We start from the raw sequence: 113,130 nt of genomic DNA, 5'->3' as shown, positions 1-113,130 counted from the left end.
TATCTGCCTGCAAGCCGGCGCCACCACTTGGGTCGTGGCCGGAGAGACAGAGGACAACGGGGCGAGAGCTGTAGATATTCATGGTGCGCGAGCTTACCACCAAACATCTTTTTTCGGGTGCTGCCCAATGAGTCATAACGCGGCCCGAGCCGAACGCAGGCTTCGCCAGCTGCTACAGGGAATAGGGCGTTGTCACAAACTGACCGGCGTAACAGCTCTAGCTCAATGCGTGGAGCTAGAACGCCCGTTCTAGAGCCTTTGTAGGAAAAATTTCAATAGTGTTCAATGGCCATCAACGGCTATGCTAGAGTGGATCCAAACCAATAACAGGTAATACCGGTTTTACGTCTACTCAAAAGGAATGAGGGGCTTCCTGAGATAACCGGACAGGCCACGCTGGGGCTTAAATGCGCTATTTGCTGATGTTGCTGTTGTGCTTGCCCCTCATGGCGAGTGCAGTCGAATTCGACGAATTCACTCAAAGCCTTCCCCTGGGCCGAACCTTGCAAGTGTTCGAAGACGCGGGCGGACAGGCGACCATCGCCGATGTCCGTGTACAAGTCGCGGCCGGAAACTTCAAGCCCCACGACAAAGCCACCCTCAACGCCGGTTACTCGCGTTCAGTGTTCTGGCTGAAAATCGACCTGCATTACCGCCCGAACAACCCCGCGGTGCAACGCACCTGGTTGCTGGAACTGGCCTATCCGCCCCTCGATCACATTGATCTCTATTTGCCCGATGCGGCCGGTGGCTATCAACTGGCACGTCAGACCGGCGATGCCTTGCCGTTCGACAGTCGCGAAATCCGCCAAAACAACTATTTGTTCGATCTGAACTTCACCCCTGATCAAGCGCAAACCCTATACCTGCGCCTGCAAAGTGAAGGGTCGATCCAGGCGCCGGTCACCCTATGGTCGAGCACTGCCTACCTGGAAGAGCAACCGTTCCGACTGTATGTGCTGGGGCTGATTTACGGCGTTTTGCTTGGAATGCTGGTGTACAACCTGTTCATCTATCTCAGCGTGCGCGATACCAGCTACCTCTATTACATCTTCTATATCGCCTCGTTCGGCTTGTATCAGTTGTCAGTGAACGGCGCGGCCGTGGAGTATTTCTGGCCGAACAGTCCCTGGTGGGCCAACGCCGCGACGCCGTTTTTCATCGGTTGCTCAGGCCTGTTCGGCAGCCAGTTCGCGCGCAGCTTCTTGCAGACGGCGACCCACAGTCGTTGGCTCGACCGCTTGCTGCTGGCGTTGATTGTGTTTAGCGCGGTGGTGGTCGGGTTGTCGTTGATGACCAGTTACGCCCTGGCCCTGCGCCTGGCGACGGCGCTGGCACTGACCTTCACCGTGGTGATTTTTGCCGCAGGGATTTTCGCCTGGCTACGTGGCCTGCGAGTGGCGCGTTATTTCATCATTGCCTGGTCGGCGTTTTTACTCGGCGGCATCGTCAACACCCTGATGGTGCTGGGTTACCTGCCAAACGTGTTCCTGACCATGTATTCCAGCCAGATTGGCTCGGCGATAGAGGTGGCACTGCTGTCCCTGGCGTTGGCCGATCGCATCAACGCCATGCGCGAGCATCAGGCGCAGACCCTGTTCGATGCCGGTCAAACGCTTGAAGTGCTGAACCAGCAACTGGCTCACAGTAACAAGCTCAAGGACGAATTCCTCGCCACCCTGACCCACGAACTGCGCACGCCCATGAACGGTGTGATCGGCTCGCTGGAGCTGATGCAGACCGTCGAGATGGACCCGGAGCTGGAGCAATATCAGCAAACGGCCGCTGGTTCCGCGCGAGACATGATGCGCATGGTCAACGGCATCCTCACCCTGACCGAGTTGCAGGCCGGCAAACTCAAGACCTATCCGGCCGTTTTCAGTTTGCGCGGCGTGGTCGAGGCCTTGCGCCTGCAGTTCGAGGGCAACGCGTTGAGCAAGTCGCTGGACTTCAAAGTCGAGGTCACGCCGGGGCTGCGGGATCGCTTGCACGGAGACAGCGCCAAGTTGGCGCAATGCCTGGAATGCCTGCTGGATAACGCGATCAAGTTCACTAGGATTGGCGGACTGGCGCTGCGGGTGACGGGTAACCCCGTGGCGCCCGACCGACTGGCCCTGTCCTTTGCGGTGATCGACACCGGCATCGGCTTCACCGATCTGGGGGAGGCGACCCTGTATCAGCGGTTCTTCCAGCTTGATGGCTCGATGACCCGTGAATACGGCGGTCTGGGCGTTGGCCTGGCGATCTGTCGGCAACTGGTCGAACTGCTCGGTGGAAAACTGACCCACCGCTCCGAGCCTGGTCGTGGCAGCCGCTTCCAGCTCGACGTCGAGTTCGAACTGCCCGTGGTGGAGCGGCCGTCAGTGCCCTTGATGACCCGGGAATTTCCTCGCCTGCGGCTGCCTCAGGACTGCACCGTCCTGCTGGTCGATGACAACAGCATCAATCAGTTGGTGATGCGCGGTATGTTGCTCAAGCTTGGGTTCCGGGTGCGCACCGTCGACAACGGGGCTGCCGCGCTCGATCACTTGCAGCGCGAAACCTTCGATGCGGTATTGCTCGATTGCCAGCTTCCATCTCTGGGTGGCGCGTCCCTCTGTTGCCAGATCCGTGCGTTGCCGGGCTGCACCGAACTGCCGGTATTCGTGATTGCCTTGAGCGTTGATCGGGAACGCTGCCCAACCGGTGCATTGATCGATTACCTGAACAAACCGGTGAAATTCGAGGACCTGCAGGCAGCGCTCTATCGCCGGGTGTTGTGTCCAAAGCAAGGCGAAAGCGCCGACAGTTAGGCAGATATGACACTTTTTTCGGCTGGGGTGCGGTGCTTAACTGAAGTCCCTTGGCTGACCAAAGGAGCCCCGTCATGAACCTGCATCAGTTCGCCGAAACCCACGAAGTCACCAACCAGCCACCGTCGCTGGACGGCGCCAACCTGTATCGCATCGACCTGCCGTTGCAGGAGTGGTCGCGGCGTTTCGGAGCCGGGTGGGCCGAGTCGCGGATCGACGCTTACGGCGCACTGGCCGGCGGGACGCTGATGGAAGCGGGGTTCCTGGCCAATCAGAACAAGCCGGTTTTTAGCAGTCATGACCGTTATGGCCATCGCATCGACCTGGTGGAATTTCACCCGGCCTATCACGAACTGATGCGCACGGCGATCGAGCACGGTTTGACGTCGTTGCCCTGGGCGCATCCGCAGTCCGGCGCCCACGTCGCCCGCGCCGCCATGACCTACCTGCACAGCCAGGCCGAAGCCGGTAGTGGTTGCCCGCTGACCATGACCTTCGCCAGCGTCCCGGCGATGCGCCTGCAAGCGGATCTGGCAGAGCAATGGCTGCCGAAAATCCTCTCTACCGAATACGACCCGCGCAACGTCGGCATGGCCCACAAGGCCGGGGTCACCATCGGCATGGCCATGACCGAGAAACAGGGCGGCACCGACGTGCGGGCCAACACCACCAAGGCTTTTCCGGTCGGCGCCAGTGGTCCCGGCCAAGCGTATGAACTGGTGGGCCACAAGTGGTTCTGTTCGGCACCGATGTGCGATGCCTTCCTGACCCTGGCCCAGACTGACAAGGGTTTGACCTGTTTCCTGCTGCCGCGCCATCGCCCGGACGACACGCGCAATCAGTTCTACATACAGCGCCTGAAGAACAAACTCGGCAATTGCTCCAACGCTTCCAGCGAAGTGGAGTTCCGTGGTGCGCTGGCGTGGATGGTCGGCGAGGAGGGGCGCGGCGTTCCGACCATCATCGAAATGGTCGCCATGACCCGCTTCGATTGCATGGTCGGTTCCAGTTCGCTGATGCGCCAGGCCCTGACCCAGGCTAGCCACCACTGCGCTCACCGCAGCGTCGGCGGCAAATTGCTCAGCGAGCAACCCTTGATGCAGAACGTACTGGCCGACCTGGCCCTGGAAAGCGAAGCCGCCCTGGCCTTGAGCCTGCGCATGGGCCAGGCGCTGGATCATCTGGATGACGAGCATGAAGCCAAATTCGCTCGGCTGGTCACAGCGGTGGGCAAGTACTGGATCTGCAAACGCGCGCCCGGGATGATCAACGAGGCTGCCGAATGCATGGGCGGCGCTGGTTATGTCGAAGACAGCATCCTGCCGCGGTTGTACCGTGAGGCACCGGTCAATTCGACGTGGGAAGGTTCCGGCAACGTGCAATGCCTTGATGTGTTGCGAGCGTTGTCGAAGGAGCCGGGTGTGCTAGACGTACTGTTCAGCGAATTGGGCGATGGTCATGGCGACAAACGCCTGGCCGCACACATCAGCCAATTGAAGGCGGCCTTCAAGGACACCAGCGACATTCAATACCGGGCCCGTCAGCTCACCGAAGACATTGCCTTGGGCCTTCAGGCCAAGCTGTTGCTGGAGGCCGGCAACTGCGCCGTCAGTGATGCCTTCATCGCCAGCCGCCTCGGTTCGGCCGGTCGGGTGTATGGCGCGTTGCCACGTGGGCTGGATGTGGAAGCGATTGTCGCCCGGTCGACCCCACAGGGCTTCTGATCGCGCTGACTTGCAGGCAAGATGAAGGCCTGCAAGTCAGAACACAGGATGCTGATCGTGACCGAAGCTTTTATTGTCGTTCAAACCGCCGAGCAAGCCGTGGACCGGCTTGCGCTCTTGCACAATCGTGCAACCACCGCGCTGAACCAGGCGCTCAAGCGTTACCTCAAGGATCGTGTCGAGCCGGACGCCGAACAGCGTGCGATGTTTCGTTATCCCGAGCTGCGTCTGACCTACCTTTGCCAGGGCGAAGTCCCACAGACCACGCGCGCCTATGCCAAGGTTCAATTGCCGGGGACCTACAGCGTCACCGTCACCCATCCAGCGGCGTTCCGTAAGTACCTGCTGGAACAGCTGGTGCCGTTGATGCACGACTTCACCGTGACGGTGGAAGTCGGTATCAGCCAGCAAAACATTCCTTATCCGTACGTGGTTGAGCAGGGCGATGAACTGGCCGGCTCCGGCGTCACCGCAGCGACGCTGGCGCGGGTGTTCCCGAGTACCGACCTGTCGGCCGCGACCGATGGCATCGCCGACGGTTTGTACGATTGGGAAAACACCGACCCGCTGCCGTTGGCCTTGTTCGACGCCGCCCGGGTGGATTTCTCCCTGCGCCGTCTGGTGCATTACACCGGCAGCGACTGGCGTCATGTGCAGCCATGGATTCTGCTGACCAACTATCACCGTTATGTCGACCAGTTCATCGTCCATGGCCTGGAACAGTTGCGCAGCGATCCGCGTTTCGTGCGCATGGTCTTGCCGGGCAATGTGATCATCGAAAAGAGCATGGACCACGGCGAAGCCTCGGCGATTGCCGCCGGTGTGGTTTGGCACCGCTATCAGATGCCGGCCTATCACCTGATCGCCACCGACGGCCATGGCGTGACCCTGGTCAACATCGGCGTCGGCCCGTCCAACGCCAAGAACATCACTGACCACCTAGCGGTGCTGCGTCCGCATTGCTGGCTGATGATCGGCCACTGTGGCGGTTTGCGTCAGTCGCAGACGATTGGCGATTACGTGCTGGCGCATGCTTACATGCGCCGCGACGGGATTCTCGATCGGGTCGTGCCGCCGAATATTCCGATTCCGGCCCTGGCCGAAGTGCAAATGGCGTTGCAGCAAGCGGCGGCCAACATTACCGGTGAGAAGGGCGACGAGCTGAAAAAACGTCTGCGCACCGGCACCGTACTGACCTACGACGACCGTAACTGGGAATTGCGCTGGGCTCAGGAGCGTCCGCTGATCAACCTGTCTCGCGCCGTGGCGGTGGACATGGAAAGCGGCACTATCGCGGCGCAAGGTTATCGCTTGCGGGTTCCGTACGGCACGTTGCTCTGTGTTTCGGACAAACCGTTGCACAGCGAAATCAAGCTGCCAGGTTCGGCCAACGCCTTCTATGAGCGTGCGGTCAGCCAGCACTTGAAGATCGGTATCGAGGCGGTGGATCTGTTGCGTACTGAACTCAACTCGCTGCACTCGCGCAAACTGCGCAGCTTCGACGAGCCGCCGTTCCGCTGATTGTTCTCATGGTCATTTTGCGGTCAGGGCACTAGCATTAGCAGCCCTGACCGTTAGATGTTCCTTTTCCCATGTCCCGTCCTCAACGTCCCGTTTCCCGCCGCCCTGGCGTGAAACCTGTGCCATCGTCCTCAGCCCCGCGCCGTGTTGCCAAAGCGCCGCCGGCCGAGCCGAAGCTGATTCTGTTCAACAAACCGTTCGATGTGCTGACGCAATTCAGCGACGGCGAAGGGCGGGCGACGCTCAAGGATTTCATCGAGATTCCCGGGATTTACCCGGCAGGACGACTGGACCGCGACAGTGAAGGTTTGCTGCTGCTGACCAATGATGGCCAGCTTCAGGCGCGGATCGCCGACCCGAAACACAAACTGGCGAAGACCTATTGGGTGCAGGTGGAAGGCGAGCCGAGTGCCGAGCAATTGCAGCGTTTGCGCGATGGCGTCGAGCTGAATGACGGTATGACCTTGCCAGCCGAGGCGCGACAGTTGGAAGAGCCCGAGCTGTGGCCACGCAATCCGCCGGTGCGGTTTCGCAAAAGCGTGCCGACCAGCTGGCTGGAGCTGGTGATTCGCGAAGGTCGTAACCGTCAGGTGCGGCGCATGACCGCAGCGGTCGGCTTGCCGACGTTGCGTCTGGTGCGGGTCAGAATTGGCGACTGGACCATAGAAGGACTTGATCAGGGCCAGTGGAAGGAAGTGCCGGCACGTTTATAACGAGCCGGATTCGATCAGGCCGATCACCACGCTTTTGATCACGAACGCGGCGACGCCCAGGCCGAGTACGGAAAACAGAATGAACGAGCCAAAGCGCCCGGCCTTGGACTTCTTCGCCAGGTCCCAAACGATGAAACCCATGAAAATGATCAGAATGCTGACCAGTCCGGTCATCATCCACTCTTCGAATACTGCAGGATCCATCGAACATCTCCAGCGCGGGCGGGGCTAAAAGGCGCTGGAGTATACGACATGGGGAATTGGCGGGGCATTGACCTGCGGCACCATGCCGCAGTCATTCGTCGTCTGTGTCGGCCCCATCGGCGGGCGTTCCGACGATGACGTCCTCAGCCACGCAGATGAGTCAGCGGCAACTCGGTACTGTTGAGCACCTGATTAAGCACAAAACTCGACCGCACACTCGTCACCCCTTCAATCCGAGTGAGGTGTCCCAGCAGCAATTTTTGATAATGGTCCATGTCCGGCACGACGACCTTGAGCTGATAGTCGGCATCCATCCCGGTCACCAAACTGCACTCCAGCACCTGCGGCAACGTACGAATCGCCGCTTCGAAGTTCTCGAACCGCTCCGGTGTATGGCGGTCCATGCCGATCAACACGTAAGCCGTAAGGCTCAGGCCGAGCATCTTGCGGTCCAGCAGGGCCACCTGACGGGAGATGTAACCGTCGTCTTCCAGCTGCTTGACCCGTCGTGAGCATGGCGATGGGGACAGGCCGATGCGTTCGGCCAGTTCCTGATTGGAGATGCGCGCGTCGCGCTGCAATTCCGCCAAAATGCTCAGGTCGTATCGGTCGAGTTTGCTCATCAATCAGGCCTTTGTCATAACTATTGCGGTGGATTATCTATCCAGGGTTAAAAATTGCGCAAGTGATGTTTATTTGAGCAATCTTCGCAATCCTCTGCCGGCGCCGCGAGCCTATTCTTATCACCAGAATCACTGCTCGGACAAACAGTCCAGTGCGGCTCGCCCAATCAGGCCAGCTGCGGTCGCCACCCCCACCGGGGATGAGCCGGCCCCCGAGCTACACACTGTCCAGAAGACGGCGTGAGGTGAGCCGACGTCATAAGCGTCGAGCACGGACGAAGTTCTCTAAAGGGAGGCCGACGGGTCTCCCTTTTCTTTTGCCCGGAATTTGACGACGGCGCTCAATAAATAGGTTACGCGACTGATAACCTGTTGCAGAACCGGCCGGTGCTTTCCCAGTCTTACGTACAGGCCCTAACCCGCAGTGAGGAAAAGCATGAAGTCGCGCATCTGGCGTTTGGCCGGTGTTGGTTTGCTGTGTGTAAGTGTCACTGCGCAATCGCTGGCCGATGAGCCGCAAAACCGTGGCCCTGATAGCGGGCAACGCGGCTCGGATGGCCATCAGGGAAACAATCAGGGCCAAGACGGCAGTAACCAGCCCCGGCCGCAGCACGATTACAACAATCCGGTTCGACCACCTCCACCACCGCCGCAGCTACCGGCCAACGACCTGCCGATTCAGGGCCGGCCCGACACCGTGCGCCAGACCCAGCAGCCGCAGCGTGGTTACTACCAGGACGTGCCGCGGCGCTACGATAACAGCCAGCACTGGCAGAACAACGGTCCGCGTCCCGATGACCATCGCTGGGCCGGTCGCCCGGATGGGCATGGCAATGGCTGGGGACCTGGCCCGCAGTACCGTCCCGGTCATGTGATCGACCGCTTCCCGGACCGTGATTACCGAGTGCCGTATCGCGGTCAGGATTACTTCTACTCCGGCGGCTACTGGTATCGCCCGCTCGGCCCGCGTTATGTTGTGGTGCAGCCGCCACGCGGGATTCGCGTCAGCTACTTGCCTGATTACGCGCGTGAAGTGTGGATCGGCGGTGCGCTGCTGTTCCTGGCGGCCGGCTCTTATTACGCCTATCAGGAAAGCACTCAGGATTACGTCGTGGTCGAGCCGCCCGTACAACCGCAGCCGCAACCGGTCAGCAATGGTTATGACGTGGTGGCGTATCCGGCCAACGGTCAGTCGCCAGAGCAGGTCAACCAGGACGGTTACGAGTGCTATCAATACGCGGTGCAGCAGAGTGGCTTCGATCCGCGAACGGCCACCTACCAGCCAGCCCCGTCGGTGGTGCAAGCCTACCGTCAGGCCCAGGGCAACTGCCTGAGCAGTCGCGGCTATCAGGTTTCTTTCTGAGTCCTGCCAGCCAGTACCACTTCCTGCGGGTCGGCGTGCACCAGTACTTCGGCTCGCGGGTAGGCGGCATGAATGGCATCGGCGGCTTGGTCGCTGATGCCGTGAGCGACTGACAGGGTCAAATCCCCCGGCAATTCCAGGTGCAACTGCACGAACCACTGGTTGCCGGAAACCCGCGTACGCAGGTCGTGCGCCCCCAATACTCCCGGTACGCTGCAGGCCAGTTCGAGCATGTGCTGGCTGACGTCCGACGGCAGTTCCTCATCCATCAGCACGGTAAAACTTTCGCGGCCGATCTGAATCGCGCTCCAGAGAATGTAGACGGCGATCGCCAATCCAAACCAAGGGTCGACCTGATGCCAGCCAAACCCGGCCAGCACCAGCGCCACCAGAATGCTGCCGTTGAGCAACATGTCCGAGCGGTAATGCAGAGAGTCGGCGCGCACCGCATTGGAGCCGGTTGCCTTGACGACCCGATGTTGCAACATCAGCAGGGCCAGCGTCAGCACCAGGGAAAACACGATCACACCGATACTGATCCATGGCGCCCCCACCGGTTCCGGGTGTTTCAGTCGATCGATCGCCTGCAAGGCAATCAGCACCGCACTGCCACCAATGAACAACGCCTGAGCCATGCCCGCCAGCGACTCGGCCTTGCCGTGCCCGTACCGATGATCATCGTCGGCCGGGCGCAAGGCGTAATGCACCGCGAGCAGGTTGAGCAGCGACGTGACGCCGTCGAGGGCTGAGTCGGTCAGCCCGGCGAGCATGCTCACCGAACCGCTCAACCACCAGGCGATGGCTTTGGCGACGATCAGCGTACACGCCACCGCCACCGAGGCACGGGTCGCCAGCCGCAGCAGACGGGCATGTTCGGAGCTGGAGATCATAGGTGCTGTCGTTCCTTCTTATGCACGGGTTACGCGGCAGGTTGCAGGCCGAACATGGCCAGTTGCTGGGCGCTGCCCTTGTGCTGGATCAGACGCGGGTCATCCAGCGGGAAGCTGCGGCCCAGTTCGGTTTCGAGAATAGTCTGCAGCTTGTGGTTATCGACCTTGCCGTCGGCGCCGATGGCTTCCTTGAGTTTTTCCGGGGCCACCTGTGCGGTCTCGCCGGGCGCGTAGTAAATCGCGCCAGTGGCGAAGTCCACGGCAAACGCGATCAGGCCGGGAATGATGTAGAACAGCAGGCCCACGGCATCGAGCGCGGCGATGGCCGGGTCGATCTTGCCGTCGATCTGACCGCGACGGTCAGGGTAGAAAATCGATCCGCAAGCGGTCACCTGGGTCAGCAACGTCGCGACCAATACACCGCCAATCAAGCGAAAGGGAACACGCATATGAAATCTCCTGGGTAATTTCAAAACGAAAGGACGCCTGTATGAATTAGGACCGTCATTAACGCCGAGCAGTTCGCCGTTATACTCGCCGCTCTGTTTTGGAGCCAGCATGATTTCTTTGCCGATTGATGAAGTTTTACCCGCCCTGCGTGAAGCCTTGGCTACACGCCACGAAGCCGTGCTCGAAGCACCGCCCGGTGCCGGTAAAACCACCCGCGTGCCGCTGGCCTTGCTCAACGAGCCCTGGTTGGCCGGGCAGACCCTTCTCATGCTCGAACCGCGCCGCTTGGCCGCTCGGGCAGCAGCGGAACGTCTGGCCAGTGAGCTGGGCGAGAAGGTCGGCGAAACCGTCGGCTATCGCATTCGTCTCGACAGCAAAGTAGGCCCCAAAACCCGTATCGAAGTGGTCACCGAAGGGATTCTGACCCGACGCTTGCAGGACGACCCGGCGCTCGAAGGCGTGGGTTTGCTGATCTTCGACGAATTCCACGAGCGCAGTCTCGATGCCGATCTGGCGCTGGCCTTGAGCCTGAATGGCCGCGAGCTGTTTCGTGACGATCAACCGCTGAAAATCCTGCTGATGTCGGCCACGCTGGAAGGCGAACGCCTGGCCGGGTTGCTCGATGACGCGCCGATCCTGCGCAGCGAAGGCCGCATGTACCCGGTGGCGATGCGCTGGGGCCGACCGTTTCAACCGGGTGAATTCATCGAGCCGCGTCTGGTGCAGACCATTCTCGAAGCCTTGAATGATGAAACCGGCAGCGTGCTGGTGTTCCTGCCGGGGCAAGCGGAAATCCGTCGGGTGCATCAGCAACTCGCCGATGCACTGGGCGATAGCACACAGGTTTTGCTCTGCCCGTTGCACGGTGAACTGGACCTCGCCGCCCAACGCGCCGCAATCGATCCGGCCCCCGCCGGCAAACGCAAAGTGGTGCTGGCGACCAACATCGCCGAGACCAGCCTGACCATCGACGGCGTGCGCGTGGTGATCGATGCCGGGTTGGCGCGAGTGCCGCGTTTCGATCCGGGCAGTGGCATGGCCCGCCTCGATACTCAGCGTATTTCCAAAGCCAGCGCGACTCAGCGCGCCGGCCGGGCAGGGCGGTTGGAACCGGGCGTGTGTTATCGCTTGTGGTCGCAAGATCAGCATGAACAACTGGCGGCCTACGCCAGCGCGGAAATTCTCTCGGCGGATCTTGCCGGATTAGCGTTGCAGCTTGGTCGCTGGGGCGTGACACCGGAGCAATTGGTGTGGCTCGACGTACCGCCCGCGGCCGCTTATGCACAGGCTCAGGACTTGCTTGATCGCCTGGGCGCATTGGACGGCGAAGCGCTGACCCGACACGGTCAGGCGATGGCCGAACTGCCGGCCCATCCGCGCATCGCACATTTGCTGTTGCGCGGTCAGGCGCTCGGTTTGGCCGACATGGCCTGCGATGTCGCGGCCTTGCTCGGCGAGCGAGATATTTTGCGCGGTGCCGGGGCTGATTTGCACAGTCGGTTGGTGCTGTTGTCCGGCGAAGAACGTGCTGCTCGCGGCGCTCAGGGTGGCGTGCAACGTGCTCGGCAACTGGCGCGGCAGTATCGCGGTTATCTGCGGAACAAGGCGTCGGAACCGGTCAGCGATCCGGATCATCCGCGCTGGCTCGGCGCGCTGTTGGCGTTGGCCTATCCCGACCGCGTTGCCCAACAGCGACGGGCCGGTGGCGCGGAGTATCGCCTGGCTAACGGTCGCGCAGCGCTGTTCGCCGAAGCCGACAGTTTGATGAAGCAACCGTGGCTGGTGATCGCCGATCTCGGCAGTCGTCAGGGCCAGCGTGAAGAGCGCATTTATCTGGCGGCGGATTTCGATCCGGCGCTGTTCGATTCAGTGCTGGCCGAACAGGTGCGCTGCGTCGATCAACTGGATTGGGACGAGCGCGAAGGCGTGTTGCGCGCCGAGCGGCAGCGCAAGGTTGGCGAATTGATCCTCAGCCGCGAGCCGTTGACCGGACTCGATGAGACCGCCCGCAGTCAGGCGTTGGTGAATCTGGTGCGGCGCAAAGGTCTGGAGCTGTTGCCGTGGACTCCGGAGCTGCGTCAGTGGCAGGCGCGGGTTGCGTTGTTGCGGCAGCTGGATCTCGGCAGTAAGGAGCAGAGCGAATGGCCAGATGTCAGCGACGCTGCTTTGCTCAAAAGCCTCGAACATTGGCTGATGCCGTATCTGGGCAAAGTCTCGCGCCTTAGTCACTTCGCCAATCTGGACCTGTCGAGCATCGTCCATAACCTGTTGCCGTGGCCGCTGCCGCAACGGCTCGATGAGCTGGCGCCGCATCATTTGAGCGTGCCGTCGGGATCATCGATTCGTCTGGACTACAGCGAGCAGCCGCCGATTCTGGCGGTGCGGTTGCAGGAGTTGTTCGGTCTGGCGGAAACCCCGCGGATTGCCGGTGGCCGGCAGGTGGTCAAACTGCATTTGCTGTCCCCGGCGCGACGGCCAGTGCAGGTGACCCAGGACCTGGCGAACTTCTGGCGCAGCACGTATGCCGAGGTGAAGAAAGATTTGAAGGGGCGGTATCCGAAGCACTACTGGCCGGATGATCCGCTGGTGGCCGAGGCGACCGCTCGAATCAAACCTCGTAAAAGCTGAAGATGTTCAAGAGGCGGCCTTCGCGGTCAACTGCTCCCGACAATAATCGGCAAACAACTGCGCCGGTTTGGTCAGTTGTCCGCGCTTGAGCCACGCCGCCACCAGTCCTGATCCGGTGACGTCTTCGACGATGTCCACGCACACCACTTTCTGGCCGTCATAGGTGCACTCCGAATGCGGCCGGGTGACGAGGATCGAGAAGCCGAACCCTTGCCCGACCATGCCCCGGACCATCTCGATCGACGGTGAGCTGAAGGCAATGTTCGGCGTCAGTCCCAACTCCTCGAACAGGCTGACGAAGTAGGTCCGGCTCGGTTGCACGTCCAGCAAAATCATCGGCTCCAGGCACAGATCACGCAGCGACACTTGCTTGAGTTGGGCAAAGCGATGATCCGCCGGCAGCAACGCATAAGGCCGTTGCGCCGGCATCAGTGGTTCGGTCTGGATGGTGGCGTCGAGGTCGTGTTCATACAGGATCGCCAGGTCGAAGGTGCCCGAGGTCAGGCCTTGCACCAGCTCTTGCTGTTCGCCGTCGCGGATGCGGATTTTCACCCCCGGATACAGCGCCGAGAACCCGGCAATCAACTGCGGCAGGTACAGCGGCGCGACCGTTTCGAAGCAACCGATATCGATTTGCCCGGCCACCACATCGTTGTCGGCGAGGGCGTTCTGTTCGAACTCCTTGGCCATGCGCAGCAGTTCCTGGGCCTTGCGGTAGAAGCGTGCGCCGCTGGGGGTCAAGGACACGCCCTGGGCGTGATGACGGATCAGCAGTTGCACGCCGAAGCTGTCTTCCAGGCCTTTGATCGCCGTGGAGATCGCCGGCTGGGCGATGTACAGCTTGCGCGAGGCCTCGGCGACGCTGCCGCATTCGACGGTGGTGATGAAGTACTTCAATTGACGCAGGTTGTAGGCAGCCACGGCAAACCTCGGGGTGGACGATTTCGACATCCAGGCAATTTTCGCGCCGACTGCATCCGTTCTGACGACGGGGTTGTTATGCCTGAACGATAACCACATACCGCGCCACCGGGGAGATCGGCTGCCCAGTTTTTTCATGGTCTGCGAAGACATTTTTACTATTTTTCCTGGACACAGGCCTGGGCCACCATCCAATTCACAAGAAAAGCCCATGGAGCATCTGAACGTGTTCGAGCTTACAGACTGGCAAAACAAAGCCGCTGCGCTGCAGTTTCCCGATCAAGCCGTGATCGGCGGTAAACCCCGTGCGGCGCAGTCCGGGCAGACCTTCGCCGCGATCAACCCCGCCACCGGCCAGTGCCTGGCCAACGTGGCCGCGTGCGGCGATGAAGACGTGGACGCCGCGGTGCGCAATGCGCGGCAAGTGTTCGAGGCCGGAACCTGGTCGGCGCGTTCGCCGAGTGAGCGCAAGCACGTGCTGTTGCGCCTGGCCGATCTGATCATGACCCATCGCGAAGAACTGGCGCTGCTCGACTCGTTGAACATGGGCAAACCGGTGATGGACGCCTACAACATCGACGTACCGGGCGCCGCCGGGGTGTTTCGCTGGTACGCCGAAAGCCTCGACAAACTCTACGACCAGATCGCCCCCAGCGCGCAGAACGTACTGGCGACCATCACCCGCGAAGCGCTGGGCGTGGTCGCTGCGGTGGTGCCATGGAATTTCCCGCTGGACATGGCCGCGTGGAAACTCGCACCCGCGTTGGCGGCGGGTAATTCGGTGATCCTCAAACCCGCCGAGCAGTCACCGTTTTCCGCCCTGCGTCTGGCCGAACTGGCGCTGGAAGCCGGCCTGCCAGCAGGGGTGCTGAACGTGTTGCCGGGGCTCGGCGAGCAGACCGGCAAAGCCCTCGGTCTGCACCCGGATGTCGATTGCCTGGTGTTCACCGGCTCCACCGAAGTCGGCAAATACTTCATGCAGTACTCGGCGCAATCGAACCTGAAACAGGTGTGGCTGGAGTGCGGTGGCAAGAGCGCCAATCTGGTGTTCGCCGATTGTCAGGATCTGGATCTGGCGGCGCAGAAAGCCGCGTTCGGGATCTTCTTCAATCAGGGTGAAGTGTGCTCGGCCAACTCGCGGTTGCTTCTGGAGCGTTCGATCCACGACGAGTTCGTCGAGCGCCTCAAGGCGCAGGCCGAATGCTGGCAACCGGGTGATCCGCTGGACCCGTCGAGCCGCGCCGGGGCGATTGTCGACAGCCGCCAGACCTCACGCATCATGAAGTTCATCCAGCAGGCCGAGCGCCAAGGTGCGACGAAACTGTGTGGCGGTCGACAGTCGATTTTCAACGGTTCCGACAACTTCATTCAGCCGACGATTTTCACCGGCGTTAGCCCGGACATGCCGCTGTTTCGCGATGAAGTGTTCGGCCCGGTGTTGGCGGTCACGGCGTTCGATGATGAGGCCCACGCCTTGCAATTGGCCAACGACAGCGTCTACGGTTTGGCCGCGTCGCTGTGGACCGACGACCTCAACCGCGCCCACCGTGTGGCGCGGCAATTGCGAGCCGGCACGGTGTCGGTCAACAGTGTCGACGCGCTCGACGTGACCGTGCCTTTCGGCGGCGGCAAGCAATCCGGTTTCGGCCGCGACCTGTCGCTGCACTCATTCGATAAATACACCCAGTTGAAGACCACCTGGTTTCAGCTGCGCTCATAACAGCCGCTAATAACAAAACGGAGAACTGGCGATGACCACACCACGTGAAACCCGCGACTACCAGGCCGCCGACGCTGCGCACCACATCCACGCATTCGTCGATCAAAAAGCGCTCAACGATGAAGGACCACGGGTGATGGTCCGTGGCGAGCGCCTGCACCTGTGGGACAACGATGGTCGGCGTTACCTCGACGGCATGTCCGGGCTGTGGTGCACCAACCTCGGTTACGGGCGCAAGGACCTGGCTGCCGCCGCGTCCCGGCAACTGGAGCAGTTGCCGTACTACAACATGTTTTTCCACACCACCCACCCGCAGGTGATCGAGCTCTCGGAGCTGCTGTTCAGCCTGTTACCGGGGCACTACAGCCACGCGATCTACACCAACTCCGGCTCCGAGGCCAACGAGGTGCTGATCCGCACCGTGCGTCGTTACTGGACGATCCTCGGCAAGCCCGAGAAGAAAGTCATGATCGGTCGCTGGAACGGTTACCACGGCTCGACCCTGGCGGCGACGGCGCTCGGTGGCATGAAATTCATGCACGAAATGGGCGGTATGATTCCCGACATCGAACACATCGATGAGCCGTACTTTTTCGCCCACGAGGGCAACCTGACCCCGGCAGAATTTGGCCTGCGGGCGGCGCAGCAGCTGGAAGCGAAAATTCTCGAACTGGGCGCGGACAAGGTCGCCGGGTTTATCGCCGAACCGTTCCAGGGTGCGGGCGGGATGATCTTTCCGCCAGAAAGTTACTGGCCGGAAATTCAGCGGATTTGCCGCAAGTACGACGTGCTGTTGTGCGCCGACGAAGTGATCGGCGGATTCGGTCGCACCGGTGAATGGTTCGCCCATGAGCACTTCGGTTTCGAGCCGGACACGTTGTCGATCGCCAAGGGTTTGACTTCGGGTTACATCCCCATGGGCGGATTGATTCTGTCCAAGAAAATGGCTCAGGTATTGGTGGAGCAGGGCGGGGTGTTTGCCCACGGCTTGACCTACTCCGGGCACCCGGTGGCGGCGGCGGTGGCCATCGCCAACCTCACGGCATTGCGCGATGAAGGGGTGGTGACGCGAGTCAAGGATGACATCGGGCCGTACCTGCAACAGTGCTTGCGCGAGGTGTTCGGCAAGCACCCGTTGGTGGGCGATATTCAGGGTGTCGGCATGGTGGCGGCGCTGCAATTGGCCGAGGATAAAACCAGTCGCAAGCGCTTTGCCAATGAGAACGACATTGCCTGGCGTTGCCGCACGATTGGCTTTGAAGAGGGAGTGATTATTCGTTCGACGCTGGGGCGGATGATCATGGCGCCGGCGTTGATTGCCAGTCGTGAAGAGGTTGATGAACTGGTCGGCAAAACCTTGAAAGCGGTTGATCGTACGGCGCAGGAGTACGGCCGGCTCTGACATTGCCGGAAGGCCCTTCGGACCTTATCGTCGGAACGCCGCCCGGAGCAGGCTCGCTCCCACATTGGATTTGTGATCGACACAGATCCCCTGTGGGAGCGAGCCTGCTCGCGATTGCTATGGCACATCCAACACACCTCTCCCGGCTTTTGCACCCACCTTGGGCATCCCCGCCCACAGCGCCCTTTCGCAGTGCACGCTACCCAGTTTTTTCATCGCTCGCCTCGACATATTTCCTAATTTTCCTAATCCCGGCCTTGGTCCAACATCGACCTCGCCAGTCAGCCAAACGCTGCTCGCCGAAAGGTCCACCAGAGACCTCAGGTGTCAGCACTTCTCCAAGGCCGCTGGCCGTACTGCCCATGACAAAACTAAATCAACAGCTTTGGGAGTGCTCCATGATCAAGTCCTTGCTTACTCGCTTCGCACATCCACTGGCGGTCACCGCCATTGCCGCGACGGTCGCCACCAGCGCTCAGGCCGGCACCCTCTCTATCGGCCACACCACGTGGGTCGGTTACGGCACGCTCTACCTGGCTCGGGACCTGGGCTACTTCAAGGAAAACGGTTTGACCGTCGAATTGCCCGTCGTCGAAGAGGCGTCGATGTACATGGCCGCGCAAGCCTCGGGCGAGTTGTCGGGCTCGGCGTCGACCATCGACGAGGTGCTCAAGTACCGTCCGCAATTCTGCTTCAAGGCTGTAGCCGCACTGGATGACAGCCATGGTGGCGACGGTGTTTTGGTCGGCAAGGACGTCAAGAGTCTGCAAGAGCTGAAGGGCAAAGCCGTGGCGGTGAACGAAGGTTCGACTTCGCAGTTCTGGCTGTCGTACTTGCTGAAAAAACACGGCATGAAAATGAGCGACATCACCGTGCAGAACATGACTGCCGACGACGCCGCCACCGCGTTCATCGCCGGTCGCGTGCCTGCCGCCGTGACGTGGGAACCGCACCTGTCGATGGTTCGCAGCAAGCAACAAGGCAAGGTGCTGATCGACAGCAGTAGTACGCCGGGAGTGATTGTCGACGTGGTCGCGCTCAACTGCACGGTCATCGAGAAACAGCCGGAAGACGTCAAGGCGTTGGTGGCCGGTCTGTATAAGGCGGTCCAGTACACCAAGGACCATCCGCAAGAAGCCTACAAAATCATGGCCAAAGGCGTCGGCGGTTACCTCGCCGATCCGAAGGAGCTGGCCGCTGCCGCGCAGGGCGTGCGCTTCTACGATCAGGCCATGAGTGAAAAACTCCTCGGCTCGCCGGGCAAACCGGGTGACAGCGAACGGCTGATCAAACTGGCCAACGAGACCGCCAGTGAATTGCAGGGCAAACCCTACAACGTCAGTAATGACGACCTGATCGATAACCGCTTCGTCAGCCCGCTCTAGGAGGTTTGCATGTTCAAGCGCAATTCATGGCTGAGCCGCTGCATCACGCCCAAGACCGGCCTGCCGGTTTCAGTGATCTGGAGCGCGAGCGGTCTGGCCTGGGTGTTGTTGGTCGGCCTGTGGGCCGGGTTGTCTTATGGCGGCGTGGTGCCGGGCATGTTCTTGCCGACACCGGGCGCGGTGGTCGAGGCCGCCGTGCGCCTGAGCCGCGACGGCACGCTCGGCCTGCATGTATGGGCCAGCCTCGAAGTGGTAATGGTCGGCTTCATCGTGTCGTCGCTGGTGGCCGTGCCGCTGGGGTTGCTGATGGGCAGCTTTCGCATCGTCCAGGCGTTCCTTGAGCCGATGGTGAATTTCATCCGTTACCTGCCGGTAACTTCGTTCGTGCCGCTGTTCATTCTGTGGATCGGCATCGGTCTGGAGCAGCGGGTTTCGGTGATCATCTTCGGCGTGTTTTTCCAGCAACTGGTGATGATCGCGGACGTGTCCAAAGGCATCTCCAAGGACCTGATCAACGCCTCTTACACGCTGGGTTCGAACCGCCGCGATGCGGTACTGCATGTGATCGCCCCGGCGTCGTTGCCGGGTGTGCTCGACACCTTGCGCGTGACCATGGGCTGGGCCTGGACTTACCTGGTGGTCGCCGAGCTGGTCGCGGCCTCCAGCGGTCTGGGTTACTTGAGCCTCAAAGCCATGCGCGGCTTTCAGGTGGATGTGATTTTCCTGGCAATCGCGATCATCGGCCTGCTGGGCCTGGTCACCGATCAACTGTTCCGTTTTCTCCGTCTGAGGATCGCCGCATGGGCTCAGTAAGCGCCGTCAACCCTCGTTTCGTCACGCCACAAGCCTCGCCGGTACACGCCGCGCCACGGCTGCAAGTGGACAAGGTCAGCCTTCGCTATCAAAAGCCCGACGGTGGCGTGTTCACCGCGCTGGATCAGGTGTCGTTTGAAGTGCCGGATCAGCAATTCGCCGTACTCGTGGGGCCTTCGGGCTGTGGCAAATCGAGTCTGCTGTACCTCACCGCCGGATTGAATGAGCCCACGGAAGGCGAGATCTACGTCGGTGGCCAGCAAGTTCAAGGGCCGGGTGCGGATCGCGGCATGGTGTTCCAGAGCTACACGCTGTTCCCGTGGCTGACGGTGCGGCAGAACGTCGAGTTCGGCCTCAAGCGTCGCGGTATGGCAGCCGCCAAGCGCAAGGAGATCGTCGATTACTACGTCAATGAAGTCGGCCTGACCGGGTTTTCCGACAACTACGCCAAGCAGCTGTCCGGCGGCATGATGCAGCGCGTCGCCATTGCTCGGGCGCTGGCCAACGATCCGCAAATCCTGCTGATGGACGAGCCCTTCGGTGCACTCGACAGCCAGACGCGCCTGCAAATGCAGCAGTTGTTGTTGCGGGTCTGGGGCAACAGCAAGAAGACCGTGTTGTTCGTGACCCACGATATCGACGAGGCGATTCTGCTGGGCGACCGGGTCTACGTGATGGGCGCGCGGCCGGGTCGGATCAAGCAGATTCTGGACGTGCCGATCGAACGCCCACGGACCCTGGACATGGTCATGGAGCGCTCGTTCATCGACATGAAACGCAAGATCTTCGGGCTATTGCACGATGAGCTGGAGGAGGAGCATTGAGCCGAAATGCCAGCCATCCACAAATCCCTGTGGGAGCGAGCCTGCTCGCGAAAGCGGTGTGTCAGCAACATTGATATCAACTGACACACCTTCGCGAGCAGGCTCGCTCCCACAGGTTATGCGCTGGTCTGAGATTAAGGTGCTGCCGGCAGCAGGAAACGGGCGATCACCGGCAAGTGATCGGAGATCCGCAAGGTGTCGTCCTGTCTCACCGTCGCCTCGACCCGTTTGATCCGCGGACTGTAGAACAGGTAGTCGACAGTCCGGTCCGGGCCGTTCAAGCCCGGATCGTTCGGGTAATGGGTCAACCACTGCGCCCGGTCGATGCCGCTGGCTTCATTGTTGGTCGGGATCATCGGGTATTTGTCCCACAGCACATGCAGCGCGCTGTCGGCGGAGTAGGGCGTACGTTGCTGGTCGGGCAGGCGGCGATATTGCCCTAGCGGCAACAGGTTGAAGTCCCCTCCGATCAACCACGGCGTGCCGCGGCTTTCGAACTTGTCGAGGACTTTGACCAAGGCTGTCACCTGAGATTGCAGCGTTTCGCCTGTCGAAGTAACGCGGTCCAGATGGGTGTTGAGCACCGCTATCTGACCGCCGCCGCTCAACGGCAGATACGTGACCAACAAGGCGTTTTTCGGTTTGAACTGGCGGGAGATGAAATTGGCCGGTCCGACCGGTAATTGCAGGCGTTCGGCATGTTCGATCTGGTAGCGGCTGAGGGTGACCAGCTGCCGGCCGACGCTGCCAAAGATGTGCGGCTCAGGCACGAAATCGGCTTTCCAGTCGAAGGCGTGAGCGCTGCACGGATACAAGTCCGCGACTCGCTCCTGAAGCAGCTTGAACTGGTTTTGGTAATCGCTGGCCTTGGCGCCGTCATCGAGCTCCTGCAACAGCACGACGTCCGGTTGCTCGTCGCGGATCACCCGCGCCACTTCATCGAGGCTGAAGGCCATGTCTTCGGGCGTAGGTTTTTCGTCATTGCCGCCCGCCAGGTCATTCCAGAACACGTAGCGTTTTCCCGCCAGGTACTGGACGTTCCAGGTCATCACCTTCAGCGCCTGACCGGGCACCAGCGTCGGTGCCTGGGCGTTGCAACTGACCGGTAAGGCTTCCTTGGCTTCGGGGCGCCAGGTCAGGTTGTAGATCAGGGCAATCAGGCCGGTCACGGTCAACAGGCCCAGCAGGGTGTAGCGCAGTAGACGGGTCATGGCTCGGCTTATAGCGTTACAAAAGTTGACCCCGAGCATAACCGACAGACGGGCTTAAGCCCACGGGTAGAGCGGTCAGAGCGGTCCGTCAATTTTCTCGGGCACATCGTCGATCAGCATGAACAAGCGGAACAGCACCACGCTGACGAACAGTTGCAGGAAGCTGTGGGCGCTGTCGATCAGCAGGGAAATCACCGGGTTCTGCGGTTCGGGATAGACCGCAAGGGTCGCGCCCTTGATTACCCACAACGGGCCCATCACACAGAGAATGCACACCAGAATGCGCAGGAAGTTGCCGCGGGTCAGGCGCAGGCTTTCCTTCATCGCCGCCAGCGGTGCGAAACCGCGCAGCACCAGCAGGTACTCGCCAAACGCCAGGGTCACCATCAGCCAGATGCCCGGCAGGAAATACAGCGACAGGCCGATCAGGATCAGCAAGGTATTGAGCGCGGTGAGCAGGGCGAAGCGCGGCCACAGGTAGGCAGCCCTCGACAGCAGGTCATGGTTGCGCGGCGATTCACCCCGGCTGCGGGCATCGAGAAACAGGATCAGCGCGCCGGTGTACAGCGGGTAGACCAGCAAGCCGACCATCACGCTGATACCAGGAAAACTGTCCGGCTCGGTGGAGTGGTCGACCACCAGTTGCAACAGCGCCTCGAAGATCACCAGCGGCAGGCACAGCCGAACGATCTGGCCCAGATTGCGTTTGAAGAAATACAGAGAGTCACGCAGTACATCGAACGAATTCATCAGTCGGTATCGCAGGTTGGAAGCAGTGGGACACTTTAACCGATGAAGCGCTTTGGGGCGCAAACGTAAACGTTCGGTAAAGACCATTGAAACATCCTGCATCAACCTCCATTAGAGGGGTGTCCCTTATCCACAGTGGATAGGGCAGATATTCCCGGCAATCTACGAGGTCGCCATGAACAGCGAAGAACAAACCCTGATCGATGGACTGTTTTCCCGGCTGCAACAGGCCGAAACGGACTCAGCCCCGCGCGACGCCCAGGCCGAGGCGCGGATCAAGGAACACCTGACTCGCCAGCCAGCGGCAGGTTATTTCATGACCCAGGCGATTCTGGTGCAAGAGGTTGCCATCAAGAGCCTCGACGAACAGAACAAGCAGCTCGCTCAGCAAGTCCAGCAATTGCAGGCCGAACTGCAACAGGCCAAAGCTCAGCCGGCTGCTCCGGCAACCAGCGGCGGCGGTTTTCTATCGAGCATATTCGGTGGCGGCTCCCGTGATTCGCAGCCTGCTCCAACCCACAGCCCGCCCGCATCGAGCGGTGGCGGTTGGCGTGAACCGGCGCGGCCGTTGTTCAACTCGCAGCCGCCACAACAGAACTTCGGCTCAGCGCCTCCTCAGCAGAATTACGCTGCGCAACAGCCTGCCGGCAGCGGTTTCCTCGGTGGTGCGCTGAAAACCGCAGCCGGTGTGGCCGGTGGCGTGATGCTGGCGCAAGGCATCAGCAGCCTGTTCCATCACAATCAGCAGCCGGAAGTGGCTGAAGTCATCAAGGAAGAACCAACTCAAGTCGCCGATCAGAGCGACAGTGGCAATGGCGGAGGCGACGATCAGCGCGTGGCTGACAACTCCAATGACCAGGGCGGTTTTACCGACGCCGACTACGGCGATGACAGCTCATCGTTCTTCGGCGGCGACGACGATTCCTTCGTCTGATACGCCATTCGTCCGGAGCGCTCTGGCGCTTCGGACCGATTATTCGCGGAACAATCCTTCAGGCTGGCATACTGGGCAACTTTTCGGGCCTGGTGCCTGATCCTGCCCGCGCTCCGGCGCGCCAACGAGGATGACCGGTGAAAAAAATCGCAGTGTTCGCCGATGTCCAGAACCTCTATTACACCGTGCGTCAGGCCTATGGTTGCCACTTCAACTATGCCGCGCTGTGGGCTGATATCAGCAAGCAGGGCGATATCGTCGAGGCCTATGCCTACGCCATCGATCGCGGCGACAGCAAACAGCAGCAATTCCAGCAGATCCTGCGCAACCTCGGCTTCGTCGTGAAGCTCAAGCCCTACATCCAGCGCAGCGATGGCTCGGCCAAGGGCGACTGGGACGTGGGCATCACCCTCGACATCATGGACGCCGCCGATCATGTCGACGAAGTGGTGTTGGCCTCCGGTGACGGTGATTTCGACATGTTGCTGGAGCGCATCATCACCAAGCACGGGGTGCAAGCCGTGGCCTACGGCGTGCCGGGCCTGACGGCCAACTCGCTGATCCGCGCCGCCAGCCGCTACGTGCCGATCGAAGGCGCGTTGCTGCTCAAGAATTGATTTTTACGGAGTTGAAACAGGTTTGGAACGCATAGCAGTCATCGACTTTGAAACCACCGGGATCTCCCCGAGCAGCAGCTGCCGGGCCACGGAAATTGCCGTGGTGATCCTTGAACAGGGGCGCATTGTCGAGCGTTACCAAAGCCTGATGAATGCCGGCGTGCGCGTCCCGGCCTTTATCGAACAACTCACCGGCATCAGCAACGCCATGCTGCGCACCGCGCCATCGGCCGAGCAGGTGATGAACGAAGTCAACGAATTCGTCGGCATCACACCGCTGCTGGCCCACAACGCCGCGTTCGACCAGAAGTTCTGGGACTTTGAGTTGGGGCGGATCAAACGCACACGCTTGCAGAACTTTGCCTGCTCGCTGCTACTCGCCCGCCGTTTGATGCCCGCTGCGCCGAACCACAAGCTCGGCACCCTCACAACATTCGCCAACCTGCCTCACACCGGTCAGGCTCACCGGGCCATGGCCGATGCCGAGATGGCGGCCAACCTGACGGCGCATTTGGCCCAGGAACTGCGGCAAAAGCACGGGTTCCGGGAGTTGTCCCATGATCTGCTGGTCAGCTTGCAGAAAGTGCCGGCGGCGAAAGTAGGCGAACATCTCAAACGCTATCGCGGGTTCTAAGACCCACCACAAATCCCCTGTAGGAGCTGAGCTTGCTCGCGATGACGGTTTAACAGTCAACATTGATGGTGACTGACACGCCGCCATCGCGAGCAAGCTCAGCTCCTACAGGAGAACTATTTGCCATTCCCCTCCAGCTGCCCCAACGGCACGCGCTTCTCTATCGCGCTCGACAGCACGATCGATGTCTTGCTGAACCCGAACTTGGCGATCCGGTTGATCAGCTCTTCCAGCTCCGGCATCGAACCCACCGCCGCTTGCATGATCACGCACGGATCGCCCGTCACCCGGTGGCATTCGGTCAGTTGTGGGATTTTGATCAGGTCGTCGTAAGCCTTCTGATTGCCGTGCTGGTTCAGCCGCAGTTCGATCACGCACTGGATCGGCAAGCCAAGCTTGGCCATGTCGACTTTCGCCTGGTAACCCGTGATCACCCCGCAGGCTTCCAGTTTGGCCACGCGCTCGGCCACGGCCGGGGCGGACAGGTTGACCTTGCGCGCCAGGTCGGCGTAGGACGCACGACCGTTTTCCAACAGGGCGCTGAGGAGCATGCGGTCGTATTTGTCCATCGTCGGACTCCTGAAAAATGACTGACTTTCGAAAACACGGTTTATAGCGGTGATCTCCGTGTTTTGAAAAGTGTACCCGCGGTATAAACAGGTTTTGTAACTTATTTTACGCCGCTGGCCTTTCTAGAATAGCTGTTCACTTGTCTTGCCTACGAGCTGCCCCATGCCTGGCTTACGTCGTTTTCCCTTACCGTTGATCGCTGCCTTTTTCGCGTTGTACGTGATTTGGGGATCGACTTACCTGGTGATTCGCATCGGCGTGGAGTACTGGCCGCCGTTGCTGCTCGCCGGTATCCGCTTCGTGATCGCCGGGACGTTGATTTACGCGTTTCTGCGTTGGCGCGGGGCGCCGGCACCGACCTGGGCGCAGTGGAAAGCCGCCGGGATCATCGGGATTTTGCTGCTGGCGTGCGGTAACGGCGGGGTGAGCGTGGCCGAACACATGGGTGTCGCCTCGGGTGTGGCTGCGTTGGCGGTGGCGACGGTGCCGCTGTTTACCTTGCTCTGCGGATATTTCTGGGGCGCGCGTAATACCCGTCTCGAATGGGCCGGGATTGTGCTAGGGCTGATCGGCATTGCCATGCTCAACCTCGGTTCCAACCTGCAATCGAGCCCGTTGGGTGCCGCGTTGCTGATATTCGCGGCAGCTTCCTGGGCATTCGGTTCGGTGTGGAGCAAACACTTGCCGCTGCCTCAGGGCGCGATGGCCAGCGCTGTGGAAATGCTGGTGGGCGGCGTGGTCCTGTTGATCGGCAGTGCACTGAGCGGTGAGCAACTGGAGGCCATGCCGCCGATCGAAGGTTGGGCGGCCCTGGCCTATCTGACCTTCTTCGGCTCGATCATCGCCTTCAACGCTTATATGTATCTGTTGAAAAACGTGCGGCCGGCGGCGGCCACCAGTTATGCCTACGTCAACCCGGCCGTGGCGGTGTTGCTGGGGATCGTGTTTGTGGGCGAGACCATCGGTATCGAAGAAGCGCTGGCCATGTTGGTGATCATCAGCGCCGTGGTGTTGATCGGTTTGCCGCAGTGGCGCCGGGCTCCGGAACGACCTGCTGCGGTGGTGCAGACAGAATCGAGCATGAATTAGGGTAAACTGCGCGCCATTGCACACTCGTTTTGCACACCCGCGCTGAATTTTCCTACGGTAATCCCATGACTTTCGCCTCCCTTGGCCTGATCGAACCCTTGCTGCGCTCTCTCGAGACGCTCGGCTACCAGACCCCGACGCCGGTTCAGGCGCAAGCAATTCCGGCGGTGCTGGCCGGTCGCGACCTGATGGCCGCCGCCCAGACCGGGACGGGCAAGACCGCCGGCTTCGCGCTGCCGCTCCTGCAATTGCTGGCCATGGAAGGGCCGAAAGTGGCGTCTAACTCGGTGCGCGCACTGATCCTGGTGCCGACCCGCGAATTGGCCGAACAGGTTCACGAAGCCGTGCGTCAGTACGCCGAGAACCTGCCGTTGAGCACTTACGCGGTGTACGGCGGCGTCAGCATCAACCCGCAAATGATGAAGCTGCGCAAAGGTGTTGACGTGCTGGTGGCGACGCCGGGTCGTTTGCTCGACCTGTATCGCCAGAAGGCCCTCAAGTTCAATCAGCTGCAAACCCTGATTCTGGACGAAGCCGATCGCATGCTTGATCTGGGTTTCTCCGAGGAACTGGGGAATATCTACCGCGTGCTGCCCAAGCAACGTCAGACGCTGCTGTTCTCCGCGACTTTCTCCGACGCGATCCGCTTGCTGGCCGGACAAATGCTCAACGATCCACTGAGCATCGAAGTCAGCCCGCGCAACGTTGCTGCCAACACCGTCAAGCAATGGGTGGTGACGGTGGATAAGAAGCGCAAGCCGGAGCTGTTCATCCACTTGCTGCGCAAGGGCAAGTGGAAGCAGGTGCTGGTGTTCGCCAAGACCCGCAACGGCGTGGACGCATTGGTGGAAAAACTTCAGGGCCTGGGCATCAATGCCGACGGCATCCACGGCGACAAACCTCAGGCAACCCGTCAGCGTGCGCTGGACCGTTTCAAGGCCAGTGAAGTGCAGATTCTTGTGGCCACCGACGTTGCGGCCCGTGGTCTGGATATCGAAGATTTGCCATTGGTGGTCAACTTCGACCTGCCAATCGTGGCGGAGGACTACATCCACCGGATCGGTCGTACCGGTCGTGCGGGTGCAACCGGGCAGGCGATTTCGCTGGTCTGCGCTGATGAAGTGAATCTGCTGTCGGCCATCGAGACGTTGACCCGTCAGACATTGCCTCGCCAGATGGAGCATGACTTCGAACCTGAGCACCGGGTGCCGGATACCGATGCCAGCGGTCAGGTCGTCAAAAAGCCGAAAAAACCGAAGAAGCCGAAGACTTCCGGTGGCGGTAAACGCAACCTGGGTAAATGGGTCGAGAGTGGGGATGCTTCGGCGCCGGAGCCTTCGATCAAGCCTGTGCGGAAGGTGCCGGTGTTTAATACCGGGCCGCGTAAGAAGAAGCCTTGATGGTGTGATCGGTTCTAGAACCACCCCTCACCCCAGCCCTCTCCCCAATGGGGAGAGGGGGAAAGGGAGCCGATCTTCTTAGCCTTCAAACGTGAGTTCGACTCGAGCTTTCAGGTCGATGTAGTTTGAAAGTACATCTCGGTCAGTCCCCTCGCCCCTCTGGGGCGGTCCGACGTTTCGGGAGGGTTAGGGTGAGGGGTGGATCTTGAAGGCTGTAGAAGTACGTGTGGCCAACAAATCACGCCATTCGCTTCAACCACTCCACCATCCCCAGCCCTGCCGCTCGCCCACTGGCGAAACAAGCCGTCAGCAGATAGCCGCCCGTCGGCGCTTCCCAATCCAGCATTTCCCCCGCGCAAAATACGCCAGGCAGTTGCTTGAGCATCAAACGCTCATCCATCGACTCGAACATCACGCCACCCGCAGTGCTGATGGCCTCGTCCAGTGGGCGGGTTTTCACCAGTGTCAGTGGCAGCGCTTTGATCGCTTTGGCCAGCTGCGCCGGATCAGCGAAGCATTCGGCCGGAGTGAGTTCGCGCAGCAATGCCGCTTTCACACCATCGATCCCAAGCTGACTGTGCAGGTGTTTAGCCATCGAGCGTGAACCGCGCGGTTTGCTCAGCGCAGCCTGAACCTTATCCACAGGCTTGCCCGGCAACAGGTCGAGGTGAATGGTCGCCGAGCCGTGCTGATTGATGGCTTCGCGGATCGGCGCCGACAAGGCGTAGATCAAACTGCCTTCAATCCCGGTTGCCGTGATCACACATTCCCCGAGCCGCGGTACGTCGTCATTGAGGCCAATGGCGATGTTTTTCAGCGGTGCGCCGGCGAATTTGCTGACCATCAACTCGCTCCAGGCCTGCACCTCGAAGCCGCAATTACTCGGTTGCAGCGGCGCGAGTCCTACGCCGCGTTGTTCCAGTGGCAGCATCCAGGCGCCGTCCGAGCCGAGCCGCGACCAGCTGCCGCCACCCAGGGCCAGCAAGGTTGCGTCAGGCTTGACGGTTTTTTCGCCTTCGGGGCTGTCGATACGCAATCCACCGCTGTCATCCCAGCCGAGCCAGCGGTGACGGGTGTGGATAACGACGCCGCTGTCTCGCAGACGTTTGAGCCAGGCGCGCAACAGAGGGGCGGCTTTCATGTCTGTAGGAAAGACTCGGCCGGAACTGCCGACAAAGGTTTCGATGCCCAGGTCATGAATCCATTGGCACAGCGCCTCAGCGCCAAATGACCGCAATAGCGGCGCAATCTGCGGCGCGCGTTCGGCGTAGCGTGAGAGAAATGCCGGGTAGGCTTCGGAATGGGTGATGTTCATGCCTCCCACACCGGCCAGCAGGAATTTTCGCCCCACCGAAGGCATGCCGTCGTACAGATCGACCTTGATCCCCGCCTGGCTCAGCACTTCGGCCGCCATCAAGCCGGCGGGGCCGCCGCCGATGATGGCAACGTGAGAAGAGGAAGTTGTCGAAGGCTGAGTCATGGAGTGCGCTGCGGTTTGGTGGAATAAGCCGGGCATTCTACCAGCCCAGTCCCCTGTGGGAGCGAGCCTGCTCGCGAAAGCGGCGGGTCAGTCGACATCAATGTTGATTGTTAAATCGCTATCGTCGGAACGCCGCCCGGAGCAGGCTCGCTCCCACAGGGATGATTGATGCTTTTGAATGTGGTTAAAAAATAACCACCGAGTTGTAACCTATGCCCCTCATGGTCTGTAGGACCTTTCACTCAGGTTATCCACAGGCAGTTCCACAGACATTGTGGGTAAAGACCCACACCTCAATGACAACCTGATGACTGCCAGACCCTTTGCGCACTGCGGTGCAGGATCCCATGACGGCGCGCCAACGCCTTGCGGTCCTTGCTGTAGCCGCCGCCGATCACCCCGACCACCGGAATATCCCGCCCCAGGCAATGACGCATCACACTTTCATCGCGAGCGGCGACGCCTTCGTCTGTCAGCTTCAGGTAGCCGAGCGCGTCATCTTTATGCACATCGACGCCGGCGTCGTACAGCACCAGATCCGGTTGATAGAGCGGCAGCAAATAATTCAGCGCATCGTCCACCACCTTCAGGTAGTCGGCATCGCCCATGCCCTTGGGCAGTGGAATGTCCCAGTCACTTTCGGCTTTGCGTGCAGGAAAGTTCTTCTCGCAGTGCAGGGAAACGGTCACCGCTTCCGGAGTGTTGTGCAGAATCCGTGCGGTCCCGTCGCCTTGATGCACATCGCAGTCGAAGATCAGCACCCGATTCACACGGCCGCTTTCCAGCAGGAAATGGCTGATCACCGCCAGGTCATTGAAGATGCAGAACCCGGCAGGATGGTCGTAGTGAGCGTGATGGGTGCCGCCGGCCAGGTGACAGGCCAAACCATGTTCCAGCGCCTGCTCGGCCGCCAGCAGCGAGCCGCCAACCGCACGTACTGTGCGCCGGGCCAGCGCTTCGCTCCAGGGTAGACCGAGGCGCCGCTGGTCTTCGCGGGACAACTCACCGCCCATGTAGCGTTCGATATACGCAGGGTCATGTGCGAGCGCGAGAATCTCTGGCGGGCAGAGGTCGGGGCGCAGCAGGTCAGCGTCCCGGGTCAGTCCGCTGTCCACCAGGTGATCGCGCAGCAGGCGAAACTTGTCCATGGGGAAGCGGTGATCCGCCGGGAACTCGGGACTGTAGTCTTCGTGGTAGATCAGGGGCAGGGGCATGACGAATTAACGTAGGAATGAAGGAAGGATCCTACCAGCGTTATAGACTTGCGGCATGGAAAGGGGGGGAGATGATGGAACCGATACTGGAACTCGAGAGCGCACGACTGCTGTTGCGGCAGTGGAGCGATGAGGATTTGCCGGAGTTTGCGGCGATGTGCGCCGATCCACAGGTGATGCGATATTTTCCGGCGCCTTTAAGTCGTCTGGAAAGTGCCTCGCTGATCGGACGGATTCGTGGCCATTTTGCCGAGCATGGCTTCGGTCTCTGGGCGCTGGAACGCAAGGACACCGGGGCATTTATCGGTTTTACCGGGCTCGCAGAGGTCGGCTTCGACGCGCGTTTTACCCCGTCCACCGAAATCGGCTGGCGTCTGGCCCGAGAGCACTGGGGCCTTGGCTACGCCAGTGAAGCGGCGTGGACCGCTCTGCGCTGCGGGTTTGACCGGTTGGCGCTGAAAGAGATCGTGTCCTTCACCACCGAAACCAACACGCCGTCGCAGAAAGTCATGCAGGCAATCGGCATGCACCATGATTCAGCCGATGATTTCGACCACCCGATGCTCGCGGCCGATCATCCCCTGCGTCACCATGCGCTGTACCGCATCACCCGTGAACAATGGCTGCAAACCTTGCATGGATAAGCCGGCACGGACGTTTACAATGGCTCCCATGGGCCCTGGCCAGAAATTGAATCGACCGTCGCAGCCAAGACTGCGCGGCATGCGTTGTGTGAGGAGAGTCTGAATGAGCCAAGTGTTGGATGATCTGGTTGACCTGCTGACCCTGGAACCGATTGAAGAAAACCTGTTCCGTGGCCGCAGCCAGGACCTGGGTTTTCGTCAGCTGTTCGGCGGTCAGGTGATCGGTCAGTCCCTGTCGGCGGCCAGTCAGACGGTCGAAGAAGCGCGCCATGTGCATTCGATGCACGGTTATTTCCTGCGTCCCGGCGATTCCGCGTTGCCTGTGGTTTATCAGGTTGATCGGGTGCGCGACGGCGGCAGTTTCAGCACGCGTCGAGTGACGGCGATCCAGAAGGGCAACCCGATTTTCACCTGCAGTGCTTCGTTCCAGTACGACGAAGAAGGCTTCCAGCATCAGTCCGAGATGCCAACCGTAGTTGGCCCGGAAAACCTGCCGTCAGAGCTGGAGCTTGCTCAGCAACGTGCACACCTGATTCCCGAGCACATGCGTGAAAAGCTGCTGTGCCCGAAACCGATCGAGTTCCGCCCGATCACCGAGAAAGATCCCTACAACCCGCAGCCGTCCGATCCGATCAAGTACGTCTGGTTTCGCGCCGACGGTGCCTTGGCCGACTCCCCGGCGCTGCATAAATACCTGCTGGCCTACGCCTCGGATTTCGGCCTGCTGACCACGTCGATGCAGCCCCATGGCAAATCGGTCTGGCAGAAAGACATGCAGGTCGCCAGCCTCGATCACGCGCTGTGGTTCCATCAGGATCTACGTGCCGATGATTGGTTGCTGTATGCGATGGACAGTCCTTGGGCGGGCAACTCGCGCGGTTTCTCCCGTGGCAGCGTGTTCAATCGTGCCGGGCAACTGGTGGCGTCGGTCACTCAGGAAGGCCTGATTCGCCACCGTAAGGATTGGGCATGAGCCTGGCCGAGGTGCGGCACTGGGTGTTCGACATGGACGGCACCCTGACGGTGGCCGTGCATGACTTCGCGGCGATCCGCGTGGCGTTGGCGATTCCTGCCGAAGACGACATCCTGACCCACCTCGCCGCGCTGCCGGCCGATGAAGCCGCCGCCAAACATGCTTGGTTGCTGGAACACGAACGGGACCTGGCGCTGGGGTCGAAAGCAGCACCGGGCGCGGTAGAACTGGTGCGTGAGCTGGCCGGGCGCGGTTATCGCCTGGGCATTCTCACGCGCAATGCTCGCGAACTGGCGCACGTCACGCTGGAAGCGATCGGCCTGGCCGACTGCTTCGCGGTGGAGGATGTGCTGGGTCGTGATGAAGCACCGCCAAAACCGCATCCCGGTGGTTTGCTGAAGTTGGCCCAGGCCTGGCATGTACCGGCCAGTGAGATGGTGATGGTCGGTGACTACCGCTTTGATCTGGATTGCGGTCGGGCGGCAGGGGCGCGGACGGTGTTGGTGAACCTGCCGGATAATCCCTGGCCTGAGTTGGCGGATTGGCATGCCGCCGATTGCGTGGCGTTGCGGGAAATGTTGTCGGCTTGAGGGACCCTTCGCGAGCAGGCTCGCTCCCACATTGGAATGCGGTCATAAGTGGGAGCGAGCCTGCTCGCGATGGCGTCAGATCAGGCGCCTCAACAACTCACTGACCGAACAACGCCTTCTGCCCCTGCGGCGAGTTAAACATCCCATCCCCATCATGCCCGACCCCAGGCACTTCAATCAGCTGCTGACTCAATCCTTGAGGATGCAGCCGCTTCAGAGAAGCAAAATAATTGCGCCCGCGAGCCAATCGATTGGCTCCCTGGGCTTGGGCCTCACAGCTTTTATCCAGCGCCGGCTGCTTCGGGTCGCTGTCCTGCTGCCCGAGTAGGTAAACGACATCGCGTTTGACGTAGTTTTCCTTCAACTGCTTGGCGGTTTGCCCTTCGGCATAGGCGGGTAAATCCGCCAGTCCATATTTCCAGCGATTGAAATTCGGGCAACCGGCGTGGCTGAACGCCACTGGCCGTCGTTCATCGAAGTACGCATAAGACGACGGGTTGGCAATGACGTAACGCACCTGTATGTTGGCCGCCTTGAGCGCTGGCTGATCGTGGCCCAGCAACGCGTATCGCTGCACCACCTGAGCGCCGCCGGAGTGACCGGCAATGACAATCTGCTTCACGTCCGGAAACTGTTTTCGATCGCCGATTCGGGCGATGATTTCGTCGAGCGCCGCGTAGGAACTCAGGGAAAACGGAGCGGTGGATAAACCGCCCGCCATCCAGTCATTGCCCTGCCAGCGCAATACGCTGTCAGCCACGGGATGGGTCGCGATGTCGGTTTCATTGAGAAATTGCGGGGCGAGCACCAAGGTGCTCGCGCTTTGCCCAGCCTGTTCGGCCGCGTGCACGGCGCTCTGGCGATAGGTGTCGGCATTGCGCAATCGACCATGGATGATGATCAGCACGCGTTCGATTTTCGTCGGCGCCGGGCCGATGCCCACCGCGATTTCACCTGAAGTCAACAGCAAGCGTCCGGGGCTGACCTCCTTGACCGCATGCTCGGCAGCCTGGGCGCTTGCGCAGGTGATCAGTAGAGCTAACAGCCACTTATTCATTTATAGGTTTTTCGCTGCAAAGGTATCGCACTGGCCGACCTGGCCTTGCGCGAATCCGGTTTTGAACCAGCGCACCCTTTGCGCCGACGTACCATGAGTAAATGAGTCCGGGACCACGCGCCCCTGACCTTGCTGTTGCAAGCGGTCATCGCCGATGGCATTGGCGGCGTTCAAGGCTTCTTCGATGTCACCGGGTTCCAGCCAGTTCAGCCGTTTCTGCGCATTGTTGGCCCAGACTCCGGCGAGGCAATCGGCCTGCAGTTCCTGTCGTACCAGCAAACCACTGTCGCCCTCCATCTGCCGGCCCTGTTGGCGGGCGGTCTGAATTTTCGCCGACACACCGAGCAAGGTCTGCACATGGTGTCCGATTTCGTGAGCGATCACGTAGGCCTGAGCGAAGTCGCCTGCGGCGGAAAAACGTTGGGACATTTCCTGGAAGAAACTCATGTCCAAGTAGACCTTCTGGTCCGCCGGGCAATAGAACGGACCGGTCGCCGATGTCGCCAGGCCACAGGCCGAGTTGACGCGGTTGCTGAACAGCACCAGGGTAGGCTCCTTATATTGACGACCGGCCTGCTGGAAAATCTGACCCCAGGTGTCTTCGGTATCGCCGAGGATCGAGCGCACGAACTCGGCTCCTTCATCAGTGGCCGGCGGCGCCTTGCGAGTTTCTGAGGTGGTCGGTGCCGATTGCTCGGTCATCTGACCTGTCAGTTGCCCGAGGATTTGCAGCGGGTCCTGGCCGGTCATCCAGCCGATCCCGACGATCAATATAATCGCCGCCAGGCTCAGACCCTTGCCGCCACCGAAGCGCATCCCGCCACCGCCGACACCACCACCACGGGCATCGACCACGTTGTCGCTGCGTCGGCCTTTTTTCCATAGCATGTGGGAATCCTCTGATTGTCCGTGGGGATGAGTGTTGCTGCTGAGTGGGAGCGGCGCCAGTCCGGTCGTCCATCTTTTGTTGCGCACAGCAGCCTTCCCGGCAACCTGTGGTGGGTGGCCGGGAGTCTTCCAGACTCGTATTGAACACGGACAACCCATCTAATTCCTTCAGGCGACGGGTTTTTATCGAGCAGGCGACGGCCTGCTTCGAGGGAATCACCGGTCGAACGCATCCCACACCGGCGCAAAGTCTGGATTGACCTGGCGTTCGCGTTTGGACAAACCGGCGATCAGCGTTCGGTCTTCGTCATCCAGATTTGCGTCGAGTGCCGCCAGGTCGGCCTCTCGACCTGGATGGCTGACAAGGCCAGTCGTATCGCGGGCTGGTTGGCCCGACTGAACTGGAACTCGCCGCGGTGCGCGCGCCGAATGGCAGCCTGATTTATCTGGTGGACCAGGATGCCGATGTCTACGGCACCGACTTCAATCTACAATCCGCCGCCGTGGCCAGTGGCGGCCTCAAGCGCATCGACCACATGGCCATGGCCATGGCGCTGCCGGCCGACAGCCTCGACAGTTGGGTGCTGTTCTATAAAAGCCTATTGGATTTTGAGGCCGACGATGAAGTGGTGCTGCCTGACCCGTACGGTCTGGTAAAGAGTCGGGCGCTGCGCAGCCGGGACAGTTCGATCCGCTTGCCGCTGAATATTTCCGAGAACCGCAACACCGCAATCTCACATGCACTGTCGAGTTATCGCGGCTCTGGCGTGCATCACATCGCCTTCGATTGCGACGACATCTTTGCCGAAGTGAGCCGGGTCGCGGTGCGGCTGGCGGCCATGGCCAAATCCCGTGGCGCCGTACGTCAGGCAAAGTTGTAGGAAAATCGTAAGCACGGGTACAAACCGCTGCCGCGCGGCTTCCTTCACTGTGCGGTGCGGCCCATAATCGCCAGCCTGTGCAGTGATGGCCGTGAGCCCGCAATGACGATATCTTCAGAACTCTCCGCCGCGCCCGACGAGCCGATTGTCGAGCCGCGCAAGAGTCGCAAGAACAACCCGGAAAAGACCCGCGAGAATATCCTTCAAGAGGCGATTGTCGAGTTCGTCCAGCAAGGGCTTTCCGGCGCTCGCGTCGATGCGATCGCCGAGCGTATCCACACCTCCAAGCGCATGATCTATTACTACTTCGGCAGTAAGGAACAGCTCTACGTCGAGGTGCTGGAGAAACTCTACGGCGATATCCGCAGCACCGAAAACCGTCTGCACCTGGCCGAACTGGCGCCGGTGGAAGCGATTCGGCGGCTGGTGGAATTCACTTTCGACCACCATGATCGCAACGTCGACTTTGTGCGTATCGTCAGCATCGAGAACATTCACAACGCTGAATACGTGAAGCGCTCCGATGCGATCAAGGCGATGAACAACACCATCCTCGATTCACTGGGCGAGATTTTGCGTCGCGGTGCTGAGGACGGTGTGTTTCGTGCAGGGCTTGAACCGCTGGATGTGCATCTGTTGATCAGCTCGTTCTGCTTCTATCGCGTGTCGAACCGCCATACCTTCGGTGAGATATTTCAGGTCGACTTGCCGGACGAAAGCATCAAGCAGCGTCATCGAGAGATGATTTGCGAGTCGGTTTTGCGGTATCTGCAGGCCTGATTCATTTTAAAAGATCGTGTTCGGCAACCCAGGGTTATTGTGTGCGGTGATCGGACGGTTGCGGCTTTTCAGCGGGGCAGATGCTCCACCAGAAAATCGATAAACGCCCTCAATCGCAGCGGCATATGGCGGCTTTGCGGGTAGAGCAGGGTGAACGGTCGCGAGCGTCCGCCATAAGGCGTGAGCACTTCCACCAGCGAGCCATCGGCCAGTTCGTTTTCGACGATGAAGCGATAGGTCTGAAACAGTCCCGCCCCGTGTTTGGCCAGGGTCACGCCGCCCAGTACGTCGTCGGAACAACTGAGATTGCCCTCGGCCAGAATCTCCCGGTGCACGCCATTGTCGTTGAACAGCCAGGCAATTCGCCGACCGCTGCTGGGCAATTCGTACTGGATGCACTCGTGCTGTTTAAGATCATCCAGCGTTTGTGGAATGCCCGCGTGCTTGAGGTAGTCAGGACTGGCAATCATCACCAGCGCGGCGTCTTCCAACTGTCGGGCGATCAGGCCGGAATCCGGAATCGCTCGCACGCGGATCGCCATGTCATAGCCTTCACCGACGAAGTCGATGTTGCGATTGCTGATGTGCGACTCGACCTTCACCGCTGGAAAGCGTGCCCGAAAAGCCGGCAACAACGGCAGAATCCGGTGATGGGCATAGGTGGTGGGAATGCTGATGCGCAAGGTGCCGGAAGGCTGTTGCTGCTGACCCATGACCTCGCGCTGGGCCTCGACCAGTTGCGCCAGCGCCTGACGACATTCCTCGTAATACCGCCGACCACTGTCGGTCAGTTTGACGCTGCGGGTGGTGCGGGCGAATAACCGCACGCCCAGCCGTTCCTCCATGCGCGACACCGAGCGGCTCACGGCTGCGGGCGTCACGCCAGCCACCAGCGCGGCGGCGGTAAAGCTGCCAGCCTCGGCCGCCAGACAAAACAGTTCGATGCTGCCCAGCTGAAGATCGTCGAATTGTCGCTGCATGATTGATTACACCGGGGATCAAATGAAGTGTGTGAGTCGTATTTATCAGATGCCTGCACACAGATACAGTGAGTTCGTGATGAGCAGCGGCAAGCACTAAGCCTTTCTTAACCACCAAGCAGGAGAACCAGCATGCCTTTCGTCAGCGTACGTATTACCCGCGATGGTGTGACCCGGGAGCAGAAAGCCCAGGTCATCGCTGAAATCACCGACACCTTGAAGCGCGTCCTTGGTAAGCCTCCGGAGCTGACCCACATTGTGATCGAGGAAGTCGACACGGATAACTGGGGGTATGCGGGCATCACCACCACCGAATATCGAAAAAACCAGTCGGACTGATTTCCTGACAAGCCAAGACAGCCGTCCTCGGGACGGCTTTTTTTTAGGCGCGAGGAAAGGATTGCTTACCATTTTGCGGTGTTATCTACCGGCCCGAGCCGAGCCTTGGCGCTAGTCTCAAAAGTCGCAGTGATGATTCAACACAGCGCCAGTTATCGGATTTTCCAGGGAATGTCGGGTCTTCGGGCTCATTAACCTAACGGATGGGTTAGCATGAGATTATTCAGCTACAAAGGGTTTTCAATGGTGATCATGTTGCGCGATGAGCACTGCCCGCCGCATGCACATGTGGATGCCGGAACCTGGAGTGCGCGCTTTAAATTCAGCTTCTGGCACAACAGTGTCGAGCTGTGGGACGTGGTTCCTCATTCTCGCAGGCCACCTGTGGCGGTGCTGGAAGGGTTGCGTCACGCACTCGGACAATCCGCTCATTTGCGCCGCGCTCGGTGTATCTGGTGGGACAAGCTGCACACGGTCTGCCTCGATCATCAGATATGGGACTGGCAAACCAGCGAAGTCGTGGTGGTAAAAAGGGTCGCCAGTACGACCTGCATGATTGGCTCGGCTTGCTATGAGCCCGAGACGAACAAGACCCTACTGGCGCTGATGGGCGTTCCGGAGGGCGTGGAGATCGAACTATGAAAACGATAACAGCAAAAATGTTGGTGGATCGGCCCGTAACCGAAGCCGTGCTGGATGAAGCCATCCAGCGTGGCCAAGTGCGCCACAAAGGCGGTCTGCGGGCGACTTCGGTGACCTTTGTGGAACCGTGCCTGGCGGTCAATTTCATTGATGGCAGTGGCGTGCTGTTGCCCGTGCAGCACTATCCGGAGTTCGATGATTTCGACGTCGAGGATTTCGCAGACCTGAAAGTCGGCTTTTCCGGGACAGCCCTTTGCCATGAGGGCAAGGATCTGCAGGTCTCCATCGCCGGGATGGTTTCGGCCAGCAAGCCGCTGATGGATATGGCCGCGTCGGTCATCGCCTCGCGTAATGGTCGCCAAAGCAGCGCCGCCAAAGCAGAAGCTGCGCGGGCGAATGGCCGTAAGGGCGGGCGTCCGCGCAAGACAGATATCACCCTTTAAGCACGCACAAAAAAGCCGTCATGATGACGGCTCATTTGTTTCTGCCAACGACAATCAACGACGGGTCAACAACACCCCGGATTCCATGTGGTGGGTCCACGGGAACTGATCGAACATTGCGCATCGGGTGATGCGGTGGGTGTCGTGCAACTGGGCGATGTTGGCCGCCAGGGTTTCCGGGTTGCAGGAGATGTAGAGGATGTTGTCGAAGCGACGGGTCAGCTCGCAGGTGTCCGGATCCATGCCGGCGCGAGGCGGATCGACGAAGACGCTACCGAACTCGTAGCTCTTCAAATCGATACCGTGCAGACGACGGAACGGACGAACTTCGTTCAGGGCTTCGGTCAGCTCCTCGGCGGACAAGCGCACCAGGGTGACGTTATCCACAGCGTTTTCGCTGAGATTGCTCAGCGCGGCGTTGACCGACGCCTTGCTGATTTCGGTGGCCAGCACTTTGCGCACGCGCGTCGCGAGCGGCAAAGTGAAGTTGCCGTTGCCGCAATACAGCTCCAGCAAATCGTCGGAGCGATCGCCGAGTGAGTCGTAAGCCCAGTTGAGCATCTTCTGATTCACGGTGCCGTTGGGCTGTGTGAACGCGCCTTCCGGCTGGCGATAGCTGAAGGTGCGACCGCCGACGCCCATCTGCTCGACCACGTAATCGAGGCCGATCACTTCGCGTTTGCCCTTGGAGCGGCCGATGATGCTGACGTTCAGGTCGGCTGCCAGTTTCGACGCCGCCGCGTGCCAGTGCTCGTCCAGCGGGCGGTGATAGCACAGCGTGATCATCGCATCGCCGGCCAGGGTGGTCAGGAACTCCACCTGGAACAGCTTGTGGCTCAGGGCCGCGCTGGCTTGCCACGCCGCCTTCAGCTGCGGCATCAACTCGTTGATGCGCAGGCTGGCGATCGGGAATTCTTCGATCAGGATCGGCGTGCGTTTGTCTTCCTGGGAAAACATCGCGTAGTGACGCTCACCGGCTTCGCGCCACAGGCGGAATTCGGCGCGCAGGCGGAAGTTTTTCAGCGGCGAGTCGAATACCGCAGGTTCTGGCGCACCGAACGGGGCCAACAGGTCTCGCAGGCGCGTGACCTTCTCTTCGAGCTGAACGGCGTAAGTCTTGGAATCAAAAGTCATGCGTTGAACCAACCCAACTTGATCACGAACAGAATCGACAGAATCACCAGTGCCGAGTTCAGCTCACGGCCGCGACCGGACAGCAACTTGATTGCGGTCCAGGAGATGAAACCGAAGGCGATGCCGTTGGCGATGGAATAAGTGAACGGCATGGCCAGAGCAGTGACCACGACCGGTGCGGCGACGGTGATGTCGTCCCAGTCTATTTCGGCCAGGCCGGATGTCATCAATACCGCGACGAACAGCAGTGCGGGTGCGGTAGCGAAGGCTGGAACACTGGCCGCCAATGGCGAGAAAAACAGCGCCAACAGGAACAGAATCGCCACGACAACGGCGGTCAGGCCGGTGCGGCCACCGGCACTGACGCCAGCTGCGGATTCGATGTAGCTGGTGGTGGTCGAAGTGCCCAGCAGCGAACCGGCCATGGCCGCGGTACTGTCGGCGATCAGGGCGCGCCCCATTTTCGGCATGTGGCCGTCCTTGCCCATCAGGCCCGCGCGCTTGGCGACGCCGATCAGGGTGCCGGAGTTGTCGAACAGATCGACGAACAGGAAGGCGAAGATCACGCTGACCAGACCAATGTCCAGGGCGCCCTTGATGTCCAGTTGCAGGAAGGTCGGGGCCAACGACGGTGGCATCGACATCACGCCGCCGAACGGGGTGAACCCCATCACGATTGAAGCGATGGTCACTGCCAGAATGCCGATCAGTACCGCGCCGCGCACTTTCAGTGCTTCAAGCGCCACGATCAGGGCAAAGCCAAGGGTCGCGAGGATCGGGGCCGGTTGTTTCAAATCGCCGAGACCGACCATGGTGGCCGGGTTGCTCACCACGATGCCCGCGTTATGCAGGGCGATCAGGGCCAGGAACAGGCCGATACCGGCGGCAATCGCCGAACGCAGCGGCAACGGGATGCTGTTGATGATCCATTCGCGGATGCGGAAGATCGACAGCAGGAAGAACAGCACCGCCGAAATGAACACCGCTCCCAGCGCTACTTGCCAGGTGTGGCCCATGTGCAGGACCACGGTGTAGGTAAAGAAGGCATTCAAGCCCATGCCCGGCGCGAGAGCGATCGGGTAGTTGGCGATCAGGCCCATCACCGTGGAGCCGATGGCGGCTGCCAGACACGTGGCGACGAACACCGCGCCCTTGTCCATGCCGGTCTCGCCGAGGATGCTCGGGTTGACGAACAGAATGTAGGCCATGGCCAAAAAGGTCGTGACGCCCGCCAGAATCTCGGTCCGCACGTTGGTGTTGTGTGCCTTGAGTTGAAACAGCCTTTCCAGCATGTCTGCTCCCCGTGGCGCGCCAGGCGCCGTGAATGTATCGACCTCAACAGCAAAGCACAGACCGCTGCTGGCGCCTGGTAGTTTTCTGTGGGTCGGAAAAAGCCGCGCATCATACCAGCAGCGTGGGGCTATGGCTGCTTATGGCTGCGATCGTCGTCGATGTTTTGCGGGAAAGCCAAGTGCGCCATACTGCGCGCTGGTTTTGGGGGCACTTATGTATTGCATGAAAAAACGTCTGATTGCCGTATTCGCAATGGCGATCGCCTTGTTCCTGGGGGCACATACCGCTTCGGCTGCATCGGCAGCGCCGTTGAGTCAGCTGAAGGTACTGAAGGTCGAATCGCCGGGCTGTGGCTTTGAAGACATTGCGCAGGGGCAAGAGCAAACCCGCTGCAATCACAGCGGACCGAACATCAAGGTCTACGTGCTGGAGGTGGGCTACGGACGTGCGGCGCATGTCGCGCTGGACGGTTTTGAAGTGAACGGCACCCGGACCCCGGTCTGTGCTTTTGATAATGGCAACCTGACTGAGTGCACCGTCGGGAAAAAAACCGTCGGCTATTTGTATGTCTTCGATCTGGCGGGGAAACAGGAAGGCACGTTTACCTTCAGCAACACGTCGATCAACGCGCCAGGCAATACGCTGTCGACGCAGCTTTACATCAAGTAACGGCGGGCTCGAACAAGGGGCAGGAAAGCTGACTACGCTTTAAAGATCATCCAGTGGACTGCGCCCATGACCTTTAGAGCTCTGATTACCCTCGCCGAGGGCATCGATGACCTGCAATCAGTGACCCTGATCGATGTGCTGCGCCGTGCCAAGGTTGAAGTGGTGGTGGCCAGCATCGAAGGGCGGCGCATGCTCACCTGCGCGCGCGGCACCCGAGTGACGTCCGATGCGATGCTGGTAGACGTGCTGGCACAGCCGTTCGATCTGATCGTCCTGCCCGGCGGTGCCGTAGGGGCGCAACATCTGGCGGCGCATCAGCCCCTGCAACAATTGATCAAGGATCAGGCGGCGGCCGGGCGCCTGTTCGCCGGCATCGCCGAGGCCCCGGCGCTGGCGCTGCAAGCCTTTGGCGTACTGCGTCAGCGGCGCATGACCTGCCTGCCATCGGCCAGCCATCAACTGTTGGGGTGCAACTTCGTCGATCAACCGGTGGTGGTCGATGGCAACTGCATCACTGCCCAAGGTTCAGGGGCGGCGTTGCAATTCGCCCTGACGCTGGTGGAACAACTCTGCGGCAAAGCCAGGCGAGCGGCGGTGGCGGGGGAGTTGGTGGTCTAGAGAGTGTCAGGCGTGGACGGCAATGGGTTCGATGACCGGTTGCTCTCGCTGCTCTGCTTGCCAGAGATCGTAGTCAGTCTGAACACCTAGCCACATTCTGGCCTTGCCAATTCCAGCCCGCTCCAGGCGTACCGCCAAATCAGGACTGATCGGCGCGTGGCCATGCAGCACTCGCGATAGATGCGGGCGCGCAAATCGCAGGTGCCGGGCCAGCTCTGTGACGCTGATACCAAGTTCAGGCAATACATCCATCAAAAGGGTTTCGCCAGGGTGTGGCGGGTTGTGCATGGGCATGTCCTGCCTCCTGTCAGTGGTAGTCCAGATAGTCGACCAGTTCGCCGCGGTCCATGAACTGAAGCATTCGAGACAGACGCTTCGCATGGTCTGCGCGGATCCCACGAGTCGAACCTGTTTCATAGAAGCCACGAAGGCCTTTGTGCTGAAAGGATTTGATCATGGGAAAAGTGTAAGGCGATACATTACACCTGATGCACTATCTATGTATTGCACCTGCTCGGCAAAAGTGTGATCGGCAACTGCTTCAGGCCTTCACTTCTTCCACCGACACATGCAAGCGGTCGCGGTTAGCCAGGGTCGGGAACAGCTTGATCCACGCCCCGTCACCACCAAAGTGCCAATACCGCCCATGACCACCGCTGGCACGGTGCCGAACCAGTGGGCGCTCAAGCCTGATTCAAACTCGCCCAACTGGTTCGAAGCGCCTATGAACAAACCGTTCAGGGCACTGACCCGTCCGCGCATTTCATCCGGGGAGATTATTACCCAGCTGTAACCAAAAGTTGCAGGGCTGGGGAATTTCGTTAGCTAGACACCGATATGCCTGGCTCGCATCGGTGAGGCAACCTGTCACGCGGCAAAAGACCACACCGTCCATCGTCAAAAATGGGACTACTCTTTTAACGTTGCTTGATCCAGATCAAGACCGCTCTTGGAAATGATCCGGCGGCCAGATGGCCAGACTCCCTACGTTGTGATGTTTGTAAAAAAAGAACGAATTCAAATTCGCCACACTCCATATCCGTGGGGGCAGTGGGTGTAGGCCACAAGCCTTCAGCCGGTATTACCTGACAGAGGAAGACTTATGTTCGGTTTGGAGGCACTTGATCTCGCCCGGATTCAGTTCGCGTTCACCATTTCGTTTCACATTCTATTTCCCGCCATCACCATTGGCCTGGCGAGTTACCTGGCGGTGCTCGAAGGTCTGTGGCTGAAAACCCATAACGACACGTACCGCGACCTGTACCACTTCTGGTCGAAGATCTTTGCAGTCAACTTCGGCATGGGCGTGGTCTCCGGGCTGGTCATGGCCTATCAGTTCGGCACCAATTGGAGCCGCTTCTCGGACTTCGCCGGCTCGGTGACCGGGCCACTGCTGACGTACGAAGTACTCACCGCTTTCTTCCTCGAAGCCGGTTTCCTCGGTGTCATGCTGTTCGGCTGGAACAAGGTCGGGCGCAATCTGCACTTCTTCGCCACGGTCATGGTCGCCATCGGCACACTGATATCGACCTTCTGGATTCTCGCTTCCAACAGCTGGATGCAGACCCCGCAAGGCTACGAAATCGTCAATGGCCAGGTGATTCCGGTGGATTGGCTGGCGGTGATTTTCAACCCGTCGTTCCCTTACCGTCTGTTACACATGTCGACGGCGGCGTTTGTCGCGACTGCTTTCTTCGTCGGTTCCTCGGCGGCCTGGCACTTGCTGCGCGGCAAGGACAACCCGGCGATCCGCACCATGCTCTCGATGGCCATGTGGATGGCCTTGATCGTGGCGCCGATTCAAGCGGTCATCGGTGACTTCCACGGCCTCAACACGCTCAAGCATCAGCCGGCGAAAATCGCCGCGATCGAAGGTCACTGGGAAAACCATGGCGATGAGCCGACCCCGCTGATCCTGTTCGGCTGGCCGGACATGAAAGAAGAGCGGACCAAATTCGCGGTAGAGATCCCGTATCTGGGCAGCCTGATCCTCACGCACTCGCTGGACAAACAGGTCCCGGCGCTCAAGGAATTCCCGCCTGAAGACCGACCGAATTCGACCATCGTGTTCTGGTCGTTCCGGATCATGGTCGGGCTCGGCTTCCTGATGATCTTCACCGGTTTGTGGAGCCTGTGGCTGCGTAAACGCGACAAGCTCTATACCTCGCGGCCATTCCTGTACCTGGCGTTGTGGATGGGGCCATCCGGCCTGATCGCAATCCTGGCCGGTTGGTTCACCACTGAAATCGGCCGTCAGCCGTGGGTGATCTACGGCCTGATGCGCACGGCAGACGCGTCCTCCAATCACAGCTTCATGCAAATGAGCATCACGTTGATCATGTTCGTCGTGGTCTATTTCGCGCTGTTCGGTGCCGGTCTGGGCTACATGATGCGCCTGGTGCGCAAAGGGCCGAAGATCGACGAAGGCAAGGAAACCAACGAGGGTGGTCCTGGCCAGAAACGCACGCCGGCCCGCCCGCTGTCCGCCGCCGATGACAACGGTGACAGCGACCACAGCCCCAGCCTGACCAAGGAGATTTGACTCATGGGTATTGATCTTCCGCTGATCTGGGCCGTGATCATCATCTTCGGCATCATGATGTACGTGGTCATGGACGGTTTCGATTTGGGGATCGGGATTCTCTTCCCGTTCATTCCGGGCAAGACCGATCGTGACGTCATGATGAACACCGTCGCGCCTGTCTGGGACGGTAACGAAACCTGGCTGGTACTGGGCGGCGCCGCGTTGTTCGGGGCCTTCCCACTGGCCTATTCGGTGGTGCTCTCGGCGTTGTACCTGCCGCTGATTTTTATGCTGATCGGGCTGATCTTCCGCGGCGTGGCCTTCGAGTTCCGCTTCAAGGCCAGGGACGACAAGCGCCATCTCTGGGACAAGGCGTTCATCGGTGGCTCGGTCGCCGCCACCTTTTTCCAAGGCGTGGCGTTGGGTGCGTTCATTGATGGATTGCCGGTGGTCAATCGCCAATTTGCCGGTGGCTCACTGGACTGGTTGACGCCGTTCACCCTGTTCTGCGGCCTGGCGCTGGTGGTGGCTTATGCGTTGCTCGGTTGCACCTGGCTGATCATGAAGACAGAAGGCAAGTTGCAGGAGCAGATGCATGACCTGGCTCGGCCACTGGCTTTCGTAGTACTGGCGGTGATCGGTATCGTCAGCATCTGGACCCCGCTGGCCCACGCCGAGATTGCCGCTCGCTGGTTCACCCTGCCGAACCTGTTCTGGTTCCTGCCGGTGCCGATTCTGGTGCTGGTGACCATGTACGGTCTGATCCGCGCGGTGGCTCGCAATGCGAACTACACGCCATTCCTGCTGACCCTGGTGCTGATCTTCCTCGGCTATAGCGGTTTGGGCATCAGCCTGTGGCCGAACATCGTGCCGCCGTCGATCTCGATCTGGGACGCCGCCGCACCGCCGCAAAGCCAGGGCTTCATGCTGGTGGGCACGCTGTTCATCATCCCGTTCATCCTGGGTTACACCTTCTGGAGCTACTACGTGTTCCGCGGCAAGGTCACCCACGAAGATGGTTATCACTAGAGCACGCGACATTGGCGCAGGGCTGAGACCCGCGTCATTTCTTCAGAGGAGATTGCGATGAAGACGGGTAAACATTCCTTGCAGGAAATCGAAGCAGCAGAGAAAAAGCCGCTCTGGCAGCGACTCGGCTGGTTGGCGATGATCTGGACTGGCAGCGTGGTGGCGCTGTTCATCGTGGCCAGCCTGATGCGCATGTTCATGAATGCCGCGGGCCTGACGACCCACTGATTTTTTGCACCAGATCCCATCCCGTTGCCTTGCGGCAGGGATTTACAACCCTCCATTTGCTGGAGGTTTTTTTTGCCTGGGACTATTTTCGGGCTTTAAGGATCACGAACTTGGGTGTGGCCGCCACTTGCTCGACGCCGCGGAACAACCGCGCGAGCTTGCTGTGATACCCCAGATGACGATTGCCGACGATGTACAACGCGCCACCCACCACCAGAGCCTCTCGGGCCTGCTGGAACATGCGCCAGGCCAGGAAGTCGCCGACGACTTGTTGTTGGTGAAACGGTGGGTTGCACAACACCACGTCCAGAGACTGAGGTTCCTGACCCGCCAATCCATCACCGGCACGTACAACCACTTCCCGGTCACCGAGCGCCGCGCGCCAGTTCTCGGCTGCCGATTGCACGGCCATAAACGATTCGTCCACGAGCGTGAAGTGGGCCTCGGGGTTTTGCAGGGCGCTGGCGATGGCCAAAACCCCGTTGCCACATCCCAGGTCGGCAACCCGCGCTGAGCCAAGGTTCTTTGGCAGGTGCGGCAAAAACGCTCGCGTGCCGATATCCAGCCCTTCACGGCAGAACACATTGGCGTGATTCAGCAGTTCGATCTCAGGGGCGTCGAGTCGATAGCGAGTTGGGTAGGGGGACACAACGGGCGCTTTGACTTCAGCGGTCGCGATCAATAGCCGAGCCTTCTTCACCGCCAACGAGGCTTGCACCGGGCCGATGTAGCGTTCCAGCAGATCGCCCGCGGCTCGGGGTAAATGCTTGATCATCGCCGCAGCAATCACCTGAGCCCCTGGCGCCAGTTGACCCTGCAAACGAATCAGTTGTTCTTCCAGCAAGGCCAGGGTTTTCGGGACCCGGATCAGTACCCGGTCAAAGGGGCCTGAAAAGGCTTCACTGGCAGGTACGCTTGGCACCGCATCAAATGCCTGGCCGTTACGGATCAGATTTTTTTCCAGTCCCTGAAAGGCCAGGAACGAGTCACCGCTGCTGGTCACTTGAACCTTTCCCGCCAGGCTGGCAGCCAATGCGCCAAAGCTGTCGTTGAGCACCAAAACCCGAGTGTCGGCCGAGGGCTGTTGGTCAGCCAGATGGGTGAGCAGGTATTCGTCTGCGGCATCAAATGCCTGCAGCGGTTCGTTCTGCTGTTCGGGCTGGCGGATCAGGTCGAGTCGGGCGAAGGGTGTTTCGAGCAAGGGCATGAGGCGGGGCTCTGGGTAATCAACGGGGTCATCAACAGGTGTCCCGCGGCCCAAGGGCGTTGTAGCGGGCGAGACCGTCCGAGTGTACTGCGTCGTGAAGGTTCACACGTCAACACTCAAGAAGGACCGCAAATGGTACGTTTTTTTCTTTTGGATTACTTGCAGGATTTTTTGGGTCAACGCATCGCGCTGCTACTTAGAAAACCGTCCTTGGTGGCGGCGATGACTGCCGAAATCTTGTTATTGACCCCCAGTTTCAGAATCGCGCTTTGCACATGAAAATTGACCGTGCGTGCGCTGAGATTGAGGATTCTGGCACTCTCATACGCAGTTTTGCCATCAGCCGCCAGTTTCAGTACATCGATCTCGCGGGGGGACAAATGCGGCACGGGTGGCTTGGTCGATTTCCTGGGCAGTGTCTGTGCGATCAACGCATGCAGGTGGCGCCCGATGAATACTGAAAAACCGAGATTTTGATACAGCTCAAACGCAGTGATCGGGCAATGGCTTCTGGCCAGGCTCAGAATGCTGCAAACACCACTGTCCTCGTCATGGACCGATTGTGACCAGCCGTGCTGCAATCCTTGTTTCTCAAGCGCATCCCACAAGCGCGGGGTCTTGGAAAAAAGTCCTTCGCTCCAAAGGACAGGCAGCCTGGAGTGATTGCAGTGAGCCACTACCGGGTCAATTGCGCTGAAATTTTTTTGTTCATATTCAATGTTCCAGTCCGTAGGGTAGTTGTTGAGCTGGACTGTATTAAAGTGGTCAGTTTTTACTTGGTATGTTGTTGAAAAGGCGAAAAATTTAAAGCCTATATTTTTCGCGAAACCCAGTGAAATCCGGTAGGCAATATCAATCTCCGTTGTTCGCGATAATTGGTTGAGTTGTGATTCCTTCCACCTCTCCATTGTGCCTCTCCAAGTGTGATGTTATTTGGGGGTGCCTTTTTGGATCCAAGATCTGACACGAGCCGAGTGTAGGATGTTTCCTATGTGCGCGTGAGAATTTTTGGCTTTGTTTGCGATTTTTAAGCAAGTATCTGGTTCTAACGTTAGGGAGTGCTGGCATAGATAACGAAATGTCTGGCTTACTTTAATCAGCCTTGGATTTGTGCATTAACTGGGTAGTTAATGCTAAGTCGTATTATGAGGTTAATGTGAATGAGGCCCTGGCTAAAGCCACTACAAATCACCGGTGTTTAAGCCCTCCGCTTTGCGGGACACTGTGGCTATCTGTTGAATGGAGCACCCCATGACCGCCAGTGCAGAAAAATTCACTCGCCAGACCTTGCTCGACGTCCAGTCGCTGACCCCCAGTCTGTTCACCCTGCGGACCACCCGGGATCCGGGTTTTCGTTTTCGTGCAGGGCAATTCGCCCGGCTGGGCGTTACCAAGGCTGACGGCAGCACCGTATGGCGGGCCTATTCCATGGTGTCGTCGCCCTATGACGAGTTCCTCGAATTCTTTTCCATTGTGGTGCCAGGGGGGGAGTTCACCAGTGAGCTGAGTCGGCTCGGAGTCGGCGATACGCTGCTGGTCGAGCGTCAGGCCTTTGGTTACCTGACGCTGGATCGCTTTGTCGACGGCCGTGATCTCTGGCTGTTATCCACAGGCACCGGCCTGGCTCCGTTTCTGTCGATCCTGCAGGACTTCGAGGTCTGGGAGAAATTCGAACGAATCATCCTGGTCTACAGTGTGCGCGAATCCCGGGAACTGGCTTATCAGGACCTCGTCAGCGGGTTGGCCCAGCGCGACTATTTAGCGGAGTTTGCGCACAAGCTGCAGTTCATCACCACGGTCACGCGCGAGCATCATCATGGCGCTCTGAGCGGCCGGATCACTGCGCTGATCGAAAATGGCGAGCTGGAGCGGGCGGCAGGCCTGGCGCTGACGGCCGAGCACTCAAGGGTCATGCTCTGCGGCAATCCGCAGATGATCGATGACACGCGCAAATTGCTCAAACAGCGCCACATGCACTTGAGCCTCAGTCGCCGACCCGGGCAAGTGGCGGTGGAAAACTACTGGTAGAAAAACGGCGCCTCAAGGGCGCCGTTTCTTGTTTGACTAACGCGTTCAGGGCCGATTGTTCTGAGCCTTGAGCAGATCGCGGATCTCTTCCAGCAACTCTTCTTCCTTGGTCGGAACCGGCGGCAGCGTTGGCGCAACGGCCTCTTCGCGTTTCAGGCGGTTGATGGCTTTGACGCCCATGAAGATCGCGAAGGCGACGATGATGAAGTCAATCAGGCTTTGGATGAATTTACCGTACGCCAGCATTACCGCCGGGATATCGCCGTTGCCTGCTTTGAGCGTGACGGCCAGGTCACTGAAGTCCACCCCCCCGATCAGCAGGCCAATGGGTGGCATCACCACGTCGCCGACAAACGATGAAACGATCTTGCCGAAGGCGGCGCCAATGATGATACCGACGGCCATGTCGACCACGTTACCTTTGACCGCGAAGGCCTTGAACTCAGTTATCACGCCCATAGGTTATTTCCTTGTTACAGATGAGGTTGGTGAGCGCAGTGTAAATCAGCAAAACGGGTCTTGCTCGAAACACCTTCTTACAATGCTCGTTGTTATCGACACATTTGCCGGTAATTAGTTTATAAAGTGCCATCAATCGCGCACGTATACGCGTTAACCAGCTGATTATCCACATAAAATTCTAAATCATAGCGTTACGTTCTTTCTATTTATGTTCTGCGGCTTCGACCTCTAGCCTCTGAAAAGCGCACTTGGATTGCGCCTAAAAAACAGAGGAACCTGAAATGAATTCGACCATTGGCCTCGGGGCTTTTTCACATCGGCGCACCCTTGGCGTTTTGACCGCCAGTCTGCTGTCCTTCTCCGTCAACGCAGCAACCCTGACTCGCGATAACGGTGCCGCGGTGGGCGACAACCAGAACTCGCAAACCGCTGGCGCGACCGGCCCGGTGTTGCTGCAAGACGTGCAATTGATCCAGAAGCTCCAGCGCTTTGACCGTGAACGCATTCCTGAGCGAGTAGTGCATGCCCGCGGCACCGGCGCCCATGGCACCTTCAGCGTGACTGACGACCTCAGCGATCTGACCAAGGCCAAGGTATTCGCTGCTGGCCAGAACACTCCGGTGTTTGTACGCTTTTCGGCGGTGGTCCACGGCAACCATTCGCCGGAAACCCTGCGTGACCCTCGCGGTTTCGCCACCAAGTTCTACTCTGCGGACGGCAATTGGGACCTGGTCGGCAACAATTTCCCGACTTTCTTCATCCGTGACGCCATCAAGTTTCCGGACATGGTCCATGCCTTCAAGCCTGACCCGCGTACCAACCTCGACGACGACGCCCGTCGTTTCGATTTCTTCTCGCATGTTCCGGAAGCGACTCGTACCCTGACCGAGTTGTACTCTAACTCCGGTACACCGGCCAGTTATCGGGAAATGGATGGTAATGGTGTTCACGCCTATAAGTTAATTAACGCCAAGGGTGAAGTTCACTACGTGAAGTTCCACTGGAAAAGTTTGCAGGGAATTAATAATCTAGATCCGAAAGCGGTGACCAATGTTCAAGGTAAAGACTACAGTCATATGACCAACGACTTGGTGGTTCATATTAATAAAGGTGACTTTCCGAAGTGGGATTTGTACGTCCAGGTTTTAAATCCTCAGGATTTGTACAAGTTTGATTTCGATCCATTGGACGCGACCAAGATTTGGCCCGGCGTTCCAGAGCGAAAAGTTGGACAGATGGTCTTGAACCGTAATCCTGCGAATGTCTTCCAGGAAACGGAGCAAGTTGCCATGGCGCCGACCAATCTTGTTCCCGGTATCGAACCTTCGGAAGACCGATTGTTACAGGGTAGAGTGTTCTCTTATGCCGATACGCAACTGTATCGCCTGGGGGCCAATGCGATGCAGTTGCCGATCAATGCTCCAAAGATTGCGGTAAACAACGGCAATCAGGACGGCGCAATGAACATCGGCCACAGCAGCACTGGGGTGAATTACCAGCCAAGCCGTTTGCTGCCTCGTGAAGAGCTGCAAACCGCACGCTACAGCCAATCGGCGCTGTCGGGCAGCACGCAGCAGGCGAAGATTCAGCGTGAACAAAACTTCAAGCAAGCCGGCGATCTGTATCGCTCCTTCAGCAAGAAAGAACGCAACGACCTGATTGAGAGCTTCGGTGGTTCGCTGGTCACCACCGATGATGAGAGCAAACACATCATGCTGTCCTTCCTCTATAAGGCCGACCCGGAGTACGGGACCGGGGTGACCAAGGTTGCCAAGGGGGATCTGAGCCGGGTCAAGGCGCTGGCGGCCAAACTGGTCGACTGATTTTTCAACCTGAAGCGGGGCCTCATGCGAGGTCCTGTCTGGCCAGGGAGCTTTGTCATGCGTTTTTATCTGTCTTTTTTTCTGGTGTGTCTGCCGTTCGGCGTGTTCGCCGGGCCGGCCACGCAAGTCACGAAAGATCCTTCTGCGCTGAAAGCCCAATTGCAGGACTACTACTTCGATGCTGCCCGTCGCGGCGATGTGCCGATGCTCGAGACCTTCATCGAGGCTGGATACTCCCTCAATACTCGCGATAGCAAAGGTTACACCGCACTGATTCTGGCGGCTTATCACGGGCAGAGTGCGGCAGTGGACCGATTGCTCGCTGCCAGGGCGGACGCTTGTGCTCAGGACCTGCGTGGCAACACGGCGCTAATGGGCGCGATTTTCAAGGGCGAAGTACAGATTGCTCGAACCTTGTTAGCAGCCAATTGCAACCCCGATCAACGTAATGGCGCCGGGCAGACCGCAGCGATGTACGCCGGATTGTTCAAGCGAGTTGAGTTGCTCGACGCGCTCAAAGCCAAGGGGGCGGACCTTTACGCTGAGGATCCGCTGGGCAACAGCGCCGCGCGTCTGGCCAGCGGTCAAATCCGCAACGCGGCGCCGCGCTGATCCGCACCAGCTGAGCTATCATCGCGGTTTTTGCCGGGAGTTCAGATGGCCAAGGCCAAGCGCATGTACGGCTGCACCGAGTGCGGCTCAACCTTCCCCAAGTGGGCTGGCCAGTGCGGTGAGTGCGGGGCCTGGAACACCCTGACCGAAACCATGGTGGAGAGCGGTGGCGCCGCAGCCCCCAGCGGTCGCACCGGCTGGACCGGCCAACAGGCACAGATCAAGACCCTGGCCGAAGTCAGCGTCGAAGAAATCCCGCGTTTTTCCACCGCCTCCAGTGAACTCGATCGGGTACTGGGCGGTGGTCTGGTAGACGGCTCGGTGGTGTTGATCGGCGGTGATCCGGGCATCGGCAAATCGACCATTCTGCTGCAAACCTTGTGCAACCTCGCCAAAGTGATGCCGGCACTGTACGTCACCGGCGAAGAATCCCAGCAGCAAGTGGCCATGCGCGCCCGCCGTCTCGGCTTGCCCCAGGATCAACTGCGGGTGATGACCGAAACCTGCATCGAGACCATCATCGCCACGGCTCGGCAGGAAAAACCCAAGGTGATGGTGATCGACTCGATCCAGACGATTTTCACCGAGCAACTGCAATCGGCACCGGGCGGTGTGTCCCAGGTCAGGGAAAGCGCGGCGTTGCTGGTGCGCTATGCGAAGCAGAGCGGCACGGCTATTTTCCTGGTCGGTCACGTGACGAAAGAAGGTGCATTGGCCGGGCCACGAGTGCTGGAGCACATGGTCGACACGGTGCTGTATTTCGAAGGCGAATCCGATGGGCGTTTGCGTTTGCTGCGAGCGGTGAAAAACCGTTTCGGCGCCGTCAACGAACTGGGCGTATTCGGTATGACCGACAAGGGGCTGAAAGAAGTCTCCAACCCTTCGGCGATTTTTCTCACCCGTGCGCAGGAAGAAGTGCCGGGCAGTGTGGTCATGGCGACGTGGGAAGGGACGCGGCCGATGCTGGTGGAAGTCCAGGCACTGGTGGATGACAGCCATCTGGCCAATCCACGTCGGGTAACGCTGGGGCTGGACCAGAATCGACTGGCGATGTTGTTGGCGGTGCTGCACCGTCACGGCGGCATTCCGACCCACGATCAGGATGTGTTTCTCAACGTGGTTGGCGGGGTGAAAGTGCTGGAAACGGCCTCCGATCTGGCGCTGATGGCGGCGGTCATGTCCAGTTTGCGCAACCGGCCACTGCCCCACGATCTGCTGGTGTTCGGCGAAGTCGGGCTTTCCGGCGAAGTACGCCCGGTGCCGAGTGGCCAGGAGCGCTTGAAAGAAGCCGCCAAGCACGGCTTCAAGCGCGCCATCGTGCCCAAGGGCAATGCGCCTAAAGAAGCGCCGCCGGGGTTGCAGATTATTGCCGTAACGCGTCTGGAACAGGCGCTGGATGCCCTCTTCGAGTAACTTTCAGGTCGATACAAAACCTGTGGGAGCGAGCCTGCTCGCGATAGCAGTATGTCAGTCGACTTAAATGTTGAATGTCAGATCGCATTCGCGAGCAGGCTCGCTCCCACATGGGTACGGGGATTGGCCTTCAGATTTCGATCAGCGCCCCCAGCTCCCGTTCGAGCTCTTGCGGGTCGCCAAGGTTGAGTTCAACCAATCGCCGCAAGCGTTCGATGGATTCCAGGCTGATATGTCGGCAGACGAACCCAAGCTGACCATGATCATCGTGGGTCAGTTGCACATCCATCTTGATGGCGACGTCCTCGTTGAGATGAATATCGACCAGGAAATGCCACTCCCGATTCCCCAGCCACGGTTCGGGCTTTTCGATCAACAGTCCCTTGAGGGACAGGTCGATCAACTTCACCGGCCAGATGAATTCCCCTTGGCTCAGCTCGGTTCGGGCATCGAACGCAATACGTTTGAAGCGGCGGCGATCGGCAGGGTGCTCGCTCATGGCGCAATCCTCGTAAATGTTCGCTGACTATAGACCCGCATTGTCAAAGGCTGCCAGCAAAGTGATGGCTCTACCCATGTCGGGGATGGCCTTTGCGGCCGTTAGCGCTAAACTCGGGATGGCTGTCTTTCTTGTCCACCCTGGCTGGAATCATAAAATGAAAAATAATAATAGCCTGCTACGCCACCTACCCTGGCTGCTGCTGGCAATCGTAGGGGCGTGCGCCCTTGGTGTAGTTGCATTGCGCCGAGGCGAGGCGATCAACGCCTTGTGGATTGTGGTCGCCGCCGTGGCCATCTATCTGGTTGCGTATCGTTACTACAGTCTGTTCATCGCTAATAACGTGATGCAACTCGACCCGCGACGGGCCACCCCCGCCGTGCTCAATAATGACGGTCTGGACTACGTGCCGACCAACAAACACATCCTCTTCGGTCACCACTTCGCGGCCATCGCTGGCGCGGGGCCGCTGGTCGGCCCGGTCCTGGCGGCGCAGATGGGTTACCTGCCTGGCACGCTGTGGCTGATTGCCGGCGTGGTGCTGGCCGGTGCCGTTCAGGACTTCATGGTCCTGTTCATGTCCACCCGCCGCAACGGCCGTTCCCTCGGCGACATGGTCCGTGAGGAAATGGGCCGCATCCCCGGGACCATCGCGCTGTTTGGCTGCTTCCTGATCATGATCATCATCCTCGCGGTGCTGGCGCTGATCGTGGTCAAGGCCCTGGCCGAGAGCCCCTGGGGGATTTTCACGGTGATGGCGACTATCCCGATCGCGATGTTCATGGGCATTTACATGCGCTACATCCGCCCGGGCCGCATCGGTGAAATCTCGGTGATTGGCGTATTGCTGTTGCTGGGTTCGATCTGGCTGGGCGGGCAAGTGGCTGCCGATCCGGTGTGGGCCAAAGCGTTCACCTTCACCGGCGTACAAATAACCTGGATGCTGATCGGCTACGGTTTTGTTGCCGCAGTGTTGCCGATCTGGCTGATTCTGGCACCGCGTGATTACCTGTCCACGTTTCTCAAAATCGGTACCATCGTGGCCTTGGCGATCGGCATTCTGATCACCATGCCCGACCTGAAAATGCCGGCACTGACCCAGTTCATCGACGGCACCGGGCCGGTGTGGAAGGGCGGTCTGTTCCCATTCCTGTTTATCACCATCGCCTGTGGCGCGGTCTCGGGTTTTCACTCGCTGATTGCTTCGGGCACCACACCGAAAATGTTGGATAACGAAGTCAACGCCCGTTACATCGGTTACGGCGGCATGCTGATGGAATCCTTCGTCGCCATCATGGCCATGGTTGCCGCGTCGGTGATCGAGCCAGGCGTGTATTTCGCCATGAACAGCCCGGCGGCCATCGTCGGCAGTGACGTGGTTTCGGTCGCGCAGATGGTTAGCAGTTGGGGCTTTGCAATCACCCCGGAAGCGCTGCAAGCGGTGGCCAAGGACATCGGTGAAACCACGATCCTGGCCCGTGCTGGCGGTGCGCCGACCCTGGCGGTTGGTATCGCACAGATCCTGCACAGTGTCCTGCCGGGTGAAAACACCATGGCGTTCTGGTACCACTTCGCGATTCTGTTCGAGGCGCTGTTCATCCTGACGGCCGTCGACGCCGGTACCCGTGCCGGCCGCTTCATGCTGCAGGACTTGCTCGGTTCCTTCGTGCCAGCGCTGAAACGCACCGAATCCTGGACCGCGAACCTGATCGCAACCGCCGGTTGTGTGGCGATGTGGGGTTGGTTGCTGTACCAGGGCGTGATCGATCCGCTGGGTGGCATCAACACCTTGTGGCCGCTGTTCGGTATCTCCAACCAGATGCTGGCCGGTATCGCGCTGATGCTGGCGACCGTTGTGCTGATCAAAATGAAACGCCAGCGCTATGTCTGGGTCACCATGCTGCCCGCCGTGTGGCTGCTGATCTGCACCACCACCGCCGGCTTCATCAAGCTGTTCGATGCCAATCCGGCGATCGGCTTCCTGTCGCTGGCCAAGAAGTACAGCGATGCGCTGGCCAACGGTCAGATCCTCGCACCGGCCAAGGACATTACGCAAATGCAGCACGTGATCTTCAACGCCTACACCAACGCAACGCTGACGGCGCTGTTCCTGTTCGTGGTATTCAGTATCCTGTTCTATGCGCTCAAGGTCGGTATTTCCGCCTGGGGCAGCAAAGAACGTACGGATAAAGAAGCGCCATTCCAGGCTCTGCCAGATGCGTAATCGAGGATTGCAGCATGTTCAATGACCTGAGTCGCCTCGGTAAATACCTCGGTCAGGCCGCGCGCCTGATGGTCGGGATGCCCGACTACGACAATTACGTCGAGCATATGCAAACCAATCACCCGGACAAACCGGTGATGACCTACGAAATGTTCTTCCGGGAACGCCAAGAGGCTCGTTACGGTGGCAAGGGTGGGCCCAAGTGCTGTTGATTTGACGCCAGGTTGACGTAATCCCCCTGTGGGAGCGAGCCTGCTCGCGAAGGCAATCTGTCATTCGACACTGTGTTGACTGATAGACCGCTTTCGCGAGCAGGCTCGCTCCCACATTTGTTTTGTGTTGAATTCTCATTTTGTGAAACAGGAGACTCCAGTTGTCCTCTCCCATCCCGGTAACAATCCTCAGTGGCTTTCTCGGCGCGGGAAAAACCACGCTGTTGCGCCACCTGCTCAAAGCCGAACACGGCCTGAAAATCGCCGTGATCGAGAACGAATTCAGCGACGCCGGTATCGACACCCAGCTGTTGGGCGACGAACCGGTGCAAGTGATGACGCTGTCCAACGGCTGCGTCTGCTGCACCATCCACACCGATCTGACCAAAGCCTTGTACTTGCTGCTCGAGCGCCTGGACAGCGGAGAAATTGCTTTCGACCGTCTGGTGATCGAATGCACCGGCCTGGCCGACCCGGCACCTGTGGCCCAAACCTTTTTCATCGATGAAGAGCTGCGCGAGCGATACATCCTCGACGGCATCATTACCCTGGTCGATGCGGCGCACGCTGACACTCACCTGACTCAAACCATCGCCCAGGCGCAGATCGGTTTCGCCGACCGCTTACTGGTGAGCAAGCGCGATCTGGTGGACGGGGCGACCTTTACCGCGCTGAGCGAGCGCCTGACCCGCATCAACCGTCGCGCACCGATCCGCGTGGTCGAGCACGGCAAGATCGATCTGGCCGAATTGCTCGACGTGCGCGGCTTCAATCTCAATGCCGACCTGGGTGGTGGTGTCAGCCTGCGCCCGGTGAGCAAAGCGCCGTCCATCGACCGCATTTCCAGCCTGGTGCTGCGCACCGACAAGCCGCTGGATATCGACAAACTCAGCGAGTTCATGAACGAACTGCTGGAGGACCATGGCAAGCAATTGCTGCGCTACAAAGGCGTGTTGAACATCCTTGGCGAGCCGCGGCGCATGGTGTTTCAGGGGGTGTTGAAGTTATACGGATTCGATTGGGACACGGAATGGGCAGACGATGAAACGCGCGAAAGCGTGATCGTGTTCATTGCCGACGATTTGCCGGAAGAGAAGATTCGTGAGGGCTTTTCTCGCGTAGAAGCATAACTGCCGAGGTAGCTGCTCGATGGTAAGTTTGTCCTGCCTTTTCTTGTTATATGAAAAGGCAGGTGCTGAAATGATTAGGCGTTGAGGATGCTCGAGTCTACGTTGCGTTTAATGATCTTCAGACTGAAGTTCATCTGGATTCCCATGCCTGCAGAGATAATAAATCCTTCCGGCGAATTCTTGCTGCGCGTTAGCGATTTGTCGTTAGCACGAATTGTCACAAATAGAGTGTTTGATTTGGGGTTGTCGAGAGAGGCGGGTTCGCCGTTATGGTCAAAAAATTGAAACAGGGCGAGTTTCTTAGGGCCTGCCGTGGGCCCTTCCATGGCGGTGAGACAGTCGTTTTCATCAATGCCAACTAGTCTGCCAAAGAGCGGGCCGGGAGTAATAACAAACATATGATGGAAGGAACTGCCTCCAATACTATAGAAGTAGAACTGCAAGGTGGAACCCGGCAGGCCTTTCTTTGCGAATAGAGTATCTGATACGTATACGTCAGTGGGAGAGAAGTCGAAGAAGCCCGTGACAGGGATGGTGACTTCGCGGCCGTGTGTCAGTCTAGGGAAATGCAGGTGGCCGTAATCACTAGCCAGTTCTGCAATAAAGGATTTTTCAACGGTCATGGTTATATCTTCCTTGATAAGAAATTGATGTTCAGGTGTTTGGTCAGTTTTTGACTTTGAATTTTACGCAATGATAATGGTCGTGGAGGTCGTCCACTTACAGATTTATTGTCCTCATCAAACAGATTAAGCGTGTCGAGGTTGTTAAGGTTTAGATGCGGTGTCTCTGGGGTTTTGTTGTGTTTTTACTTGGTTGCAAGGTAATGATCCAATGTGCACCGGCCAACGAAGTGCCCGTCACTGCTTAGGGGCGGGCGGGTCATGACAAGATAGCCATGCGAGGTTGCGAACGGCTTTTCAAGACAGGCGCGGAAGTATTTCTGATGGGCGGTGATCATGAAGTTATCTCAAACATTTACATCTTGATTAGTTGGTTTTCAGTAAAAGTAGAACCAGAGATTAAATTTTTTTTTTAGGTTGTGCTCGTTTCTTTGTTTCGGGAAGTTGGCGGTATGAGTGAGGTTTTTATGTGGCGCGTATAAAGTATTCGTTGGCAGTTAATGGCGGCGGTTGCAAAGTGATAGCAGGTTTCAATAGTTTCAATAGTTTCAATAGTTTCAAGGCGAAAAAACCGGTTAAAGAACCGAGTCTCGGGACGGTCAGAAATGTTGTGCGCAAGCCGTTACACAAGCCGATTACGGGTTCAGCAACTTCTCCTCCAGATGCTCCAGAAGCCGGGCCATCAAGCCCTCGGCAACCTTGGCATCTCCGCACTCCACCGCCTCGACGATCTCCGCATGTTCTTGCCACGCGCAGTAACTACGCGCTTGTTCTTCGTAGTGGGCGATGGCCAATGAGGTCAGCGGCACCAGGCTGCCGAGAAATTGTGCCAATGGCACGTTGCCTGCGACTTGCGCCAGTTGCAGGTGGAACTCGCCCGACAGACGAATAGCCGGCCCGCGTTGGTTTTGTTCGATATAGCGGCGTTCGCGCTCTATCAATTCGCGTAACTGCGGCAGGTGCCGGGAAGACGGTTGCTGGCAGGCCAGTCGCGCCAGAGTGGTTTCGGTCAGCCGGCGGGCATGGAGAATCTGACGGGTTTGTTCGGCATCGGAGGTCGCGACTTGCGGGCGATGATTGGGCCGCAGAATGATGACCTGCTGATGAGACAATCGCGCCAGTACCTGGCGGATGATACTGCGGCTGACACCGAATGCCTGGCCAAGGCTTGCTTCGGTGAAACGGCTGCCCGGGGCAATGCGTTGTTCGAGAATGGCATCGAAAATCTGCGGATAGATGTCGTCGACGCAACGCTTCTTGTCGCTCTGGTGGCGCAAGGGCAGGGCGGTGGAAATCGAGAAAACGGGAATCTTCAAGGCATAGGAACTCATGGCCTGTCTCCAGTCCGGTTGCCGATAGGGTTTTTTTCAGTACAGCTATTTGCCCAGATTGTCGTCCGGAATATTCAATTCGATGCCCATCCGCTGGCCTTCCCGAAGGATGTGCCGACGCATCTCGGCGCTGGCCTGGGCGCTGTTTTTGCTGCGAATAGCGCGCACCACGGCTTCGTTCTCCTCAAGGCGCTCAGCCAAATGCTCCGGGGAGTTGCGCAGCACGTCGGCGCTTTGCTTGAGGGCGTTGCTGGTCTGTTGCACCACACTCTGGAAAATCGGGTTCGAGGTCAGCGTGAACAGCTCTTCGTGGAACGCGATGTAGGCGTTCACGCCGGCTTCGCTGTCGTTGGCTTCCAGCGCTTCGCGCATGTCCATCAGGGTCAAGCGCAGTTGCCCGACTTCCTTGCTGCTGATCGACTGCGCCACCAGGCCGACAATGAACGGTTCAAGCGTGTAGCGCAGTTGCAGCACGTCTTCCAGGCTCGCACCGGCGACCGCGCTGTCGTGGCTTTGGCTGTCGCTAAGATTGGCCTCCAGCACCACCACGCCTTTACCCGGCATGGAGCGCACCAGCCCAAGGGTTTCCAGCACGATGACGGCTTCGCGCAGGCTCGGGCGGCTGATGCCCAGTTGTTCGGCCAGCTCACGCTGCCCCGGCAGCATCTCGCCGGAGCGCCACTGACCACGGGCCAAAGCGGCCCGGAGTTTTTCTACTACTGAATTCACAACGGTCGACGAGGTGATCACTGTTCGCTCCATGAGCATCCAAAACGATTGATGACCGTGCCTGCCCGTGGGCAGGCACGGCGATTATTCAGAATTCCTGCTGATGTGCCGGGCCGACAGGCTTTCTCGGCTGGAAGGTATAACCCACCTGGCCAGAAAGTACTTTGTTCGCCCGTTGAATATCGATGTCCTTTTCCCAGCGCGCGATGGCCACGGTGGCGACGCAGTTGCCGATCAGGTTGGTCAGCGCCCGGCCGATGCCCATGAACCAGTCCACTGCCAACACCAGCACCAGGCCGACCACCGGAATCGCCGGGATCGCCGTCAGTGTCGCCGCGAGAATCACCAGCGCCGAGCCGGGAATCCCGTGGGCACCTTTGGAGGTGATCAACGACACCAGCAGAATCGTCAGCAGATCGGTCATGGCCAGCGGCGTGCCGGTGGCATTGGCGATGAACACGATGGCGAGGGTCAGGTAGATCGAGAAACCGTCCAGGTTGAACGAGTAACCGGTAGGAATGACCAGCCCGACCGTCGAACTGCCGATGCCCAGATGCTCAAGCTTGCGCATGATTTGTGGCAGCACGGCGTCGGAGGAGGCGGTGCCCATGACGATCAGCAGTTCTTCGCGCAGGTACTTGAGCAACGGCCACATCTTCAGGCCCGAAAGGCGCATCACCAGGCCGAGAATCAATGTCACAAACGCCACACAGGTCAGGTAAAACAGGCCAACCAGGCTGCCCAGGTGCTGCAGCGAATCCAGGCCATATTTGCTGGTGGTGAAAGCGATGGCGCCGAACACGCCGATCGGCGCCAGACGCACGATCATGCCCATGATGCGGAAGATCACGTGGCTCAGCTCATTGATCAGCCGGGAAATACCCGACGCTGCTTCGCCCACCAGGTTCAGCGCACTGCCAAACAGCACCGAAAACAGCAGGACTTGCAGAATATTGTTCTCCGCGAAGGCGCCGATTACCGAGGTCGGGATCAGGTTCATCAGGAACTGGGAGGTGGTTTGCATGTGCTGACCGCGCTGGGCGATGTCGCCCATGTCGGCAGCGGAAAGCTGATCCAGATGAATGTTCGCGCCGCTGCCGATGCCGGTGGTGAAAGCGAACACCAGACCAATCACCAGGGCGATGGTGGTCAGGATTTCGAAGTAGATCACCGATTTCAGGCCGATGCGTCCGACCTTCTTCAGGTCGCCGGCACCGCTGATGCCGCTGACCACCACGCAGAATACGATCAGACCGATGAGCATCTTGATCAGTTTGATGAAGCCATCGCCGAGCGGTTTGAGCTGGGCGGAGTATTCAGGAAGGGTCAGCCCGCAGACGATGCCGAGCACCAGTCCGAGAACCACTTGGAGGAAGATTGAACGCGAGCACCATCTGAGCATGGGAGGAATCCTGGTCGGTGTCCTGGCTGCCGTGCGCTTCGCGCATCAGATTCAGGACTTAATTATTGTGGTCTTACCGGTATGTCCAGTGCAGGCGCAGTCTAGGCGCTGTTTTTGGGTGATCGCAAGCAAATTCTGAGTGATTGGCATGACCGGTCTTACCAGTTGGGCGCAATGCCCCGACCTTGAGCCTTTTCGTTGTTTGAAAAAAATCGCGGACGAAAAAAAACCGGCCATCACTGGCCGGTTTTTCATTGCTACGGTTTAGCGGGCTGATTAGGCGCCGTATACCGGCAGCTTCTTGCAGATGGCCTTGACCTTCTCACGAACGGCGTCGATCACCGCTTCGTTGGAAAGGTCCGCCAGGATGTCGCAGATCCAGCCGGCCAGTTCTTTGCACTCTGCTTCCTTGAAGCCACGAGTGGTCACAGCCGGAGTACCGAAGCGCAGACCGGAGGTGACGAACGGGGAGCGTGGATCGTTTGGCACGGAGTTCTTGTTCACGGTGATGAACGCTTTGCCCAGAGCGGCGTCAGCGTCTTTACCGGAAATTTCCTGCTTGATCAGCGACAGCAGGAACAGGTGGTTTTCAGTACCGCCGGAAACTACGTCGAAACCGCGCTCGATGAACACGCCGGCCATGGCCTTGGCGTTTTTCACCACTTGTTGCTGGTAAGTCTTGAACTCAGGTTGCAGTGCTTCCTTGAAGCAGATCGCTTTAGCGGCGATCACGTGCTCCAGCGGGCCACCCTGGGCGCCCGGGAATACCGCGGAGTTCAGCTTTTTCTCGATGTCGGCGTTGGCGCGAGCCAGGATCAGGCCGCCACGTGGACCGCGCAGGGTCTTGTGCGTGGTGGTGGTCACGACGTCAGCGAAAGGCACCGGGTTCGGGTAGACGCCAGCGGCGACCAGACCGGCCACGTGGGCCATGTCGACGAACAGATAGGCGCCAACCTTGTCAGCGATTTCGCGGAACCGCGGGAAGTCCAGAATCTGCGAGTAGGCAGAGAAACCGGCCACGATCATTTTCGGTTTGTGCTCAACCGCCAGACGCTCGACTTCGTCGTAGTCGATCAGGCCGTTGCCGTCGATACCGTACTGAACGGCGTTGTACAGCTTGCCGGAGGAGGAAACGCTGGCACCGTGGGTCAGGTGACCACCGTGTGCCAGGCTCATGCCCAGGAGGGTGTCGCCCGCTTGCAGCAGAGCCAGGTAAACGGCGCTGTTGGCTTGCGAACCGGCGTGCGGCTGAACGTTGGCGTAATCAGCGCCGAACAGTTCTTTTGCACGGTCGATGGCCAGTTGCTCGACCACGTCGACGAACTCGCAACCACCGTAGTAGCGCTTGCCCGGGTAGCCTTCGGCGTACTTGTTGGTCAGTACCGAGCCTTGAGCTTCCATGACCGCAGGGCTGGTGTAGTTTTCCGAAGCGATCAGCTCGATGTGTTCTTCCTGGCGCTGAGCTTCTTGCTCCATGGCGGCAAAGAGATCGGCGTCGTACTTGGCAATAGTCAAATCACGGCTGAACATGGCGGTCCTCAAGGATCGGGGCAGAAAAGGGGGGCATTCTAACCCAATGGGTTTTAGATGGCATATGAAAGGACATCATGTCGCAGACAAGTGGGCTTCATGACCGGATATGCGGTGCCTGTGCGGGCCCCTTCGCGAGCAAGTCGAAGGGGTCTCCCGCAACACCACAAGATTTCAGTCGAACACGAACAACGCATCATTGCTGAACTGCGCTTCAAACCGGTTCGCCGGCATCGGACGCCCGAACAGATACCCCTGAACCTCGTCGCAACCATGCTCACGCAGGAAGTCGAGTTGCTCGTGGGTTTCCACGCCCTCGGCGATAACCGCCAGATTGAGGCTGTGGGCCATGGCGATGATCGCGCGGGCGATCTGCGCATCCTGCTCGCCCGACGGCAGGCCGTCGACGAAGGTGCGGTCGATTTTCAGCACGTCGATCGGGAACTGCTTGAGGTAGTTGAGCGATGAGTAACCGGTGCCGAAGTCGTCGACCGCGATGCTCAGGCCGAGATTTTTCAGCCCGGCGAGAATCTGCATCGCTTCGCTGACTTCGCGCATCAGGATACTTTCGGTCAGCTCCAGCTCCAGGCATGCCGGCGGCAGGCCGGTTTCCTTGAGGATGGTGGCGATCCGCGTCCCGAGTTGGCCATCGGAGAATTGCCGGGCCGAAATGTTCACCGACACCTTGGGTACCCGGACCTTGGCCTGATGCCAGGTCTTGAGTTGACGGCAGGCCTCGCTGATCACCCAGTCGCCGACATCCACCACCAGACCGAGCTCTTCGAGCACCGGAATGAAGTCTCCCGGCGGCACCAGACCGCGTCGCGGATGTCGCCAGCGCAGCAAGGCTTCGGCGCCGGTCAGGCGTTTGCCATCGCCGCTGAACTGCGGTTGGTAGTAGAGGACGAATTCGTTCTGTTCCAGGGCGTGACGCAAGTCGCTTTCCAGCTCCAGACGCTCCAGGGCGCTGGCGTTCATATCGGCCTGATAGAACTGGAAGTTGTTCTTGCCACGCTCCTTGGCGTGATACATCGCGGTGTCGGCGTTTTTCATCAGTTGGCTGAGTTCATTACCGTCCTGAGGGCTCAGGGCGATGCCGATACTGGCAGTGACGAAGAATTCGCGGCCTTCAAGTACGAACGGTTTCACCAGGCTCGCGAGAATTTGTTCGGCCACGTGAATCGCCCGGTTCAAGGCAATTTCACGGTTGGCCCGCGGTTGCAGCAGCAAGGTGAATTCATCGCCGCCCATGCGCGCCACGGTGTCGTCATCGTCGACACAGCCGAGCAGGCGCGTGGCCATTTCCTTGAGCATGCGATCGCCGGCGGCGTGGCCCAGGGAGTCGTTGATCGGTTTGAAGCGGTCCAGGTCGAGGAACATCAGCACCACCCAGGACTTCTGCCGTTCGGCTGATTGCAGCGCCGTGTGCAGGCGATCCTGGAACAGCGTGCGGTTGGGCAGGTGGGTCAGGGCGTCGTAATAGGCGAGGCGGTGAATCCGCTGCTCGCTGGCCTTGCGTTCGCTGATGTCGCTGAAGAAGCACACGTAGCTGGCCAGATCGCCTTCGTCATCCAGCACCGCCGTGATGCCGACCCAGGCCGGGTAATGCTCGCCATTGCGTCGTTTGAGCCAGACTTCGCCTTCCCACGTGCTGTGCTGATGCAATTGCTTGAGCACATAACGCAGATGGGCTTCCTGCTGATCGTCGACGGTCAGCATGTTCGGTAACTGGTCGAGCACCTGCTCCACCGCATAACCGCTGACACGGCTGAAGGCTTCGTTAGCCTGGACGATGTAGCCGGCCGGGTCGGTGATCAGGATCGCCGAGGTCGAGTGCTCAAATACGGTCGCGGCCATGCGCAGGTCTTTTTCGGCCCGGCGTTGCTGGCTGATGTCGCGACCGACGCCCAGGACGCCTTCGAATGCACCGTGTTCGTCCCAGACCAGCACCAGCCGCAGTTCGATAGGAATTTTGCGCCCGTCTGCCCGCAGGCAGTCGAACAAAAACAGTTGGGTCTGCACCTGACTGCGCAACAGCGCCAGTTGGTCGGGTTTATTCAGCGCTTTGCTGACCCGGTCCATCAGGCTGTAAATGCCGGCTAGCTGTTGCGGGTTGGCGATGGTCGATTGCCAGCCGTTCTGGAAAATCCAGTCGGCGTCGTAGCCCAGCACGGCTTGCACCGACGGGCTGACGTAGTTGAGCGCCATCTTGCTGTCGGTTGAGAAAATCACGTCGCTGATGCTTTCGGCGAGCATCCGGTAACGCTGCTCGCTGTCGCGCAGGGACTCACTGGCTTCAATCTGATCGGTGATGTCCTTGGCCACGCCGATGATTCGCGTGACCTGATCGTGCTTGTCCCGCGCCAGCGCCTGTTCGCGGATGTCGAAGCGCCGCCATTTGCCGTCCCGGTGGCGGAAGCGCAGCTGGCATTGCATCAATTGTCTGTAACCGGCCTGGCGCTGGGTTTGGCGCGAGCGGTGGTAGAAGTCGGCATCTTCGGGGTTCAGCAGAATTTCCCAGAAATACTCGCCCATCTGGTGCAGTTCGGTACGGTTATAACCGAGCGTCTGGCCCAGGTGGTGGTTGCTGAAAATCATTCGCTGGCTGATCACGTCCTGCACGTACAGATGATCCGGCACGGTGCGTACCACGTCGGACCAGAATCCTTCGCGCTCCAATAGCGACAGTTCGACAAGCTTGCGACTGGTGATGTCGGTGATGCTCAGGATCACCGCTTTATAGTCGTCCTGGTCTTCCGGCAGACGCAGGACCAGCCACAAGTGCTGGTCGCGGCCATTGGCGTCTTGCAGTTTGATTTCGAGTTCAAGCTGTTTCTGCTGGTTGAGCACCGCGTCGAGCACTTGAATGCCGATGGCGGTGCCGTCCTGCGGGTTACCGTCGATCAGCAGTTTCCAGGCTTGATCGCACGTGTTGACGTTGAGCAGTTGCAGAGCGACCAGGTTGACTTCGGTGATGCGCAGTTCCTGCAACAGGTGCTGGCGTTGTTCCGGTGTCTCGAGCCAGACCTTCAGGTGTTCGCTGCTGTGCAACTGAGCCTTGTCGAAGAAGTTTTTGAGCCCGGACACGTCGAGTACACACAAGGCGACGCCTGTGCCTTCGAAAATATCCTGGTAGCGTCGACGGCCTTCGTGCACCTGGCGTTGGCGGCGGCGCATGTTCAGCAGGGCGATGAATGGCAGCAGCGAGAAGGCCAGACCCAGAAGGCATTTGCCGATGAACGCCGGCAGCAGCTGTTCGATCACCCGTTGCCGATCGAACAGCGCGCGTAGTTGCCAGTCGCTGCTGCTCAGGGGCACGGTCAGCACGCTGTTGGCCAGCTCATCCGCTGTCATCACCGCCGGAGTGGCCGAGGGCTCCCCATCGTCGCGGCTGATGATCTGGTGATTGACACGGTTTTCCACCAGCCACAGCGGGCGAATACCGGTTTCGTTTGGTTTGGTCAGCGACGAGAAAAATGTCGGCGTCAGGCGCAGAACCCAGTAGCCGCGGGTGCTACCGCTGGCTTGATGCAGGAGCAGATGCACCACCGAGCCGTCATTGGCGTTGCTGAAGTAATGGGCCTGGGCGTGACTGCGCCGGACTAGTTCGCTCAGGTAGTCGGCATCGTCGCTGTTGTCGGCGCTGTCGGTGAGGACTTTCCCGGAAGGACTGAGCAACGCGAGGCTGCGCAGGCCGGGCAAGGACTTTTGCAGTTTGCGCAACAGCGCCTGCTGTTCGTCGGCGCTTTGCGGTTGTTCGACGATCGGTAGCAGGTTGAGGGCGATCTGGGCGTTGAGCGCCATGTTCAGGCTGACTTGCGAGGCCAGATCGGCGGTGTAGTCGATGGTGTACTGACGCTGGTGTCGTTGGGCATCGCGCAGCTGATCCAGCAACTGCCAGAACAGCAACGCGAGCAACAACAGGACGAGCGCCGCCAGCGCGCCCTTCAAGGATCCACGCAGGGGTGAGCCGGTCGCAGGATTGAGTGCGCTCACGGAAGATGAGGGAGTGACATTAGACAAACTGTAATCCTGCGGTTTGGCTGGACTGGCGCGACGTGCACTATAAGCCGGACGCCCGGAGGGCGGCTAGCATGCCCTGAGTTGTGGCAAAGTGCCAGTCCCGCTCGGCTGGACTGCCTCTCGTCATTAAGGTAGCTTTGCCGGTTACGCGGGAGCGTTCCAGCTCCTAGGCTTTTTTAGCGCGCACGCATTGATACCCATCAATCGGACGACGCGCACGGCCTGGCCGGGCATCGCCCGCGCCCCAATCATTCATCGTTCACTGACCCTAGGTTCTCCATGGCTCAATACGTATTCACCATGCATCGGCTGGGTAAAGTTGTTCCGCCGAAGCGGGAAATCCTGAAAAACATTTCGCTGTCGTTCTTCCCGGGCGCCAAGATTGGCGTACTCGGCCTTAACGGTTCGGGTAAGTCCACGCTGTTGAAAATCATGGCGGGCGTCGACACCGAGTTCGACGGCGAAGCCCGTCCGATGCCGGACCTGAACATCGGCTACCTGCCGCAAGAACCGATCCTGGACCCGACCAAGACCGTGCGTGAAGTGGTTGAGGAAGCGGTCAGCGTGATCAAGAACGCCCAGGCTCGTCTGGACGAGGTCTACGCGGCTTACGCTGATGAAGATGCCGACTTCGACAAACTGGCCGCTGAACAAGCCAAACTCGAAGCCATCCTGCAAGCCAGCGACGGTCACAACCTGGATCGCCAATTGGAAGTCGCCGCCGATGCGCTGCGTCTGCCGGCCTGGGATGCCAAGATTGAATTCCTGTCCGGTGGTGAGAAGCGTCGTGTGGCGCTGTGCCGCCTGCTGCTGTCTGCTCCGGACATGCTGCTACTCGACGAACCCACCAACCACCTGGACGCCGATTCCGTCGCCTGGCTGGAGCACTTCCTGCACGATTTCCCGGGCACCGTGGTCGCGATCACGCACGACCGTTACTTCCTGGACAACGTTGCCGGCTGGATCCTCGAGCTCGACCGCGGCGCCGGTATCCCGTACGAGGGCAACTATTCGGGTTGGCTTGAAGCCAAGTCCGATCGTCTGGCTGCCGAATCCAAGCAGCAGTCGGCCCACGAAAAAGCCATGAAGGATGAACTGGAGTGGGTGCGCAAAGGCGCCAAGGCTCGCCAGTCCAAATCCAAGGCTCGTCTGCAACGCTTCGAAGAAATGCAATCGCAGGAATTCCAGAAGCGCAGCGAAACCAACGAGATCTACATCCCGGCCGGTCCACGCCTGGGCGACAAGGTCATCGAATTCAAGAACGTTTCCAAGGGTTATGGCGATCGCGTGCTGATCGACAACCTGTCGTTCTCCATGCCTAAAGGCGCCATCGTTGGTGTGATCGGCGGTAACGGTGCCGGTAAATCGACCCTGTTCCGCATGCTGATGGGCAAGGAAACACCGGATTCGGGCAGCATCGAAGTCGGCGAAACCGTGCAACTGGCATGCGTCGATCAGAGCCGCGAAGACCTGGACGGCAGCAAGACTGTATTCCAGCAAATCTCCGACGGTTCGGATCAGATCCGCATCGGCAACTACGAGATTCCGTCGCGCACCTACGTCGGTCGCTTCAACTTCAAGGGCGGCGATCAGCAGAAGTTCGTCAAGGACCTGTCCGGTGGTGAGCGCGGTCGCTTGCACCTGGCGCTGACCCTGAAAGAAGGCGGCAACGTCCTGCTGCTCGATGAACCGTCCAACGACCTCGACGTTGAAACCCTGCGTTCCCTGGAAGAAGCCCTGCTGGACTTTCCGGGCGCTGCCATTGTGATCTCTCACGATCGGTGGTTCCTTGACCGCGTCGCGACTCACATCCTGGCGTACGAAGACGACTCGCAAGCGGTGTTCTTCGAAGGCAACTACACCGAGTACGAAGCCGATCGCCGCAAACGCCTGGGCGAAGCCGCGACTCAGCCGCATCGTGTACGGCACAAGAAACTGGCCTGATATCGGGTGGGTTGCATAAAAAACGGAGCCTTCGGGGCTAATGCCGATCAGTTAAGCCCTCTTGCTTGACCTTTGGCCGCAAGAAATCAAAATCCGATGCCTGTACTGGCATCGGATTTTTTTATGCGTCTCGCTCGGGCACTGGAACTGACTCACAATATCGCCTCCACCCCTAACTCAATCGAGGGACTGGATTCTTTACTCGATCCATCTTTGGTCGAGCAGGCACTTGAACAGGCCGGCGTGGCGACCCTGCGCAAGCGGCGTTTGCCACTGGAAATGATGCTCTGGTGCGTGATCTCCATGGCCTTCTTTCGCCGCATGTCGGCGTGGGATGTGGTCAGCCGCATGAACATCATGCTGCCGGGCCAACGTCCATTGGTGGCACCCAGCGCTGTGGTTCAAGCCCGTCAGAGATTGGGCTGCGAGGCTGTACGACAAGTCTTCCATCTGACTCAGAAAAGTTGGCATGAGGCCGTGGATCACCCAACTTGGGCAGGCTTGCGTTTGCTGGGGGTCGACGGTGTCGTATGGCGAACGCCCGATACACCCGAAAATCGGGCGCGCTACGATTCCGCCAGCAACCAGCATGGCGACACTGGTTTTCCTCAGGTGCGCATGGTCTGCCAAATGGAGTTGACCAGCCACTTGCTGATCGGCAGTGCGTTTGACGGCTACCGCAGCAGCGAAATGAAGCTGGCGGAACAACTGATCGAAACCACGCCCGATCACTCGTTGACGCTGTTCGATCGCGGCTTTTTTTCCCTGGGTTTGCTGCACCAGTGGCAGCAAGCCGGCACCGAGCGCCATTGGCTGATGCCACTGCGCAAAGGTGTGCAGTACGAAGTGGTTCAGCGCTTGGGGCGCCAGGATGCGGTGGTTTCGTTAAGCACTTCGCCACAGGGGCTACAACTTGTTGCGCTACCAGATGGTGGAAATGAGCCGCCACTGTCCAGGTATTTACCCGTGCGAAATGAGCTTTACCGCGTGTACTTGGGCAATTTTAGGGTTTATCAACAGCGTTTCGGCCGACCGTTCCGGGAACATCCCCAAATATCTGGCAGAGCTGCACGCCTCTGCCCCGCATTATGTTCTGCCGCATCGACGGGAAGAGCGCATTTATCCCCGCGCCATAAGGCTCAAATCACCGAAATATTCGATCAGAAAGAAAAATGCCAGTCAGCTTAACTGATCGGAATTAGCCTTCGGGGCTCCGTTTTTTTATGGTTTTTCAGTGAGACCGCGGCGCGGCCATCGCGAGCAAGCTCGGCTCCCACAGGGATGGGTCACCCGATTTCCAGGCCCAACACCTCAATCAACAAGTCCCCCGCCGGCCGCTTCCACAGCACTTCATCCCCGACCTGCGCGCCCAGCAACGCCCGCCCCAGCGGCGAGCCCCAGTTGATCAACCCGTTCGCGGCATCCGCCTGATCTTCGCCCACCAACTGCACGCGTTGTTCGTTGCCCTGTTCATCGGCAAAGGTCACCCAGGCGCCCATCTGCACTTTGTTGGTCGAGGAGGCCGGTACGACTAACTGAGCGCTTTGCAGGCGTTGATTGAAATACCGCCAGTCACGCTCAAGATCGGCCTGACGCTGTTTGTCCGCCAGTTCACCCCGCGAACTCTGTTCATTGAGCAGGTTTTGCACTTCGGCGACTTTCGCCTGAAGCTGCGTAAGTCCGGCGGGCGTGACGTAATTGGGCTGCGTGCTGACCTGCCGTTCGACGGGCTGATCGGCTTGCGCGGCGGCGTTATCTTCATTGACGAAGGCGCGACTCATGGTTTTCTCCCGTTATAGGGTTTGGGCCATGGTCGCAGGCTTTTAGTTTCGACAGATATCTGTGGGCGACTTATTGCGAGCGAAAAGCACGAGCGGCGTCCTGATCCTTCTGCTGCTGCCAGGCTTTGTCCCGGTCGTCCCAATGGTGGCTGCGATAATCCTCACGGTCCTCGCTTTCGCGCATCGCCTGACACTGCCGGAAGCCATCGCTCCAGCCCTCGGCGTACTGCTTGTCCTTGAGGTAACGCGGAACGTTTTTACGAAACTCTCCGGTGATTGCCCCCGCCGCTTGCCGGCCACTGCTGCAACCGTCATCGAAGCCATCGGCGAATGCCGGTGGATAACCCTTGGCGATCAGATCCTCGTGGGTCGTCTGGCAACCCGCGATCAACATCAGCAAACCCACCACAACCACGCAACGCCACATCTCAGACTCCCAGACCGTCAACGGCCTATAGGAGAAGTCTAAGAGTGGATTTGTGAGCGGGATGTGAAAGAAAGATCAAAAGGTCAATAGTGATACCACTTCACCTCAAGCATCACTTCATTCTCGGGCGAAGCCAGGTGGCTGAATTCGCGCTGGGCACTCAGGCGTAAACCCAGGTTGCGCGACAATTCCCACTGCTGATTCAGACTCACGCTACGGCGCACTTCGCCGTTGGTGAAGAAGTCGCCCTTGGCTTCCAGGCTGAAGTTGCCCAGCGGGTTTTTCCACAGCAAACCGCTGTTGAAGCCCGCCGCTGGCGCGATGAAGCCGGCAAAGTCGTTGTTGTGTTCAACGCGCACGGTGCCCAAAGCAAAGCCGAGCATGTCGTCGCCCAGTTGCCAGGTCCCGCCGCCACCGCCATTGACGTGGCTGACCAGGGTTTCGTCGTCATGCTTGCCCGGCACGCGCTCCAGGCCGCCGGTGACTTGCCACGAGAGTGGTTGCAGCAATTCATTGCGCGGAGTCAGGGAGCGAATGGTCGCCAGGTCCAATTGCTGCAACTGCCAGTGATTGCCTTCGTACTGGCGCAGTTTCATTTGCAGGATTTCAATCTGCGCGCCGAGGGGGAAGCTTTCGGCGTTGTCGTTGAGGTCGTGATACGCCATGCGCAGGCCATATTCGCCAAACGCCTTGTCGCCTCGAGTGCCGATACCGGCCTGCCAGGTGCGCGATTCATGGCCATCCTCTGGCAGGCCAGGTTGCGGGATGTCCAGTTCCGGTGCCGGGTTTTGGTTGATCGCCCGCAGAAGTTCGAAACTGCGCTGCGCCCGTTGCGGATCACGTTCCTGGCCGTTGGCGCGGTAGCGCTCCAGGCGATAGGCAGCGTCGATGATCAACGCCTGACGATCCTTGGGTTGAGCCTTGAACGCCGGTTCCTGCAACTGCTTCTGGTCGGCGCTGACTTTCAGCACCCATTCCTGTTCTGAATGGGTCAACGGCTCGGCGCGGCTCAGCAGTTCACGTTCGCGGGACGGTCGATACTGAATGGATTCCACCAGTCCGGCTTCTTTTACCGCTTTGACGGTGTCGGTAGGAATCGCGGTCAGCGGGAATTGTTCGGTCAATCGCAGGCTCGGGCGGGCGACTTGCAGCAATTCCAGCAGGCGATAAGAGCAGTTTTCGTCGAAGAAAAAATAGTCGAACTGGATCTGCTTGAGCTCCCAGACGTGCTCGACCATGCGCTCGGTTTCTGCCTGGGTCAGGTTCAGGCGGTATTCCCACAGATCGCGATTCTCGAGGCTGCGGTACTCCGAGAGTTTTTCTTGATATGGCACCAGGGCAAACAAACCGGGATAGCCGCCCATCAAGCCTTTCCAGGCATACAGGATGCTGTTGTCCGAGCCTTCGATGTACGCGCCGAAGTTGATTGCATAACTGAGCAGGGCGGTTTGATCGCTCTGCACATTGGCCTGGTCGATGCGCAGCAACGTATGGCCGAACATCGATGACGGACTGTTCAGATACGCGGCCGGGAAAATCATCACCGCACTGTGGGGCGAAACATCCTTGAACCATTGCTTGAATTCAGTGCAGGGAAGCTTCGGCAGATCGCTCAGGTTGAGCTGCGCCTTCAGCCAGCGGGTGCGGGCTGGGTAGACGCATTGCGCATGTTTTTCACCGGCGCTGGCCGGGGCGTACAGCGCTTGCACGGTCGCCGCCAGTTCACGGTCAGGATGTTCATTGCCATCGGCGGCGAGGAAGAACTTCTTGTCGCTGACATAGCTGCGCCAGCCACCGAGTTTGGCGGTTTCGTAGTGGCCCAGGGAAATCCAGAAGGGGTCATTGGCCAATTGCTGCAAACGTTGATTGTCGATTTTGGGCGTGGCAGACAGCGGGGCGCAGACACAGAGCGCCAGCCAGGCAAGGCGTTTGAGCATAGTGGGCAACTTAAGTCGAAAGAAACAAAGACCCAAAAAGGGACAGGTCCAAAAAATAAAACCCGCTCCCCGAAAGGAGCGGGCGGGTCGAGCTTAAGCTTGAGTAGCGTACTTGGCCAGACGAGGATCGCTCTTCAGAACGGCCAGGGTGTTGGTATGCACGTCGTCAGCGGTCACGTCAGCCTTGCTGAAGATCTGCTGGAAGTGCTCATGAGTGACGGCGGCGAAATGCGCACGGTCTTCCGGCGCCACGCCCAGTACCACGGCGTAAGTGGTCAGCGCTTCGCCCTGACCTTTAGCCATGTCTTCAGACAGCTCGTTCATCATGCCATTCATGGCAATCCAGGATTTGCCGCCATAGGTCAGCGACGCATTGGTCGAGCAACCGTTGGTACCAGAGGTCATACCGAACGTTGCGTTGCCGGAAGTGCCGTTGGTGGTGGATGCCAGGAAGTGAGCCGGGGTGCCACGCTGACCTTCGAACAGCATGTTGCCCCAACCGCAATCCGGGCCGCCTGGCGCCTGAGCCATGGCATTGAGGGATACAGCGGTGAAGAGAGTACCGAGAAGAATCCGTTTCATAGCTTTGTTCTCTTTATGTGCATACCAATGGACAAGGGGTCTGGCCCGATCTGGCGCCAGTGGGCCGGTTATTGTTCCAGCCGCGCAGTTTGGAGTTTAGGCACGTTCCTGAGGTTCCGTTATTTTTTGCATAACATTCGTTGAAAACATTGATTTAGACCCGGCCCGCTTGGGGATGCTGCTTTGTCTATGCTTTGGCTAGAGGCGCGCCTTGCAAGTGAGGTATGGGCAGCGCCAGAATGCCGCTATCTGCCCCGCCTGATGTAAGGAAGCCCGATGCCTGATCCTGTAGCTGCCAGCTTGCGTTTAGCGCCCGACGCGCTGACCCGTCCGTTTTCCGCTGAACAGTTCAGCTTCTCTACCACTAATGATTTGGAGCCCTTCCGCGGTGTGCTTGGCCAGGAACGTGCGGTCGAAGCCTTGCAGTTCGGTGTGGCCATGCCACGCCCCGGTTACAACGTCTTCGTCATGGGTGAGCCCGGCACTGGCCGGTTCTCGTTCGTCAAACGCTACCTGAAAGCCGAAGGCAAACGCCTGCAAACCCCGGCGGACTGGGTCTACGTCAACAATTTCGATGATCCTCGCGAACCTCGCGCACTGGAGTTGCCGTCGGGCACCGCCGGCGCCTTTATTGATGACATCAACGGCTTGATCGACAACCTGCTGGCGACTTTTCCGGCCGTGTTCGAGCACCCGTCCTACCAGCAGAAGAAGAGCGCCATCGACCGCGCCTTCAATCAACGCTATGACCGCGCGCTGGATGTGATCGAGCGCCTGGCGCTGGAGAAGGACGTTGCGCTGTACCGCGACAGCAGCAATATCGCCTTCACCCCGATGAGTGAAGGCAAAGCCGTGGACGAAGCCGAATTTGCCCAGTTGCCGGAAGCCGATCGAGAGCGTTTTCACGACGACATTTCGTGGCTGGAAGAGCGGCTGAACGAAGAGCTCGCCAGCCTGCCGCAGTGGAAGCGTGAGTCGAGCAATCAACTGCGCCAGCTCAACGAAGAAACCATCACTCTGGCCTTGCAGCCTTTGCTTTCTCCGTTGTCGGAGAAGTATGCAGAAAACGCGGCGGTCTGCGGTTACCTGCAAGCCATGCAGGTGTATCTGCTCAAAACCGTGGTCGAGCAACTGGTGGACGACAGCAAGACTGACGCCATCGCCCGCAAGCTGCTGGAAGAGCAATACGCGCCGAGCCTGGTGGTCGGTCATCCGTTCAGCGGCGGTGCGCCAGTGGTCTTTGAGCCGCACCCGACTTACGAAAACTTGTTCGGCCGCATCGAGTACACCACCGATCAGGGCGCGCTCTACACCACGTATCGACAGTTGCGTCCGGGTGCGCTGCACCGCGCCAATGGCGGCTTCTTGATTCTTGAAGCGGAAAAAATGCTTAGCGAGCCATTCGTGTGGGATGCGCTCAAACGCGCGCTGCAATCGCGCAAATTGAAAATGGAATCGCCGCTGGGCGAGATGGGCCGTTTCGCCACCGTGACCCTTGCTCCGCAACACATTCCGTTGCAGGTCAAAGTCGTCATCATTGGCGCCCGACAGCTCTACTACACGCTGCAGGACCTCGATCCGGACTTCCAGGAGTTGTTCCGCGTCCTGGTGGACTTCGACGAAGACATCCCGATGGTCGACGAAAGCCTGGAGCAGTTCGCCCAGTTGCTCAAAACCCGCACCTCCGAAGAAGGCATGGCGCCGCTGACCGCTGATGCGGTGGCGCGTCTGGCAACTTACAGTGCTCGCCTGGCTGAGCACCAGGGGCGTTTGTCGGCGCGGATCGGTGATCTGTTCCAGCTGGTCAGCGAGGCGGATTTCATTCGCCAACTGGCCGGTGATGAAATGACCGACGCCGGGCACATCGAACGTGCGCTCAAGGCCAAGGCCACGCGTACCGGGCGCGTCTCGGCGCGGATTCTCGATGACATGCTGGCCGGGATCATCCTGATCGACACGGACGGCGCGGCGGTGGGCAAATGCAACGGGCTGACAGTACTGGAGGTTGGCGATTCGGCATTCGGTGTGCCGGCGCGGATTTCCGCCACGGTCTATCCGGGCGGTAGCGGCATCGTCGACATCGAGCGCGAGGTCAACCTCGGTCAGCCCATTCACTCCAAAGGCGTGATGATCCTCACGGGGTATCTGGGCAGCCGTTACGCCCAGGAATTCCCGCTGGCGATTTCCGCGAGTATCGCCCTGGAGCAGTCCTACGGTTACGTCGATGGTGATAGCGCATCGTTGGGCGAGGCTTGCACCTTGATTTCCGCCCTGTCGAAAACCCCGCTCAAGCAGTGTTTTGCGATCACCGGCTCGATCAACCAGTTTGGTGAAGTGCAGGCGGTGGGCGGGGTCAACGAGAAGATCGAAGGATTCTTCCGACTCTGCGAAGCCCGCGGGTTGACCGGTGAGCAGGGCGCAATCATTCCCCACGCCAACGTTGCCACGTTGATGCTCGACGAGAAAGTGCTGACGGCGGTGCGCGCGGGGCAGTTCCACGTCTACGCCGTGCGCCAGGCTGATGAAGCCCTTAGCCTGTTGGTCGGCGAACCGGCCGGTGCGCCGGACGCCGATGGCCAGTTCCCTGAAGGCAGCGTTAACGCGCGGGTGGTGGAACGCTTGCGGGTCATCGCAGAAATGATCAGCGAAGAAGACCTCAAGGAAGCCGAGAAAGAAGCTGCGCAGGAAGCACTGGTCGAGGCCAAACCGGCCTGACACAAACCTGAGATCACCTCAACCCCCTGTGGGAGCGGGCTTGCTCGCGAATACGGTTTTCATTCAACAGATATGTTGGCTGACCCACCGCATTCGCGAGCAAGCCCGCTCCCACATGTCTATCGGCGTCGTACTCAAAAAAGTGCCATCAGTCTGGCGTCAATATTCACACAATGACCATTCGGCGCCTTCTGGTCTCACTTGACGTGCTAGTCAGACTTTTCCTCTATTCTCAGGTCAAGGATATCGACAGTAATCACTGGATCGAGACAGCCCTCCCGTGGGGGCTGAATACCGGATCTACCGAGGGTCGCCGCCATGTCGCGCAACCTCTGCCTCACCCGTCAATGCCTGGGCCTTGTGACCCGTATCGAGTGTGCCATCCGCCCATTGGCGGGGGATACGGGCATGTGGACCTTACTCTTCGCCGCTGGAATGGCCGGCGAACAACCTTCTGCCATCAAAGCCCAAGGCCCGTTTCATGGCCCCTTTGTGGCTGAGTCGATCCTCGACACCATCGTTGAAAGTCTCACCCTGCACGGCTATGAGCTGGCCGATGATCCGCAAATCTGGTGCCTGCACCTGCAAGCTCAGCTGCGGGAAATCAATGGTGGCCGCTGCCGCAACCCTGGAGGTTTCGAGTTTCGGCCCGAGCACTGAACAGGCTATTGAGCAAGGTTGGACGTGTCCGCCTTGTCGAGTTTGACCTCGAAGCCATATTGCACGGTGGAGAGATCGGTTCGTTGATAGGTTTCCAGACGGGTTGGTTGCCCGTAGAAATAATGCACCCTCAATAATGCCGGGCCTTCCGCGCTCGCATCATGGCTGACCGAAAGAATCTCCTTCAGATAATTGCCGCTGTCGTCCTTGGCGAAGAAACGCCAGTCCTGGGCGGGAAACTGCTTCAGATCGACCACCAGCGCATTGCCTTGGAGTACCAGCCCTTTGGGCAACTGGTGGGCGTCGATGGTTTTCTTTTCGATGGTGGCGAGAAACAGCGGCATGGAGCCCACCGCGTAAGCCGGAGTTTCTGGAAACAGGTTCAAGTCGTAGGTGATGGTGCCGCGCAGGGGATCGACCTGGTAAGCCTCTGGCGGCAATTCGATCGGCTCATCGCGTTTGCCGTTACCGTCCTCGGTAAAGAAACTGACCGGGCTTTCGCCGGGGCTGAAGGAGGTGCCGAGCAGCTCATCATTGAAGCTTTTGGGGTGATCGAACTCGATACGCGCGGCGCTGGGATCTTCGACCGACTGACTGATGCTGACAGTCTTTTTCAGTTGTTCCTCGCCAAGCGTGGCACCCTTGAGCCAGATCGGGGCCTGGTCGTCGTACACCACCACCGGCAGCGTCAGTGGCTGGATGGTCTTTTGCGTGGTGTGTGGGTCGAAGCGAAGTACCGGCAGGTTCAAGTCCTTGCGGGTCACCGTGGCGGTTGAAAAGTCCAGTACGCTGACCTCAAGCGTTTCGATCGGCCCGTTGAAGTACACCTTCGAATAATGGTGGCTCTGCTGCTTCTCAAAGGCGCGCTGCTCTTCCTCGAACTGTCTTTCGAAACTCTCGCTCCAGGCTTTCTGCTGTTGCATTTTCGCCAGCTGTTTTTGATAGAAGGCAATTTGTGCGCTGGTTTCGTTGATCGAGCCTGAGCGCGAGAGAAATTGCCCGGTGCTGTCCTTGGCCTGGACGATCAGCGGGTTCAGCGGTGTTTCGCCGACCTCGGGGGCCTGTGGCGCGCTGTTGTTGAATTCGATTTCGGCGTAGTTGTTTGCAAGGTTCAGCAGGGTGACGCTAAGGTTGTCGTTGGTGCGAGTCTGGCCGACATCTTTTTTCGTCAGGTCGAAGCTGTAGAGCCGGCGCGGCGCGATCACTTCCACCTTGCCTTGCAGGCTCACCGGTTGTGGCTGGTTCTTGTTTTCGGCATCCAGCCCATCGATGAAGGGGTAGGACACCGTCAGGTCGTCGGGGTTGGTCAGGTTTGAGCTCGATGGGCTCAGTTGAATACCGGGATCGGTTTCTGACCATTCCGGCTGAAACGGGATGACGCGTTTGTTGCTCAAAGTCACCGATTGCCATTCAACGCTATGGGGAAAGAGAAACGCGGCCGGAATGTTGAAGTTGAAGGGGAACACCGGTTGCAGGTCGGTCAGGTAGTCGGAACTGGAGTCCTTGTGCAGCACGAACAGACCGTTGATGTACGTGTCGACCAAGGCTTGGGGCGTCGGATAGTGCTTGAGGACGGCGAGGGCGTCTTCGCCATACTCTGTTTCCACCGGTTTGCTGTCGAGCTTGAGTTGCGCACGCTCGAGCAACAACAGTGAGCCGCCAAGTTCAGCCACGGCATCCTTGAGTTTCGGATCCTGAATCGCATCCAGAGACTTCTCGAACTGCGCAGTCTTTTCCTCGAGGCTGACCTGGCGCTTCTCATCGCTGGGTGAGCAGGCGCTCATCAGCAAAGCCAGGCAAATGCCGGCGCTCGTTAAAGGCAATCGCACATCCATTTCCCGTCTTCCTGTCCGATGTCGCTGAGCTGTCAATGCGTTGGACACTAGCAGAAAAACCTTGTCACACACGCGCAGGTTGCGGATTTTCCGACGGTTTCTGGCTGCTTCTGGGTATAGACAGGCGGCTGTTATACTCGCGGCCATGTCCAGTCCAATGTGTGAGAGTCAATGGAACGCTTTATCGAAAATGCAATGTACGCCTCGCGTTGGCTGCTGGCACCGATCTACTTCGGTCTGTCCCTTGGGTTACTGGCCTTGGCGCTGAAATTCTTCCAGGAAGTCTTCCACGTCATCCCTAACGTGTTCTCGATGGCCGAGTCGGATCTGATTCTGGTGCTGCTGTCACTGATAGACATGGCGCTGGTAGGCGGTTTGCTGGTGATGGTGATGATTTCCGGTTACGAGAACTTCGTTTCCCAACTGGACATCGACGACGACAAGGAGAAGCTCAACTGGCTGGGCACCATGGATTCCTCTTCATTGAAGATGAAGGTGGCCGCTTCCATCGTGGCCATTTCGTCCATTCACCTGCTGCGGGTTTTCATGGACGCCCAGAACCTCGATCCCGAGCACTTGAAGTGGTACGTGATCATCCACATGACCTTCGTGATTTCGGCGTTTGCCATGGGTTATCTGGATAAGCTGACCAAGCACTGATCGCTTTTTATCGCTATACCCAACCGCCCGTCTGTTGCGAAACAGACGGGCGGTGTCGTTTGTGGCTTGTACTTTGAGGCGCCGAGGCCTATGCCTGTAAGGATCTTGGCTCGCCACTGTGTGAGGTGTGTTCATGAACCTGCAAGAGTTGAATGCCTATGCCATCGCCGGGAAGGTCGATGAACTCAACCTGATCTCGATGGAAGGCGGGATCTACCTGTTGGAGGCGCGGATGCATGGCGCGGCGTATCCATTGAGTGATGCCCACGGCGAGACGTTTCATCTGCGATCGGTGGAGCATGCGCGTGAAGTGCTTCATTCCTTCCCCAACTTGCCATTCAACCTTGTGCACACCTCGGTTCATGATGAAATGTGCGGGCTGGGGGCCAGCACCGAAGAGAGTCTGAAGGTCCCGATCGGGTGTCAGCACTGACGCCCCTCATCAACGCAATGGCATCTGTGCTAGTCTGCTGGCCCTTTTGGTTCCGGGCGCTCCGGGACGCGCTGTGTACGCACGGCAAGTTCCAGGGCCGTCCGCACAGCGGAGCAGTGTCATGTCCGAAGTAAATCTGTCCACCGACGAAACCCGCGTCAGCTACGGTATTGGCCGTCAGCTGGGCGACCAACTGCGCGACAACCCGCCACCGGGCGTTAGCCTGGACGCGATCCTGGCAGGTCTGACCGACGCTTTCGCCGGCAAGGAAAGCCGTGTGGGTCAGGAAGAAATGTCCGCGAGCTTCAAGGTCATTCGCGAAATCATGCAAGCTGAAGCAGCTGCCAAAGCTGAAGCCGCTGCTGGCGAAGGCCTGGCATTCCTGGCTGAAAACGCCAAGCGTGACGGCATCACCACCCTGGCTTCCGGCCTGCAATTCGAAGTGCTGACTCAAGGTGAAGGCGCCAAGCCAACCCGTGAAGATCAAGTGCGCACTCACTACCACGGCACTCTGATCGACGGCACTGTGTTCGACAGCTCCTACGATCGTGGTCAGCCTGCAGAATTCCCGGTTGGCGGCGTGATCGCTGGCTGGACCGAAGCCCTGCAACTGATGAACGCCGGCAGCAAATGGCGTCTGTACGTGCCGAGCGAACTGGCTTACGGCGCTCAAGGCGTTGGCAGCATTCCGCCGCACAGCGTACTGGTATTCGACGTCGAACTGCTCGACGTTCTGTAAGACCGTAACCCTGTAGGAGCTCTGCCCCTACAGGGTTTTTCAGCGTTTCTCATACCTCGATCTTGTGATGCAGTTCGCTTGTCGGGCGCAATGCCCGGGCATAGCAGAACAGAAACAGATTGCGCACCAGTTCCTTGAGCACCACCGGCTCGCTGGAACTCAAGCCGTTGACGTCCAGATCACCCTGATCCTGCAGCTCGTTCAAGGCTTCTTCTTCAAGCACTGCACAGACTTCCCCGGTTTCCCGATGCAGGATCCTGAGGTAAGGGTGTGGGCGGTCCAACCAGGCGTCGATCAAATAAGTCATGGGTCTCATCTCCATTGATGGTTTTCAATGAGAATAATTCTTATTAATCAAATAGCAAGGACCTATTGGCGGTTTGTGTTTTTTTAAGGGTAAAGGTTGCGTAAGGTCAAAACGGCTGGCGTTTGGCTATTGCGAGGGATTGTTGGGCGAAGTGGGGAGGGTGAAGCACCATCCCACGCAGGACGCGGGATGGAATACAGCAGGCTCAGACTTTTCTGACGAACTCGGATTTGAGCTTCATCGGGCCGATGCCGTCGATCTTGCAGTCGATGTCGTGATCGCCATCGCACAGGCGGATGTTCTTGACTTTGGTACCGACCTTGACCACCAGCGACGAGCCTTTGACCTTGAGGTCCTTGATCACGGTGATGGTGTCGCCGTCCTGCAGGACGTTGCCGACCGAATCCTTTTTCACGGTGTCATCGGACACTGCTTCGGCTTCGCCGCTCGCGGACCACTCGTGGGCGCACTCAGGGCAGATCAGCTGGGCGCCGTCTTCGTAGGTATATTCGGAATTGCATTTTGGGCAGGGTGGCAACGTGCTCACTAAAGCTCCTTGGATTCAGGATCGCTAAAAGTCGCACATTATATAGGGTTTTAGGCGGGGTAAGTGAGACGCTGAAAAACCTGTGGGAGCGGGCTTGCTCGCGAAGGCTGACTAACATTCAACATTGATGTCGACTGTTACGCCGCCTTCGCGAGCAAGCCCGCTCCCACATGGGGATGAATCAGTGCGTACGGGCGACCGCAAATTCGCTCAATTCGACCAGCGCATCGCGGTATTCGCTGGCAGGCAGCGCATCAAGGCACTTGATCGCGCGGGCCACATAGTCACGGGCCAGTTGCGCGGTGTACTCCAGCGAACCGGAGGCTTCCACGGCTTCGCGGATGCTTTCCAGGTCTTCGATACCGCCTTTCTGGATCGCCTTGCGCACCAGTGCAGCCTGCTCCGGCGTGCCTTCGCGCATGGTGTAGATCAGCGGCAGGGTCGGTTTGCCTTCAGCCAGATCGTCACCGACGTTCTTGCCCAGGGTTTCGGCGTCGCCTTTGTAGTCCAGCAGGTCGTCGACCAATTGGAACGCCACGCCCAGATGATCGCCGAATGTACGCAGGGCTTCTGTCTGTTCCGATGTCGCTTCGCAGAGCGCTGCAGCACTGTGTGTCGAGGCTTCGAAGAGCATCGCGGTCTTGCCGCGGATGACTTCCATGTAGGTTTCTTCGGTGGTGCTGGCGTCACGAACCTTGGACAGCTGCAACACTTCGCCTTCGGCGATGATGCGCGTGGCTTGCGAAAGGATTTTCATCACCGGCATGGAGCCCAGTTCGACCATCATTTCGAAGGACCGCGAATACAGGAAGTCGCCCACCAGCACGCTAGGGGCGTTGCCCCACATGGCGTTGGCCGTCGAGCGGCCCCGGCGCATGCCGGACATGTCGACCACGTCGTCATGCAGCAGGGTCGCGGTGTGCAGGAACTCGATGGTCGCGGCCAGCAGGCGCAGGTCATCGCCTTCGCGGCCCAGGGCCTTGCCACACAGCAACACTAATAATGGACGCAGGCGTTTACCGCCAGCCGAGGTAATGTAATCGCCGATTTTCGATACCAGCGGCACTCGGGAAGTCAGTTGCTTCTTGATGATGCCGTCGACGGCGCTAAAATCGTCCGCCACCGCGCGGTAGAAAGCTTGGGGTTGCATCAGCGACAGTTGCTCCAGAAGGGTTGCGCGGCATGCTAGGACCCACGTCGGCGGGTGTCAAGGTACGATGGACGGCCTCTTGCAACGTCCCGGCAGCTTGCGTACAATCGCGCACCCTGAACTTCCTGGGCAGCACCTGCCTTACGCAATTGCAAACAGGCCTTCCAGCCTTATGCAGCCATGCCAGCCAATACCTCTTCTTATAAAGAGCTGGGTGAGCAGGATTATCGGAGAAATACCATGTCGTACGCAGTAATTGTTACTGGTGGCAAGCAATACAAGGTCGCCCCAGGTGAATACCTGAAGATCGAAAAACTGGAAATCGCTACCGGCGAATCCGTTACTTTTGATCGCGTTCTGTTGGTCGCCAATGGCGATGACGTGAACATCGGCGCTCCAGTTGTTGCTGGCGCTACCGTTGTGGCTGAAGTGATCTCCCAAGGTCGTCACGATAAAGTCCGCATCATCAAGTTCCGTCGTCGTAAGCACCACATGAAGCGTATGGGCCACCGCCAGTGGTACACCGAGATCAAAATCACCGGTATTCAGGCTTAATTTCAGCCTAATTCCTCACTAGGAGAATTGACTCATGGCACACAAAAAAGCTGGTGGTAGTACCCGTAACGGTCGCGACTCAGAAGCCAAACGCCTTGGCGTGAAGATGTATGGCGGCCAGGTTATCATTCCGGGCAACATCATCGTGCGTCAGCGCGGCACCCAATTCCACGCCGGTTACGGTGTTGGCATGGGTAAAGATCACACTCTGTTCGCTAAAATCGACGGCGTGATCAAGTTTGAAGTAAAAGGCGCTTTCAACCGCCGTTACGTGAGCATTGTCCCGAAGACTGAAGTCGTCGCGGCATAATTACGTAGTTGCTGGAAAAGCCCTGTCTCGCGACGGGGCTTTTTCGTTTGTGGGGTGAGTCTCTTGCAAAGCTGTTTGTGATGGGCGAAAGCAGCTGGAATTGCGGTAGTTGCTTGAGGTCGCTACGCTCATTTTTGCAAGAGTCTTATGTCTTAGTGTTTTTCGGCTCGTCCGTATGACGAGAGGCGTTTTGTTATGAAGTTTGTTGATGAAGTATCGATTCGAGTAAAGGCCGGTGACGGCGGCAACGGTTGCATGAGCTTCCGTCGCGAGAAATTCATTGAAAACGGCGGCCCGAACGGCGGTGACGGTGGTGATGGCGGCTCGGTCTATATGATCGCCGACGAAAACCTCAACACCCTGGTGGACTATCGTTACACCCGGCACTTCGATGCCGAGCGCGGTTCCAACGGCGGCAGCACCGACTGCACCGGTAAGAAAGGTGAAGAGCTGGTACTGCGTGTTCCGGTCGGCACTACCGTCATCGACTCCGCTACTCAGGAAGTGATTGGCGACCTGACAAAAGCAGGTCAGCGTCTGTTGGTTGCTCACGGCGGCTGGCACGGTCTGGGTAACACCCGATTCAAGTCCAGTACCAACCGTGCTCCGCGTCAGACGACTCCGGGCAAACCGGGTGAGGCGCGTGATCTGAAGCTGGAAATGAAGGTGTTGGCTGACGTCGGCCTGCTGGGCTTGCCGAACGCTGGCAAAAGTACCTTCATTCGTTCGGTGTCGGCCGCCAAGCCGAAAGTCGCCGACTACCCGTTCACCACGCTGGTGCCGAACCTGGGTGTGGTCAGCGTCGATCGCTGGAAAAGCTTCGTGGTCGCGGACATTCCGGGTCTGATCGAAGGTGCTTCCGATGGCGCAGGCCTGGGGATTCGCTTCCTCAAGCACTTGTCGCGTACGCGTCTGCTGCTGCACCTCGTGGACATGGCGCCGCTCGATGACGCCAGCGCCCCGGATGCTGCGGAAGTGATCGTCAGCGAGCTGACCAAGTTCAGCCCGTCCCTGGCTGAGCGTGATCGTTGGTTGGTGCTGAACAAGTGCGACCAGATCCTCGAAGAAGAGCATGATGCTCGCGTCAAGGAAATCGTTGATCGCCTGGAGTGGACCGGTCCGGTCTACGTGATCTCGGCCATCTCCAAGCTGGGCACCGAGCGTCTTTGCCACGACATCATGCGTTACATGGAAGATCGTGCTGATCGCCTGGCTAACGACCCGGTTTACAAAGAAGAGTTGGCCGAACTCGATCAGCGCATCGAAGACGAAGCCCGTGCTCAGTTGCAGGCCCTGGATGACCAGCGTGCTCTGCGCCGTAGCGGCGTGAAGTCGGTCCATGACATCGGCGACGATGATTGGGACGAAGAAGATGTGGATGACGAAGACGGTCCGGAAATCATTTACGTGCGTGACTGATTCGTTGCAGTAAACTTAAGCGCCGCTCAATCGAGCGGCGTTTTAGTATCTGGAAATCGGTAGTCACGAATAACGTTACGGGCAGCGCTGGGTCGCGCTGTCCTCAAGCTAAGGTTGAAGATGATGCGGAGCAAGGTGACAGGTGCGCAGCGTTGGGTTGTGAAGATCGGCAGCGCTTTGCTGACGGCGGACGGCAAGGGCCTCGATCGCGCGGCAATGGGTGTTTGGGTCGAGCAGATGGTGGCTTTGCATGAGGCTGGCGTCGAGTTGGTGCTGGTGTCCTCCGGGGCGGTGGCGGCCGGCATGAGCCGTTTGGGCTGGACCGTACGACCCAGTGCGATGCACGAGTTGCAGGCCGCTGCCGCCATCGGTCAGATGGGGTTGGTGCAGGCCTGGGAGTCGAGCTTTGCCGAGCATGGCCGGCATACCGCGCAGATTCTCCTGACCCACGACGACTTGTCTGACCGCAAGCGCTACCTGAATGCCCGCAGCACCTTGCGCGCGCTGGTCGAGCTGAAAGTTATTCCGGTGATCAACGAGAACGACACCGTGGTCACTGATGAAATACGTTTCGGCGACAACGACACGCTCGCGGCGCTGGTGGCCAACCTGGTCGAGGCTGATCTGTTGGTGATCCTCACGGATCGCGATGGCATGTTCGACGCCGATCCGCGCAACAACCCTAACGCCAACCTGATTTACGAAGCGCGCGCCGATGATCCGGCGCTGGATGCGGTGGCGGGCGGTACAGGTGGTGCGCTGGGTCGTGGCGGCATGCAGACCAAATTGCGTGCTGCGCGGCTGGCGGCTCGCTCCGGTGCGCATACCATCATCGTCGGCGGACGTATTGAGCGCGTGCTGGATCGTCTCAAGGCAGGCGAGCGCATCGGCACCTTGCTGTCGCCTGAGCGCGGTCTGTTGGCGGCGCGCAAGCAATGGCTGGCCGGGCACCTGCAAACCCGTGGCACGCTTGTGCTGGATGCTGGTGCGGTGACGGCGCTGTCCACAGGCAACAAAAGTTTGCTGCCTGTGGGTGTCAAGCTGGTCCAGGGCAGCTTCCGTCGTGGCGAGATGGTGGTTTGCGTGGCACCGGACGGTCGTGAGATCGCCCGAGGCCTGGCCAACTACAGCGCGCTGGAAGCACAAAAAATCATCGGTCAGTCGTCTGAGGCGATTGTCGGTCTGTTGGGTTACATGGCGGAGCCGGAACTGGTTCACCGCGATAACCTGATCCTGGTCTGAAGGAGTACCTGAATGCGCGTGGCAAAAGGATTGTTGGGTCTGCTGTTGGCGATGCCGCTGCTGGCCTCGGCCGAGGAGATTGGTCAGGTGTCAACGGTGTTCAAGTTTGTCGGCCCGAACGACCGCATCGTCGTTGAGGCGTTTGATGATCCAAAGGTTGAGGGTGTGACCTGTTACCTGTCGCGGGCCAAGACGGGTGGCGTGAAGGGTGGTTTGGGATTGGCTGAGGATCGCGCAGAAGCGTCTATCGCTTGTCGTCAGGTCGGGCCGATCAGCTTCAAAGGCGAGTTGAAGGATGGTGACGAGGTATTCAAGGAGCGCACGTCGCTGGTGTTCAAGACTATGCAGGTGGTGCGATTCCTCGACAAGAAGCGCAATACGCTTGTGTACCTGGTCTATAGTGATCGTGTGATCGAAGGTAGTCCGCAGAATGCGGTCACCGCCATCCCTATCCTGCCGTGGGCGCAGGCTCAGTAATCTAAAGAAGCTCAAAAGTATGGGAAGGGGCTGCCCCTAATGCCAGTCAGTTAAGCTGACTGGCATTTTTCTTTCTGATCGGATATTTCGGTGATTTGAGCCTTATGGCGCGGGGATAAATGCGCTCTTCCCGTCGATGCGGCAGAACATAATGCGGGGCAGAGGCGTGCAGCTCGGCCAGATATTTGGGGATGTTCCCGGAACGGTCGGCCGAAACGCTGTTGATAAACCCTAAAATTGCCCAAGTACACGCGGCAAAGCTCATTTCGCACGGGTAAATACCTGGACAGTGGCGGCTCATTTCCACCATCTGGTAGCGCAGCAGGTTGTAGCCCAGCAACACACCCCACAGTTCCTGCTCGATCATCTCGGGCGTCTTGCTACGCAATGTATAGCTGCTGTTGAGCAGCGTCTGTTTCATCTCGCGAAACCCTAATTCGATCTCCCATCGCTGGCTGTACAGGTCGACGATTTCGTCGGACGGGAAGCGTAGCGGATCGGCCATCGACGTCAGGATCTGACAAACCTTGCCCTTGACGGTTTTGCTCAGCAATCGCGCGGTCAGGCGCTCCGGCAGCCCCGGCCATTGCGTGCGGGCCTGCGGCGAAGTGCTCAACGAGACCACAGCGTCCTGGCGCCCCAAGCGCTGAATCACTTCGTACTGCGCACCTTTGCGCAGAGGCATCAGCCAATGCCGCTCGATGCCTGCTTGCTGCCACTGATGCAGCAAACCCAAGGAGTAAAAACCGCGATCGAACAGCGTCAGCGAGTGATCGGGCGTGGTTTCGATCAGTTGCTCCGCCAGTTTCATTTCGTTGCTGCGATAGCCATCCAACGCGCTGCCGATCAGCATGTGGCTGGTCAACTCCATTTGGCAGACCATGCGCACCTGGGGGAAACCGGTGTCGCCATGCTGGTTGCTGGCGGAATCGTAGCGCGCCCGATTTTCGGGTGTATCGGGCGTTCGCCATACGACACCGTCGACCCCCAGCAAACGCAAGCCTGCCCAAGTTGGGTGATCCACGGCCTCATGCCAACTTTTCTGAGTCAGATGGAAGACTTGTCGTACAGCTTCGCTGCCTAATCGCTGACGGGCCTGGACTACGGCGCTGGGCGCCACCAGCGGACGTTGTCCCGGCAGCATGATGTTCATGCGGCTGACCACATCCCAGGCCGACATGCGTCGAAAGAACGCCATGGAGATCACGCACCAAAGCATCATTTCCAGCGGCAAACGCCGCTTGCGCAGGGTCGCCACGCCGGCCTGTTCAAGTGCCTGCTCGACCAAAGATGGATCGAGTAAAGAATCCAGTCCCTCGATTGAGTTAGGGGTGGAGGCGATATTGTGGGTCAGTTCTAGGGCCCGAGCGAGACGCATAAAAAAATCCGATGCCAGTACAGGCATCGGATTTTGATTTCTTGCGGCCAAAGGTCAAGCAAGAGGGCTTAACTGATCGGCATTAGGGGCTGCCCCTTCCCATTTTTTTTGCGCTGGATTTACTAAATCGCAGGCAATAAAAAACCGACCCTGGGGTCGGTTTTTTAACAAGCTTATCGCTTATGCGGCAACAGCAAGGTTCAGAGCCTTGACGTGACCGTTCAGGCGGCTCTTATGGCGAGCAGCCTTGTTCTTGTGGATGATGCCTTTATCGGCCATACGGTCGATAACTGGCACGGCCAGAACGTAAGCAGCTTGAGCTTTTTCAGCGTCTTTTGCGTCGATGGCCTTAACTACATTCTTGATGTAGGTACGAACCATGGAACGCAGGCTGGCGTTGTGGCTGCGACGCTTCTCAGCCTGTTTTGCACGTTTTTTGGCGGAAGGTGTGTTGGCCACCGTCGAGCTCCTCGAAAGACTTTTTAGGAAATAGCAAACAAAATAGGCCGCGAATCATGCCGATGAGTTGATGTCTTGTCAAGGGCGGTTGAGACGTTCCGCTAAGTGGTAGGTATAAAGAGGCGGGATATTTATTTCCGGCGCTTGACCTGTAAACTCGCGAGCTTTGGCTCTGTGCTGCTGCGGCGCGGAGTATCGCATAAGTAGGCGCTTTGTTCGCCTGCTGTTTATCGACAGGCACAAACTCTTTCAATGAATCTGCTCAAATCGTTGGCCGCCGTCAGCTCTATCACGATGCTTTCCCGGATTCTGGGGTTCGTTCGTGACACTCTCATTGCGCGCACATTTGGCGCCGGGATGGCGACTGACGCCTTCTTTATCGCCTTCAAATTGCCCAATCTGCTGCGGCGGATCTTTGCCGAGGGGGCATTTTCCCAAGCGTTCGTGCCGATTCTTGCCGAATACAAAAGCCAGAAGGGCGAGGAGGCGACGCGAACCTTCATTGCCTACGTCTCGGGTCTGCTGACGCTGGTGCTGGCGTTGGTCACCGCGTTGGGCATGATTGCTGCGCCGTGGGTCATCTGGGCGACCGCGCCGGGTTTCACCGATACGCCGGAAAAATTCGAGCTGACGGCCAGCCTGTTGCGCGTGACCTTTCCTTATATATTGCTGATCTCCCTGTCTTCATTGGCCGGGGCGATCCTCAACACGTATAACCGCTTCTCGGTGCCGGCCTTCGTGCCGACCCTGCTCAACGTCAGCATGATCATCTTTTCGGTGTTCCTGACGCCGTACTTCGATCCGCCGGTCATGGCGCTGGGCTGGGCAGTACTGGTGGGTGGTCTGGCGCAATTGCTCTATCAGCTGCCGCACCTGAAAAAGATCGGCATGCTGGTGTTGCCGCGACTGAATCTGCGTGACAGCGGCGTCTGGCGGGTCATGAAACAAATGCTGCCGGCCATTCTCGGTGTGTCCGTGAGCCAGATTTCGCTGATCATCAATACCATTTTCGCCTCGTTCCTGGTCGCCGGTTCCGTGTCATGGATGTACTACGCCGACCGTTTGATGGAATTGCCGTCCGGTGTTCTGGGTGTGGCGCTGGGTACGATTCTCCTGCCGACCCTGGCCAAGACCTACGCCAGCAAGGATCGCCAGGAATACTCGCGGATCCTCGATTGGGGGCTGCGCCTGTGTTTCATGCTGGTGTTGCCGTGCTCCCTGGCGCTGGGGATTCTCGCCGAGCCGCTGACGGTTTCTTTATTCCAGTACGGCCAGTTCAGCGCATTTGACGCCTCCATGACCCAACGGGCGCTGATCGCTTATTCTGTCGGTTTGCTCGGAATTATCGTGATCAAAGTGCTGGCGCCGGGCTTTTATGCGCAACAAAACATCCGCACGCCGGTAAAAATCGCGATTTTTACCCTGATCGTTACCCAATTGTTCAACCTGGTGTTGATCGGCCCGCTGGCCCACGCCGGTCTGGCGCTGGCCATCAGCATCGGCGCGTGCATTAACGCCGGCCTACTGTTCTATCAACTGCGCAAGCAGCAGATGTATGAGCCGCAACCGGGTTGGGCGAAGTTCGGCTTCAAGCTAGTGATTGCAGTGTTGGTGATGTCTGCTGTGTTAATGGGCGGGATGCATTTCATGCCTGCCTGGGATCAGGGGCATATGCTGGAGAGGTTCCTGCGTCTGGGCGCATTGGTCGTTGCCGGCGTGGTGGCTTATTTCGGCATGTTGCTGTTGATGGGCTTCCGTTTGCGCGACTTCAATCGCAAAGCGCTGAGCTGAGGTCACGACCTCGATAAACACGGGCGAATCGACGGTTTTGTCGGCTCGATCACTTTGGGTTACGGTGTTGCCTGTCGTCGGCCGCCGGGTGTGGTTATAATCGACCACTTTATGAGCAAGAAGCGCGTTATGCAGCTGGTTCGAGGCCTCCACAACCTGCGCCCCCAGCATCGGGGCTGTGTCGCCACTATTGGCAACTTTGACGGTGTTCACCGTGGCCACCAGGCTATCCTGGCGAGGCTCCGTGAGCGTGCGCTCGAGTTGGGCGTGCCAAGCTGCGTGGTGATTTTTGAGCCGCAGCCGCGAGAGTTTTTCGCCCCTGATACGGCGCCGGCCCGTCTGGCCCGGCTGCGGGATAAACTGCAGATGCTGGCCGAGGAAGGTGTCGACCGGGTCCTGTGCCTGGCCTTCAACCACCGCCTGAGCAAGCTCAGCGCCAGCGAATTCGTCGACACCATTCTGGTGGACGGCCTCGGTGTTCAACATCTTGAGGTCGGTGACGATTTCCGTTTCGGTTGCGACCGGGTAGGGGATTTCGATTTCCTGCAACAGGCCGGCGTTCTGCAGGGCTTTACCGTGGAAGCGGCGCAAACCGTCGAGCTGGACGGTATTCGCGTCAGCAGCACCCAGGTCCGCAATGCCCTGGCCGCTGCCGATTTTGCCTTGGCCGAGCGACTGCTCGGTCGTCCGTTCCGGATTGCCGGGCGGGTCCTGCACGGCCAGAAGCTGGCGCGCCAGTTGGGTACGCCCACGGCCAACATACAACTCAAGCGTCGTCGCGTGCCGTTGACCGGGGTTTACCTAGTCAACGTCGACATCGACGGCAAGACCTGGCCAGGCGTCGCCAACATTGGCGTGCGGCCAACCGTTCAAGGTGATGGCAAAGCCCACCTCGAAGTGCATCTTTTAGATTTTGCCGGCGATCTGTATGACCGGCGTTTGACGGTGGTTTTCCACCACAAGCTGCGTGAAGAGCAGCGTTTCGCCTCTCTGGAGGCGCTTAAGACGGCGATCAATGCGGATGTTGCCGCCGCCCGTGCCCTGTCGCACCTAGCGCCAATCGCTAATGAAGAGCCTTAAATGACCGACTATAAAGCCACGCTAAACCTTCCGGACACCGCCTTCCCAATGAAGGCCGGCCTGCCTCAGCGCGAACCGCAGATTCTGCAGCGCTGGGACAGCATTGGCCTGTACGGTAAGTTGCGCGAGATTGGCAAGGATCGTCCGAAGTTCGTTCTGCACGACGGTCCTCCGTACGCCAACGGCACGATTCACATCGGTCATGCGCTGAACAAGATTCTCAAGGACATGATCATCCGCTCGAAAACCCTGTCGGGTTTCGACGCGCCTTATGTTCCGGGCTGGGACTGCCACGGTCTGCCGATCGAGCACAAAGTCGAAGTGACCCACGGTAAAAACCTGGGCGCGGACAAAACCCGCGAACTATGCCGTGCCTATGCCACCGAGCAGATCGAAGGCCAGAAGTCCGAATTCATCCGTCTGGGCGTGTTGGGCGACTTTGCCAACCCGTACAAGACCATGGACTTCAAAAACGAGGCCGGTGAAATCCGCGCCCTGGCCGAAATCGTCAAGGGCGGTTTCGTGTTCAAGGGCCTGAAACCTGTGAACTGGTGCTTCGATTGCGGTTCGGCATTGGCTGAAGCAGAAGTCGAGTACGAGAACAAAAAGTCCTCGACCATCGACGTGGCGTTCCCGATTGCCGACGAAGCCAAGCTGGCTGCCGCTTTCGGCCTGCCGTCGCTGGGCAAACCCGCTTCGATCGTGATCTGGACCACCACCCCGTGGACCATCCCGGCCAACCAGGCGTTGAACGTTCACCCGGAATTCAACTACGCCCTGGTCGACGTTGGCGACAAACTGCTGGTGCTGGCTGAAGAGCTGGTCGAGTCGTGCCTGGCCCGTTACAGCCTGGAAGGCTCGGTCATCGCGACCACCACCGGTAAAGAGCTGGAACTGATCAACTTCCGTCACCCGTTCTACGACCGTCTGTCGCCGGTTTACCTGGCCGAGTACGTTGAACTGGGCGCTGGCACCGGCGTGGTTCACTCCTCGCCGGCCTATGGCGTAGACGACTTCGTGACCTGCAAGAAGTACGGCATGGTCAATGACGACATCCTCAACCCGGTACAGAGCAACGGCGTTTACGCAACGTCGCTGGAGTTCTTTGGCGGCCAGTTCATCTGGAAAGCCAACCCGGCCATCGTCGATAAGTTGACCGAAGTGGGTGCGCTGCTGCACACCAGCATCATCGAACACAGCTACATGCACTGCTGGCGTCACAAGACCCCGCTGATCTACCGCGCCACCGCGCAGTGGTTCATCGGCATGGACAAAGAACCTGTGACCGGCGACACCCTGCGCAAGCGGGCGATCAAAGCCATCGAAGAAACCAAGTTCGTCCCGGCCTGGGGCCAGGCGCGCCTGCACTCGATGATTGCCAACCGTCCGGACTGGTGCATCTCCCGTCAGCGCAACTGGGGCGTGCCGATCCCGTTCTTCCTGAACAAGGAAAGCGGCGAGCTGCACCCACGTACCGCCGAGCTGATGGAAGAAGTCGCCAAACGCGTCGAAGTCGAAGGCATCGAAGCCTGGTTCAAGATGGACGCCGCCGAGTTGCTCGGTGACGAAGCGCCGCAATACGACAAGATCAGCGACACCCTGGACGTCTGGTTCGATTCGGGCACCACGCACTGGCACGTTCTGCGCGGTTCGCACCCGATGGGCCACGAGACCGGTCCACGTGCCGACCTGTACCTGGAAGGTTCGGACCAGCACCGTGGCTGGTTCCACTCGTCGTTGCTGACGGGATGCGCCATCGACAACCACGCGCCATACCGCGAACTGCTGACTCACGGCTTCACCGTCGATGAGTCCGGTCGCAAGATGTCCAAGTCCCTGGGCAACGTGATCGCGCCGCAAAAGGTCAACGACACCCTGGGCGCCGACATCATGCGCCTGTGGGTCGCTTCCACCGATTACTCGGGTGAAATGGCGGTTTCCGAGCAGATCCTGCAGCGCAGTGCGGACGCTTACCGGCGTATCCGTAACACCGCGCGCTTCCTGCTCTCCAACCTGACCGGCTTCAACCCGGCCACCGACATCCTGCCGGCCGAAGAAATGCTGGCGCTGGACCGTTGGGCCGTGGACCGCACCCTGCTGCTGCAACGCGAGCTGCAAGAGCACTACGGTGAATACCGCTTCTGGAACGTCTACTCCAAGATCCACAACTTCTGCGTGCAGGAGCTGGGCGGTTTCTACCTCGACATCATCAAGGACCGTCAGTACACCACTGGCGTCAACAGCAAGGCCCGCCGTTCGGCGCAAACCGCGCTGTACCACATCTCCGAAGCGCTGGTGCGCTGGATCGCGCCGATCCTGGCATTCACCGCTGACGAACTGTGGGAATACCTGCCGGGCGAGCGTAACGAATCGGTAATGCTCAACACCTGGTACGAAGGTCTGACCGAGCTGCCGGAAAACGTCGAGCTGGACCGCGCCTACTGGGAGCGGATCATGGCGGTGAAGGTCGCGGTCAACAAGGAAATGGAAATCCAGCGCGCGGCCAAGGCTGTCGGTGGCAACCTGCAAGCCGAAGTGACGCTGTACGCCGAAGAGGCTTTGAGCGCCGACCTGGCCAAGCTGAGCAACGAACTGCGCTTCGTATTGATCACCTCGACCGCTACTGTTGCACCGTTCGTTCAGGCGCCGGCCGATGCCGTGGTCACCGAAGTCAGCGGTTTGAAACTGCAAGTGGTCAAGTCGAGCCACGCCAAGTGCGCCCGTTGCTGGCACTGCCGTGAAGACGTCGGCGTGAACCCGGAGCATCCGGAAATCTGCGGTCGTTGCGTCGATAACATCAGCGGCGCTGGCGAGGTTCGTCACTATGCCTAATGCGGCTGGCCGTTTCGGACGGCTGAGCTGGCTCTGGTTGAGTTTGCTGGTCCTGGTCATCGACCAGGCCAGCAAGTTCTACTTCGAAGGCAAGCTCGAGATGTACCAGCAAATCGTGGTGATCCCCGATTTGTTCAGCTGGACCCTGGCCTATAACACGGGCGCGGCGTTCAGCTTCCTGGCCGACAGCTCCGGCTGGCAGCGCTGGTTGTTTGCCCTGATCGCGGTCGTGGTCAGTGCGGTGCTGGTAGTATGGCTCAAGCGTCTGGGGCGCAACGAAACCTGGCTGGCCGTCGCTTTGGCGCTGGTGCTGGGTGGCGCGCTGGGCAATTTGTATGACCGCATTGCCTATGGCCATGTGATCGATTTCATCCTGGTGCATTGGCAGAACCGCTGGTACTTCCCGGCGTTCAACTTTGCCGACAGTGCAATTACTGTCGGTGCCGTGATGCTTGCGCTGGACATGTTCAAAAGTAAAAAGACCGGAGAAGCCGTTCATGACTGAACAGGTATTGGCTGAGCAACGCATCCGCCAGAACACGGAAGTCACCTTGCACTTTGCACTGCGCCTGGAGAACGGCGACACCGTCGACAGCACCTTCGACAAAGCCCCGGCGACCTTCAAGGTCGGTGACGGCAACCTGTTGCCAGGGTTCGAAGCAGCGCTGTTCGGCTTCAAGGCTGGTGACAAGCGCACGCTGACGATTCAGCCGGAAAACGCTTTTGGCCAACCCAACCCGCAGAACGTACAGATCATCCCGCGCTCGCAGTTCAAGGATATGGAACTGTCGCCTGGCTTGCTGGTGATCTTCAACGATGCGGCCAATACTGAGTTGCCCGGTGTGGTGAAGGTATTCGATGACGAGCAAGTGACCATCGACTTCAACCACCCGCTGGCCGGCAAGACATTGACCTTTGACGTCGAGATCATCAACGTCATAGCGCTGTAAAACCTTCGCCCGACTCCGGTCGGGCGGGGTCAGCATTCTTTCTGCGCGCAAGACACGAGGCACAGCATGCAAATCAAACTCGCCAACCCCCGTGGCTTCTGCGCCGGTGTGGACCGGGCGATCGAAATCGTCAACCGCGCCCTGGAAGTCTTCGGGCCGCCGATCTACGTGCGCCACGAAGTGGTCCACAACAAATTCGTCGTCGAAGACCTGCGTGCTCGCGGGGCTATCTTCGTCGAAGAACTGGATCAGGTGCCGGACGACGTCATCGTGATCTTCAGTGCCCACGGTGTTTCCCAGGCCGTGCGTACCGAAGCCGCCGGTCGTGGCCTGAAGGTGTTCGACGCCACTTGCCCGCTGGTGACCAAGGTACACATCGAAGTTGCACGCTACAGCCGCGACGGCCGTGAATGCATTCTCATCGGCCACGCCGGTCACCCGGAAGTCGAAGGCACCATGGGCCAGTACGATGGCAGCAATGGTGGCGCGATCTACCTGGTCGAAGACGAGAAAGACGTCGCCGCCTTGCAGGTGAGCAACCCTGAAAAACTGGCGTTCGTGACCCAGACTACCCTGTCCATGGACGATACCAGCCGCGTCATCGACGCCCTGCGTACACGCTTCCCGGCTATCGGTGGTCCACGCAAGGACGACATCTGCTACGCCACGCAAAACCGTCAGGATGCGGTCAAGCAACTGGCCGACGAGTGCGACGTGGTACTGGTGGTCGGCAGCCCGAACAGCTCCAACTCCAATCGCTTGCGTGAACTGGCCGAGCGCATGGCCACCCCGGCCTACCTGATCGACGGCGCCGAGGACCTGCAAAAGAGCTGGTTCGACGGTGTCGAGCGTATCGGCATCACCGCTGGCGCTTCAGCACCGGAAGTCCTGGTGCGTGGCGTGATCCAGCAGTTGCAGGCGTGGGGCGCGACCGGTGCCGATGAACTGGCCGGTCGTGAGGAGAACATTACCTTCTCCATGCCTAAAGAGTTGCGCGTCCGCTCCCTGCTTTAACGCTTTTGCCTCCGGGGCACAGCGCCTGCTCAGCCTTATGGCTGCGCAGGCTGACGCGGCCGGTCGCGGCCAGCACCACTTGGAGCTGAGTGACCGGTTCGCGGGTTGCGCAAATGTGCAATGTCCCCGCTTGAAAGGCCCGTCCGGGCATCTGTGGCTCGCCAATACTGTTGAAACGGATGTATCGCCTGACCGGCCAATTGCCGACAATCGGCACCCGAGTGCCACTCGCGCGCTCAACCAGCAGCGGATTGCTGTTGTCCTCCGCCCCTTTGCCACTGATATCCAGAATGATCCGCCAGCCCTGACTCCAGTCGCCGTTGATGGCGTGAATCACGACGTTCTGGTTGCGTGTGATGGCAACGGTTCTGGCGTTGCGTATACCGCTGATAAGCGACTCTGCCACCTGCTCGCGATGGTTCGATTCAGTCAGTGCAGCAAATGCCGGACTGACCAACAGCAGAACAATCCCGACAATTGTCAGTCCCATGAGCAGTTCGATCAGGCTGAAACCTCGCTGATGCATGTCATTTCCCTCCCTGGAGTGCTGCGGCCCGCGCGATCCCTGCGCGAGTAATGGCAAAACAACCGAACACCTGCCGGTCGAATGTTCTAGCGTGTAGAAGCAGGTATAGCCGACGGCAACGGAGGGCACCGATGGATCATCGTACAAAAGGTTTCACGCTGATCGAGTTGCTGATCGCGCTCGCGGTGTTTCTGGTCCTGATCACTCTGGCCGTACCGGCGTTTACTCGTTCGGTGCAAATCACCAAGGCCGACACCGAAATCGGCGATCTGCAACGGGGTCTGAATTTCGCCCGACTTGAGGCCATCGACCGTGGTGTCACCACCCGGCTGCGCCCGACGGCCGGCGGCAGCGTCTGGACCGGAGAATTAACGGTCTTTGACGGTACTGGCAATCCGGCCAATGTATTGCGGGTTGTTCCAGCGATGAGCAGCGGCGCGACTCTGGCGCTAACCTCAGGAGTGACCGCCATCGATTTCAACAACCTTGGCGGGTTGTCGGCACCGTCCACGGCGGTGGTGATCAGCTACGTACGGGGGGCACAAAGCAGAACGCTGAATGTGTGTTTGAACGGACGAATTCTATTGGGTGGAAGTTGCGGATGAGGGGATGGAGCAAGCGTGCACAGGAGGGCATGACGCTGATCGAAGTCTTGGTTGCGTTGTTGATTCTGAGCGTGGGGCTGCTGGGGGCGGCAGCGATTCAGCTTAATGCGCTGAAGTACACTGACAGCGCCCGGATGACCAGCCAGGCGAGTTTTATCGCCTACGACATGATGGACCGCATTCGCGCCAACTCCGGTGCCGACTACACCGTCACGCCACCGACCTCCGGCAACCTGAGCGTCGCCCGGGATCAGGACCTCTACGACTTCACCACCAACATTGTCAATTTCGGCGGCGCCACTGCCACCGGAAGCGTTACGCTCAATCAGCGGGTGTACACCATCACCATCACCTGGGATGACTCGCGGGCTGCGAACATCGCCAATTCGCGACGCAGTTTCGTCCTGACCAGTCGCGCCACCGTCGATCCGGTGTCGACGCCATGAACCAGACCAACAGAGGTTTCGGCCTGATCGAGTTACTGATCGCCCTGGCGTTGAGTTTGGTCGTGGTCCTGGGCGTGGCGCAGATTTTCATCGCGGCCAAGAACACCTATGTCAGCCAGAACGCCGCTGCCGCCATGCAGGAAGATGCGCGGTTCGTGCTGAGTAAGATGATTCAGGAAATCCGCATGGTCGGCATGTTCGGATGTCTGGGGGCGGTCACCGATTCAAGCTCGGCGGGTGACTTCAATGCCAGCCTGACAACGCCCATCAGTTGGGACAACGCCAACCTCAAACTGACTCTGGTGACTGCGGATGTCGGCGGCGGTGGCGGGGTACCGACCTGGACGGTGGTTTCCGATTGTCGGAACAATGCAACGGCCTACACGGGCACCCGAGTTCCGGCGTCGGGCGAGCTGGCGTTTCCGATCCGGCGCTTGATCTACAGCTTCAGCAACAATCAACTGCTGATGGGTGTCGGCACCGGCACGCCGGCTCAGGCGGTGCTGGTGAACAACGTCAGTGCCTTCAACGTGAGCTTCGGCCTCGCCAGTTCCGCCACGGATGTCGCCGCCTCCAGTTACAGCAGCAACCCCTCTGATTCGGCGCGCATCCGTAGTGTTCGCCTGACGTTGACCCTCACCGACCCGAACAATCGGGTAGGCAATCAAACCTTCAACGTGGTTGCCGCGCTGCGCAACCGCTTGCCATGAGAGGAGGGCCGATGAATATTTCTCCCGGGAGCCCTCACGCCCAGCGGGGCATGGCGCTGCTGGTCAGCCTGGTATTTCTTCTGTTGCTGACACTGATCGGTCTTTCATCGATGCAAAACGCCACCCTGCAGGAAAAAATGGCCGCCAGCGTGACCTTGCGCAATCAGTCGTTCCAGGGCGCCGAGTCGGCGTTGCGCGTAGGTGAAAGCGCGGTGCAACTGGATACCTTTTCGTTGCCGGTCTGTAGCGGCACCACCCAATGCGCGCCACCGGCCGAGTCGTCGACAATCACCGGCGCCAGCTTCAATTCCACCTCGGGGGTCACCTGGATCGCCTCCGGTAGCGGTTTTTACGGGGTGCAGAACATCGGCACCACCTTGACTGCCGTGAATGTGCCGAGCAACACCTCGACAACGCTGTACCGGGTGACCGCAGTCGGCATCGCGGGCAACTCGCGCAGTGTGGTGGAGAGTATCTATGCGAAATATTGAGGCGCGCACAGGTTGGCGCCATCGGTTGTTGCAGTTGTTCTGCGGCGCGGCGTTGAGCCTTTATCTGGCAGCGCCGACTTACGCCTTCACGCCCTCGGATTCGCCGCTGTTGAGCGCCGCCGTGGCACCCAATGTGATGCTGTTACTCGATGACTCGGGGAGTATGAACAACATTATCTGGGCGGCAGGCTTTGACCCGACGGTCGCGCGCACCCCGGTGACTATTTGCCTCTCCAATGGTACGTGCAAGAAAGGCCGCGAGCTTGATATGACCGATACCAATATTGCTTTGTCGAGTTTAACTCGAGGAACATGTTTGAAAGATTGGTACGGTTTTTATAACAACAGTTCTTCCGGTCTGGATTCGCTTTGCCTCAAGCTTCCCGATCCGGTGGGGAGCGAGGACACGCGGTATACGGCAAATTACTTGTCCTATCTGATAAGTCTGGCCAACAATTCAGATCGGGATTTCACTGATGGCTCGATCCCCAATGATTACCGGATGAACGTGGCGCGCAACGTTTCCAAGATGTTGGTGGCCAGCAACCGCGCGCTGCGCATCGGCCTGTCGACGTTCAATCTGGCGGTCGGCAACCACAAGAATGACGGCGGTTACATTGCCCGTTCGGTCAGTGATATGTCGGCGGTCAGCGGCACCGTGACCCAGGCTCAGGCCAATATCAACTACAACGCACTGATCGACGTGATCGATGAACTGAGCGCGAAAGCCAATACACCGCTGGCAGAAGCCTATTACGAAATCACCCGCTATTTCCGTGGCATGGCGCCATACAACAACTCGACGCCCAACACCTATACCAGTCCGATTCAGTACCGTTGCCAGAAAAATTACGGGGTGGTGATTACCGATGGTCTGCCGACCTACGACCGAACCTTTCCGACCAACGATCCGCTGGGTGGCAGCCGGTTACCGAACTGGGACGGGATCAGCAATAACGATGGCGCCAGCCTCTCCGGCGACGATGAGGGCGACACCCTGTACCTGGATGACATCGCCAAGTTCGCCTTCGACATCGACATGCGCACGACCGGCACTGATGTTGCGGGTAAAAACTGGGACGCAGTGGATTTTCCCAAACAGAACATGAACACCTACACCGTGGGGTTCGCCATCGCGAACCAGATGTTGTCGGACGCTGCGACTTACGGGCAGGGCAAGTATTACCAGGCGACCGACAGTGCAGGACTCAACAGTGCACTGTCGTCGGCGCTGGGCGACATCACCTCCAAGGCCGGCTCCGGTGGGGGTGGCGTCACCAGCGGGACCATTCTGGCCAGCGGTTCGAGTTACTTTCAGACCAGTTACGATCCCAAGGATTGGCGCGGTACGATCAAGTCCTATGGATTTACCTCCGCTGGCGCGGTCAACACCACCTCGGTGTTATGGACCACCGATACCGCCATCGTGCCCGGTGCCACCGCGCCGACCTATCAATCCTGGAACACCCTGACCAACGCGGCCGTGACGCTGGCTTACGCCAGTTTTTCCCCTGCCCAGCAAACATCCCTCAGCCAGAGTTTGCCCATCGGCATCACCGGCAGCGATCTGGTGGAGTGGAGCAAGGGCACCAACAAGGTTGGCCTGAAAGTGCGCAGTGTGCTGCTTGGCGACATCATCAATTCGCCGTTGGCCCTGGCATCGCCCACGGATAAAACCGCGTCCGATCTGTCAGGCGACACCACTTACAGCACCTATCTGGCAACCAAAGCGGCAACCATGAACGCCAGCCTCGTGGTGAACGCCAACGACGGGTTTGTAAATGTCATCAACGCGGCAAATGGAACGCGGCGTTACGCTTTCATGCCGTCCAGCGTTTTGCCGTCACTGCGCTACATCGCCGACCCCACTTACATAAACGGGGTGAGTCACAAGTTTCTGGTGGACGGCCAGGTGGGCGTGTTCGATGCCCAACTCAACAGCGCCTGGAAAACCCTTGCGTTGGGCGGGACAGGGGCGGGGGGGCGAACCTTCTATGCGCTGCAACTGTTCGATGCATCGGCCGGTAACGTAACCAAGGCGTTGTGGGAGATCAGCGCACCGGCCACAGCAAACTCGGCGAACGTTTTCAATGATCTGGGTTATGCCTATGCACGACCGGAAGTGGCACGCTTGGCCGACGGTCGATGGGCCGCATTCATCTCCAACGGTTATGGCAGCAACTCCGGGGTGGCAGCGTTGTACGTGGTCGACATTCGCGACGGCACGCTGATCAAGAAAATAGTGGTCGACGGCGCCGAGACTACCAACGGCCTGTCGTCGGTAAAACTTCGAGTCAACTCGCAAAATGTGGTGCAGGCCGCTTATGGCGGCGATTTGAAGGGGAGGCTGTGGAAGTTTGATTTGAGCGCCACCGCCCCGGAGTCGTGGGATCTGGCGTTTTCCCGCAAACCGCTGTTTACCACCGCAGGTGGCATCACCCAGCCGATTACCGCGCAACCATTGCTGGCGGACAATTCGTTGGGAGGGAAGGAAGTATTTTTCGGTACCGGTAAATTCAATGAGACGGCCGACAAGACCAACAAAGACCTCCAGGCGTTCTATGCCGTGTGGGATGCGGAAGGTGGCTCCGGGCAAATCACAACGTCCAGTTTGCAGGCCCAGGCGGTGACCGGTGTGTTCTCCGGTAGCAGTGGGCAATTCATCACCACCAGCCAGAACGACGTGACCTATCCGGCGAAAAAAGGCTGGTACCTGCCGCTGGTGTACAACAACGTGCTAACTGGTGAGCAGGTGATCAATCAGGCCAGTCTGGTGGCCGGCCGGATCGTGTTCACCACGGCCAGCGTGGACACCACCGACCCTTGCGCCAGTTTCGGTACCGGCAAACTGGTCGAACTCGATGCATTCAGCGGTAAGATGCTCAACTACGCGGTGCTCGACACCAATGGCGACGGTCTGGTCGACATCAAGGATTCGATTTCCAGCGGGGTGATTTTCACCGGTGGTATTCCGACGCTGAACGCGATCGTCAACAATGCGTCCCGCAAGATTGTGAACGACTCCAGCGGTGGCATCAGCTCCCTGGTGGAAAAGCCCGGCAGCGGCGGCAGCCGTCGCATCATGTGGCGACAAATACAGTAAGTGAGAGTTGAGGCATGCGCAGATCCAACCGAGGTTTTACCCTGATCGAGATCATGATCGTGATTGCGATCATCGGGATCGTCATCACCATTGGCTACCCGAGCCTCACCGAGTACGTAAAAAAGGGCCGTCGAACTGAAGTGGCCGGGCTGCTCTCCGAGCAGGCGCAGATCCTCGAGCGTTTTTATTCGCAGAACAATGTTTACACCAACGCCGCCGGCCTGAGCCCAGGCAATGACTTTTACACCATTACCCAGACACTGACCGATCAGACCTTCCTGCTGACGGCCGTGCGCAAGTCTGGCAAAGCCATGGCAACTGACAAGTGTGGGGATTTCACTATCACCAACACCGGTGTCAGAAGCATGGTCAATGCGCAGTCCGGGCTCGTCACTAAAGATTGCTGGGGTCGCTGAGTTCCTTTTTCGGGCGCCTTTTGTGCCCTCTGTCTATTTAACGGTTGGATCAGAACATGACCAGGCAACAGCAAGTGGTGATTGTCGGCGGCGGCGTGATTGGCCTGCTGACAGCGTTCAATCTCGCGTCCGAAGTGCAAAACGTTGTGCTGCTGGATCGCTCGAACGTCGGTCGGGAGTCGTCCTGGGCGGGCGGCGGCATCGTCTCGCCGCTCTACCCATGGCGCTACAGCCCGGCGGTCACCGCGTTGGCGCATTGGTCCCAGGATTTTTATCCACAGCTGGGCGAGCGACTATTTGCCGCCACCGGTGTCGATCCCGAAGTGCATACCACCGGGTTGTACTGGCTGGATCTGGATGATGAGGCCGAGGCGCTGGCATGGGCCGAGCGGGAAAACCGTCCGTTGCGGGCTGTGGATATCTCGGCGGCTCACGACGCGGTGCCGGTGCTGGGGAGCGGTTTTTCCCGGGCGATCTACATGGCCGATGTGGCCAATGTGCGTAATCCGCGGCTGGTGAAGTCCCTCAAGGCTGCGTTGCTGGCGCTGCCGAACGTGACGATTCATGAGCAGTGTGAAGTCAGCGGGTTTATCCGTGAAGGCGCTACGGTGGTCGGGGTGCAGACCTCGGCGGGAGCGATTCATGGCGATCAGGTGGTGCTGACCGCGGGTGCCTGGAGCGGTGATTTACTTAAACTCCTGGGCTTGGACCTGCCGGTAGAGCCGGTGAAAGGGCAGATGATTCTCTACAAATGCGCATCGGATTTCCTGCCGAGCATGGTTCTGGCCAAGGGGCGTTATGCGATTCCTCGGCGCGATGGGCACATTCTGATCGGCAGTACGCTGGAGCATCAAGGCTTCGACAAGACGCCGACCGAATCTGCCCTGGAGAGCCTGAAGGCGTCAGCGGTGGAGTTGATTCCTGCACTGGCGGATGCCGAGGTCGTCGGCCACTGGGCCGGGTTGCGACCGGGCTCACCGGAAGGCATTCCCTACATCGGTCGGGTGCCAGGGTTCGAAGGGCTTTGGCTCAATTGCGGGCATTACCGTAATGGCTTGGTGCTGGCGCCAGCGTCGTGTCAGTTGTTTGCGGATGTGATGCTGGGGCGTGAGCCGATCATTGATCCGGCGCCGTATGCACCGGCTGGACGTATTTAACCGTTAGATATTGATTGCTTGCCCGATCGCCATCGTCGGAACGCCGCCCGGAGCAAGCTCGCTCCCACAATTGATCTGAGGTGTGTTCAGATTATGTCCACACCACTGAACCCTGTGGGAGCGAGCTTGCTCCGGGCGGCGTTCCGACGAAGGGGTCCTCAATCCAACCCGAATTTCTTCAGCCTGTAGCGCATCGACCGAAACGATAAATTCAACCGCTGAGCCGCCGCAGTGCGGTTCCAGCGGGTTTCTTCCAGGGCCTGGAGGATAAGGTTGCGTTCGACGTTTTCCAGGTAGTCTTCCAGGTTGTCGATCTGTGTCAGGTCCGGCACACCACCTTCCGGGTTGCAGTTGCCTTCGGCCAGTCGCAGGTCGCTGGCTTCAATCTGTTTGTTTTCGCACAACGTGTGCGCCCGTTCGAGCATGTTCTCCAGTTCCCGCACGTTGCCGGGGAAGCGGTAGCTTTTCAGCGCGTCGAGGGCTTGGGGGTGGAGTTTTGCGGCGGGTTGGCCAGTGCTGATGGCCAAGCGTTTGAGCACATGGCTGGCGAGGGATTCGATGTCGTCACGGCGTTCGCGCAAGGGCGGCACCCGTAGTTCAATCACGTTCAACCGGTAGTACAAATCCTGGCGAAAGCGTTCGGCGGCGACTTCGGCGTCGAGGTCTTTGTGGGTGGCGCAAAGGATACGCACGTCGACCACGGTTTCCTGTTGCTCGCCGACACCGCGAACGGCTTTTTCCTGTATTGCCCGTAGCAGTTTGACCTGCATCGCCAGCGGCAAATCTGCCACTTCGTCTAGGAACAGGGTGCCGCCATGGGCAGCCTGGAACAGTCCGGGTTTGTCTTCGATGGCACCGCTGAAGCTGCCTTTGCGATGCCCGAAAAATTCGCTCTCCATCAATTCCGACGGAATCGCCCCGCAATTGACCGGGACAAACGGTTGGCTGGCGCGCGGTCCTTGCTCATGGATCAGTCGCGCAACCAATTCCTTGCCGCTGCCGGATTCGCCGCTGATGTACACCGGCGCCTGGCTGCGGGCCAGTTTGTCGATGTGTTTGCGCAAGGCGCGCATCGGCGGTGAATCGCCCAGCAGCCGGCGATCGATGGCGATGCCTGTGCCGCCCGGCGCAGGCAACCGAAGTGCGCTGCTGACCAGTTCCCGCAGGCGAGTGAGGTCCACCGGTTTGGTCAGGAAGTCGAACGCGCCGGCCTTGAGGGCGTTGATCGCCGTTTCCAGGCTGCCGTAAGCGGTGATCATTGCCACCGGTACGTTTGGGTGGCGTTGCTGGATGTGTTGCACCAGCTCAAGGCCGGTGCCGTCCGGCAAGCGCATGTCGGTCAGGCACAAATCGAACGTCTCTCGCGACAGCAGGGCCTGGGCTTCGCCGAGGTTGCGGGCACTGAAGGTGTCGAGTTTCATCCGTCCCAGGGTGATTTCCAGGAGTTCGCGGATATCCGGTTCGTCGTCGACGATCAGGACTTTTTGCCGTGGGCTCATGTTCAACTTTGTTTCCGTCCGTGAGCAAAAGTGATGCGAAAGCAACCGCCGCCTTGGCGTGGTTTGAAGTCTAGGCGGGCCTGGTTGCTTTCGCACAGCTCACGGGACAGATAAAGCCCCAGGCCGGTGCCTTGGGGGCTGGTGGTGAAGAACGGTTCGAACAAGTGCACATGATGCTCCGGTGCCACGCCGGGGCCATCGTCGAGGATCTCGAGGATCGGTAGCTGGCTGTCCGGGTCGACGAACAACTCGAGCCAGACCTGCGCCAGGTCGTGATTCAAGGCGCTATGGCGCCAGGCATTGCGCAACAGATTGTCGAGAATCTGGGTCAGCTGGTCTGGGTCCATCAGGGTTTTGAAGTCCCCTGAGCCGATGCGCAGATGAATCTGCTGATGCTCGGTCGCCCCCTCGCGGGTTTCGTTGACGAACTGCTCCAGCCACGGCTTCAGATCAAGCCGTAGCGCTACGGTTTGCTGGCGGCGGGACAGTTGCAGGACGTTTTCGATTACCCGATTCATTCGCTGAGAGTGGTCTTGAATAATCTGTGTCAGACGTCGATCCGCGCGGTTCAGTTCCTCTGATTCCTGCAATAGCTGCGCGGCATGACTAACGGCGCCCAGTGGATTGCGGATTTCATGGGCGATACCGGCGGTCAGGCGACCGAGGGCGGCGAGCTTCAATTGCTGGGCTTGTTGAGCGATTTGCGCGAGGTCTTCGAGAAAAACCAGGGTCTGGTGGTGAGGGCTTTGGTCCAGGGCAATGAAGCTCGGTTGCAGCTCCAGACCACTACTGGCGACTTTCAGGCTCTGGGGGCGCAGCGTCGGATTGTTGAGCCACAGTTGCAGGCGTTCGACCAGGCTGGGTAAGTAGTCGTCGATCAGCTGGCCTGCAAGATTTTCCCTGCCTAACAGGTTCAAGGCGCTGTGGTTGGCCAGTTGAACCCGCCGCTTGTCGTCGAGTACCAGGATGCCGGTACGCATGCGTTGCAGGATCAGTGCGTTGAGGGCTTCGAGGCCGACGACTTCGCTGGCCCGTTGTTCGGCGAGGGTTTCGCTGACCTCCAGGCGTCGGCTCAGCCCTTGCACCAGCAATGCCGCAGCAAAACACAAGGCGCCGAGCGTGCCGACTTGCAGGTAATCGTTGGGGGTGGCGGGATGGCTGAAACTCAGGAGGAAGCTCAGCCCGACGATGCCAAGCGCGCCAACGGCGGCAATCAGCAGGCCGATGCGCCCGCGCAACAAGGTGTTACTGATGGCTACCGATACGATAAGCAAGTTGCCGATGGCGCTGGCCACACCGCCGGCGGCGTAGAACAGACCGCACAGCAGCAGGACGTCGGACAGCGCCAGGCTGAACAGTTGCGCCGGGCGCCGGGTGTTCCCGAGGAATACCACCAGCAGGATATTCAGCACCAGGTAAAACCAGCTGCCACTGCGCAGCAGGTCGTCATTGCTGAACGTCAGCAGCTGGTTGTCCATGTTGCTGGAGATCAACAGCACCAGGGTGATGCCGATGCTCAAACGGTAAAGGTGATAGAGGCGCAGCAGTCGCTGGGCCTGTTTGCTGCCGGGACTGGAGGTCTCAGCGATCACTGGAGCCCGGGCCTTGCTCAAGATGAGCCTGGCTGCAATACCACTGTTGTTGAAGGCTCAGCGCGCGGTCGCGTGGCAGGTGTACGCCGCAATGGGCGCAGCGGACCATGGGGGCCGCTTCCAGCTCGGCAGAGGACTTGGGCACGGAAGCCTGGCCCTTGAACTTGCGCCAGAACCATACCGCAGCGGCAATCAGGGCGATCCAGAACAGTAAACGAAGCATGATGAGCAGCTATTCGACGAGTGATGAGCCAGTTTAGCCAAGGACATGACCAGCGCACAGCGTAATAATCGAGCCCATAAAAAAGGAGCCTCGAAAGGCTAATGCCGATCAGTTAAGCCCTCTTGCTTGACCTTTGGCCGCAAGAAATCAAAATCCGATGCCTGTACTGGCATCGGATTTTTTTATGCGTCTCGCTCGGGCCCTAGAACTGACCCACAATATCGCCTCCACCCCTAACTCAATCGAGGGACTGGATTCTTTACTCGATCCATCTTTGGTCGAGCAGGCACTTGAACAGGCCGGCGTGGCGACCCTGCGCAAGCGGCGTTTGCCGCTGGAAATGATGCTTTGGTGCGTGATCTCCATGGCGTTCTTTCGACGCATGTCGGCCTGGGATGTGGTCAGCCGCATGAACATCATGCTGCCGGGACAACGTCCGCTGGTGGCGCCCAGCGCCGTAGTCCAGGCCCGTCAGCGATTAGGCAGCGAAGCTGTACGACAAGTCTTCCATCTGACTCAGAAAAGTTGGCATGAGGCCGTGGATCACCCAACTTGGGCAGGCTTGCGTTTGCTGGGGGTCGACGGTGTCGTATGGCGAACGCCCGATACACCCGAAAATCGGGCGCGCTACGATTCCGCCAGCAACCAGCATGGCGACACCGGTTTCCCCCAGGTGCGCATGGTCTGCCAAATGGAGTTGACCAGCCACATGCTGATCGGCAGCGCGTTGGATGGCTATCGCAGCAACGAAATGAAACTGGCGGAGCAACTGATCGAAACCACGCCCGATCACTCGCTGACGCTGTTCGATCGCGGTTTTTACTCCTTGGGTTTGCTGCATCAGTGGCAGCAAGCAGGCATCGAGCGGCATTGGCTGATGCCTCTGCGCAAAGGTGCGCAGTACGAAGTGATTCAGCGCTTGGGGCGCCAGGACGCTGTGGTCTCGTTGAGCACTTCGCCGCAGGCCCGCACGCAATGGCCGGGGCTGCCGGAGCGCCTGACCGCGCGATTGCTGAGCAAAACCGTCAAGGGCAAGGTTTGTCAGATCCTGACGTCGATGGCCGATCCGCTACGCTTCCCGTCCGACGAAATCGTCGACCTGTACAGCCAGCGATGGGAGATCGAATTAGGGTTTCGCGAGATGAAACAGACGCTGCTCAACAGCAGCTATACATTGCGTAGCAAGACGCCCGAGATGATCGAGCAGGAACTGTGGGGTGTGTTGCTGGGCTACAACCTGCTGCGCTACCAGATGGTGGAAATGAGCCGCCACTGTCCAGGTATTTACCCGTGCGAAATGAGCTTTGCCGCGTGTACTTGGGCAATTTTAGGGTTTATCAACAGCGTTTCGGCCGACCGTTCCGGGAACATCCCCAAATATCTGGCCGAGCTGCACGCCTCTGCCCCGCATTATGTTCTGCCGCATCGACGGGAAGAGCGCATTTATCCCCGCGCCATAAGGCTCAAATCACCGAAATATCCGATCAGAAAGAAAAATGCCAGTCAGCTTAACTGACTGGCATTAGCCTCGAAAGGCTCCTTATTGTACAACCCGATGTGTCAGTCAAACACGCCGAAGGTCATGTAGCTGAACCATGAGCGGTCGCTGTTACTGGCTTCGGACTCGTGTTCCTCTTCTTCGATCACGTCGCCATTTTCATCTTTAGGCTTGAGATCGTTCGGAATCGCGTCCTTGGCGTCCTGGAACTGCTTCTGCACGTCCTGGTTGGCGCGGGTTTCGCCCGGCGGCAACGGTGGACGGGATTCGATAAGGCCCAGGGTCGCCTTGCTCAACCACGAACGGTTGTCGGCTTCGGCCACCGAAGGCTTGAACTGACCGTCGACCAGGCTTGGATGGTTCGGGTAGTTGAGCTTCAGGGTTTCGAGGCTGGTGGCAGCCAGGTCGTCCAGGTGCAGACGCTGGTAAGCCTCTGTCATCACCGCCAGGCCGTCACCGACCGCAGGGGTTTCCTGGAAGTTTTCCACCACGTAGCGACCACGGTTCGCGGCGGCGACATAGGCCTGACGGGTCAGGTAATAGTCGGCAACGTGAATCTCGTAGGCCGCCAGCAGGTTGCGCAGGTAGATCATGCGCTGCTTGGCGTCCGGCGAGTAGCGGCTGTTGGGGAAGCGGCTGGTCAGCTGGGCGAACTCGTTGTAGGAGTCGCGAGCGGCGCCCGGGTCACGCTTGGTCATGTCCAACGGCAGGAAGCGCGACAACAGGCCAACGTCCTGGTCGAAAGAAGTCAGACCCTTGAGGTAATACGCGTAATCCACGTTCGGGTGCTGCGGGTGCAGGCGAATGAAGCGCTCGGCGGCGGACTTCGCAGCTTCAGGCTCGGTGTTCTTGTAGTTGGCATAGATGAGCTCGAGTTGAGCCTGATCGGCGTAGCGACCGAACGGATAACGCGACTCCAGCGCCTTCAGCTTGGCTGTGGCGGCGGTGTAGCTATTGTTGTCCAGATCGTGCTGAGCCTGCTGGTACAGCTCGACTTCGCTCAGGTTTTCGTCTACGACTTCCTTCGATGAGCAAGCAGCGGTCAATGCGAGGATGGCGATCAGCAGCAGGTGTTTCACTTGCATGGCGGCTTGCGTCCCTATGACGGCCGCTGTCTTGGGCGGGGCCGTCCTGTTATGATGAGCGCCCCGTTGAATAGCCTCGGGGCAAAAGACGCCGTATTTAACCACAAGCGCGCAGCCGAAACCAAAGGCTGTGCCGACGCCTAGTCTGAGCATGTCCGATAAAATTGAACTTCGCGCAGAGGTGCCGTCCGAATTGGGCGGCCAACGCCTCGATCAAGTCGCCGCACAATTATTCGCTGAGCACTCGCGCTCGCGCCTTTCCGCCTGGATCAAAGACGGCCGCCTGACTGTGGATGGGGCGGTTATCCGCCCGCGAGACATCGTTCATGGTGGTGCCATTCTTGAACTCACTGCCGAGCAGGAAGCTCAGGGCGAATGGATCGCTCAGGACATCGAGCTGGACATCGTCTATGAAGACGACGACATCCTGGTGATCAACAAACCCGCGGGTCTGGTGGTGCATCCGGCCGCCGGTCACGCTGATGGCACCTTGCTCAACGCCCTGCTGCACCACGTGCCGGACATCATCAATGTGCCCCGCGCCGGTATCGTGCATCGCCTGGACAAGGACACCACCGGTCTGATGGTGGTGGCCAAGACCATTCAGGCGCAGACACAACTTGTCACGCAATTGCAGAGTCGCAGCGTAAGCCGGATCTACGAGTGCATTGTGATCGGTGTGGTGACTGCCGGCGGCAAGATCAACGCGCCGATCGGTCGTCACGGTCAGCAACGCCAGCGCATGGCCGTGATGGAAGGTGGCAAGCAAGCCGTCAGCCATTACCGCGTGCTCGAGCGTTTCCGCTCCCACACTCACGTGCGGGTGAAGCTGGAAACCGGTCGTACGCACCAGATTCGTGTGCATATGGCTCACATCAACTTCCCGTTGGTCGGAGATCCTGCCTACGGCGGTCGTTTCCGTATTCCGCCGGCAGCCAGTGTGACCATGATCGAATCGTTGAAGGCGTTCCCGCGTCAGGCGCTGCATGCGCGGTTCCTGGAGCTGGATCACCCGACCACCGGTAAACGCATGAGCTGGGAATCGCCACTGCCGGACGATTTCGTCTGGTTGCTGACGCTGCTCAAGCAAGACCGCGAGGCGTTCATCGGATGAGTGACTGGCTGATTCCCGACTGGCCTGCGCCTGCCGGGGTGAAAGCCTGCGTTACCACCCGTGCGGGCGGCGTCAGTCTGGCGCCGTTCGACAGCCTCAACCTCGGCGATCACGTCGATGACAGCCCCGAAGCTGTTGTCGAAAACCGCCGTCGCCTCACCGATCATTTCTCTATTCAACCGGCCTGGTTAAAGCAGGTTCACGGCATCGCCGTGGCCCACGCAGACCCAAGCCTTACGGCCACTGCCGATGCCAGCTGGACGTCAACACCCGGTATTGCCTGCACGGCGATGACCGCGGATTGCCTGCCGGCATTGTTTTGCGACCGTGCCGGCACTCGCGTAGCGGCGGCCCATGCCGGTTGGCGCGGGTTGGCGGCGGGTGTTCTGGAAGCAACTCTGGACACGCTAGCCGTGCCACCAGAAGAAGTGCTCGTCTGGTTGGGCCCGGCCATTGGTCCGCAAGCCTTTGAAGTCGGCCCTGAAGTGCGCGAAACCTTCGTCGAGCAATTGCCCGAAGCCGCTACAGTCTTTGAGCCGAGTGCCAATGCTGGCAAATTCATGGCCGACATTTACGAGCTGGCGCGCTTACGTCTGGCGGCTCACGGTGTCACCGCTGTTTATGGTGGCGGTTTCTGCACCGTGACCGATCCTCGCTTCTTTTCTTACCGCCGCAGTCCACGCACCGGTCGGTTTGCCTCCTTGGTCTGGCTCGAACGCTAGACTTAGCTGACCTGCATCAACGTCACGACGCTTGAAACTCCCAGAATCGACCGCATCTATAACGGTATCTGGCAGGTTTCTTCATTCAGGATGTTTTATAGGTCCGGCCTGCTCAAAAGGAAGGTGACCCATGCGTATAGACCGTTTAACCAGCAAGTTGCAGTTAGCCTTGTCCGACGCCCAATCCCTGGCCGTCGGCCTCGATCATCCGGGCATTGAACCGGCGCACTTGATGCAAGCCATGCTTGAACAGCAGGGTGGTTCGATCAAACCCCTGTTGATGCAGGTTGGCTTCGACGTCAGCAGCCTGCGTAAAGAGCTGACCAAAGAGCTCGACCAGCTGCCAAAAATCCAGAACCCGACCGGCGACGTCAACATGTCGCAGGATTTGGCGCGCCTGCTCAATCAGGCCGATCGTCTGGCCCAGCAAAAGGGCGACCAGTTCATCTCTAGCGAACTGGTGTTACTCGCCGCCATGGACGAGAACAGCAAGCTCGGCAAATTGTTGCTCGGCCAGGGCGTCAGCAAGAAAGCCCTGGAAAACGCGATCAACAACCTGCGTGGTGGTGAGGCCGTCAATGACGCCAACCACGAAGAGTCGCGCCAGGCACTGGATAAATACACCGTCGACCTGACCAAGCGTGCCGAAGAAGGTAAGCTCGATCCGGTGATCGGCCGTGACGACGAAATTCGTCGGACCATTCAGGTCCTGCAGCGCCGTACCAAGAACAACCCGGTGCTGATCGGTGAGCCTGGCGTGGGTAAAACCGCCATCGCCGAAGGCCTGGCCCAGCGCATCATCAACGGTGAAGTGCCGGATGGACTGAAAGGCAAACGCCTGCTGTCCCTGGACATGGGGTCGCTGATTGCCGGTGCCAAGTACCGTGGCGAGTTCGAAGAGCGCCTCAAATCCCTGCTCAACGAACTGTCGAAGCAGGAAGGGCAGATCATTCTGTTCATCGACGAACTGCACACCATGGTCGGCGCCGGTAAAGGCGAAGGCTCGATGGACGCGGGCAACATGCTCAAGCCGGCGTTGGCTCGCGGTGAACTGCACTGCGTCGGCGCGACCACGCTCAACGAGTACCGCCAATATATAGAAAAGGATGCGGCCCTCGAGCGGCGCTTCCAGAAAGTGCTGGTGGACGAGCCGAGCGAAGAAGACACCATCGCGATTCTGCGTGGCCTGAAAGAGCGCTACGAGGTTCACCACAAAGTGGCGATCACCGACGGCGCGATCATCGCTGCGGCCAAGCTCAGTCATCGCTACATCACTGATCGTCAGCTGCCGGACAAAGCCATCGACCTGATCGACGAAGCGGCTAGCCGCATCCGCATGGAGATCGACTCCAAACCCGAAGTTCTCGATCGTCTGGAGCGTCGTCTGATTCAACTGAAGGTGGAATCCCAGGCGCTGAAGAAAGAAAGCGACGAAGCCGCGATAAAACGTCTGGAAAAACTCCAGGAAGAAATCGTCCGCCTCGAACGTGAGTACTCGGACCTGGAGGAAATCTGGAACGCGGAAAAAGCCGAAGTTCAGGGTTCTGCGCAGATACAGCAGAAAATCGAACAGTCCCGTCAGGAACTGGAAGCTGCCCGCCGCAAAGGCGACTTGAACCGCATGGCCGAGTTGCAGTACGGGATCATCCCGGACCTGGAGCGCAGCCTGCAAATGGTCGACCAGCACGGCAAAACTGAAAACCAGTTGCTGCGCAGCAAGGTGACCGAAGAAGAGATTGCTGAAGTCGTTTCGAAGTGGACCGGTATTCCAGTGTCGAAAATGCTCGAAGGCGAGCGCGACAAGCTGATGAAGATGGAAAGCCTGTTGCACCAACGTGTGATCGGCCAGGACGAAGCGGTGATTGCCGTTTCCAACGCCGTGCGGCG

Annotated in this window: 105 protein-coding genes and 5 pseudogenes (2 of these 110 running past the window's edge); 65 read left to right on the top strand and 45 right to left on the bottom strand. The window is 59.1% G+C overall.

The features are described 5' to 3' along the window. A protein-coding gene (locus tag QFX16_RS25375) for a hydroxymethylpyrimidine/phosphomethylpyrimidine kinase (RefSeq protein WP_283181787.1) crosses the window boundary here: on the bottom strand, positions 1–82 show its 5' end (the start). Its footprint begins 716 nt before the window's first position; the window shows 82 of its 798 coding nt (coding positions 1–82); it begins with the start codon at positions 80–82; its stop codon lies off the left edge, out of view. Between the two features lie 325 nt (positions 83–407). On the opposite strand from QFX16_RS25375, the gene QFX16_RS25370 reads away from it, so the two are divergent. The 4 genes from QFX16_RS25370 to QFX16_RS25355 all read left to right on the top strand — a co-directional run bounded on the left by QFX16_RS25370 (position 408) and on the right by QFX16_RS25355 (position 6,750). Further along, entirely contained in the window at positions 408–2,792 is a 2,385-nt protein-coding gene (locus QFX16_RS25370; RefSeq protein WP_283181786.1) for a hybrid sensor histidine kinase/response regulator, read from the top strand. A gap of 74 nt (positions 2,793–2,866) precedes the next feature. Then, positions 2,867–4,516, top strand: a complete 1,650-nt coding sequence (locus QFX16_RS25365) for an acyl-CoA dehydrogenase family protein (RefSeq protein WP_283181785.1) — start codon at positions 2,867–2,869, stop codon at positions 4,514–4,516. 21 nt (positions 4,517–4,537) lie between these two features. Next, positions 4,538–6,037 (top strand): AMP nucleosidase, encoded by a 1,500-nt coding sequence (amn, locus tag QFX16_RS25360; RefSeq protein WP_178082705.1) that lies wholly within the window; start codon positions 4,538–4,540, stop codon positions 6,035–6,037. Between the two features lie 71 nt (positions 6,038–6,108). Next, positions 6,109–6,750 (top strand): pseudouridine synthase, encoded by a 642-nt coding sequence (locus QFX16_RS25355; protein ID WP_283181784.1) that lies wholly within the window; start codon positions 6,109–6,111, stop codon positions 6,748–6,750. On the opposite strand, the gene QFX16_RS25350 is transcribed toward QFX16_RS25355, so the two are convergent. Together QFX16_RS25350 and QFX16_RS25345 are read right to left on the bottom strand one after the other, a co-directional pair. Next, positions 6,745–6,954: a DUF2788 domain-containing protein gene (locus QFX16_RS25350; protein WP_283181783.1), complete on the bottom strand. Its 210-nt coding sequence runs from the start codon at positions 6,952–6,954 to the stop codon at positions 6,745–6,747. The two genes, QFX16_RS25355 and QFX16_RS25350, sit on opposite strands and share 6 nt — an antisense overlap. Before the next feature lie 143 nt (positions 6,955–7,097). Continuing rightward, positions 7,098–7,577: an Lrp/AsnC family transcriptional regulator gene (locus QFX16_RS25345; protein WP_054052470.1), complete on the bottom strand. Its 480-nt coding sequence runs from the start codon at positions 7,575–7,577 to the stop codon at positions 7,098–7,100. 436 nt (positions 7,578–8,013) lie between these two features. On the opposite strand from QFX16_RS25345, the gene QFX16_RS25340 reads away from it, so the two are divergent. Then, complete coding sequence (locus tag QFX16_RS25340) at positions 8,014–8,940, top strand: DUF6515 family protein (protein ID WP_283181782.1); 927 nt, start codon at positions 8,014–8,016, stop codon at positions 8,938–8,940. On the opposite strand, the gene QFX16_RS25335 is transcribed toward QFX16_RS25340, so the two are convergent. Both QFX16_RS25335 and pmcY read right to left on the bottom strand, forming a co-directional pair. Then, positions 8,925–9,830, bottom strand: coding sequence for a cation diffusion facilitator family transporter (locus tag QFX16_RS25335; protein WP_283181781.1), 906 nt, complete (start codon positions 9,828–9,830; stop codon positions 8,925–8,927). The two genes, QFX16_RS25340 and QFX16_RS25335, sit on opposite strands and share 16 nt — an antisense overlap. A gap of 29 nt (positions 9,831–9,859) precedes the next feature. Beyond that, entirely contained in the window at positions 9,860–10,279 is a 420-nt protein-coding gene (gene pmcY, locus QFX16_RS25330) for a periplasmic Zn2+ metallochaperone PmcY (protein WP_008152885.1), read from the bottom strand. A 109-nt stretch (positions 10,280–10,388) separates the two neighbouring features. Here pmcY and hrpB point away from each other — a divergent pair, with 109 nt between their 5' ends. After that, complete coding sequence (hrpB, locus tag QFX16_RS25325) at positions 10,389–12,908, top strand: ATP-dependent helicase HrpB (RefSeq protein ID WP_283181780.1); 2,520 nt, start codon at positions 10,389–10,391, stop codon at positions 12,906–12,908. A gap of 6 nt (positions 12,909–12,914) precedes the next feature. Here the strand turns inward: hrpB and QFX16_RS25320 are convergent, their stop codons facing one another. After that, positions 12,915–13,829: a LysR substrate-binding domain-containing protein gene (locus QFX16_RS25320; protein WP_095130716.1), complete on the bottom strand. Its 915-nt coding sequence runs from the start codon at positions 13,827–13,829 to the stop codon at positions 12,915–12,917. Between the two features lie 226 nt (positions 13,830–14,055). Here QFX16_RS25320 and QFX16_RS25315 point away from each other — a divergent pair, with 226 nt between their 5' ends. The 5 genes from QFX16_RS25315 (at position 14,056) to QFX16_RS25295 (ending at position 19,973) form a co-directional block, all read left to right on the top strand. Continuing rightward, positions 14,056–15,549, top strand: a complete 1,494-nt coding sequence (locus QFX16_RS25315; RefSeq protein ID WP_283181779.1) for an aldehyde dehydrogenase — start codon at positions 14,056–14,058, stop codon at positions 15,547–15,549. Between the two features lie 31 nt (positions 15,550–15,580). Further along, the gene (locus QFX16_RS25310) at positions 15,581–16,951 is read left to right on the top strand and encodes an aspartate aminotransferase family protein (RefSeq protein WP_283181778.1); all 1,371 of its coding nucleotides are present in this window, start codon (positions 15,581–15,583) and stop codon (positions 16,949–16,951) included. Between the two features lie 398 nt (positions 16,952–17,349). Continuing rightward, complete coding sequence (locus QFX16_RS25305) at positions 17,350–18,336, top strand: ABC transporter substrate-binding protein (protein ID WP_283181777.1); 987 nt, start codon at positions 17,350–17,352, stop codon at positions 18,334–18,336. 9 nt (positions 18,337–18,345) lie between these two features. Further along, complete coding sequence (locus QFX16_RS25300) at positions 18,346–19,149, top strand: ABC transporter permease (protein WP_008149230.1); 804 nt, start codon at positions 18,346–18,348, stop codon at positions 19,147–19,149. After that, entirely contained in the window at positions 19,137–19,973 is an 837-nt protein-coding gene (locus tag QFX16_RS25295) for an ABC transporter ATP-binding protein (protein ID WP_283181776.1), read from the top strand. The genes QFX16_RS25300 and QFX16_RS25295 overlap by 13 nt, the downstream gene beginning before the upstream one ends. Positions 19,974–20,107: 134 nt before the next feature. On the opposite strand, the gene QFX16_RS25290 is transcribed toward QFX16_RS25295, so the two are convergent. Together QFX16_RS25290 and QFX16_RS25285 are read right to left on the bottom strand one after the other, a co-directional pair. Next, on the bottom strand, positions 20,108–21,184 hold the full coding sequence (locus tag QFX16_RS25290) for an endonuclease/exonuclease/phosphatase family protein (protein WP_283181775.1): 1,077 nt from the start codon (positions 21,182–21,184) through the stop codon (positions 20,108–20,110). A gap of 75 nt (positions 21,185–21,259) precedes the next feature. Continuing rightward, positions 21,260–21,934, bottom strand: coding sequence for a YciC family protein (locus QFX16_RS25285; RefSeq protein ID WP_283181774.1), 675 nt, complete (start codon positions 21,932–21,934; stop codon positions 21,260–21,262). Positions 21,935–22,109: 175 nt separating this feature from the next. Between QFX16_RS25285 and QFX16_RS25280 the strand changes: the two genes are divergently transcribed. The 3 genes from QFX16_RS25280 (at position 22,110) to QFX16_RS25270 (ending at position 24,119) form a co-directional block, all read left to right on the top strand. Next, positions 22,110–22,868, top strand: a complete 759-nt coding sequence (locus QFX16_RS25280) for a DUF2076 domain-containing protein (protein ID WP_283181773.1) — start codon at positions 22,110–22,112, stop codon at positions 22,866–22,868. 137 nt (positions 22,869–23,005) lie between these two features. Further along, positions 23,006–23,485 carry a LabA-like NYN domain-containing protein gene (locus tag QFX16_RS25275; protein ID WP_046048735.1) on the top strand — a complete coding sequence of 160 codons (480 nt, stop codon included), beginning with the start codon at positions 23,006–23,008 and terminating at the stop codon, positions 23,483–23,485. 22 nt (positions 23,486–23,507) lie between these two features. Continuing rightward, entirely contained in the window at positions 23,508–24,119 is a 612-nt protein-coding gene (locus QFX16_RS25270; protein WP_283181772.1) for a 3'-5' exonuclease, read from the top strand. Between the two features lie 116 nt (positions 24,120–24,235). Here QFX16_RS25270 and QFX16_RS25265 read toward each other — a convergent pair whose 3' ends face one another. Next, a complete protein-coding gene (locus tag QFX16_RS25265) occupies positions 24,236–24,688 on the bottom strand; it encodes an Lrp/AsnC family transcriptional regulator (RefSeq protein WP_008149219.1) in 453 nt (150 codons plus the stop codon). Positions 24,689–24,851: 163 nt separating this feature from the next. Between QFX16_RS25265 and yedA the strand changes: the two genes are divergently transcribed. Beyond that, positions 24,852–25,778 carry a drug/metabolite exporter YedA gene (gene yedA, locus QFX16_RS25260; protein ID WP_283181771.1) on the top strand — a complete coding sequence of 309 codons (927 nt, stop codon included), beginning with the start codon at positions 24,852–24,854 and terminating at the stop codon, positions 25,776–25,778. Between the two features lie 65 nt (positions 25,779–25,843). Continuing rightward, positions 25,844–27,178, top strand: coding sequence for an RNA helicase RhlE1 (rhlE1, locus tag QFX16_RS25255; RefSeq protein ID WP_046048739.1), 1,335 nt, complete (start codon positions 25,844–25,846; stop codon positions 27,176–27,178). 238 nt (positions 27,179–27,416) lie between these two features. On the opposite strand, the gene QFX16_RS25250 is transcribed toward rhlE1, so the two are convergent. Together QFX16_RS25250 and QFX16_RS25245 are read right to left on the bottom strand one after the other, a co-directional pair. After that, positions 27,417–28,658 (bottom strand): TIGR03862 family flavoprotein, encoded by a 1,242-nt coding sequence (locus tag QFX16_RS25250; protein WP_283181770.1) that lies wholly within the window; start codon positions 28,656–28,658, stop codon positions 27,417–27,419. A 293-nt stretch (positions 28,659–28,951) separates the two neighbouring features. After that, positions 28,952–29,872 (bottom strand): histone deacetylase family protein, encoded by a 921-nt coding sequence (locus QFX16_RS25245; RefSeq protein ID WP_283181769.1) that lies wholly within the window; start codon positions 29,870–29,872, stop codon positions 28,952–28,954. Positions 29,873–29,946: 74 nt separating this feature from the next. On the opposite strand from QFX16_RS25245, the gene QFX16_RS25240 reads away from it, so the two are divergent. The 3 genes from QFX16_RS25240 (at position 29,947) to QFX16_RS25230 (ending at position 32,079) form a co-directional block, all read left to right on the top strand. Next, entirely contained in the window at positions 29,947–30,516 is a 570-nt protein-coding gene (locus tag QFX16_RS25240) for a GNAT family N-acetyltransferase (protein ID WP_283184635.1), read from the top strand. Between the two features lie 103 nt (positions 30,517–30,619). Then, the gene (gene tesB / locus QFX16_RS25235) at positions 30,620–31,489 is read left to right on the top strand and encodes an acyl-CoA thioesterase II (protein WP_129441008.1); all 870 of its coding nucleotides are present in this window, start codon (positions 30,620–30,622) and stop codon (positions 31,487–31,489) included. Continuing rightward, complete coding sequence (locus tag QFX16_RS25230; protein WP_283181768.1) at positions 31,486–32,079, top strand: HAD family hydrolase; 594 nt, start codon at positions 31,486–31,488, stop codon at positions 32,077–32,079. The genes tesB and QFX16_RS25230 overlap by 4 nt, the downstream gene beginning before the upstream one ends. Before the next feature lie 97 nt (positions 32,080–32,176). Here the strand turns inward: QFX16_RS25230 and QFX16_RS25225 are convergent, their stop codons facing one another. The 3 genes and pseudogenes from QFX16_RS25225 to QFX16_RS25215 form a co-directional block, all read right to left on the bottom strand. Next, positions 32,177–33,136: an alpha/beta fold hydrolase gene (locus tag QFX16_RS25225; RefSeq protein ID WP_283181767.1), complete on the bottom strand. Its 960-nt coding sequence runs from the start codon at positions 33,134–33,136 to the stop codon at positions 32,177–32,179. After that, positions 33,137–34,024: a KPN_02809 family neutral zinc metallopeptidase gene (ypfJ, locus tag QFX16_RS25220; protein ID WP_283181766.1), complete on the bottom strand. Its 888-nt coding sequence runs from the start codon at positions 34,022–34,024 to the stop codon at positions 33,137–33,139. Positions 34,025–34,240: 216 nt separating this feature from the next. Then, a pseudogene (locus QFX16_RS25215) lies at positions 34,241–34,366 on the bottom strand (aldo/keto reductase); the annotation flags it as partial. Positions 34,367–34,386: 20 nt separating this feature from the next. Here QFX16_RS25215 and QFX16_RS25210 point away from each other — a divergent pair. Both QFX16_RS25210 and QFX16_RS25205 read left to right on the top strand, forming a co-directional pair. After that, positions 34,387–34,842 (top strand): annotated as a pseudogene (locus QFX16_RS25210) (VOC family protein); the annotation flags it as partial. Positions 34,843–35,007: 165 nt separating this feature from the next. Beyond that, positions 35,008–35,685, top strand: coding sequence for a TetR/AcrR family transcriptional regulator (locus tag QFX16_RS25205; protein WP_283181765.1), 678 nt, complete (start codon positions 35,008–35,010; stop codon positions 35,683–35,685). A gap of 68 nt (positions 35,686–35,753) precedes the next feature. Here the strand turns inward: QFX16_RS25205 and QFX16_RS25200 are convergent, their stop codons facing one another. Then, positions 35,754–36,665, bottom strand: coding sequence for a LysR family transcriptional regulator (locus QFX16_RS25200; protein ID WP_283181764.1), 912 nt, complete (start codon positions 36,663–36,665; stop codon positions 35,754–35,756). 132 nt (positions 36,666–36,797) lie between these two features. Between QFX16_RS25200 and QFX16_RS25195 the strand changes: the two genes are divergently transcribed. The 3 genes from QFX16_RS25195 to QFX16_RS25185 all read left to right on the top strand — a co-directional run bounded on the left by QFX16_RS25195 (position 36,798) and on the right by QFX16_RS25185 (position 38,089). Next, a complete protein-coding gene (locus tag QFX16_RS25195) occupies positions 36,798–37,004 on the top strand; it encodes a tautomerase family protein (protein WP_283181763.1) in 207 nt (68 codons plus the stop codon). 213 nt (positions 37,005–37,217) lie between these two features. Beyond that, positions 37,218–37,646, top strand: a complete 429-nt coding sequence (locus QFX16_RS25190) for a DUF4160 domain-containing protein (RefSeq protein WP_283181762.1) — start codon at positions 37,218–37,220, stop codon at positions 37,644–37,646. After that, positions 37,643–38,089, top strand: coding sequence for a DUF2442 domain-containing protein (locus QFX16_RS25185; RefSeq protein ID WP_056744646.1), 447 nt, complete (start codon positions 37,643–37,645; stop codon positions 38,087–38,089). Before QFX16_RS25190 ends, QFX16_RS25185 begins: the two co-directional genes overlap by 4 nt. A gap of 54 nt (positions 38,090–38,143) precedes the next feature. On the opposite strand, the gene trmA is transcribed toward QFX16_RS25185, so the two are convergent. Together trmA and QFX16_RS25175 are read right to left on the bottom strand one after the other, a co-directional pair. Next, on the bottom strand, positions 38,144–39,223 hold the full coding sequence (gene trmA, locus QFX16_RS25180) for a tRNA (uridine(54)-C5)-methyltransferase TrmA (RefSeq protein ID WP_283181761.1): 1,080 nt from the start codon (positions 39,221–39,223) through the stop codon (positions 38,144–38,146). Beyond that, positions 39,220–40,515, bottom strand: coding sequence for an NCS2 family permease (locus tag QFX16_RS25175; protein ID WP_076029665.1), 1,296 nt, complete (start codon positions 40,513–40,515; stop codon positions 39,220–39,222). Before QFX16_RS25175 ends, trmA begins: the two co-directional genes overlap by 4 nt. A gap of 223 nt (positions 40,516–40,738) precedes the next feature. Here QFX16_RS25175 and QFX16_RS25170 point away from each other — a divergent pair, with 223 nt between their 5' ends. Beyond that, positions 40,739–41,185: a DUF4879 domain-containing protein gene (locus tag QFX16_RS25170; protein WP_439900146.1), complete on the top strand. Its 447-nt coding sequence runs from the start codon at positions 40,739–40,741 to the stop codon at positions 41,183–41,185. Positions 41,186–41,251: 66 nt separating this feature from the next. Further along, a complete protein-coding gene (locus tag QFX16_RS25165) occupies positions 41,252–41,803 on the top strand; it encodes a DJ-1 family glyoxalase III (RefSeq protein WP_129441039.1) in 552 nt (183 codons plus the stop codon). Between the two features lie 6 nt (positions 41,804–41,809). On the opposite strand, the gene QFX16_RS25160 is transcribed toward QFX16_RS25165, so the two are convergent. From QFX16_RS25160 to QFX16_RS25150, 3 genes and pseudogenes are all read right to left on the bottom strand, one after another. Further along, positions 41,810–42,097 carry a HigA family addiction module antitoxin gene (locus tag QFX16_RS25160; RefSeq protein WP_283181760.1) on the bottom strand — a complete coding sequence of 96 codons (288 nt, stop codon included), beginning with the start codon at positions 42,095–42,097 and terminating at the stop codon, positions 41,810–41,812. A gap of 46 nt (positions 42,098–42,143) precedes the next feature. Beyond that, positions 42,144–42,260 (bottom strand): annotated as a pseudogene (locus QFX16_RS25155) (type II toxin-antitoxin system RelE/ParE family toxin); the annotation flags it as partial. A gap of 84 nt (positions 42,261–42,344) precedes the next feature. After that, a pseudogene (locus QFX16_RS25150) lies at positions 42,345–42,577 on the bottom strand (MFS transporter); the annotation flags it as partial. A gap of 328 nt (positions 42,578–42,905) precedes the next feature. Here QFX16_RS25150 and QFX16_RS25145 point away from each other — a divergent pair. From QFX16_RS25145 to QFX16_RS25135, 3 genes are read left to right on the top strand one after another with little or no spacing between them, the layout of a single operon-like run. Continuing rightward, positions 42,906–44,345 carry a cytochrome ubiquinol oxidase subunit I gene (locus QFX16_RS25145; protein ID WP_283181759.1) on the top strand — a complete coding sequence of 480 codons (1,440 nt, stop codon included), beginning with the start codon at positions 42,906–42,908 and terminating at the stop codon, positions 44,343–44,345. A gap of 3 nt (positions 44,346–44,348) precedes the next feature. Continuing rightward, positions 44,349–45,356 carry a cytochrome d ubiquinol oxidase subunit II gene (gene cydB / locus QFX16_RS25140; protein WP_283181758.1) on the top strand — a complete coding sequence of 336 codons (1,008 nt, stop codon included), beginning with the start codon at positions 44,349–44,351 and terminating at the stop codon, positions 45,354–45,356. A 57-nt stretch (positions 45,357–45,413) separates the two neighbouring features. Continuing rightward, the gene (locus QFX16_RS25135; protein ID WP_283181757.1) at positions 45,414–45,584 is read left to right on the top strand and encodes a DUF2474 domain-containing protein; all 171 of its coding nucleotides are present in this window, start codon (positions 45,414–45,416) and stop codon (positions 45,582–45,584) included. 82 nt (positions 45,585–45,666) lie between these two features. Here QFX16_RS25135 and QFX16_RS25130 read toward each other — a convergent pair whose 3' ends face one another. Together QFX16_RS25130 and QFX16_RS25125 are read right to left on the bottom strand one after the other, a co-directional pair. Further along, positions 45,667–46,791 carry a methyltransferase gene (locus QFX16_RS25130; protein WP_283181756.1) on the bottom strand — a complete coding sequence of 375 codons (1,125 nt, stop codon included), beginning with the start codon at positions 46,789–46,791 and terminating at the stop codon, positions 45,667–45,669. Between the two features lie 176 nt (positions 46,792–46,967). After that, a complete protein-coding gene (locus tag QFX16_RS25125; RefSeq protein WP_283181755.1) occupies positions 46,968–47,699 on the bottom strand; it encodes an autoinducer binding domain-containing protein in 732 nt (243 codons plus the stop codon). A gap of 343 nt (positions 47,700–48,042) precedes the next feature. Between QFX16_RS25125 and QFX16_RS25120 the strand changes: the two genes are divergently transcribed. Beyond that, entirely contained in the window at positions 48,043–48,819 is a 777-nt protein-coding gene (locus tag QFX16_RS25120; protein ID WP_283181754.1) for a ferredoxin--NADP reductase, read from the top strand. 45 nt (positions 48,820–48,864) lie between these two features. Here QFX16_RS25120 and mscL read toward each other — a convergent pair whose 3' ends face one another. Next, complete coding sequence (gene mscL, locus QFX16_RS25115; RefSeq protein ID WP_283181753.1) at positions 48,865–49,278, bottom strand: large-conductance mechanosensitive channel protein MscL; 414 nt, start codon at positions 49,276–49,278, stop codon at positions 48,865–48,867. A gap of 284 nt (positions 49,279–49,562) precedes the next feature. Between mscL and katB the strand changes: the two genes are divergently transcribed. Genes katB through radA form a run of 3 tightly spaced genes read left to right on the top strand, consistent with a single transcriptional unit; the run spans position 49,563 to position 53,129 of the window. After that, on the top strand, positions 49,563–51,104 hold the full coding sequence (katB, locus tag QFX16_RS25110) for a catalase KatB (protein ID WP_283181752.1): 1,542 nt from the start codon (positions 49,563–49,565) through the stop codon (positions 51,102–51,104). 57 nt (positions 51,105–51,161) lie between these two features. Next, positions 51,162–51,716: an ankyrin repeat domain-containing protein gene (locus QFX16_RS25105; RefSeq protein ID WP_283181751.1), complete on the top strand. Its 555-nt coding sequence runs from the start codon at positions 51,162–51,164 to the stop codon at positions 51,714–51,716. Positions 51,717–51,761: 45 nt separating this feature from the next. Then, complete coding sequence (gene radA, locus QFX16_RS25100; protein ID WP_008149143.1) at positions 51,762–53,129, top strand: DNA repair protein RadA; 1,368 nt, start codon at positions 51,762–51,764, stop codon at positions 53,127–53,129. A 130-nt stretch (positions 53,130–53,259) separates the two neighbouring features. Here radA and QFX16_RS25095 read toward each other — a convergent pair whose 3' ends face one another. Further along, complete coding sequence (locus QFX16_RS25095; protein WP_283181750.1) at positions 53,260–53,628, bottom strand: PilZ domain-containing protein; 369 nt, start codon at positions 53,626–53,628, stop codon at positions 53,260–53,262. Between the two features lie 157 nt (positions 53,629–53,785). On the opposite strand from QFX16_RS25095, the gene QFX16_RS25090 reads away from it, so the two are divergent. The 3 genes from QFX16_RS25090 (at position 53,786) to yjiA (ending at position 57,194) form a co-directional block, all read left to right on the top strand. Beyond that, a complete protein-coding gene (locus QFX16_RS25090; protein ID WP_283181749.1) occupies positions 53,786–55,852 on the top strand; it encodes a carbon starvation CstA family protein in 2,067 nt (688 codons plus the stop codon). Positions 55,853–55,866: 14 nt separating this feature from the next. Continuing rightward, positions 55,867–56,064: a YbdD/YjiX family protein gene (locus tag QFX16_RS25085; protein ID WP_283181748.1), complete on the top strand. Its 198-nt coding sequence runs from the start codon at positions 55,867–55,869 to the stop codon at positions 56,062–56,064. Between the two features lie 161 nt (positions 56,065–56,225). Next, positions 56,226–57,194, top strand: a complete 969-nt coding sequence (yjiA, locus tag QFX16_RS25080; RefSeq protein WP_283181747.1) for a GTPase — start codon at positions 56,226–56,228, stop codon at positions 57,192–57,194. A gap of 74 nt (positions 57,195–57,268) precedes the next feature. On the opposite strand, the gene QFX16_RS25075 is transcribed toward yjiA, so the two are convergent. The 6 genes from QFX16_RS25075 to QFX16_RS25050 form a co-directional block, all read right to left on the bottom strand. Then, a complete protein-coding gene (locus tag QFX16_RS25075; RefSeq protein WP_283181746.1) occupies positions 57,269–57,817 on the bottom strand; it encodes a hypothetical protein in 549 nt (182 codons plus the stop codon). 635 nt (positions 57,818–58,452) lie between these two features. Then, positions 58,453–59,148, bottom strand: coding sequence for a GntR family transcriptional regulator (locus QFX16_RS25070; RefSeq protein ID WP_283181745.1), 696 nt, complete (start codon positions 59,146–59,148; stop codon positions 58,453–58,455). A 45-nt stretch (positions 59,149–59,193) separates the two neighbouring features. Further along, complete coding sequence (locus tag QFX16_RS25065; RefSeq protein WP_074871066.1) at positions 59,194–59,898, bottom strand: FadR/GntR family transcriptional regulator; 705 nt, start codon at positions 59,896–59,898, stop codon at positions 59,194–59,196. Between the two features lie 67 nt (positions 59,899–59,965). After that, positions 59,966–61,279 carry a C4-dicarboxylate transporter DctA gene (locus QFX16_RS25060; RefSeq protein ID WP_008154240.1) on the bottom strand — a complete coding sequence of 438 codons (1,314 nt, stop codon included), beginning with the start codon at positions 61,277–61,279 and terminating at the stop codon, positions 59,966–59,968. A 276-nt stretch (positions 61,280–61,555) separates the two neighbouring features. Further along, a complete protein-coding gene (glyA, locus tag QFX16_RS25055) occupies positions 61,556–62,809 on the bottom strand; it encodes a serine hydroxymethyltransferase (RefSeq protein WP_283181744.1) in 1,254 nt (417 codons plus the stop codon). A gap of 174 nt (positions 62,810–62,983) precedes the next feature. After that, positions 62,984–66,832, bottom strand: a complete 3,849-nt coding sequence (locus tag QFX16_RS25050; RefSeq protein WP_283181743.1) for a sensor domain-containing protein — start codon at positions 66,830–66,832, stop codon at positions 62,984–62,986. Between the two features lie 279 nt (positions 66,833–67,111). Between QFX16_RS25050 and ettA the strand changes: the two genes are divergently transcribed. Next, positions 67,112–68,776 (top strand): energy-dependent translational throttle protein EttA, encoded by a 1,665-nt coding sequence (ettA, locus tag QFX16_RS25045; protein ID WP_283181742.1) that lies wholly within the window; start codon positions 67,112–67,114, stop codon positions 68,774–68,776. Between the two features lie 123 nt (positions 68,777–68,899). Further along, positions 68,900–69,968, top strand: a pseudogene (locus QFX16_RS25040) (IS4 family transposase). 94 nt (positions 69,969–70,062) lie between these two features. Here QFX16_RS25040 and QFX16_RS25035 read toward each other — a convergent pair. The 4 genes from QFX16_RS25035 to QFX16_RS25020 all read right to left on the bottom strand — a co-directional run bounded on the left by QFX16_RS25035 (position 70,063) and on the right by QFX16_RS25020 (position 73,503). Continuing rightward, positions 70,063–70,557: a GreA/GreB family elongation factor gene (locus QFX16_RS25035; protein WP_283181741.1), complete on the bottom strand. Its 495-nt coding sequence runs from the start codon at positions 70,555–70,557 to the stop codon at positions 70,063–70,065. Positions 70,558–70,627: 70 nt separating this feature from the next. Further along, entirely contained in the window at positions 70,628–70,984 is a 357-nt protein-coding gene (locus QFX16_RS25030) for a hypothetical protein (protein WP_283181740.1), read from the bottom strand. An 83-nt stretch (positions 70,985–71,067) separates the two neighbouring features. Beyond that, a complete protein-coding gene (locus QFX16_RS25025) occupies positions 71,068–72,921 on the bottom strand; it encodes an Lnb N-terminal periplasmic domain-containing protein (protein ID WP_283181739.1) in 1,854 nt (617 codons plus the stop codon). Positions 72,922–73,014: 93 nt separating this feature from the next. Continuing rightward, entirely contained in the window at positions 73,015–73,503 is a 489-nt protein-coding gene (locus QFX16_RS25020; protein ID WP_017340868.1) for a DUF3015 domain-containing protein, read from the bottom strand. A 276-nt stretch (positions 73,504–73,779) separates the two neighbouring features. Between QFX16_RS25020 and QFX16_RS25015 the strand changes: the two genes are divergently transcribed. Together QFX16_RS25015 and QFX16_RS25010 are read left to right on the top strand one after the other, a co-directional pair. Beyond that, a complete protein-coding gene (locus QFX16_RS25015) occupies positions 73,780–76,218 on the top strand; it encodes a Lon protease family protein (RefSeq protein WP_283181738.1) in 2,439 nt (812 codons plus the stop codon). 318 nt (positions 76,219–76,536) lie between these two features. Further along, positions 76,537–76,878: a PA4575 family protein gene (locus tag QFX16_RS25010; RefSeq protein WP_046048783.1), complete on the top strand. Its 342-nt coding sequence runs from the start codon at positions 76,537–76,539 to the stop codon at positions 76,876–76,878. Positions 76,879–76,883: 5 nt separating this feature from the next. On the opposite strand, the gene QFX16_RS25005 is transcribed toward QFX16_RS25010, so the two are convergent. Then, complete coding sequence (locus QFX16_RS25005; RefSeq protein WP_283181737.1) at positions 76,884–78,713, bottom strand: hypothetical protein; 1,830 nt, start codon at positions 78,711–78,713, stop codon at positions 76,884–76,886. 171 nt (positions 78,714–78,884) lie between these two features. On the opposite strand from QFX16_RS25005, the gene QFX16_RS25000 reads away from it, so the two are divergent. From QFX16_RS25000 to bamJ, 3 genes are all read left to right on the top strand, one after another. Then, positions 78,885–79,373, top strand: coding sequence for a TIGR00645 family protein (locus QFX16_RS25000; RefSeq protein ID WP_283181736.1), 489 nt, complete (start codon positions 78,885–78,887; stop codon positions 79,371–79,373). Positions 79,374–79,506: 133 nt separating this feature from the next. Then, positions 79,507–79,806, top strand: a complete 300-nt coding sequence (locus tag QFX16_RS24995; protein WP_283181735.1) for a DUF6482 family protein — start codon at positions 79,507–79,509, stop codon at positions 79,804–79,806. A gap of 121 nt (positions 79,807–79,927) precedes the next feature. Continuing rightward, positions 79,928–80,545, top strand: coding sequence for a BamJ family beta-barrel-assembly machinery protein (bamJ, locus tag QFX16_RS24990; RefSeq protein ID WP_046048787.1), 618 nt, complete (start codon positions 79,928–79,930; stop codon positions 80,543–80,545). Between the two features lie 49 nt (positions 80,546–80,594). Here bamJ and QFX16_RS24985 read toward each other — a convergent pair whose 3' ends face one another. The 3 genes from QFX16_RS24985 to QFX16_RS24975 form a co-directional block, all read right to left on the bottom strand. After that, a complete protein-coding gene (locus tag QFX16_RS24985; RefSeq protein WP_283181734.1) occupies positions 80,595–80,852 on the bottom strand; it encodes a PA4570 family protein in 258 nt (85 codons plus the stop codon). Between the two features lie 205 nt (positions 80,853–81,057). Beyond that, a complete protein-coding gene (locus QFX16_RS24980; protein WP_283181733.1) occupies positions 81,058–81,399 on the bottom strand; it encodes a zinc ribbon domain-containing protein YjdM in 342 nt (113 codons plus the stop codon). A gap of 181 nt (positions 81,400–81,580) precedes the next feature. Further along, on the bottom strand, positions 81,581–82,549 hold the full coding sequence (locus QFX16_RS24975; protein WP_283181732.1) for a polyprenyl synthetase family protein: 969 nt from the start codon (positions 82,547–82,549) through the stop codon (positions 81,581–81,583). Between the two features lie 240 nt (positions 82,550–82,789). Between QFX16_RS24975 and rplU the strand changes: the two genes are divergently transcribed. The 5 genes from rplU to QFX16_RS24950 all read left to right on the top strand — a co-directional run bounded on the left by rplU (position 82,790) and on the right by QFX16_RS24950 (position 86,552). Continuing rightward, the gene (gene rplU / locus QFX16_RS24970; RefSeq protein WP_003176051.1) at positions 82,790–83,104 is read left to right on the top strand and encodes a 50S ribosomal protein L21; all 315 of its coding nucleotides are present in this window, start codon (positions 82,790–82,792) and stop codon (positions 83,102–83,104) included. Positions 83,105–83,138: 34 nt separating this feature from the next. Continuing rightward, positions 83,139–83,414 (top strand): 50S ribosomal protein L27, encoded by a 276-nt coding sequence (gene rpmA / locus QFX16_RS24965; RefSeq protein WP_003215862.1) that lies wholly within the window; start codon positions 83,139–83,141, stop codon positions 83,412–83,414. Between the two features lie 195 nt (positions 83,415–83,609). Beyond that, positions 83,610–84,833 (top strand): Obg family GTPase CgtA, encoded by a 1,224-nt coding sequence (gene cgtA, locus QFX16_RS24960; protein WP_046048789.1) that lies wholly within the window; start codon positions 83,610–83,612, stop codon positions 84,831–84,833. A gap of 123 nt (positions 84,834–84,956) precedes the next feature. After that, positions 84,957–86,075 carry a glutamate 5-kinase gene (gene proB, locus QFX16_RS24955; RefSeq protein WP_283184633.1) on the top strand — a complete coding sequence of 373 codons (1,119 nt, stop codon included), beginning with the start codon at positions 84,957–84,959 and terminating at the stop codon, positions 86,073–86,075. Between the two features lie 12 nt (positions 86,076–86,087). Next, positions 86,088–86,552 carry a CreA family protein gene (locus QFX16_RS24950; protein ID WP_033054290.1) on the top strand — a complete coding sequence of 155 codons (465 nt, stop codon included), beginning with the start codon at positions 86,088–86,090 and terminating at the stop codon, positions 86,550–86,552. A 46-nt stretch (positions 86,553–86,598) separates the two neighbouring features. Here QFX16_RS24950 and QFX16_RS24945 read toward each other — a convergent pair whose 3' ends face one another. Then, positions 86,599–87,930, bottom strand: a complete 1,332-nt coding sequence (locus QFX16_RS24945; protein WP_283181584.1) for an IS4 family transposase — start codon at positions 87,928–87,930, stop codon at positions 86,599–86,601. Between the two features lie 180 nt (positions 87,931–88,110). After that, entirely contained in the window at positions 88,111–88,389 is a 279-nt protein-coding gene (rpsT, locus tag QFX16_RS24940; RefSeq protein ID WP_008154937.1) for a 30S ribosomal protein S20, read from the bottom strand. A 252-nt stretch (positions 88,390–88,641) separates the two neighbouring features. Here rpsT and murJ point away from each other — a divergent pair, with 252 nt between their 5' ends. The 6 genes from murJ (at position 88,642) to ispH (ending at position 96,056) form a co-directional block, all read left to right on the top strand. After that, positions 88,642–90,180 (top strand): murein biosynthesis integral membrane protein MurJ, encoded by a 1,539-nt coding sequence (gene murJ, locus QFX16_RS24935; protein ID WP_283181731.1) that lies wholly within the window; start codon positions 88,642–88,644, stop codon positions 90,178–90,180. Between the two features lie 129 nt (positions 90,181–90,309). After that, complete coding sequence (ribF, locus tag QFX16_RS24930; RefSeq protein ID WP_283181730.1) at positions 90,310–91,260, top strand: bifunctional riboflavin kinase/FAD synthetase; 951 nt, start codon at positions 90,310–90,312, stop codon at positions 91,258–91,260. Beyond that, complete coding sequence (gene ileS / locus QFX16_RS24925; protein ID WP_283181729.1) at positions 91,261–94,092, top strand: isoleucine--tRNA ligase; 2,832 nt, start codon at positions 91,261–91,263, stop codon at positions 94,090–94,092. After that, on the top strand, positions 94,085–94,597 hold the full coding sequence (gene lspA, locus QFX16_RS24920) for a signal peptidase II (protein WP_282381086.1): 513 nt from the start codon (positions 94,085–94,087) through the stop codon (positions 94,595–94,597). Before ileS ends, lspA begins: the two co-directional genes overlap by 8 nt. A 7-nt stretch (positions 94,598–94,604) precedes the next feature. Next, on the top strand, positions 94,605–95,042 hold the full coding sequence (gene fkpB / locus QFX16_RS24915; protein WP_283184632.1) for an FKBP-type peptidyl-prolyl cis-trans isomerase: 438 nt from the start codon (positions 94,605–94,607) through the stop codon (positions 95,040–95,042). Positions 95,043–95,108: 66 nt separating this feature from the next. Beyond that, positions 95,109–96,056: a 4-hydroxy-3-methylbut-2-enyl diphosphate reductase gene (gene ispH / locus QFX16_RS24910; RefSeq protein ID WP_283181728.1), complete on the top strand. Its 948-nt coding sequence runs from the start codon at positions 95,109–95,111 to the stop codon at positions 96,054–96,056. On the opposite strand, the gene QFX16_RS24905 is transcribed toward ispH, so the two are convergent. After that, entirely contained in the window at positions 96,025–96,582 is a 558-nt protein-coding gene (locus tag QFX16_RS24905) for a GspH/FimT family pseudopilin (protein ID WP_283181727.1), read from the bottom strand. The genes ispH and QFX16_RS24905 overlap by 32 nt on opposite strands. Before the next feature lie 131 nt (positions 96,583–96,713). On the opposite strand from QFX16_RS24905, the gene QFX16_RS24900 reads away from it, so the two are divergent. The 7 genes from QFX16_RS24900 to thiO are packed head-to-tail and all read left to right on the top strand — an operon-like array spanning position 96,714 to position 103,510. Beyond that, a complete protein-coding gene (locus QFX16_RS24900) occupies positions 96,714–97,187 on the top strand; it encodes a GspH/FimT family pseudopilin (protein ID WP_283181726.1) in 474 nt (157 codons plus the stop codon). Continuing rightward, the gene (gene pilV / locus QFX16_RS24895; protein WP_046048797.1) at positions 97,184–97,633 is read left to right on the top strand and encodes a type IV pilus modification protein PilV; all 450 of its coding nucleotides are present in this window, start codon (positions 97,184–97,186) and stop codon (positions 97,631–97,633) included. The genes QFX16_RS24900 and pilV overlap by 4 nt, the downstream gene beginning before the upstream one ends. After that, positions 97,630–98,343 carry a PilW family protein gene (locus QFX16_RS24890; protein ID WP_283181725.1) on the top strand — a complete coding sequence of 238 codons (714 nt, stop codon included), beginning with the start codon at positions 97,630–97,632 and terminating at the stop codon, positions 98,341–98,343. Before pilV ends, QFX16_RS24890 begins: the two co-directional genes overlap by 4 nt. Before the next feature lie 11 nt (positions 98,344–98,354). Next, positions 98,355–98,834: a pilus assembly PilX family protein gene (locus QFX16_RS24885; RefSeq protein ID WP_283181724.1), complete on the top strand. Its 480-nt coding sequence runs from the start codon at positions 98,355–98,357 to the stop codon at positions 98,832–98,834. Continuing rightward, positions 98,821–101,937 carry a pilus assembly protein gene (locus tag QFX16_RS24880; RefSeq protein ID WP_283181723.1) on the top strand — a complete coding sequence of 1,039 codons (3,117 nt, stop codon included), beginning with the start codon at positions 98,821–98,823 and terminating at the stop codon, positions 101,935–101,937. The genes QFX16_RS24885 and QFX16_RS24880 overlap by 14 nt, the downstream gene beginning before the upstream one ends. A gap of 14 nt (positions 101,938–101,951) precedes the next feature. After that, positions 101,952–102,353, top strand: coding sequence for a type IV pilin protein (locus QFX16_RS24875; RefSeq protein ID WP_283181722.1), 402 nt, complete (start codon positions 101,952–101,954; stop codon positions 102,351–102,353). Positions 102,354–102,409: 56 nt separating this feature from the next. Then, the gene (thiO, locus tag QFX16_RS24870; RefSeq protein WP_283181721.1) at positions 102,410–103,510 is read left to right on the top strand and encodes a glycine oxidase ThiO; all 1,101 of its coding nucleotides are present in this window, start codon (positions 102,410–102,412) and stop codon (positions 103,508–103,510) included. Between the two features lie 158 nt (positions 103,511–103,668). On the opposite strand, the gene QFX16_RS24865 is transcribed toward thiO, so the two are convergent. From QFX16_RS24865 to QFX16_RS24855, 3 genes are read right to left on the bottom strand one after another with little or no spacing between them, the layout of a single operon-like run. Next, complete coding sequence (locus QFX16_RS24865) at positions 103,669–105,009, bottom strand: sigma-54-dependent transcriptional regulator (RefSeq protein ID WP_283181720.1); 1,341 nt, start codon at positions 105,007–105,009, stop codon at positions 103,669–103,671. Between the two features lie 2 nt (positions 105,010–105,011). Beyond that, on the bottom strand, positions 105,012–106,601 hold the full coding sequence (locus QFX16_RS24860) for a sensor histidine kinase (RefSeq protein ID WP_283181719.1): 1,590 nt from the start codon (positions 106,599–106,601) through the stop codon (positions 105,012–105,014). After that, the gene (locus QFX16_RS24855) at positions 106,591–106,824 is read right to left on the bottom strand and encodes a PP0621 family protein (RefSeq protein WP_008154904.1); all 234 of its coding nucleotides are present in this window, start codon (positions 106,822–106,824) and stop codon (positions 106,591–106,593) included. Before QFX16_RS24855 ends, QFX16_RS24860 begins: the two co-directional genes overlap by 11 nt. Positions 106,825–107,008: 184 nt before the next feature. Here QFX16_RS24855 and QFX16_RS24850 point away from each other — a divergent pair, with 184 nt between their 5' ends. After that, positions 107,009–108,340, top strand: a complete 1,332-nt coding sequence (locus tag QFX16_RS24850) for an IS4 family transposase (protein WP_283181584.1) — start codon at positions 107,009–107,011, stop codon at positions 108,338–108,340. A 44-nt stretch (positions 108,341–108,384) separates the two neighbouring features. Here the strand turns inward: QFX16_RS24850 and QFX16_RS24845 are convergent, their stop codons facing one another. Continuing rightward, positions 108,385–109,407, bottom strand: a complete 1,023-nt coding sequence (locus tag QFX16_RS24845) for an outer membrane protein assembly factor BamD (RefSeq protein WP_283181718.1) — start codon at positions 109,405–109,407, stop codon at positions 108,385–108,387. Positions 109,408–109,558: 151 nt separating this feature from the next. Between QFX16_RS24845 and rluD the strand changes: the two genes are divergently transcribed. The 3 genes from rluD to clpB form a co-directional block, all read left to right on the top strand. Then, the gene (gene rluD / locus QFX16_RS24840; protein WP_046048807.1) at positions 109,559–110,521 is read left to right on the top strand and encodes a 23S rRNA pseudouridine(1911/1915/1917) synthase RluD; all 963 of its coding nucleotides are present in this window, start codon (positions 109,559–109,561) and stop codon (positions 110,519–110,521) included. Beyond that, positions 110,518–111,243, top strand: a complete 726-nt coding sequence (gene pgeF, locus QFX16_RS24835) for a peptidoglycan editing factor PgeF (RefSeq protein ID WP_283181717.1) — start codon at positions 110,518–110,520, stop codon at positions 111,241–111,243. The genes rluD and pgeF overlap by 4 nt, the downstream gene beginning before the upstream one ends. Before the next feature lie 130 nt (positions 111,244–111,373). Further along, positions 111,374–113,130, top strand: the 5' portion of a protein-coding gene (clpB, locus tag QFX16_RS24830; RefSeq protein WP_283181716.1) for an ATP-dependent chaperone ClpB. The gene runs 808 nt beyond the window's last position; only the first 1,757 of its 2,565 coding nucleotides appear in the window; its start codon is at positions 111,374–111,376; its stop codon lies off the right edge, out of view.

The organism is Pseudomonas svalbardensis, assembly GCF_030053115.1.
GTDB classification, from domain to species: Bacteria; Pseudomonadota; Gammaproteobacteria; order Pseudomonadales; family Pseudomonadaceae; genus Aquipseudomonas; species Aquipseudomonas svalbardensis.
The sequence above is the reverse complement of the archived record's forward strand: the minus strand, read 5'-3'. Positions and strand labels throughout refer to the sequence as shown.

Bases quoted from the DNA above. Each gene is read 5' to 3' on its own strand.
- QFX16_RS25120 (WP_283181754.1), top strand. From the start codon at position 48,043: ATGACCGCCAGTGCAGAAAAATTCACTCGCCAGACCTTGCTCGACGTC.
- QFX16_RS25000 (WP_283181736.1), top strand. From the start codon at position 78,885: ATGGAACGCTTTATCGAAAATGCAATGTACGCCTCGCGTTGGCTGCTG.
- QFX16_RS25300 (WP_008149230.1), top strand. From the start codon at position 18,346: ATGTTCAAGCGCAATTCATGGCTGAGCCGCTGCATCACGCCCAAGACC.
- ettA (WP_283181742.1), top strand. From the start codon at position 67,112: ATGGCTCAATACGTATTCACCATGCATCGGCTGGGTAAAGTTGTTCCG.
- rpmA (WP_003215862.1), top strand. From the start codon at position 83,139: ATGGCACACAAAAAAGCTGGTGGTAGTACCCGTAACGGTCGCGACTCA.
- QFX16_RS25185 (WP_056744646.1), top strand. From the start codon at position 37,643: ATGAAAACGATAACAGCAAAAATGTTGGTGGATCGGCCCGTAACCGAA.
- QFX16_RS24950 (WP_033054290.1), top strand. From the start codon at position 86,088: ATGCGCGTGGCAAAAGGATTGTTGGGTCTGCTGTTGGCGATGCCGCTG.
- QFX16_RS24845 (WP_283181718.1), bottom strand. From the start codon at position 109,407: ATGCAAGTGAAACACCTGCTGCTGATCGCCATCCTCGCATTGACCGCT.
- QFX16_RS24975 (WP_283181732.1), bottom strand. From the start codon at position 82,549: ATGCAACCCCAAGCTTTCTACCGCGCGGTGGCGGACGATTTTAGCGCC.
- QFX16_RS24905 (WP_283181727.1), bottom strand. From the start codon at position 96,582: ATGCATCAGCGAGGTTTCAGCCTGATCGAACTGCTCATGGGACTGACA.
- QFX16_RS25340 (WP_283181782.1), top strand. From the start codon at position 8,014: ATGAAGTCGCGCATCTGGCGTTTGGCCGGTGTTGGTTTGCTGTGTGTA.
- cydB (WP_283181758.1), top strand. From the start codon at position 44,349: ATGGGTATTGATCTTCCGCTGATCTGGGCCGTGATCATCATCTTCGGC.
- QFX16_RS25355 (WP_283181784.1), top strand. From the start codon at position 6,109: ATGTCCCGTCCTCAACGTCCCGTTTCCCGCCGCCCTGGCGTGAAACCT.
- pgeF (WP_283181717.1), top strand. From the start codon at position 110,518: ATGAGTGACTGGCTGATTCCCGACTGGCCTGCGCCTGCCGGGGTGAAA.
- bamJ (WP_046048787.1), top strand. From the start codon at position 79,928: ATGTCCGAAGTAAATCTGTCCACCGACGAAACCCGCGTCAGCTACGGT.
- QFX16_RS25205 (WP_283181765.1), top strand. From the start codon at position 35,008: ATGACGATATCTTCAGAACTCTCCGCCGCGCCCGACGAGCCGATTGTC.
- yedA (WP_283181771.1), top strand. From the start codon at position 24,852: ATGCCTGGCTTACGTCGTTTTCCCTTACCGTTGATCGCTGCCTTTTTC.
- QFX16_RS24880 (WP_283181723.1), top strand. From the start codon at position 98,821: ATGCGAAATATTGAGGCGCGCACAGGTTGGCGCCATCGGTTGTTGCAG.
- ypfJ (WP_283181766.1), bottom strand. From the start codon at position 34,024: ATGCTATGGAAAAAAGGCCGACGCAGCGACAACGTGGTCGATGCCCGT.
- QFX16_RS25175 (WP_076029665.1), bottom strand. From the start codon at position 40,515: ATGCTGGAAAGGCTGTTTCAACTCAAGGCACACAACACCAACGTGCGG.
- ispH (WP_283181728.1), top strand. From the start codon at position 95,109: ATGCAAATCAAACTCGCCAACCCCCGTGGCTTCTGCGCCGGTGTGGAC.
- proB (WP_283184633.1), top strand. From the start codon at position 84,957: ATGCGGAGCAAGGTGACAGGTGCGCAGCGTTGGGTTGTGAAGATCGGC.
- QFX16_RS25010 (WP_046048783.1), top strand. From the start codon at position 76,537: ATGTCGCGCAACCTCTGCCTCACCCGTCAATGCCTGGGCCTTGTGACC.
- QFX16_RS25305 (WP_283181777.1), top strand. From the start codon at position 17,350: ATGATCAAGTCCTTGCTTACTCGCTTCGCACATCCACTGGCGGTCACC.
- QFX16_RS25310 (WP_283181778.1), top strand. From the start codon at position 15,581: ATGACCACACCACGTGAAACCCGCGACTACCAGGCCGCCGACGCTGCG.
- QFX16_RS25020 (WP_017340868.1), bottom strand. From the start codon at position 73,503: ATGAAACGGATTCTTCTCGGTACTCTCTTCACCGCTGTATCCCTCAAT.
- QFX16_RS25035 (WP_283181741.1), bottom strand. From the start codon at position 70,557: ATGAGTCGCGCCTTCGTCAATGAAGATAACGCCGCCGCGCAAGCCGAT.
- QFX16_RS25105 (WP_283181751.1), top strand. From the start codon at position 51,162: ATGCGTTTTTATCTGTCTTTTTTTCTGGTGTGTCTGCCGTTCGGCGTG.
- QFX16_RS25170 (WP_439900146.1), top strand. From the start codon at position 40,739: ATGAAAAAACGTCTGATTGCCGTATTCGCAATGGCGATCGCCTTGTTC.
- QFX16_RS25190 (WP_283181762.1), top strand. From the start codon at position 37,218: ATGAGATTATTCAGCTACAAAGGGTTTTCAATGGTGATCATGTTGCGC.
- QFX16_RS25015 (WP_283181738.1), top strand. From the start codon at position 73,780: ATGCCTGATCCTGTAGCTGCCAGCTTGCGTTTAGCGCCCGACGCGCTG.
- QFX16_RS24865 (WP_283181720.1), bottom strand. From the start codon at position 105,009: ATGAGCCCACGGCAAAAAGTCCTGATCGTCGACGACGAACCGGATATC.
- QFX16_RS25075 (WP_283181746.1), bottom strand. From the start codon at position 57,817: ATGACCGTTGAAAAATCCTTTATTGCAGAACTGGCTAGTGATTACGGC.
- radA (WP_008149143.1), top strand. From the start codon at position 51,762: ATGGCCAAGGCCAAGCGCATGTACGGCTGCACCGAGTGCGGCTCAACC.
- amn (WP_178082705.1), top strand. From the start codon at position 4,538: ATGAAGGCCTGCAAGTCAGAACACAGGATGCTGATCGTGACCGAAGCT.
- QFX16_RS24890 (WP_283181725.1), top strand. From the start codon at position 97,630: ATGAACCAGACCAACAGAGGTTTCGGCCTGATCGAGTTACTGATCGCC.
- QFX16_RS24855 (WP_008154904.1), bottom strand. From the start codon at position 106,824: ATGCTTCGTTTACTGTTCTGGATCGCCCTGATTGCCGCTGCGGTATGG.
- tesB (WP_129441008.1), top strand. From the start codon at position 30,620: ATGAGCCAAGTGTTGGATGATCTGGTTGACCTGCTGACCCTGGAACCG.
- QFX16_RS25245 (WP_283181769.1), bottom strand. From the start codon at position 29,872: ATGCCCCTGCCCCTGATCTACCACGAAGACTACAGTCCCGAGTTCCCG.
- QFX16_RS24885 (WP_283181724.1), top strand. From the start codon at position 98,355: ATGAATATTTCTCCCGGGAGCCCTCACGCCCAGCGGGGCATGGCGCTG.
- ileS (WP_283181729.1), top strand. From the start codon at position 91,261: ATGACCGACTATAAAGCCACGCTAAACCTTCCGGACACCGCCTTCCCA.
- ribF (WP_283181730.1), top strand. From the start codon at position 90,310: ATGCAGCTGGTTCGAGGCCTCCACAACCTGCGCCCCCAGCATCGGGGC.
- QFX16_RS24995 (WP_283181735.1), top strand. From the start codon at position 79,507: ATGAACCTGCAAGAGTTGAATGCCTATGCCATCGCCGGGAAGGTCGAT.
- mscL (WP_283181753.1), bottom strand. From the start codon at position 49,278: ATGGGCGTGATAACTGAGTTCAAGGCCTTCGCGGTCAAAGGTAACGTG.
- QFX16_RS25070 (WP_283181745.1), bottom strand. From the start codon at position 59,148: ATGAGTTCCTATGCCTTGAAGATTCCCGTTTTCTCGATTTCCACCGCC.
- QFX16_RS25240 (WP_283184635.1), top strand. From the start codon at position 29,947: ATGGAACCGATACTGGAACTCGAGAGCGCACGACTGCTGTTGCGGCAG.
- QFX16_RS24945 (WP_283181584.1), bottom strand. From the start codon at position 87,930: ATGCGTCTCGCTCGGGCCCTAGAACTGACCCACAATATCGCCTCCACC.
- hrpB (WP_283181780.1), top strand. From the start codon at position 10,389: ATGATTTCTTTGCCGATTGATGAAGTTTTACCCGCCCTGCGTGAAGCC.
- QFX16_RS25135 (WP_283181757.1), top strand. From the start codon at position 45,414: ATGAAGACGGGTAAACATTCCTTGCAGGAAATCGAAGCAGCAGAGAAA.
- QFX16_RS25365 (WP_283181785.1), top strand. From the start codon at position 2,867: ATGAACCTGCATCAGTTCGCCGAAACCCACGAAGTCACCAACCAGCCA.
- glyA (WP_283181744.1), bottom strand. From the start codon at position 62,809: ATGTTCAGCCGTGATTTGACTATTGCCAAGTACGACGCCGATCTCTTT.
- QFX16_RS25230 (WP_283181768.1), top strand. From the start codon at position 31,486: ATGAGCCTGGCCGAGGTGCGGCACTGGGTGTTCGACATGGACGGCACC.
- QFX16_RS25195 (WP_283181763.1), top strand. From the start codon at position 36,798: ATGCCTTTCGTCAGCGTACGTATTACCCGCGATGGTGTGACCCGGGAG.
- QFX16_RS25350 (WP_283181783.1), bottom strand. From the start codon at position 6,954: ATGGATCCTGCAGTATTCGAAGAGTGGATGATGACCGGACTGGTCAGC.
- QFX16_RS24850 (WP_283181584.1), top strand. From the start codon at position 107,009: ATGCGTCTCGCTCGGGCCCTAGAACTGACCCACAATATCGCCTCCACC.
- rhlE1 (WP_046048739.1), top strand. From the start codon at position 25,844: ATGACTTTCGCCTCCCTTGGCCTGATCGAACCCTTGCTGCGCTCTCTC.
- thiO (WP_283181721.1), top strand. From the start codon at position 102,410: ATGACCAGGCAACAGCAAGTGGTGATTGTCGGCGGCGGCGTGATTGGC.
- QFX16_RS24875 (WP_283181722.1), top strand. From the start codon at position 101,952: ATGCGCAGATCCAACCGAGGTTTTACCCTGATCGAGATCATGATCGTG.
- QFX16_RS24900 (WP_283181726.1), top strand. From the start codon at position 96,714: ATGGATCATCGTACAAAAGGTTTCACGCTGATCGAGTTGCTGATCGCG.
- QFX16_RS25165 (WP_129441039.1), top strand. From the start codon at position 41,252: ATGACCTTTAGAGCTCTGATTACCCTCGCCGAGGGCATCGATGACCTG.
- pilV (WP_046048797.1), top strand. From the start codon at position 97,184: ATGAGGGGATGGAGCAAGCGTGCACAGGAGGGCATGACGCTGATCGAA.
- QFX16_RS25225 (WP_283181767.1), bottom strand. From the start codon at position 33,136: ATGAATAAGTGGCTGTTAGCTCTACTGATCACCTGCGCAAGCGCCCAG.
- QFX16_RS25130 (WP_283181756.1), bottom strand. From the start codon at position 46,791: ATGCCCTTGCTCGAAACACCCTTCGCCCGACTCGACCTGATCCGCCAG.
- lspA (WP_282381086.1), top strand. From the start codon at position 94,085: ATGCCTAATGCGGCTGGCCGTTTCGGACGGCTGAGCTGGCTCTGGTTG.
- QFX16_RS24985 (WP_283181734.1), bottom strand. From the start codon at position 80,852: ATGACTTATTTGATCGACGCCTGGTTGGACCGCCCACACCCTTACCTC.
- QFX16_RS25280 (WP_283181773.1), top strand. From the start codon at position 22,110: ATGAACAGCGAAGAACAAACCCTGATCGATGGACTGTTTTCCCGGCTG.
- QFX16_RS25160 (WP_283181760.1), bottom strand. From the start codon at position 42,097: ATGCCCATGCACAACCCGCCACACCCTGGCGAAACCCTTTTGATGGAT.
- rplU (WP_003176051.1), top strand. From the start codon at position 82,790: ATGTCGTACGCAGTAATTGTTACTGGTGGCAAGCAATACAAGGTCGCC.
- QFX16_RS25025 (WP_283181739.1), bottom strand. From the start codon at position 72,921: ATGCTCAAACGCCTTGCCTGGCTGGCGCTCTGTGTCTGCGCCCCGCTG.
- QFX16_RS25345 (WP_054052470.1), bottom strand. From the start codon at position 7,577: ATGAGCAAACTCGACCGATACGACCTGAGCATTTTGGCGGAATTGCAG.
- QFX16_RS25285 (WP_283181774.1), bottom strand. From the start codon at position 21,934: ATGAATTCGTTCGATGTACTGCGTGACTCTCTGTATTTCTTCAAACGC.
- murJ (WP_283181731.1), top strand. From the start codon at position 88,642: ATGAATCTGCTCAAATCGTTGGCCGCCGTCAGCTCTATCACGATGCTT.
- pmcY (WP_008152885.1), bottom strand. From the start codon at position 10,279: ATGCGTGTTCCCTTTCGCTTGATTGGCGGTGTATTGGTCGCGACGTTG.
- QFX16_RS25005 (WP_283181737.1), bottom strand. From the start codon at position 78,713: ATGGATGTGCGATTGCCTTTAACGAGCGCCGGCATTTGCCTGGCTTTG.
- QFX16_RS25030 (WP_283181740.1), bottom strand. From the start codon at position 70,984: ATGTGGCGTTGCGTGGTTGTGGTGGGTTTGCTGATGTTGATCGCGGGT.
- QFX16_RS25200 (WP_283181764.1), bottom strand. From the start codon at position 36,665: ATGCAGCGACAATTCGACGATCTTCAGCTGGGCAGCATCGAACTGTTT.
- trmA (WP_283181761.1), bottom strand. From the start codon at position 39,223: ATGACTTTTGATTCCAAGACTTACGCCGTTCAGCTCGAAGAGAAGGTC.
- QFX16_RS25250 (WP_283181770.1), bottom strand. From the start codon at position 28,658: ATGACTCAGCCTTCGACAACTTCCTCTTCTCACGTTGCCATCATCGGC.
- QFX16_RS25060 (WP_008154240.1), bottom strand. From the start codon at position 61,279: ATGCTCAGATGGTGCTCGCGTTCAATCTTCCTCCAAGTGGTTCTCGGA.
- QFX16_RS25370 (WP_283181786.1), top strand. From the start codon at position 408: ATGCGCTATTTGCTGATGTTGCTGTTGTGCTTGCCCCTCATGGCGAGT.
- QFX16_RS25265 (WP_008149219.1), bottom strand. From the start codon at position 24,688: ATGGACAAATACGACCGCATGCTCCTCAGCGCCCTGTTGGAAAACGGT.
- QFX16_RS25290 (WP_283181775.1), bottom strand. From the start codon at position 21,184: ATGACCCGTCTACTGCGCTACACCCTGCTGGGCCTGTTGACCGTGACC.
- QFX16_RS25335 (WP_283181781.1), bottom strand. From the start codon at position 9,830: ATGATCTCCAGCTCCGAACATGCCCGTCTGCTGCGGCTGGCGACCCGT.
- QFX16_RS25295 (WP_283181776.1), top strand. From the start codon at position 19,137: ATGGGCTCAGTAAGCGCCGTCAACCCTCGTTTCGTCACGCCACAAGCC.
- QFX16_RS25085 (WP_283181748.1), top strand. From the start codon at position 55,867: ATGTTCAATGACCTGAGTCGCCTCGGTAAATACCTCGGTCAGGCCGCG.
- QFX16_RS25095 (WP_283181750.1), bottom strand. From the start codon at position 53,628: ATGAGCGAGCACCCTGCCGATCGCCGCCGCTTCAAACGTATTGCGTTC.
- QFX16_RS25145 (WP_283181759.1), top strand. From the start codon at position 42,906: ATGTTCGGTTTGGAGGCACTTGATCTCGCCCGGATTCAGTTCGCGTTC.
- QFX16_RS25090 (WP_283181749.1), top strand. From the start codon at position 53,786: ATGAAAAATAATAATAGCCTGCTACGCCACCTACCCTGGCTGCTGCTG.
- katB (WP_283181752.1), top strand. From the start codon at position 49,563: ATGAATTCGACCATTGGCCTCGGGGCTTTTTCACATCGGCGCACCCTT.
- rluD (WP_046048807.1), top strand. From the start codon at position 109,559: ATGTCCGATAAAATTGAACTTCGCGCAGAGGTGCCGTCCGAATTGGGC.
- cgtA (WP_046048789.1), top strand. From the start codon at position 83,610: ATGAAGTTTGTTGATGAAGTATCGATTCGAGTAAAGGCCGGTGACGGC.
- QFX16_RS25125 (WP_283181755.1), bottom strand. From the start codon at position 47,699: ATGGAGAGGTGGAAGGAATCACAACTCAACCAATTATCGCGAACAACG.